The following is a 111,402-nucleotide window of genomic DNA, read 5'->3' as shown; positions in this document are numbered from 1 at the left end:
TGGTCAGGTTGGGGGGCGCGTGCGTTTTTGGGCGTGCTTCCACCCCTACCCGCCCGCCCCGGGCGGCCGGCCCTTGGGGGGGGGGGGGGGGGGGGGGGCGCCCCCCCCCCCCCCACTCATATGCCGGTAACAGGTGCCGCCGTCACTGGTCCCTGTACATCTCGGCGACGAGGAACGCCAGGTCGAGCGACTGGCTGCGGTTGAGCCGCGGGTCGCAGGCCGTCTCGTAGCGCTGGTGCAGGTCGTCGACGAAGATCTCGTCGCCGCCGCCGACGCACTCGGTGACGTCGTCGCCGGTCAGCTCCACGTGGATGCCGCCCGGGTGGGTGCCCAGCGCCTTGTGGACCTCGAAGAAGCCCTTGACCTCGTCGAGCACGTCGTCGAAGCGGCGGGTCTTGTGGCCGGAGGCCGCCTCGAAGGTGTTGCCGTGCATCGGGTCGGTCACCCAGGCCACCGTCGCACCGGAGGCGGTGACCTTCTCGACCAGCTCGGGCAGCTTGTCGCGGACCTTGTCCGCGCCCATGCGCACGATGAAGGTGAGACGGCCCGGCTCCCGGTCCGGGTCGAGACGCTCGATGTACTGGAGCGCGTCCTCGGCCGTCGTCGTCGGGCCGAGCTTGATGCCGATCGGGTTGCGGATCTTCGAGGCGAACTCGATGTGCGCGCCGTCCAGCTGCCGGGTGCGCTCACCGATCCACACCATGTGCCCGGAGACGTCGTACAGGTGCCCGGTGCGCGAGTCGACGCGGGTCAGCGCCGACTCGTAGTCGAGCAGCAGCGCCTCGTGGGAGGCGTAGAACTCGACCGTCTGGAACTCGGCCGGGTCGGTGCCGCAGGCGCGCATGAAGTTCAGCGCGTTGTCGATCTCCCGCGCGAGCTGCTCGTAGCGCTGCCCGGACGGGGAGGACTTCACGAAGTCCTGGTTCCAGGCGTGCACCTGGCGCAGGTCGGCGTAGCCGCCGGTGGTGAAGGCGCGCACCAGGTTGAGCGTGGAGGCGGAGGCGTTGTACATCCGCTTCAGGCGCTCGGGGTCCGGGATCCGGGACTTCTCGTCGAAGGCGAAGCCGTTGACGGAGTCGCCGCGGTAGGTCGGCAGGGTCACGCCGTCGCGGGTCTCGGTGCCCTTGGAGCGCGGCTTGGAGTACTGACCGGCGATCCGGCCGACCTTCACGACCGGCACCGAGGCGGCGTACGTCAGCACGGCGCCCATCTGGAGCAGGGTCTTGAGCTTGTTGCGGATGTGGTCGGCGGACACGGCGTCGAAGGCCTCGGCGCAGTCGCCGCCCTGGAGGAGGAACGCCTCTCCCTTGGCGACGGCCGCCAACCGGGCGCGCAGCTGATCGCACTCGCCCGCGAAGACGAGCGGCGGATACGACTCCAGCTCCGCAACGACTGCGCGCAGAGCCTCGGTGTCGGGGTACTCGGGCTGCTGCGCCGCGGGCAGGTCTCGCCAGGTGTTGCCGGCGCTCTGGCCGGTCTTAGCGTTCACGGTCACGACCTCAACATTACGGGGTCGTGTCGCGTCGTTTTCGCACGGCTCGACAGGTGAGACACACTCCCGCTCAGGTGCGCATGGGGTAGGGTGCCTCGCATGTTCGCGCACTCGACCCAGAACTGGTGGTGGACCGCTCATCCGGCGGCCCACTGACTGCGCGTACGCACGACTTCGCGAAGGCCGCCCGAGGGGCGGCCTTCGGCGTTTCCGGGGTCCGGCTCCTCTCCACGACGACAAGGAACCGAGACCCATGCGCCTGCTCGACCTGCTCGACGATCCCCGCCCGTTCGCGCTGCTGCGCCGCCGCACGCCCGGGCACGACGAGAACACCGTGGAGGTGCTCGTCGGTCCGGTCTCCTCCCGCGACGCGCTCGCCGCACTCCCCGACGAGGGCCTCGCCCTGATCCCGTTCCGCCAGATCCGCGAGCGCGGCTTCGACGTGCGGGACGACGGCACCCCGCTGCTGGTCCTGACCCCGCAGGAGACGCACACCCTGTCCCTGGAGGAGGCCCTGGCCCAGCTGCCCGCCCATGACGTGCGGGTCGGGCGGAGCGGCTTCGACGTCGACGACGACGAGTACGCGGGGATCGTCGGCCGGGTGCTGCGGGAGGAGATCGGCGGCGGCGAGGGCGCGAACTTCGTGATCCGGCGGACCTACGAGGGGGAGATCGAGGGGTTCGGCCGGGCGGACGCGCTGAGTCTGTTCCGGCGGCTGCTGGAGGGCGAGCGCGGCGCGTACTGGACGTTCGTCGTCCACACCGGGGAGCGGACCCTGGTCGGCGCGAGCCCCGAGGTCCATGTGCGCATGTCGGGCGGCACGGTCGTGATGAACCCGATCAGCGGCACCTACCGCTACCCCGCCGAGGGCCCCACCCCCGACCATCTGCTCGGTTTCCTCGCCGACGGCAAGGAGATCGAGGAGCTGTCGATGGTCGTCGACGAGGAGCTCAAGATGATGTGCACGGTCGGCGACATGGGCGGTGTGGTGATCGGGCCCCGGCTCAAGGAGATGGCCCATCTCGCGCACACCGAGTACGAGTTGCGCGGCCGGTCCTCGCTGGACGCCCGGGAGGTGCTGCGCGAGACCATGTTCGCGGCGACCGTCACCGGCTCTCCGGTCCAGAACGCCTGCCGGGTGATCGAACGGCACGAGGCCGGCGGGCGCGGCTACTACGGGGGCGCACTGGCGCTGCTGGGCCGGGACGCGGGCGGGGCGCAGACCCTCGACTCCCCCATCCTGATCCGCACCGCCGACATCGGCGCCGACGGGCGGCTGCGCGTCCCGGTCGGCGCCACCCTGGTGCGTGGCTCGGACCCGGCGGGCGAGGTCGCGGAGACCCACGCCAAGGCGGCCGGGGTGCTGGCCGCCCTCGGCGTGCGGCCGTCCCGCCCGCGGGCGGAGGGGACCGGGCCCCGGCTGTCCGACGACCCGCGGGTGCGGGCGGCGCTGGACGGGCGCCGGGCGTCCCTCGCCCCGTTCTGGCTGCGGATGCAGGACCGGACCGGGGAGCTCGACGGGCACGCCCTGGTCGTCGACGGCGAGGACACCTTCACGGCGATGCTCGCGCACGTCCTGAGGTCCGCCGGTCTTCGGGTGACGGTACGGCGGTACGACGAGCCGGGGCTGCGGGAGGCCGCCCTCGCCCATGAGGGCCCCGTCGTGCTGGGCCCCGGTCCGGGCGACCCCGGCGACCTGACCGACCCGAAGATGCGCTTCCTGCGCGACCTGGCCGCCCGGGTCCTGCGCGGGCACCGGCACGGCGTGCTCGGCGTCTGCCTGGGGCACGAGCTGATCGCGGCGGAGCTGGGCCTGGACATCGTCCGCAAGGAGGTGCCGTACCAGGGGGCGCAGACGACGGTCGACCTGTTCGGGCGGGCCGAGACCGTCGGCTTCTACAACAGCTATGTGGCGAGCTGCGACGACGAGACCGCCGCCGAGCTGGCCGCGCACGGCGTCGAGGTCAGCCGGAGCGCCTCGGGCGAGGTGCACGCGCTGCGCGGCCCCGGGTTCGCCGGGGTCCAGTTCCATCCGGAGTCGGTGCTGTCCCTGAACGGCGCCGGGATCGTGCGGGAGCTGGTGGGTCAGCTGCGCGGCACGAGCACGTTCTCCGAGCGGCGGCCCGCCTTGTAGTCGAGGACGTTCTTCACCGTGGCGTCGACGATCTGCCCGACGGCGTCCTCGGTGTAGTACGCCTGGTGGGAGGTGACCAGGACGTTGGGGAAGGTGACGAGGCGGGCCAGGGTGTCGTCCTCGACGGCCTCCAGGGACTTGTCGTGGAAGAACAGGCCCGCCTCCGCCTCGTACACGTCGAGGCCGACGCCCGCGAAGCGGCCGGCGCGCAGTTCGGTGACGAGGGCCGCGGTGTCGATCAGGCCGCCGCGGCTGGAGTTCACGAGGATCGCGTCGTCCTTGACCGTCTTGAGGGCGGTGGAGTCGATGAGGTGCCTGGTCTCCGGCATGAGGGGGACGTGCAGGGAGATCAGGTCCGACTCGGCGAGGAGCTCCTCCTTGGACACGTACCGCATGCCGAGTTCCCGGCAGGCCGGGTTCTCGGCGACGTCCCAGCCGAGCAGACGCATGCCGAAGCCGTGGGCGATCCGGGTGAACGCCTCGCCGATCTTGCCGGTGCCGAGGACGCCCGCGGTGCGGCCGTGCAGGTCGCGGCCCATCAGCCCGTCGAGGCGGAAGTCGAAGTCGCGGGTGCGGGTCGAGGCGCGCACGATGCGCCGGTTGACCGCCATGGCGAGCGTCCAGGCGAACTCGGCGACCGAGTACGGCGAGTAGTACGACACGCGGGCGACGGTCAGGCCGAGCCGCTCGGCGACCTTGAGGTCGATGTTGTTGAACCCGGTGGAGCGCTGGGCGATCATCCGGGTGCCGCCCGCCGCGAGGATCTCCAGCACGCGGGCGCCGAGGTCGGCGTTGACGCTGGTGGAGACGGTCTCGTAGCCCGTCGCGATGGGGGCGGTGTCCTCGTTGAGGAAGACGTCCAGACAGCGGACCTCGTGGTGGCCCCGGAAGGCCCGCTCGATCAGCGGCTTCTCGTCCGCCTGCACGCCGAAGGCGAGGATCTCCACAACTGCTCCCGTTCTGGTGGGGTATGGCCGAATATACGTCCGCCGGCGCTCACAGACCTCTGCGCAGCCGCTCGGTCAGGGCCCGGCCCTGGCCGGGCGACGGACGGGGTTCGGCGAGCCGGGTGTGCAGCCGGTCGAGGTGCAGGTCGACGGCCGACTCGACCAGCTCGGCGTAGGCCTCGGCGGCCAGGGCGGCCCGGTGCCGGGACACGGCCGCGGCGACGGCGGCGACCGCCAGGGCGGGCCACCACACCACGGCGAGCGGCAGGTACAGCAGCGCCCAGCCGCCGAGGGTGAACGCGGCGTCGAGCCGGGCGCGGGCGCCGGTGAGGGTGTCGCGGGTGGCCGTGGGCAGCAGCAGCCACAGGCGGGGCCAGACGGTGGCGAGGTCGATGCCGTACTCGGTGCCGAGGCGGACCGCGGGGGCGCGCAGCCGGTCGCCGAGCCAGGTGGGGTGCTCGGGCGGGATCAGGGCGACGGCGTTGCGGCGCGCGGCGTGCGCGGCGGCGGCCTCCCGGGAGTCACCGGCTCCGGCCAGCCCCTCCTCGTACGCGGTGTCCGCGGAGCGCCAGGCCCCGGCGCGGCGGGCGGTCAGCCGGGCGGAGAGCGTGGCGAACGGGCGGGGCCAGGGCCCGGACAGAGCCCGTTCGACGGGACCCGCGAGCGCCTGGGCGAGGACGCCGAGCGCGGCCGACGCCGGTACGGCGGCCAGGATCAGCAGCACCGCCCGGGCGGCCGGGCCCTCCTCGCGGCCGGGGCCGCCCTCGGCGAGCGCGGTGAAGCCGTCCCACAGGGCGTGCCCGTCGTGCCAGCCGCTCTGGCCGAGCCGGAACGCGGCACCCGCGACCAGCAGATAGACGAGGCCGGGCAGGACGAGCAGGGTGAACCAGCGCTCGGCGAGCCTGCGCCCCAGCTCGGCGAGGACCCCGGTCACGGCCGGACCCTCACGCGTCCGGTACGAAGGTCAGCACCCGTTCGTGGACCAGGCACTCCGGCGGGCCCTCGCCGGCGTGACGCCGCTCGGTGCGCCGGCACGCGCCGATCGGGCACAGGTAGAGGCCGGTGACGGGCGGTCCGGGAGCGGCGACCTGGGTCGGGGCGTGGCGGGCCTGGAGCGGTCCGGTGACGCTGACGTCGAGCGACGCGAGGACCGCGGCGAAGTCCGCGCCCTCGCGCAGCCGTCGCACGGCCTGCTCCAGGGAGGCGCGCAGGGGGCCGCGGCTCATCAGGCGCAGAGCCGCCAACTCCCGGCAGAACTCGGCTTGCAGATCACTGTCGGCTGCTTCCACGGGACCGATCGTAGGGCCGTCGCCGCCTCTCACGCCCCGGAATGCACATGCGCCGCCCAGCTCAGCGGCCGGTCCGGGTGGAGTGCGCGCAGCCGCCGCACGGCGTGGTGCAGGGCGAGCGCGGCGGGCGGCGCGCCGGGTCCGGCCGCGGCGAGTTCGCCGTACACCTGCTCGGCGATGTCCGCCGCGCAGGTGTCGTCGACGCGCCACAGGGTGCCGATCACCTGGGAGAAACCGGCGAGTTGGAGCGATCCGGCCAGGTGCAGGGCCTCGTCGGGGAGGCGGGTTCCGCCGACGGCGGTCTCGCAGGCCGAGAGGTAGGCGAACTCGGCGTCGGGCAGGTGGAGCCGGGTCACGTCGAGCACGCTCAGGGCGCCGTCGGGCAGCAACAGCCTTCCCTGGGAAGGCTGTTCGGGTTCCTGGACGCCGTGGCAGGCGAAGTGGACCCAGGGGTGGACGGCGAGCGCGGCCCGTACGGCGCCGGCGCGGGCGGCGTCCCCGTGCAGCAGGGTGCCGCCCACCGCGCGGCGTGCCGCCTCGGCCTCGCGCAGGGCCTGCGGCAGCGGGGCCTGGCCGGGCGTCTCGGGGACGGCGACGATCAGCGGGTCGCGCCGCCCGGTCCCCGCGCGTTCCCTGGCCCGCAGGAGCGCGGCGAGGCTCGGCGTAAAGGAGGAGACGACCCGGTCCGGCACGGCGCCCGCCGCGTGCAGGGGCAGGAAGGTCAGCGGGCCGGTCGGGCACCACCACAGCCGGGGCGGCTCCCGGCCGGGCGGGGGCGGGCCGGTGAGGCCGAGGGCGTCGAGGACGGGTTCGGCGACCGCCGTCCACAGCCAGTCGAGGAGGTCGGCGACGGCCCGCTCGGCGAAGGCGCGGGCCAGCCCGGAGCGGCCGGCCGCGGCGACCGCCTCGAACAGCGCCTCGCCGCGCTCCCGGGCCTCGGCGTGGGTCAGCGCGGGCAGCTCGCGGACGCGGACGCCGGTGCCGTCGAGGAGCAGGGCGTGGCCGGTGCCCTCCTTGCCGACGGTGAGGACGGCGACGGGGCCGCGGTCGCCCGCCGAGGTCAGCTTCCCGGCGGCGGGCGGGCGCAGGAAGTCCGCGAAGCCCTCGCGGTCCCGGACGGCGCGGAGGATGTCCTGCCACTCGCGGGCCAGCCGGTGGCGGCGGTCGGCGCCGGGCACGGACAGGTCGTCGGCGGCGCGTTCCAGGGCCTGGCGCACCTCGCCGAAACGGGCGGCGAGCGCGGGGTGGGCCACGGCCAGGTCCTCGGCGTCGGTGCGCAGTTCGAGGGCCTGGGCGGCGAGGACACCGCGCCCGGCCTCCAGCAGTTCCAGGGCGTCGGCCGGCCGCCCGGCGGCCAGCGCGACCCGCGCGGCGAACGGCCCCAGGTCGGTGTCGCCGAGTGTGTGCTCGTGGTCGGAGCGGTCGCCGCCGCGCCACACCACCAGGGGCAGCGTGTCCATCGCGTCCCGCATCGCGGCCACCGCCCGGTCGCCCTCCCCGACGGCGTGCGCCACCTCCGCCAGCCGGACCGAGGCGGCGACCCGGACGCCGGGCGGCATGGCCGGGTCGGCGGCGAGTTCGGCGTTGACGGCGAGGGCCCGGTCGCGGACGGCGTCGTGGCCGCCGTCCGCCGCGGCGATGTCCACGAGGACCCAGGACAGGGCGCCGAGCGCGCCGCCGCGCAGCGGGTGCCCGGACGGCATCAGGCGCAGGCACTTGAGGGCGGCGGCGAGCGCGATGTCGAGGTCCTCGCGGTCACCGGCCCGCCGGTGCCGCTCGCGCAGGGCGTGCGCCAGGTTGCCGTACAGGCCCGCGTGGCGCAGCGCGTCGGAGGGCGGGTCGGCGAGGGCCGTCTCGAAGTGGCGGACGGCGTTCTCGGCGACCTCGATGTCGGCGTCGGGCAGGGTGACGCGGGCGAGCAGGAGGCTGCCGTGCGCGGACTCCAGATGGTGCCGTCCGTGGTGGTCGGGGCTCAGGCCGGCGAGGGCGCGCTGCACCAGCCGCCGGGCCCGGCCCAGTTCGGCCCGGTCCCTGGTGCGGCGGGCGTACTCGATCATCAGGGTGGTCACGTTGCCGAGGACGACAGGGGTCTCGGCCTCGAACTTGGGCATGCCCTCGACCATGTCCTCGGCCAGGTCGACGGCCTCGCGCAGGGCGGCGAGGTGCCCGGTGCGGGTGTGCCGCTCGGCGAGGGCCATGACGAGGCTGCCGCGCAGACCCATCAGGTCCTCGGGGTCCACATGCGCGTCGGAGAGTTCGGCGAAGGCCCGGCGGCAGCCGTCGACGGCCTCGTCCAGCAGGGCCAGGTCGTGGCCGAACCGGTAGCGGTGGACCAGCACGGTGGCGAGCGTGGACAGCGACTGGGCGCGGTCGACGGCGGAGCCGGCGAGGCCCAGGGCGCGGCGGGCGGCCTCCTCGGCGGGGCCGAAGTCGGGCGTGTCCCCGTGCTCGGCGCGGGCCAGCCTCAGCAGGGCGAGACCGCGCAGGGCCGGGGAGGCGTCGGCGTGCGGGCCGCCCGGGGCGACCAGCGGGGTCACGACGTCCAGGGCGCGGACGATCACCCCGGCGTCGCCGGTCTCGCGGAACTCGTGCACCGCGGCGATGCCGTACGAGCCGACCGCCTCGAAGGAGGTGTCCGGCCCCGTCAGCCCCTCCCCCATGAGGTCCAGGGCGCGGCGCCGGTCCGCGGGGTCGCCGCGCAGCTGGTAGCGGTACTGGAGGTGGCGGCCGAGGTCGGCGGCGTACCGGGCCGGGCGGGCGGCGTGGAGCCGCTCGTAGACCCCGACGGTCTCCTCCAGGACGTCGAGGTCGCGGCGGCGGGCGAAGCGCTGGGCGAGCAGGCCCGCGAAGACCGGTTCGGTCGCCTCGCGGCGGGCCGCGAAGTGCGGGTTGCGGAAGGCGGCGCGCTGGAGGTCCAGCGCCTCGTCGAGGAGGGCGACGTCCTTCGGCTCGTGGACGGTGGCGGTGACGAAGGCACCGATGGCCTTCATGGCGTGGGCGAGCCACGGCACGCCACCGGGGTCGAGTCCGCCGAGGGCGGCGCGGACGAGGGCGGGCACGTCCGCCATGGGGGAGGCGTCCCGCTGCCGGGCGCAGCGTCTCGCGAGCAGCCGGGCGAACTCCACGGCACGGTCGGCGGCCGGTTCGCCCGGGGCGCGCCGCTCGTAGGACGCGCGGGCGTGGGTGATCGCGGTCTCCTCGTCGGCGGGATCCGCGCCATCCTGGAACCGCAGTTCCGCGACGCCGGAGACGAACGCGAGCAGCCGGGGCAGGCGCGGATCGCCCGGGGCCGATCCGTGCAGACAGCGGGTGCCGCAGACCAGGGCGGCGTCCACGCACCAGCGGCGCAGGTGGTGCGGGGTGCTCTCGTCCCGGGCCAGTTCGAGGAAGCGGACGGACATCCGGGCCGTCGCGTTGACGTCGGCGGCGTCGAGCGGCGCCCCCGGGTCGATCAGGGGGCGCAGTCCGGCGGGGGTGGACGCGGGGTTCGCGCGATGGCCCCGGGCGACGGCGAGGACGGTGACCGCCGCCTCGGGTCCGAGTTCGCCGTCGCCCGCCCGGGCGCCCTGCGCGGAGGCTCTCAGCAGGGCGGCGATCGCGCGCAGTTGGCCGGCCGTCGGCCGGGGCGGCGGGGTGCCGTCCCGGAACGCGGGCCAGACGGCGGCGAGGACGTCGCCGTCCCGGTCGAGGAGGGCCCGCAGTTCCCGTCCGCTCCACCACGCGACCATCCGGCCTCCCCCGTGACCTGCCTGACGCTGTCACGGCAACCGTGACGGCGTCAGGGGCCGCGGGGCAACTCGCGCTGGTGGGAGAGGTGCTCAGCCGAAGAACACGCCGACCTCCGCGTACAGCGCGGGGTCGACGGTCTTCAGCCGGGCCGTCGCCTCGGAGATCGGCACCCGGACGATGTCGGTGCCGCGCAGGGCGACCATCCGGCCGAAGTCGCCGTCGCGGACGGCCTCGATGGCGTGGAGTCCGAAGCGGGTGGCGAGCCAGCGGTCGAAGGCGCTCGGGGTCCCGCCGCGCTGGATGTGCCCGAGGACGGTGGTGCGGGCCTCTTTGCCGGTGCGCTTCTCGATCTCCTTGCCGAGCCATTCGCCGACGCCGGAGAGGCGGACGTGGCCGAAGGAGTCGAGCGAGCCGTCCTTGAGGACCATGTCGCCGTCCTTCGGCATGGCGCCCTCGGCGACGACGACGATCGGGGCGTAGGACGCCTTGAAGCGGGAGGTGATCCAGGCGCACACCTGGTCGACGTCGAAGCGCTGTTCGGGGATGAGGATGACGTTGGCGCCGCCGGCGAGCCCGGAGTGGATCGCGATCCATCCGGCGTGGCGGCCCATCACCTCGCAGACCAGGACGCGCATATGGGACTCGGCGGTGGTGTGCAGGCGGTCGATGGCCTCGGTGGCGATGCCGACGGCGGTGTCGAAGCCGAAGGTGTAGTCGGTGGCGGAGAGGTCGTTGTCGATGGTCTTGGGGACGCCGACGACGGGGACGCCGTACTCGTCGGTGAGCCGGGCGGCGACGCCGAGGGTGTCCTCGCCGCCGATCGCGATGAGCGCCTCGACCTCCAGGGCGGCGAGGTTCTCCTTGATCCGGCGGATGCCGTTCTCCTGCTTGAGCGGATTGGTGCGCGAGGAGCCGAGGATGGTGCCGCCGCGGGGCAGGATGCCGCGCACGGCGGGGATGTCGAGCGTGAGGGTGTCGCCTTCGAGGGGTCCGCGCCAGCCGTCCCGGAAGCCGACGAAGTCGTATCCGTACTCCTGCACACCCTTGCGGACGATGCCCCGGATGACGGCGTTGAGCCCGGGGCAGTCGCCACCTCCGGTCAGTACTCCTACGCGCATGGAAAAATCCCTTCGCCGCAGTTTCTTGTGACAGCCACGCTAATGGTGATCCAGGTCACAGAGGGATGGGCGGGAAGGGCAATTCCGTTGGATCAGCGCCCCGTTGCGCTCCACGTCAGGTGTCGCCGGGCACGGGTCACTCGTCGTCGAGTCCGCGCTCTATGGCGTACCGGACCAGTTCCACCCGGTTGTGCAGTTGCAGCTTGCCGAGGGTGTTCTGGACGTGGTTCTGGACCGTGCGGTGGGAGATGACCAGCCGCTCGGCGATCTGCTTGTAGCTCAGCCCCTTGGCGACCAGCCGCAGCACCTCGGTCTCCCGGTCGGTGAGCTGCGGCGCCTTGGGCCGGTCGGGGTCGGAGGCGGGCGCCGGGTCGGAGGCCAGACGCCGGTACTCGCCGAGGACGAGACCGGCGAGGCCGGGCGTGAACACCGGGTCCCCGACGGCGGTACGGCGCACCGCGTCCAGCAGCTCCTCCGTGGACGCCGACTTCAGCAGATAGCCGGTCGCCCCGGACTTCACCGCCTCCAGGACGTCCGCGTGCTCGCCGCTCGCCGACAGCACGAGCACCCGCAACGCCGGGTTGTGGCCGACGAGTTCCTTGCACACCTGCACCCCGGGCTTGGCCGGCAGGTTCAGGTCCAGGACGAGCACGTCGGGTGCGGCGGCCTTGGCCCGGCGCACCGCCTGCTCGCCGTCGCCCGCGGTGGCGACCACGTCGAACCCGGACTCCGCGAGGTCCCGGGCGACCGCGTCGCGCCACATCGGGTGGTCGTCGACCACCATCACCCTGATCGTGTCCTGCTGCCCGCTCATCGCCGCCCCGCCTCGCCCCGTGTCCCTGTCACTGTCCCGCCTTCCCACGCGCCGGTGCCGTCTTCGGCACCTTCAGCTCGACCTCCGTGCCCTGTCCGGGCACCGAGATCAGATCGGCGCTGCCGCCGAGTTCCCGCAGCCGCCCCCGGATCGACAGGGCGACTCCGAGCCGCCCCTCCCCCTCGGCCTGGGCCAGCCGGCCCTCGGGGATGCCGGGCCCGTCGTCCCGGACGGTCACGATCACCTCGTCGGGCTCGTCCTCGACGAGGATCCACGCGCGCGCGTGCTCCCCCGCGTGCCTGCGCACATTGTCCAGCGCGGCCCCCACGGCCGCGGCCAGCTCCCGCGCCGCCTCGGGCGCCATCTCCACCGGGGCGCCGGGATCGGCGAGGTTCACGTCGGAGGCCGCGTACCCGGCGAGATGGGCCCGCAGGTCCACCGGCCCGTCCGCGTCGGCGGGCCCCGCGTCCGGCTCCCGCGCGCCGCGCCCGACCGGCCCGCGCGCCACGGGGGTCAGCCCGCCGGAGACCAGGGTGCGCAGCGCCACCTCCTGCTCGCCGGCCATCCGGCCCAGCTCGGCCGCCTCGCCGCCGATGACCGCGCCGCGCCGCTGCACCATGGCCAGCACCTGGAGCACGCTGTCGTGGATGTCCCGGGCCAGCCGCTCCCGCTCCCGCGTCGCCGCCTCGATCTCCAGGGCGCGCGCGAGGGTGCGCTCGGAGGCGCGGGCCACCTCGACGACATAGCCGATCGCGATGGAGGCGACCCAGACGAGGACGACGTTGTGGACGGTGTCCCGGGCCGGGTGCCCGCGCTCGATCAGGTTGGCGACGGCGACCGGCGTCGAGGCGAACGCCGCCCAGCGCCAGCCGCCCTTGATGGCGAAGGCGAGGACCGACCCCGCGGTCCATATCGACGGCAGCGTGGGCCCGCCCCGGTCGATGTGCCCCTGGGTGACCACCAGCGGCGTCAGGACGATGCCCGCGAGGGCGATGGAGAGGTCCACGGCCAGGAACCACCTGGCGCACGCCGCCGCGCTCTGGACGCGGGGCAGCGTGACGAGCGTCCATCCGCACAGCACGACGTAGTAGACGATCGCGGCGCCCGGACGGTCGTAGTCGTCGTAGACGCTGACGAACAGGCCGACCGCGTACAGCATGGTCAGCACCCGGTAGCCGGTGAGCGCACGCCACAGCGGCTGCTCGACCGACATGCGCATGACGCGCTCCCGCTTGGACACGCCCCGCCCCCTACCGCTCTTCTCTTCTCCGGGCTCCTGTCCGGGCCCGGTCCCCCTGCGCCCGGTTCTGTGCCCGGTCCTTCTAGGCCTGGTCCTTCTGGGCCCGGTCCTTCTCGACCTGGTCCTTCTCGACCTGGTCCTTCTCCGCCTGGGCGAGGGCGGCCCTGGCCGCCTTCTCCGCTTCCTTCTCGGCCTTCGCCGCCTCCGCGAGCTGCCGCTTGGCGGCGGTCGCGTAGACGTCCACGTACTCCTGGCCGGAGAGCTTCATGATCTCGTACATGACCTCGTCGGTCACGGCCCGCAGCACGAAACGGTCGTGCTCCATGCCCTGGTACCGGGAGAAGTCCATGGGCTCACCGATCCGGATGCCGGGCCGCATCAGCTTGGGCATCACCTGCCCCGGCGGCTGGATCTTCTCCGTGTCGATCATGGCGACCGGGATGACCGGGGCGCCGCTGGCGAGCGCCACGCGCGCGAGGCCGCCGGGCTTGCCCCGGTACAGGCGGCCGTCGGGCGAGCGCGTGCCCTCCGGGTAGATCCCGAACAGTTCCCCGCGCGCCAGCACGTCGATGCCGCTCTTGATGGCCGCCTCACCCGCGCCGCGCGCCCCCGAGCGGTCCACGGGGAGCTGGCCGACGCCCTTGAAGAAGGCGGCCGTCAGCCGTCCCTTGACCCCGGGCGTGGTGAAGTACTCCGCCTTGGCAATGAACGTGACCTTGCGGGTGAGGACCGCGGGCAGGAAGAACGAGTCCGAGAAGGAGAGGTGGTTGCTCGCCAGGATCGCGGGGCCCTCGTCGGGAATGTTCTCCAGGCCTTCCACCCAGGGCCTGAAGGTGACCTTCAACGGTCCCCCGATAGCGACCTTCATCGCGCCGTACAACAACCGAGTGCCTCCTGTGTCTGTCGGTCAGACCTTAACCCGGAGCGCCGCCAAAGAGCCCGACGACCCTGGTCGGTGTCAGTGCGGTCGCGTACGGTGAAGTTCCTGCAACCGACCCCATGAACAGGAGACCGAGGTGCCGGTCCTTCCTGGAGCCGAGCCGTACCGCCACGAGGGCGGCGAGACCGGCGTCCTCCTCTGCCACGGCTTCACCGGTTCCCCGCAGTCGCTGCGCCCCTGGGCCCGGCACCTCGCCGAGCGCGGCCTGACCGTGTCCCTGCCGCTGCTGCCCGGGCACGGCACCCGCTGGCAGGACATGCGGCTCACCGGCTGGCAGGACTGGTACGCCGAGGTGGACCGCGAACTGCGGGCCCTGACCGAGCGCTGCTCCCAGGTGTTCGTGGCCGGTCTGTCGATGGGCGGCACCCTCGCCCTGCGGCTCGCCGCCAAGCACGGCCCGGCGATCTCCGGCGTGGTCGTCGTCAACCCGGCGAACCGGATGCACGGCCTGGCGCAGTACGCCCTTCCGGTGGCCCGTCACCTCGTCCCCACGGCCCCCGGCATCGCCAGCGACATCGCCAAGGAGGGCGCCGAGGAGGTCGGGTACGACCGGGTGCCGCTGCACAGCGCGCACTCCCTGCGCGCGTTCTTCCGCCTGGTCGACGGCGAGCTGCCCCAGGTCACCCAGCCGCTGCTGGTGCTGCGCAGCGTCGAGGACCACGTGGTGCCGGCGGCCGACTCCGCGCGCGTGCTGAGCCGAGTGTCGTCCACGGACGTAACAGAGATCGTGCTGGAACAGAGCTACCACGTCGCGACGTTGGACCATGACGCGGAGCGGATCTTCGACGAGAGCCTCGCGTTCATCGACCGGCTCGGCGCCGGCACCGGCACCGGCGAAAGCCCCGGGAAAGAAGGGACGGCCGTACGTGGCTGAGCAGCACGACGCGGACCGTGAGGACCGCGAACCGGACGAGCAGCACGTCCCGTTCGACGAGACGGCCGCCTGGGAGGCGATCGTCGCCGGGTACGGAGACGAGCCGCCGGACCCGCCGGGCTCCAAGCCGTTCAAGTCGGTGGAGGACCTGGCGCTGCTGGAGCCGGAGACCAACGACGAGAAGCCGAAGGAGCCGGAGGCCGAGCCGAAGGAACCGGAGGCGAAGCCCGCCCCGGCCAAGCCGCTCGGCAGCTCGGTCTCCTTCGCGCCCGGGCTCGGCCCCCGCGACTACACGGCGCCCGACCCCGTCGAGGAGGACTTCGACGAGGACGACGAGGGCCACTTCGTGCCGCCGGAGCCGCCGCCCCTGCCGGAGGCCGACACCACCGCCAAGTTCGCCTGGCTGGCGGTGATCGGCGGCCCGCTGCTGCTCCTGCTGGCGATACTGCTGGGCTGGGAGATGACCTGGTGGCTCACCACCGTCGGCATCGGCGGCTTCCTGGGCGGCTTCGCCACGCTGGTCGTGCGGATGCGCACGGACGACGAGGACGACGGCGACCCCGGGCGCGGGGCGGTCGTCTAGCCGTCGGGCCCAGGGCGGTCGTCTAGCCGTCGGGCCCGGGGCGGCCGTCGGGCCCGGAGGGGACGTCAGGCGGGCGGAACCCTGAGGGCGGCCAGGACCGGCAGATGGTCCGTGGCCGCCCGCAGATCCGCCTCCGTCACGCCCGGCTGCCCGATGGGCACCCCGCAGCCGAGCACCTCGATGCCCTTGGTGGCGAACAGCGCGTCGATGCGGCGCGGCGGACCGGAGCGGGTCCAGGTGTGCTCGCCGCCCCAGGGCGCGGTGGCCCAGCAGTCCTGGAGGGTCTCCGAGAGCCGGGTGAAGGTACGGCCGCCGGGACCTTCGTTGAGGTCGCCGCCGGCAACGGCGTGGTCGACGCCCATCCCCGCGAGCCGGTCCAGGAGCATGCCGGCCTGCTCGTGGCGCTCGTCCTTCTGGAGGCCGAGGTGACAGCTCAGGACGCCGAGGCGGACACCGGCGATGGTCACGACGGCGGTGGCGAAGCCGCGCCGGTGCTGACCGGGGGTGAGCGGCAGGAGGACGTCCTCTGTGCGTTCGACGGTGGCCCGCAGGGAGCAGAGCAGGGCCGGGCCCGCCGCGGTCGCGCCGCCGGAGAGGACCACCATCTGTGAGGCCGCCGCGAGCCGGGCGAGTTTCTTGCGCCAGCGGAAGAACCGGGGCGCCTCCTGGACGAGGACGAGGTCCGGGGCGCAGGCCCTGACGACCCTGGCCAGCGCGGCGGTGTCGTCCCGCATCGAGCGGATGTTGTAGCCGAGGACCCTGATGACCGCGGAGCCGTCCGGTTCCGTACGGGAGTCGGGAAGCTGCATGCGGGTCAAGATACGACGATGCCCGCCGTCCCGGGACCGGACGCGGCGGGCATCACCGTACGGAGGGAACTACATGATCGGGTCGGGCTCGCGCGCGAGGTCCGCCGCGCCCACCAGACCCGCCTTGTTGCCCAGCCGGGCGGCGATCACATCCGCCACCGGACGCCAGTTGCCGCCGACGAGCCAGCGCTTGTAGGACTTGCGGATCGGGTCGAGAACCAGTTCGCCCTCGTCCGAGAGGCCGCCGCCGACGATGAACGCGGAGGGGTCGAAGAGGGAGGCGAGGTCGGCGAGACCGGCGCCGGCCCAGCGGGCGAGCTCGCGGTAGGAGTCGACGGCGACCGGGTCGCCCTGGCGGGCGGCCATGGAGATGTGCTTGCCCTCGATGCCCTCGGGGCTGCCGTCGCCGAGGCCGAGGAGGATCTCCGCGTTCTCGGGGGTCGCGTTGGCGCGCTGCTTGGCGTACCGGACGAGCGCGCGCCCGGAGGCGTACTGCTCCCAGCAGCCCTGCGAACCGCAGCCGCACAGCAGCCCGTCCGGGACCATGCGGATGTGGCCGAACTCGGCGGCGACGCCGAAGTGGCCGCGGCGCAGCTTGTTGCCGATGATGATGCCGCCGCCGAGGCCGGTGCCGAGCGTGATGCAGATGACGTTGCGGTGGCCCTTGCCCGCGCCGAACTTGTACTCGCCCCAGGCCGCCGCGTTGGCGTCGTTCTCGACGACGACGGGGAGTCCGACCCTGGCCTCGACCTTCTCCTTCAGCGGCTCGTTGCGCCAGTCGATGTTGGGCGCGAAGTAGACCTCGGAGCGCTGCCGGTTGACGTATCCGGCCGCGCCGATGCCCACGCCGACGATCTCGTGCCCGGCACGAGCGCCCTCCACGGCGGAAGCGATGGCGTCCACGATGCCCTCGGGCGTACCCGGGGTCGGCACCTTGTGGGTCGAGAGGATGTTGCCTTCCTCATCGACCACGCCGGCCGCGATCTTCGTGCCGCCGATGTCGACGCCGATGGTGAGTCCCATGAATCCCTCAGTTTCGGTCGAGCCCCGCTACGGCCCACCGTACCTGAGGGGCGCTCTAGTCCAGGTCGATGCGCTCGGAGGGGCCGGGGTCCTCGCCCCGGTCCTCGGAGGGCGTGTCCTTCCGGGTCCAGCGCTGTTCCTGGGCGGTGACCGCGGAGCGGTAGGCGGCGAGGAGTTCGGTCCCGGCGGCGGCGAGGTGGTCGAAGACGTCCGGGTTGCGTTCGATGACGGGCTCGACGGCGGCCTTGGCCTGCTGGACGACCTGCTGCACCACCTGCTGGGCGGCGGGCCCGGCGATCGCTCCGAGGAGCGGGGACTGGAGCGAGGACAGCTTGTCGCCGACGGCGTCGACGAGTTTGCGCAGTTCCTCGGCGGCCGAGCCGGGCGGCTGGCCGTAGGCGGCGCGGCGGCGGGCCTTCTCCTCGGCGAGGTCCTCGGCGCACGCCGTCGACCAGGCGTCGGCGTCGGTGGCCCGTACCTCGTCGGCGGCCTCGTCGCGGGAGCCGGCCCGAGACGCGGCCTCGTCCCCGGAGCCGGCCTGTGACGGGGGGAGCTCTTCGCTCATGACGGACTCCTGACTACGGTTCGTCCCTACGACGTTACCCGAACGGGCGTACCGGGTTCACCGGGTGCGCGGCCACAGATCGGGGTCCGGCGCGAAGCGCACGCGCAGCTCCGACTCGCGCAGCGCCGCTCCGGCGACCGTGCACCGGCGCAGCGCGCTCGGCAGCGGCACGATCCGCCGGAACGCCCCCACGGTGAGGACGAGTTCGTCGCCGCGCCGCACGAGGTCGAGCTCGTCGCGTATCGCGCCGGGCAGCGGGATGTGCCAGACGAGGACGCCGTCGTCCGCGAGCCGGTCCTCGACGGGCCAGTCGACGCGGGACGGTCCCGTGGGCGCCCCGGGGACGCCCAGCGCGGCCAGGTCCTCGCCGCCGCGGGGGTCCCGGCCGAGGTGGGCGACCTCGCTCACCTCGTACGTCTCGCGCCACTCCTCCAGCGTCTTGCGCTGCTGGGCGACGGGGCCGGCGAGCCAGCTGTCGGCGGCGCTGTCGGGCAGGACGCGCGCGGCGAGGACCCGGTCGGCGCGCAGTCCGTGCAGGGCCAGCCCGAGCACGGCCCCGCGGACCGCGTCGGCGCCGGCCGGCCCGGGCTCGGCGACCAGCCGTACGACGGTGGCCGGGTCGGCGACGACGGCCTCGACGGCGGCGAGCTCCAGGTCCCAGCGCGCGGCGGTCTCGTACAGCCACTCCGACGGCATCGGGATCCCGGCGAGGCGGCCGAGGACGGGGCGCAGCGCGCGGGCGGCCTGGCGTTCCGGCGGCAGCAGACGGCGCAGGTAGCGGCGGAGCTCCTCGGGCAGGGAGAGCAGGGCGAGGGCCTGCGGCACGGGCGGCAGGTCGACGACGAGCAGGTCGTGCCGGTCGGAGAGGGCGGCGTCGCGCAGGGCCCGCAGGAGGGTCAGTTCCTCCGCGCCGGGCAGTGGGGTGACCTCCTCGGGGTCCAGGCGGGAGGCGCCGAGGAGGTCGAGGACGGAGGAGGCGCGCTCCTGGAAGCCGGCGAGGTCGTCGCGGAAGCCGGCGGCGGCGTCGGGCCGCCAGGCGGTGAGCCCCTCGGCGGCCTGCACGGGCACGGGTCCGGTGGGGGTGCCGAGGACGGCGCCCAGGGTGTCCGTGCGGTCGGCGCTCAGGACGAGGGTCCGGACCCCCGACCGCGCGGCGGCGAGCGCGGTGGCGGCGGCGGCGGTCGTCCGGCCGCCGCCACCGGGACCGGTGATCAGGAGGGTGCGCATGGGATGAACGGTAACCGGACGTGCGGGGGCGCTACTTCGCGCCGGACTCCACGCGCTTCTTCAGACCGGCGAGCGCGCGGTCGATGATGACCTTCTCGGCCTTGCGCTTGATCATGCCGAGCATGGGGATCTTGACGTCGACGGTCAGCACGTAGGTGACCTCGGTGGCGCCCGCGCCGGTCGCCTTGAGCAGGTAGGAGCCGTCGAGCTGGCGGAGCATCTGGGACTTCACCAGGGTCCAGGAGACCTCGTTCTCGCCGGTCCAGGTGTAGCCGAGGACCTGGTCGTCCTTGATGGCTCCGGCGTCCATGACGAGCCTGACCTGCTCGGCCCGGCCGGAGGCGTCCGTGGCGAGGACCTCCGCCTGCTTGACCTCGCCGGTCCAGTCCGGGTAGCGGGCGAAGTCGGCGATCACCGCCATGACGTCGGCCGGTGCCGCCTCGATCGTGATGCTCGAGCTGGTGTGTTCCGCCATCGCCGTGGCTCCTCCAGATGCGGGCCGGTAGGGCAGGTCTGCTCACAAGGGGATACTGCTGGTCCTGCGCACGTGTGTGCAGCGTGAAGGCTACCGCGCACGTGGACGCGCGACGTCACCGCCCACTCACCACGTCAGGGCCCACGGCCGTCCGCTGCCCGCGAAGTGGCCCACGTTGACGCACTCGGTCGCGCCGATCCGCATCCTGGGCGCCAGCGGCTGGTGGACGTGGCCGAACAGCGCGTAGCGGGGGCGGGTGCGGCGGATGGCGTCCAGCAGCGCCCGGCTGCCGCGTTCGAAGCGGCGCGCGACGGTGTCGTAGACCAGTTCCGGCACCTCCGGCGGGATGTGCGTGCACAGCACGTCGACCTCGCCGACGGCCTCGATCTTGGCGGCGTACTCCTCGTCGCCGATCTCGTAGGGCGTGCGCATGGGGGTGCGCAGGCCGCCGCCGACGAAGCCGAAGGTCCGGCCGCCGATCTCGACGCGTTCGCCGTCCAGGACGGTCGTGCCGGGTCCGGCGTACTCGGGCCACAGGGACGGCATGTCGACGTTTCCGTAGGTGGCGTACGTCGGTGTCGGGAAGGCGGCGAACAACTCGGCGTATTGCTTGCGTACGGCCGTTTCGATGGCGATCGCCCGGTCCGTCCCGATTCCTGCCCACAGTTCGGCGCCGAAGGCGCGGGCCTCCTCGAAGCGGCGGGCGGTGCGCAGTTCCACGATGCGGCCGGCGTTCTCGGCCCCGAACAGGTCGGGGAAGATGCCGCGCGAGTGGTCGGCGTAGTCGAGGAAGAGGACGAGGTCGCCCAGACAGATCAGCGCGTCGGCGCCCTCACCGGCTCGGGCGAGGTCACGGGCGTTGCCGTGCACATCGCTGACCACATGGACGCGCGTGGTGCGGTTACCGGGCGGTGTGGGTGCCATGACGATCAAGGGTAGGCCTGTGCGGCATACGTGAACAGTGGCGGCCGGGCCTGCGGTTACTGGCCAGTCATCAAACGCCTCGACTACTGTGCGCTCAGAAAGCCCCATCTGTGTGACGCAGCGAACATCTCGCCGGGACCCCCTGTCGTAGAGCCCATACCGGCGGGTAACGTCCGGGCAGTCCAGTCGTGCTCAGGATTTCAACAAGTGAAGTCCGGAGCACCTGCCCGAGCCTTGGACCGCACCGTCGCATCGCACAACGTCGTGGCGCCGGCGCCCTATGAGGAGCAGCAGTCTTGCGCGAGTTCAGCCTTCCGGCTTTGTACGAGGTCCCCGCGGACGGAAATCTGACCGACATCGTCCGGAGAAACGCCGCGCAGCATCCCGACGTCGCCGTCATCGCCCGCAAGGTGAACGGCGCCTGGCAGGACGTGACCGCCACGGTCTTCCTGGCGGAGGTGCACGCGGCGGCCAAGGGGCTCATCGCCTCGGGCGTCCAGCCCGGCGACCGGGTCGCCCTGATGTCCCGGACCCGCTACGAGTGGACGCTGCTCGACTTCGCGATCTGGAGCGCGGGCGCGGTCACCGTGCCGGTGTACGAGACCAGCTCGCCCGAGCAGGTCCAGTGGATCCTCTCCGACTCCGGCGCGACCGCGATCGTCACCGAGCTGGACGGCCACACCGCCGCGGTCGAGTCGGTGCGCGAGCAGCTGCCCGCCCTCAAGCACGTCTGGCAGATCGAGGCCGGGGGCCTGGACGAGCTGCGCCGGCTCGGCTCGGACATCGGCGACGCGGCCGTCGAGGAGCGCAGCTCGCAGGCGAAGGCCGACGACCCCGCGACGATCGTCTACACCTCGGGCACCACGGGCCGCCCCAAGGGCTGTGTGCTCACCCACCGCAGCTTCTTCGCGGAGTGCGGCAACATCGTCGAGCGGCTGCGCCCCCTGTTCCGCACCGGCGAGTGCTCGGTCCTGCTGTTCCTGCCGCTCGCGCACGTCTTCGGCCGCCTGGTGCAGATCGCCCCGATGATGGCGCCGATCAAGCTGGGCCTGGTCCCGGACATCAAGCACCTCACGGACGAGCTGGCGTCCTTCCGGCCGACGCTGATCCTCGGCGTGCCGCGCGTCTTCGAGAAGGTGTACAACTCGGCGCGCGCCAAGGCCCAGGCGGACGGCAAGGGCAAGATCTTCGACAAGGCCGCCGACACCGCGATCGCGTACAGCAAGGCGCTGGACACCCCCTCGGGCCCGTCGCTGGGCCTGAAGATCAAGCACAAGACGTTCGACAAGCTCGTCTACAGCAAGCTGCGCGCGGTCCTCGGCGGCAAGGGCGAGTACGCGATCTCCGGCGGCGCCCCGCTCGGCGAGCGCCTCGGCCACTTCTTCCGCGGCATCGGCTTCTCGGTCCTGGAGGGCTACGGCCTGACCGAGTCCTGCGCGGCCACCGCCTTCAACCCCTGGGACCGGCAGAAGATCGGCACGGTCGGCCAGCCGCTGCCCGGCTCGGTCATCCGCATCGCCGACGACGGCGAGGTCCTGCTGCACGGCGAGCACCTGTTCACGGGCTACTGGAACAACCCCGCCGCGAGCGCCGAGGCGCTGGCCGACGGCTGGTTCCACACCGGTGACATCGGCACCCTCGACGAGGACGGCTATCTGCGGATCACCGGCCGCAAGAAGGAGATCATCGTCACCGCGGGCGGCAAGAACGTCGCCCCGGCGGTGATCGAGGACCGCATCCGCGCGCACGCGCTGGTAGCCGAGTGCATGGTCGTCGGCGACGGACGGCCCTTCGTCGGCGCGCTCGTCACCATCGACGAGGAGTTCCTCGGCCGCTGGGCCGCCGACCACGGCAAGCCTGCGGGCTCCACCGCGGTGTCGCTGCGCGAGGACGCCGATCTGCTCGCCGCGATCCAGAGCGCGATCGACGACGGCAACGCGGCGGTCTCCAAGGCGGAGTCCGTCCGCAAGTTCCGCGTCCTGTCCGCCCAGTTCAGCGAGGAGTCGGGGCATCTGACCCCGTCCCTGAAGCTCAAGCGGAACGTGGTGGCGAAGGACTACGCGGACGAGATCGAGGCGATCTACCAGAAGTAGGCGGCCGGGCAGGATCGTTGACGTACGACGGCGGTGCGGGCCCCCACCGGGGGACCGCACCGCCGTCCGTCACATGAGCCCTAGAGGAGTTCCCGCAGCCGTTCCGCCAGCAGGTCCCAGCGCCACTTCTCCTCGACCCAGGCGCGGCCCCGCTCCCCCATCCGCTGCCGCAGCTCGGCGTCCCCGAGCAGGGCGAGGATCCGCTCCGCGCCGTCCTCCGCGGAGCCGCCCCGCACGACCCAGCCGGTCTCGCCGTCCAGGACGGCGTCCGGGGCGCCGCCGGAGTCCCCGGCGACGACGGGCAGCCCGGTCGCGGAGGCCTCCAGGTAGACGATGCCGAGCCCCTCGACGTCGAGGCCGCCGCGCCGGGTCCGGCACGGCATCGCGAAGACGTCGCCGGCGCCGTAGTGCGCGGGCAGCGCGGACCAGGGCACCGCGCCGGTGAAGTGGACGGAGTCCGCGACCCGGGTCTCGTGCGCGAGCCTGCGCAGATCCTTCTCGTAGGGCCCGCCGCCGACGATCAGCAGGACGGCGTCCGGCTGCTCGGCGAGGATGCGCGGCATCGCCAGGATCAGTGTGTCCTGCCCCTTGCGCGGCACGAGCCGCGAGACGCACACGATCACCGGCCGGTCGGTGAACCCGAGCCGCGCCCGCACCTCGGCGCCGCCGGAGGCCGGATGGAAGGTCTTCTCGTCGACCCCGGGCGGCAGCTGGACCATCCGCGCGGCGGCCTCGGGCGTCAGCGCCTCGGCGATCCGCGAGCGCGTGTACTCGCCGAGATAGGTGATCGTGTCCGTGCCCTCGCCGATCCGCCGCAGCAGCTGCCGGGAGCCGGGCAGCTGGGCCCAGCCCGCCTCGTGCCCGTGGGTGGTGGCCACCAGCCGCCGCGCACCGGCCTTGCGCAGCGCGGGCGCCATCAGCCCGAGGGGCGCCGCCGCCCCGAACCACACCGAGGAGCAGCCGTGCTCCCGGAGCAGTCCGACGGCGGTACGGGTGGCCGCGGGCGTCGGCAGCAGCATGGTCGTACGGTCCCGTACGACGGTGAAGGGCTGCTCGGCGTCGAAGGCGGCCGTAGCCTCGATACCCTCACGGCTGCGCTTCCAGGTGGAGGCGTAGACGACGAGCCGCTCCGGATCGAGGCGCAGGGCCATGTTGTGCAGGAAGGCCTGGATGCCCCCCGGTCTGGGCGGGAAGTCATTGGTCACGATCAGGGTCTTGTGCATCGCCGCCGACCCTATCCAACGGCCCGCTCACAGCCGGGCACGGCCACGTTTATGGCAAGCACACAGCTCGCCGGGACATCATGGCCATCTCAAAACAAGCGACACGGTGCGAACAGGGGCTCGGGTGAACATGGCGGGTGCGAGGCGCTCTCCGGCGGTACTGCTGGTGGCCTGGGGCCTGACGAGACTGCTGCTCCTGCTGTTCGCCCTGAAGGTGTTCGTCTTCCCGGGCCCGGACGTCACGAGCGACGTGTCGGTGATCTACCAGGGCTGGTACGAGGTGCTGCGCACCGGCACCTTCCCGCAGGACGACGTCACCTGGCAGTACCCGCCCGCCGCGGCGCTCGCGATCCTCTCCCCCGCGCTGCTGGCCTTCCTGGACTACACGACGGCGTTCTTCGTGCTGGCGTTCGTCGCCGACTTCGTGGTCCTGTCGATGCTCCTGTGGGCGGGCATGCGCCCCGACCGTTCGCTGCGCGGCGTCTGGGTGTGGGTGGTGGGCGTCCCGCTGCTCGGACCGACCGTGTACGCGCGCTACGACGTGATGGTGACCGCCGTGGCCGTGGCGGCGCTGCTCGCGGGCGTCCGGCACCCCCGGGTGATGGGCGTGCTGGTGGGGTTCGGGGCGATGCTCAAGGTGTGGCCGGTGCTGCTCCTCGTGGCGGTCCGCAGGCGGAGCACGTGGATGGCGGCGGCGGTCACGGCGGCCGGGCTGGCGGCCGTGTTCGCGGTGACGATGCCCGGCGCGTTCGCGTTCCTGACCTTCCAGGCCGACCGGGGCACCGAGGTGGAGTCGCTGGGCTCCCTGGTCTTCCACGTGGCCCGGCACCACGGCTGGGACGGACAGGTCCTGCTGAACTACGGCTCGGTGGAATTCCTCGGCCCGTGGGTGGACACGGTGAGCACGGCCGCCCTCGCGCTGACGGGCATCGCCTTCGGCTGGCTGCTGATGTGGCGTCTGCTGGCGACCCGCTTCGAGGCGCACACGGTCGCGGACGCGGCCCTGGTCGCCGTCCTGCTGTTCACCACCACGAGCCGGGTGATCAGCCCTCAGTACATGGTCTGGCTGGTCGGTCTCGCCGCGGTCTGCCTCGGCTTCCGGGCCACCCGGATGACCCTGCCCGCGGTCCTCGTCCTGGTGGCGACCTTCGTGACGGTGCTGGAGTTCCCCCTCTACTTCGCGAACGTCGTCGCCAGCGACGACCTCGGCATCACCCTGCTCGTCCTGCGCAACGGCCTCCTGGTGACCGCCTCGGTGATCGCCGCGGTCCGGCTGTGGCGCGCGACGGTGGCCCCCGGCTCACGGGCCGCGGAACCGTTCAGCCGGCCGGAACACCCCACGGAGACCCCGGTCACGTCCTGACGCCGGGTACGCGGTACTCGGCCGCGCGGACGATCGGGCACGAGGCCGCCTCCGCCACCCCGGGCCACGCTCGGCCCGGCACGCCCGGTGGACCCGGCCGCCCGGACGACGCCGTGGGCCCCGCGGGCCTTCGGGCTGTCAGCCCAGCTCCGCCTCCAGGTAGTCCCGCCAGTCGGCGGTGAACGTGTCGAGGTCGGTGTCCAGGACGTCGTGCAGGGCGTCCTCCACCGCCCCGGCGCGCTGCCGGTGGGGGCCCACCGCGCGGTAGAAGTCGCCGAGCCGGTCCTCGCCCCAGCGCGCGGCGATCATCCGGCACGCCATCCAGCCGCCCTCGTACGCCCGCGCCAGCTGTGTCGCGTCCCCGCTGAACCCGAAGTCGGCGTCCACGGGCAGCGCTTCGGGCACGTCACCCCCGGTCACGGCGCGCGCCAGCTCCGGGGCCGCCTCGACCGGGGTGCGCCCCGAGGCGAGGTAGCCGATCCAGTCGGCGTACCCCTCGGACAGCCACAGCGGGGTCGCGGCGCTGGTGACCGCGCGGGTGGCGACATGGGTGGTCTCGTGGGTGAGGACGACCTGCTTGCCGACGTCGCCGAGCACGCCGTACGCGTCGGTGTTGACGATGATCCGGTCCGCGGGCGCGTCCGCCGGGGCGCCCGTCTCGCCGGTGGTGACGGCGGCGATGCCGCGGTAGGAGGAGGCGGGCGAGCCGAGCAGCCCCGCCATGCCCTCCAGTGACTTCGGCACGAGCACCACCACGTGCCGCGACCAGTCCCGGCCCCACTCCCCCGACACCGCGGGCACGGCCCGGTCCGCGAGGTCCGCGTACACCTGGAGCCGGGCGGAGGACTGCCCGACCCCGAGGACGAGACTGGACGCGCCGCGCACGACGGCCACCGCGCCCTGGTCCCACAGCTGCTGGGCGGCCTTCCCGGCGGGCCGCTCCCGCTCGACGTACCAGCCGCCGCTCGCGTCCCGGGTCAGCGTGAGCCGGCGCCCCACGCTGACCGGGGCGTTGTCGTAGCCCTGTATGCGGTAGCTGAGCTCGACGTCCGCGACCGCGTCGTCGCCGTCACGGCGCAGGCCGGTCAGCCGGTACCCCCAGGCCGCGAAGGGCACCCCGCGGGTGTTCTCGAACCAGTCCAGCGCCCCGGTCCTGCGGAAGGCCGCCTGATCGCGATCGAGGACGGCGTTCGCGCGCCGGTCGAGCAGGCCCTGCACCTCCGCCCTGGCCCCGTCGGTGGCGGGCCCGCCGCCGCAGGCGACCAGCGAGACGAACAGCAGGCACACCGCCCACGCCCCGCGCACCCGCCTTCGACCAGCCATTTCCCGATCGTACGGCGATATCGGCACCGGGGTCAGACCCTGGTCACCGTCGCGCCCGGCATCATGCCCACCGGGTCGTAGCGCACGGGTGCGCCGGGGTACGGGGCGTGGACGACCTGGCCGTTGCCGACGTACATGCCGACATGGCTGGCGTCGGAGCGGTAGGTGACCAGGTCGCCCGGCTGGGCCTGGGAGAGCGGGACCTGCCGGCCGGCGTAGCGCTGCCCCTGCGAGGTGCGCGGCAGGGCGACCCCGGCCTGACGGTACGACCAGACCATCAGCCCCGAGCAGTCGAAGCCGGAGGGCCCGGTGGCGCCCCACACGTACGGCTTGCCGATCGCGGCCCGGGCGGCGGCGACGGCGGCGCCCGCACGGCCGTTGGGCGGGACCGCGCCGCCGAGGTCGGGCATCTCCTGGCGGCCGGAGCGGGAGGCGCGGTCGTAGGCGGCGCGCTCGTCGGAGGGCAGCGCGTTGAGGAGCTGCCGGGCCCGGGCCAGCTTGCGCTCCACGGTCCGCTTGTGGGTGGCGACGGCCTTGCGGCTCTTCTCCAGCTCGGCGAGCTTGCCCGCCGCCTCGGCGCGCTCCTGGCCCGTCTCCCGCATCGCCGACTGCAACTCGCGCAGTTCGCCCGCCTGATGGACGTTGATGCGGTCCAGGGCGGACGCCTTGTCGAGGTAGTCGGCCGGGTCGTCGGAGAACAGCAGCGCGAGGGAGGGGTCGATGCCGCCGGAGCGGTACTGCGCTCCCGCCAGTGAACCGAGCGTCTCCCGCATGGAGTTGATGCGCTCCTGCTGGCGGGCGATGCGGTCCTGGGCGGTGCCGACCTCCTTCTTCAGCGCGTCGGCCCGTTCGTCGGCCTTGTTGTACGCCTCGGTGGCGTGCTCGGCCTCCTCGTAGAGGCGGTCCACCTCGCTGCGGGTGTCGTCGTGCGGCGCGGCGGCGGCCGGTACGGCGCCCAGGGCCGCGGCGGTGGCCGCGAGGACGCAGAGCGCGGCGGTGGCGCCCCGGTCGAACCCGGACGGTGTCGGTACAAGGCGGCGATGGGACCTCACGAGAAGCCGCACCCCTTCCGCTGGCGGACAGGAAACGCGGCGAACAGTAACCCCGGGACGAGGGCCCTTCCAAAGACCCTCGCGGGCACACACCGTGACGCCCCGCCACCGACGCAGGTCAGTGGCGGGGCGCGGGGTCAGTTCATGTCGCGGCAATTCGCCCGTTCGGGCGGTGCGGCGAGTCGATCTTGAGGTCGGATCGCGGACGTCAGATCCGGACGCCGAACTGGAACGGCATGTTGCCGATCGACTCGTAGCGCACGACCGTGCCGGTGCGCGGGGCGTGGAGCACCTGGCCGTTGCCGGCGTAGAGGCCGACGTGGTGCTGGTCGCCGTAGAAGATGACCAGGTCGCCGACCTGGAGGTCGCTCTGCGAGTAGATGCGGGTACCGGCGCTGGCCTGGGCCTGCGAGGTGCGCGGTATGGAGACGCCGGCCTGGGCGTAGGCCCAGGAGGTCAGGCCCGAGCAGTCGAAGGAGGAGGGGCCGGTGGCGCCGTAGACGTACGGGGAGCCGATCTTGCTCTGGGCGGCGGAGAAGGCCGCGGCGGCGAAGCTGGAGGCGGAGGTGGCGTTGCCGAGGTCGACGCGGCTGGAGGCGGAGCGGCTGGCGCGGGACTCCTCGGCGGCGAGGGCGGCCTTCTCGGCGGCGGTCAGCGTGTTCAGGAGCTTCTGCGCCTCGGCGAGCTTGCCCTGGACTTCCTTCTTCTTCTTGGCCAGCTCGGTCCGGGTGGAGGAGAGGTCCTTGAGCTTCTCGGAGGCCTCGGAGCGCTCCTGGGCCAGCTCGCGCTGCTTCTCCTGGATCTTCTTCAGCGCCTCGACCTGCTGGGCGCTGAGCTGGTCGGCCGTGGAGGCCTTGTCCAGGTAGTCGTCCGGGTTCGAGGAGAGGAAGAGCTGGAGGGAGGCGTCGATGGAGCCGGTGCGGTACTGGGCGGCGGCGGCCAGGCCCATGGAGTCGCGCAGGTCGTTGAGCTCTTCCTGACCGCGGGCGACGTTGTCCTGGATGGTGGAGATCTCCTTCTGGAGCTTCTCCTGCTTCTCCTTGGCGCCGTTCAGCTTCTCGGTGGCCTGCTCGGCCTCCTCGTAGAGCTTGTCGACCTTGGTCTTGACCTCGTCCTTGCTGGGCTTCTCGCTCGGCGCCGCGTTGGCGGCGTTGGCGCTCAGCGCGACGGCGGCGGCAGCGGCGGTGGTCAGCACGGTCACACGCGTGCGGCTCGGCTGCTTGGGTCGACGATGGTGCGCCACGGAGGTGAGCTCCTTCTTCTGGGTGATCACCCGTTCGGAGGTTCGAGCCCAGACCCTAGTGACCCAGTTGTGATCAGTTCAAATCCTCACGCGAAAAAATCGGTCACAGACTGCATTCTTTACACACAACTCACATGCGGTAACGCTCGATTGACGCTACGTTGCGTGACGATACGCCCAATTGGGACAATAAACCTGGAAGTTCGATGTTTACGACAGACGCTTGAGAAGCATCGCGGAAGCGACAGGCCGGGCCCCCGCCTTGGCCACTCCGTCGGCGACCTCGCGGTCGGTGGAGGCGACGATGACGGGACGCCCCGGCGGCTCCGCGCGCACCAGCTGGCGGATCAATTCGTCGGCCGTGACGCCCGGTTTGGAGAACAGCACGCGCACGCCCCGCGGCGGGGCCAGCAGCACCGGCGCCGCCAGTTCCGCGCCGTCGAAGACACAGGTGACCTCGGCACCGGTCTGCGCGGCGAGCTGGGAGAGCTGGCCGAGGAGCCGCAACCGCTGCTTCTCCAGGGGCATCTGGGGATAGCCGGTCTTCGTCACGTTGTAGCCGTCGACCACCAGATGGGCCTGCGGCAGGGCCAGCAACTGGTCCAGAACGGCCGGATCGTGCTCCGACAGGGCCCGCGCGGCGATGTCCTTCGGGGTCATCCGCCCCGGCTCGACCGCGTCCACGGTCTCCGCGGGCCGCACCGACACCGGCGGCAGCGCCAGTTCCCTGCGCAGCCCCTGGGCCGCGTCCAGCACGGTGTCCAGGAGCAGGCGCACGCGCATGTCCTCGACGCTGCGCCCCTCACGGGCCGCTCTGCGCGTGGCCTCCAGGGCCGCCTCGACCTCGCCGAGCCGGGACTTGAGCCGCCGCGTCTCGACCTCCGCGGCGGACACCTGGGTCTGCGCCTCGGCCCGTGCCGCGTCCGTCTCGGCGCGCAGCTTGCGCACGGCGGCCTCACCGCGCTTCACGTCACTGAGAGCGGCGCGCAGCTTGCGGTGAAGCGATTCGGCTTCCTTCTTCGCGGACTCCAGCTCGGTGCGCAGCCGTTCGGTCTCGGCACGCGTGTGGTCCTTCGCCGCGGCCAGTTCCTCGCGCAGCCGCTCCAGTTCGGCCCGGCTCTCCTCGCCGGCGCGCTCGGCGTCGGCCCGCTGGGCCTCCTCGCCGGCCGCCGTCACGAGCTTCACCCAGCCCGTGGGGCGCAGTACGTAGGCCGCGGCCGCCACGTCGAGCGGGTCCGCGGCCGGGGGCGGGGAGCCGGAGTCGAGAGCGCCGGACAGTTCCGGCTGGGCCTCTCTGAACTTCTCCCCGATCCGCTGCCGGAACAGGGTGTCGGTCTCCAGCGCCGCCGCCATCGCGTTCCCGGCGAACTTGGCCCGCCGGTTGGCGGCGAACCGGGCGTACTGCCGTAGCTGCGCGGGCAGTTCGGCGACGGTCAGACCGCCGAAGCCGTCGGAGACGATCTGCACGACCCGGCGTCGCACGCCGTCGGGCAGCGGACGGTCGAGCACCTCGGCGGCGCCGTCGCCCGGCCCCCCGCCCTGTGTCTCCGCCATCCGTCACACCCCAACCGTTCCGCGGGGCCGGCTCCGTCAGGAGTCGGCGCCCGGCCTGTCCACGAGTTCCACCTGATCCACCGCGTTGCACCAGCGGCAGCGCACCGACTCGATGGTCTCACTGACCACCTCGCGCTCCTCGACCTTGGGCTCACCGGCCAGGTCGAGGTGGACGTACTCGACGACCTTCGACGAGCGGGTCACGTCGAAGCGCGTGAGGTTGCCGCAGAGGGTGCAGCGCCACCGCGTCGTGGCGGTCGGCAGGGGAACCGTCATCGTGACTGAGCTCTTTCCTACTAGGTGTTCCATTGTCCGCGACGCGCCGGAGGCTCCCCGGTACGTGTGGCTCGTAACCCTACGGCCTGGCGCGTACTTGCCGCTCGACCGTCCCGAGGCCCGACCCGGCGGCGAGGCGCTCTGTGCGCATGCGTCCCGTTACGTCATGCTCTGTGTTCATGATCAGCGACTGGGGTGTCACGTTCGGCAAGGTCGGCAGGTCGCTGTGGGGGTCGGCTCCGGTCACCTTCGGCCTGATCGCCCTGTGCTGTCTCCTCTTCGTCATCGGCCCGGCCGCGGGCCTCAACCCGTCCTACGGCACCGGCGACCAGCTCCTCGCCGCCCAGCAGGCCTACTTCCGCCGGTGGGGCGTGGTCCCCGTGGAGCTCTTCGAGGGCTCGGCGCGGGCGGTCCTCACCCCGGCGACGGCGCTCTTCGTCCACGGCAGCTGGATCCACCTCCTCGGCAACATGCTCTTCCTCTACGTCTTCGGCGTCCTGACCGAGCAGCGCATGGGCCGCCTCCAGTTCACCCTCTTCTACCTCGGCTGCGGCTATCTCGCCCTGCTGGGCTACGCCGCCGCCAACGCCGACTCCGACCAGTCCCTGGTGGGAGCCTCGGGGGCGATCTCCGCGGTGCTCGGGGCCTTTCTCTTCCTCTTCCCGGGTGCCCGCGTGACCAGCCTTCTCCCCTTCCTGCTGTTCCTGCCGCTGCGCTTCCCGGCCTGGATCGTGCTGCCCTTCTGGGCGGCCCTGCAGTGGGTGGCGGCGGGCCAGGCCTCCCAGGGCCCCGGGGTCGCCTACCTGGCCCACCTGGTGGGCTTCGGCCTGGGCCTGGCCTTCGCCTGGGTGCGCTTCGGGCGTCCGGCCGCCGCGGCAGCGTCCCGGGAGGCGGCGGCCGTGCCCACGGCGGACGAACCGGGCCGGCCGGACCGCGAGTAGGGTGAGATCCCCAGCAGCGGCCCCCGAGGGAGAGAACCAGCCGTGATCACCGCGATCGTCCTCATCAAGACCAGCGTGGACCGGATCCCCGAGATCGCGGAGGAGATCGCCTCGCTGGAGAGCGTGAGCGAGGTCTTCTCCGTCACCGGCACCTACGACCTGATCGCGATGGTCCGTGTCCGCCGCCACGACGACCTCGCCGAGGTCATCCCCGGCAGCATCAGCAAGATCCAGGGCGTCGAGGCCACCGACACCCACGTCGCCTTCCGCACGTACTCCCAGCACGACCTGGAAGCAGCCTTCGCGATCGGCCTGGAGGGCTAGTCCTCCCGCTCCCGGAGCACGCCCGGGTCCCGGTCCCTACTCCGTGTCCAGGGCCACGATCTGGTGCGACGTGGCGGCGTACACGCGGGAGCCGTGGACGAGGGGGGTCAGGACGGCGCCCGCGTCGTCGCCGACCTCGGTGCGCCAGAGCGCCTCGCCGTCGAGGCCGATCGCGTGGACCTCGGTGTCGGTGCGGACGTAGACCGTGGAGCCGACGAGCACGGGGTCGGAGAAGGACCGGCCGCCGGTGCCGTACCGCCAGACCTCGTCGCCGTCCTCCGTGAGCGCTCGCAGGGACGCGTCCGCGCCGGCGACTCCCAGGAACGCGAAGGCGTCCGCGTCCGCCGCCACGTAGGCCCCGGCGAGGCCCTCCTTGCTCCACCGCCGCTCGCCCGTGGCGAGGTCGAGCCCGAACAGCTCGCCCGCGTCGTTGCCCGTGTCCACGACGACGGTGCCGGCGCCCACCGCGGGCCGCGAGACGTCACCGTCCAGCCGGGTGCGCCAGCGCACGGAGGGGCCGGCGGGGTCGATGGCGTAGAGGTGGTTGTCGACGCTCGGCACGTACAGGACGCCGCCGGCCGCCACCAGGTCCCCGCTGGGCGCCCCGCCCAGGCCGACCCGCCCGCGCTCCGCGCCGCCCGGCCCGTACACCCGGACCGTCCCCGCGCCGTCGGCTCCGGTCACCGCACAGCCGACGGCCACCGACCCGTCGAGCGCGACCGGCGGGCGGAAGTAGGCGCTGGGCAGATCCGCCGTCCACACCTGCTCGCCCCCGGCGCTCACCGCGAAGAGCGACCCGGGGGCGACGGGGTCGCCCTGGGCGTCCACGGCGTCGGTCCCGACGCCGACGAGGATTCCCGCGTCCGTGACGAGCGGCCTGGTCAGGTACGCGTCCGCGCCCTCGGCCACCGTCACCGTCCACCGCTCGCGGCCGTCGCGGCCCACGGCCCGCAGCGTCCCGTCGGCGAAGGCCACGTACAGCGTCCCGCCGTCGGCGGAGAGCGCCCCGAAGGGCCCGTCACCCGGGCTGGGCGCGTCGGCGGTGTACCGCCAGGTCACACCGGCCCTGGTCGCGGAGGCCTCCGGCGTACCGGTGGCCCCGCCCCCCGCCCGACCACCCCGGGCCTCACCACCGCCGTCCCCCCGCGTGACCCACCAGGCCCCCACACCCCCGAACGCGGCAACGACACCCCCACCGACAACACCCTTCAGAAGCCCACGCCGTGAAGGGGCGGGGGCGGGGGCGTGGGCATCCGTGGGTGCGGGAGCGGACGCGGGACCGGCGACAGCCCCGGCCCCAGGACCAGACCCGCGCCGGGAAGCCGCCTCGGGAGCCGGGGCCGGCCCACGGCTGGAGGCAACCCCGGACGCAGGGGCTGCCCTGGGCACAGGGGCCTGCTCACGATCAGAGGCCGACTCGGGAGCAAAGGCCGCCCCGGGCAGAGGAGCCGCCCCCGGCACAGGAGCCGATTCGGGACCAGAGGCGTCCTCAAGAGCCAGCACCGACTCAGGTGCAGAAGCCACCCGGGGCGTAGACCCGGGCCCGCCGGCAGCAGCCTCGGACCCCGGCCCAGGAGCAGCCACCACCTCAGAGACCTCGGCCGAACCGCGCACGGCCGCCGCCCCGGACGCAGAGCCCGGCCCGCCGGCAGCAGCCGCGGGCCCCGAGCCCAGCCCAGAAGCAGGCGCCGCCTCAGAAGCATCGGCCGAACCGCGCGCAGAACCCGCCCCGGACACAGAGCCCGGCCCCCGAGCGGCTGACGCCTCAGAAGCCGGGCCCTGCCCGAGGGCAAAGGTCTCCCGGGACGCAGGAACCACCCCAGGCACGGCACCCGGCCCGCCGGCAGCGGCCTCGGGGGGCGGCCCAGGGGCGGGCGCCGTCTCTGGAGCCTCGGCCGGGCCTCGACGAGACCGGGCTTGTGGAGCCGAGGGTGTCTCAGGCGCTGAACCCGTCTCGGGCCCGGGCGCCGGCGTGTCCGTCGCCGTCATCGGGGCCGCGTACTCGACGCGGCTCTCCCTGTCGCCCGAGTCCGGGTGCCGTGGCGCCTCGGGGAGCCAGCGTTCGCCGGTGGGAGGGGTGTGCGGGGTCGGGGCCGTGGGGGTGAACCAGCCGGGGCGGAGCTGTTGGCGCAGGGAGCGGGGGGTGTGGCCGGACGCCTCGACGATCGCCGCGGGGGCGGGGCGGGCGTCCGGGTCGTCGCCCAGGCAGGACTCGACCAGCGCCAGCAGCTGCTGCGGCACCCCGGACAGGTCGAAGTCGCGGGTCAGGATGCGCAGCAGGATGACGGAGTCCTGGCCCTCGCCGAGGGGCTCCCGGCCGCTCGCCGCGTACGCGAGGACCGCGCCGAGCGAGAAGACGTCACTGGGCGGGCCGACCTTGCCTCCGTTGCGGATCTGCTCGGGCGAGACGTACCCGACCGAGCCGACGATCGCCCCGGTCCGGGTCATCGCGGTGGCCTCCAGCGCGCGCACGATCCCGAAGTCGATGACCCGCGGACCGTCCGGCGCGAGCAGGATGTTGGACGGCTTGAGGTCCCGGTGCACCATCCCCTTGGCATGGATCGCCGCGAGCGCCTCACCGAGCGCGGCCCCGAGCACCCGTACGGCGGGCAGCGGCATCGCGCCGCCGTCCAGCACGGCGTCCCTGAGGTTGGGTCCGTCCACGAACTCGGTCGCCATCCACGGGTGTTCGCCCTCGGGGTCGGCGTCGACCACGCGCGCGGTGTACGTCCCCGCACCGCCGACGGTCTGCGCGGCGCGCACCTCCTGCCGGAAGCGGGCCCGGAAGGTGCGGTCCTGGGCGTACTCGGCGCGGACGACCTTCACGGCGAGGAGCAGCCCCGCGCGCGACGAGGCGAGGTACACCTCGCCCATGCCGCCGGACCCGAGTCTGCCCCTTACCTCGTACGGACCGATCCTGTGCGGGTCCGTCGCGCGCAGCGCCTGCACCTACCGCTCCCCCTGGACGTCGTGAGCATGCCCGGCAGGGAGCGTATCGGCAACGCGGGCCGACGGCTCGGGCGGCTCGGGCGGGTCAGACCGCCGGGACGCAGCGCCCGTCCTCGGTGCGGTAGCGCCACTTGGCGCCGTCGCTGACCAGCTCGCGCACGGCGTTCACGAACCGCTCGACGTGCTCGTCCGGGGTGCCCGCGCCGAAGCTGACGCGGATCGCGTTGAGGGACTTCTCGCCGGGCGCGGCCTCGGGGGCGCCGCACTCGCCCTGGGTCTGCGGGTCGCTGCCGAGCAGGGTGCGCACCAGGGGGTGGGCGCAGAAGAGGCCGTCGCGGACGCCGATGCCGTACTCGGCGGAGAGGGCGGCGGCGAAGTGGGAGCTGTTCCAGCCCTCGACGACGAAGGAGATCACGCCGACGCGGGGGGCGTCGTCGCCGAACAGGGAGAGGATCCTGACCTCGGGCACCTCGGCGAGGCCGGCCTTCACGGTGTCGATGAGGTGCTGCTCGCGGGCGACGAGGGTGTCGAAGCCGGCCTCGGTCAGCGCCTTGCAGGCGGAGGCGATGGAGTAGGCGCCGATGACGTTCGGGGAGCCGGCCTCGTGGCGGGCGGCGCTGTCGTGCCACTCGACGGCGACGCCGCCGTCCTCGCGCCGGGTGACCTTGCGGCTGGCGCCGCCGCCCGCGAGGTAGGGCTCGGCGGCCTGGAGCCAGTCGGCGCGGCCCGCGAGGACACCGGAGCCGAAGGGGGCGTACAGCTTGTGTCCGGAGAAGGCGACCCAGTCGACGTCGAGGTCGCGGACGGAGACCGGGTGGTGCGGGGCCAGCTGGGCGGCATCGAGCACGATCCGGGCGCCGTGGGCGTGCGCGGCGGCGGCCAGTTCGCGCACCGGCCACAGCTCGCCGGTGACGTTGGACGCGCCGGTCACACAGACCAGGGCCGGACCGTGCGGGTCACGCTCGGCGAGGGCCTGCTCCAGCGTCTCGACGGCCTGGCGCGGGGTGCGCGGCGCGTTGAGGTAGGTGACCTGCGCGTCCTGCCAGGGCAGCAGGGAGGCGTGGTGCTCGGTCTCGAAGACGAAGACCTGGCAGCCGGCGGGCAGCGCGCGGGCCAGCAGGTTCAGCGAGTCGGTGGTGGAACGGGTGAAGACGAGCTGGTCGTCCTCGCGGCAGTCGAGGAACTCGGCGACGGTCCTGCGGGCGTTCTCGAACAGGTCGGTGGAGAGCTGCGAGAGGTACCCGGCGCCCCGGTGCACGCTGCCGTAGTAGGGCGCGTACGCCGCCACGTCGTCCCAGACCCGCTGGAGGGCCGGGGCGCTGGCCGCGTAGTCGAGGGCCGCGTAGCCGACCTCGCCGCCGGTGACGAGCGGGACGGTGACATCACGTCCCAGAACGGTCAGCGGGGCACAAATGGTCCGGGCGGAGGCAGCGGTGGAGACAGACATGACGGGGCTCCCGTGAGACGTGAGAGATCAGCGCGCAGAAGGGCTGAGGGGAAAGGGGTGCGCGGAGGCGGGGCTCGGCAGCCCTATCGCATTCGCTTGCTCACAGAAGGCTCCTCGACGACCAGGATCCTGGTCCCACACCGAAAAGTGTGCGAGGGATCCGCGCTTGCCGTGGACCTTGCTGTCCACGGCCTGGTCTTCACCCGGGGCACCCCGCCACGGACGGAGGGTTGCCGGACAGTCAGCCGGGGCTTCATGACTGTCACTCATGACCTGCCGAAAAACGTACGCGATGTGATCGTCGTCCCGCAACCCGCGTCCGGATGGCGGGACGGCGATCCTCCGCGTCCTTACGCGTTGCTGGCCGCCACCCAGCGCTCCAGCGTCCCCCGGGCGGCACCGGAGTCGATGGACTCGGCGGCCCGGGCGATCCCCGCGCTCAGCTGGTCGGCCAGCGGTGCCCCGGTCTGCTCCGACGCCACCAGCGCGGCGGCCGAGTTGAGCAGGACGGCGTCACGGACCGGGCCGGTCTCGCCGTCGAGGAGCCGCCGCGCGACCTCGGCGTTGTACGTGGCGTCCGCGCCCCGCAGCGCCTCGACCGGCACCAGCTCGATACCGACGTCACGCGGGTCGAAGGCCTCCTCGCGCACCTTGCCGTCCCGGACGACCCACACCCGGGAGGTGGCGGTGGTCGTCAGCTCGTCGAGACCGTCGTCGCCGCGGAACACCAGCGCGGAGGAGCCCCGTTCGGCGAGCACGCCGGCGATGAGACCGGCCATCCGGGTGTCGAAGCAGCCGATCGCGGAGGCCGTGACCCGCGCGGGGTTGGTCAGCGGGCCCAGCAGGTTGAAGGAGGTCGGGATGCCCAGGTCCCGGCGCACGGCGCCGACGAACCGCATCGAGGGGTGGAACTTGGCCGCGAAGCAGAAGGTGATCCCGGCCCGGTCCACGACCTCGGCGACCCGCGCCGGGGGCAGGTCCAGGTTGATGCCGAGCTTCTCCAGCACGTCGGAGGAGCCGCTCGCGGACGACGAGGCACGGTTGCCGTGCTTGACGACCTTCGTGCCGGTGCCCGCGATCACGATGGCGGACATCGTCGAGATGTTGACGGTCTTCGCGCGGTCGCCGCCGGTGCCGACGATGTCGACGGCCGGGCCGGGGATGTCCAGCGGCAGCGCGTGCGCGTACATCGCCTCCACGAGGCCGGTGATCTCCTCGACCGTCTCGCCCTTGGCCCGCAGCGCCACCATGAAGCCCGCGATCTGGGCGTCGGTGGCCTCGCCGCTCATGAAGCGGTCCATCGCCCACGCCGTGTCACCCGCGCTCAGGTCCTGCCCGGCGAGCAGGCTGCTCAGCACCTCGGGCCAGGAACGGCCCGCCGCGATGTCGCCTCCAGCGGGGGTCACAGCGCTCATCCGGCCGCTCCTGAACGTCGTAGAAGAAGTGTGGACCCCCACCCTATCGAGGCGTGGGGGACGGCGAAGGGCCCCGTCCGCAGACCGGACGGGGCCCTTCTGACCGCTGCGTGGCGAGCAGCGCGGGTGATCAGTGGTGGCCGTGGCCGCTCGTGATCTCCTTGTACTCCTCGACAGTGGGCTTGGGGATCTGGGACTCCTCGCCGAAGTACGCCTCGCTGAGCTTGGCGCGCAGCTTCTCGGAACCCTTCACCTTGCGCTCGACACCGTTCTCGTCGACCGTCGGGCCGATCTCGGCCGGCTTGTACTGCTCGTGCGCGGTGAGCGTGTGCAGCGCGTCCTGGCTGAGCGGCTCGTGCACCTCGATGAACTCACCGTGCGGCAGGCGCTTGATGATGCCGGACTCGCGGCCGTGCAGCACCTTGTCCTTGTCGCGGCGCTGGAGGCCGAGGCAGATCCGCTTGGTGGCGATGAACGCGAGGACCGGGGCGACGAAGAACGCGACCCGGACGAACCAGGTGATGGCGTTGATCGACAGGTGGAAGTGGGTGGCCCAGAGGTCGTTCCCACCACCGACCAGGAGCACGAAGTACACCGTCAGCCAGGCGACACCGAAGGCCGTGCGCGTCGGGGCGTTGCGCGGACGGTCCAGGATGTGGTGCTCGCGCTTGTCGCCGGTGACCCAGGCCTCGATGAACGGGTAGACCGCGATCGCGACCAGGACCAGCGGGAAGATCACCAGCGGGATGAACACACCCAGGACGAGCGTGTGACCCCAGAAGTCGATCTCCCAGCCCGGCATCACACGGATGAGGCCCTCGGAGAAGCCCATGTACCAGTCGGGCTGGGCGCCCGTGGACACCTGGTCCGGACGGTACGGGCCGATGGCCCAGATCGGGTTGATCGAGGCGATGGCCGCGATGACCGAGATCAGACCGAAGACCAGGAAGAAGAAGCCGCCCGCCTTGGCCGTGTAGACCGGGAACAGCGGCATGCCGACCACGTTCTTGTTGGTCTTGCCGGGGCCCGCGTACTGCGTGTGCTTGTGGACGAACACCAGGATCAGGTGGGCGACCATCAGGCCGAGCATGATGCCCGGCAGCAGCAGGATGTGGACCGAGTAGAAGCGGGCCACGAAGTCGCCGCCCGGGAACTCGCCGCCGAACAGGAAGAACGACAGGTACGTGCCGACGATCGGCACGGACAGGATCGCGCCCTCCATGAAGCGGACACCGGTGCCGGAGAGCAGGTCGTCCGGGAGCGAGTAACCGGTGAAGCCGGTGAACATGCCGAGGACGAACAGCAGGAAGCCGAACAGCCAGTTGACCTCACGCGGCTTGCGGAACGCGCCCGTGAAGAACACCCGCATCATGTGCACGAACATGCCGGCGAGGAAGATCAGCGCCGCCCAGTGGTGGATCTGCCGGATCAGCAGACCGCCGCGCACCTCGAAGGAGATGTGCATGGTCGAGTTGAACGCCTCGGACATCAGCTGTCCCTGCAGCGGGACGTAGCTGCCGTGGTACTCCACCTCGTTCATCGACGGGTGGAAGAACAGCGTCAGGTACACACCCGTGAGGATGATGATGATGAAGCTGTACAGGCAGATCTCGCCCAGCATGAACGACCAGTGGTCGGGGAAGATCTTGCGCAGGTTGGACTTGGCCAGGGCGTAGATCCCCAGGCGTCCGTCCGCCCAGTCGGCGACGCGCTCGCCGGCCGGCGCTTTGCCGCGCCGGGCTTCGGTGGTTTCGGTTGTGGTGCTCATCCGCGCTCCCAGAAAGCAGGACCGACGGGCTCTTCGAAGTCGCCGAGCGCCTCGAGGTAGCCCTCGTCGTTCACGCCGATGCGCAGCTGCGGCAGGGCGTGTCCGGCGGGGCCGAAGATCACTCGGGCACCGTCGGAGAGGTCGAAGGTGGACTGGTGGCAGGGGCACAGCACGTGGTGCGTCTGCTGCTCGTACAGCGAGATCGGGCAGCCGACGTGGGTGCAGATCTTCGAGTACGCCACGATGCCCTCGTGGGCCCACTCGAGTTCCTGCTTGTCCTTGATGTCACCCGGCTGGAGCCGGACGATCATCAGGGCCGCCTTGGCGATCTCCTTCTGGAAGTCCTCGTCGTGCTCCTCCAGGCCCTCGGGCTTGGCGAAGGTGAGCGAACCGACCGCGACGTCCGAGGGACGCAGCGGCTCGTTCGTGTTCATGTTGACGAGCTGGAGACCCTTGCGCCACATGGTGTGGCGCAGCTTGGTCCCGGGCAGCGGGCCCAGGTCGCGCAGCAGGACGACGCCGGAGAGCGGCACCAGGGTGAGCGCGCCGAGCATCGTGTTGCGGATCAGCTTGCGACGGCCGATCGCGGACTCCTTGGTGCCCGCCTTGAAGTCCTCGAAGACCTTCTGGCGGAGCTCCGGGGGAGCCTCGATCGGGTGACGCTCGTCGACCATCTCCTCGTCGGACATCAGGGTGCGGGCCCAGTGGACCGCGCCCGCGCCGATCGCGAACAGGGCGACACCGAGGGTGAGGCCCAGCGCGAAGTTCAGCGCGTTGATGTGACCGAGCGGGAAGACGAAGATCGACTTGTCGTGCGGCACCGCCACGTAGGAGGCGATGAAGCCGACCGTGGCGATCATCGACAGCGTGAACAGCAGGGCGACCGTACGCTCGGACCGCCGGGCGGCGGCCTCGTCGATGTCCTGGACACGGTGCTCGTGCGGCGGGAGACCGGGGTCCGCGAACGGGTCCTTGTCGTCCGCGACGCTCACCGCGCCGTGCGCGTCCTGCTCAGCGGGCAGGTTCTCTTCGGGAATGTCTTGGCTACTCATGACTTCTTGGCCTTTGCGGTCCGAGCGGCGAGCCAGACGGCGATCGCGATCAGTGCGCCGAGTCCGAACACCCAGGCGAAGAGGCCTTCGCTGACCGGCCCGAGGCCACCCAGCTCAAGACCGCCGGGGCTCTCGGTCTCATCACCGTTGACCGCGTTCAGGTACGCGATGATGTCCTTCTTGTTCTGCGACGTCAGCGTGGTGTCGGGGAACGACGGCATGTTCTGCGGGCCGGTCTGCATGGCCTCGTAGATGTGCTTCGGGTCGACGTCCTCCAGCGACGGCGCGTACTTGCCGTGCGTCAGCGCACCACCCTTGCCGGTGAAGTTGTGGCACTGCGCGCAGTTGGTGCGGAACAGCTCGCCACCCTTGGCGATGTCCCCACCCTCCGGGCTGTACTCGTTCTCCGTCGGGACGACCGGACCGGCGCCCAGGGAGGAGATGTACGCGGCGAGCTGGTCGATCTCGGCCTGCGTGTAGATGACCTTCTTGCGCGGGACCTGCGCGCCCGGCTGCTGGGCCGGCATCCGGCCGGTGCCGACCTGGAAGTCGACGGCGGCGGCGCCCACGCCGACCAGGCTCGGGCCGTCGGAGGTGCCCTGACCGCCGGTTCCGTGGCAGCTGGCGCAGCCTACGGCGAAGAGCTTCTTGCCCTCCTCGATGGTGAGGGACTGGGCGGTTTCATCGGCCTGCGCCTTGCCCGCGGGCGCGAACACGGCGTACAGCCCCCCCGTGCACGCCAGCGCGAGGAGTAGGACGACGAGCGCCGCCAGCGGATGGCGTCGTCGTGCGGAGAGCTTTTTCACGGATTACCCCGGTGTCAGGATCTTCTGCGTCGATGCTTCTTGGGTTGCGCCCGTGGATCACGGAGCGCGCGGGAACGGGCCCGGCTACTTGATCATGTAGATCGTGGCGAAGAGCCCGATCCAGACGACATCGACGAAGTGCCAGTAGTAGGACACGACGATGGCCGCGGTCGCCTGCTCGTGAGTGAACCGCTTGGCCGCGTAGGTGCGGCCGAGAACGAACAGGAAGGCGATGAGGCCACCCGTCACGTGCATGCCGTGGAACCCGGTGGTCAGGTAGAAGACCGAGCCGTAGGGGTCGGAGGAGAGCGAGAGCCCGTCCTTCTTGACCAGCTCGGTGTACTCGTACACCTGACCGCCGATGAAGATCGCACCCATGATGAAGGTGACGATGAACCAGCCCCGGAGCTTCTTCACGTCACCGCGCTCGGCGGCGAAAACGCCGAGCTGGCAGGTGAGGGAGGAGAGCACCAGGATCGTGGTGTTGGTGGCCGAGAACGGGAAGTTCAGGGCCTCGGCCATTTCCTTCCAGTGATCAGGACCCGTCACCGATCGCAGGGTGAAGTACATCGCGAAGAGGGCCGCGAAGAACATCAGCTCGGAACTCAGCCAGATGATGGTTCCGACGCTGGTGAGGTTCGGTCGATTGACCGACGGGTGCGCGTGCCCGGTTTCTACTGTCGTTGCTGTCGCCACGACCGACATTATGTCGGTCGCTTATCCCGCCCTCACTCCGGGGGGTGCCGTTCGGAGTGTCTCCCTGCTCCGAACCGGTGTTGACGTGGTGTTCAAGGGAGTAGCATCCGGCCCTAACGGGCCTGTCCTTACGACGCTGACGTCACGGAGGAACAATGCAGCCGACCGCCACGGTGCTGGTCTACAGCGACGATTCCAACACCCGCGAGCAGGTACGGCTCGCCACCGGCCGGCGGCCGGCTCCCGATGTCCCGTTGGTCGAGTTCGTCGAGTGCGCGACGCCCGCGGCGGTCCTCAAGGAGCTGGACCGCGGGGGCATCGACGTGTGCGTCCTGGACGGCGAGGCGGTGCCCATGGGGGGCATGGGCGTGTGCCGTCAGATCAAGGACGAGATCTTCAACTGCCCGCCGGTGCTGGTGCTGATCGGCCGGCCGCAGGACGCGTGGCTCGCGACGTGGAGCCGCGCCGAGGCGGCGGTGACCCATCCGGTGGACCCGGTCGAGTTCGCCTCGGCGCTGGCGTCCCTGCTGCGCGAGAAGAAGGCTCTGAGCGCCTAGGAGCCCCCGGGCGGGGAAACCCGCCCAGGGGCTCGGGGGGACGCCGGGGAACGCCGCTCAGACGCTCTCGGGGCGCAGCCGTGCCCGCTGTTCGGCGCTGGGTGTGTCCGGGGTGCCGCCGAGCAGGGCGCTGCCCTTGCGCCACTTCTTCCAGCCCATGTTCCAGTCGCCGAAGCCGTTGCCGAAGGGCTCCATGTCGTCGCCGTAGGAGTTGACGACCTTGACGACGTCACCCTCACGGACGTTGTCGAAGAACCATTCGGCGTTGCCGGTGCTCATGCCGGTGCAGCCGTGGCTGACGTTCTCGTAGCCCTGGGAGCCCACCGACCAGGGGGCGGCGTGCACGTACTCGCCGCTCCAGGTGAGCCGGGTGGCGTAGTAGACGGGCAGGTCGTACGACTCGGACGAGCCCTCGGCGATGCCGATGCTGGTTCCGCGCATACGTACGTAGTACTCCTTGCCCAGCACGACCTTGACGCCGTTGCGGGTCTCGAAGCCGGGCTTGCCGGTGGTGACGGGGAGTTCGTTGAGGACCTCGCCGTTCTTGTAGACCGTCATGGAGTGCGACGAGGCGTCCGTCACGGCGATGACGCGGTCCCCGATGGTCAGCTCGACGGGCTTGGAGGCCGATCCCCAGAGCCGGTCGCTGATCTTGACGCCGTCCAGGTTGCTGTGGACCTTGAGGGTGGCGTGGGCGGGCCAGTACTCCTTGGGCCGGTAGTGGAGTTCCTTGTTGTCGACCCAGTGCCAGGCGCCTTCCACGGCGGGGATCGAGTCGACCCTGAGCGCCCGCTCGACGACGGCCCGCTGGGCCCTGTCCTTGATGGGCTTGCTGAGTTCGGCGGTGACGGGCTGGCCGACGCCGTACGTGCCCTTGCCGGGGCCGAAGGTGACCTTCAGGCGCTTCTTGGTGAGCGGCTTGCCGGTGTCGAAGGCGAGGACCTTGCGGCCGGGGGCCCCGTCCTCGTCCTCGGTGCTCACCCGGACCGTGTAGCGGGCGCTGGCGGCCAGCGGACTGGTGCTGTGCCACCGGGTGCCGTCGGCGGAGAGTTCGCCCGCCACATGGCGTCCGGTGGCGTCCATGGCCGTGACGTCCGTGATGCGGCCGTCGTCGTCCTCCGCGGTGACCTCGAGGGGCTTGTCGGGGTCGGCCTTCTCCCCGTCGTCCGAGGGTCCGTTGAAGGAGATCTGGTCCGCCGCGTCGTACGGCGCCGCCGACAGCGGGTTGCCGTCGCCGCCGCAGGCGCTGAGGCCCGCGGTGAGGGCGAGCACCAGGAGGGTGCAGGAGATGACGGTGCGGGGACGCGGACTCGCCGATGCCGAGCAGCCGGGCGCGCGGAGGCCCGAAGGGGCGAGCACGGTCGGCTGCTCGGCATCGGCTGAGGCGCCCTGAAAGGACTCGGTGTGGCTCATGGCACAACGCTAGGAAGCTTCGTCGGCTCCGGCGCGGTGGGTAACCCGGACGGGGGACCGGCACTGCGGCGAACGGACACCGGAACTGCTCCAAAGGCGGGAGCCCGGACACTCCTGACGGAGTGTCCGGGCTCCCGTGAGCTCAGCTCGTGCTACTGGGTGCGGTTCTCACCGCGGTAGTACTCGAAGACCCAGCCCCACAGGCCGACCATGAGCAGCGGCGCCGAGAAGTACAGCAGCCACCAGCCCACCGCGACCGACAGGAAGGCGAGCGCGCCGCCGACCGCCAGTGAGAGCGGCTGCCAGCTGTGCGGGCTGAAGAACCCGATCTCGCCGGCGTCGTCCGCGACGTCCGCCTCCTTGTTGTCCTGTGCGCCCGCGTCGACCCGCCGGGCGGTGAAGCCCAGGTAGAAGCCGACCATGATGCACAGGCCGAAGGCCAGGAAGAGCGCCGTGGTACCGGCGGGCTCCTTCGACCACACGCCATAGACGACCGCCATGGCGAGGACGAAGACGCTCAGCCACATGAACATCTTGCCCTGGATCTTCACTTGCCGGCCTCCTTGCCGCCCGCCAGAGCCTTCTCACCGTGACCGGCGTTCTCCAGCTGGTCCAGTGCGGCGATCTCGGGGTGGTGCAGGTCGAACGCCGGGGACTCGCTGCGGATCCGCGGCAGGGTGAGGAAGTTGTGCCGCGGGGGCGGGCACGACGTCGCCCATTCGAGCGAACGGCCGTAGCCCCACGGGTCGTCGACCTCGACCTTCTTGCCGTACTTGGCGGTCTTCCAGACGTTGTAGAAGAACGGCAGGATCGACGCGCCGAGCACGAACGAGCTGATGGTCGAGATGGTGTTCAGGGCGGTGAAGCCGTCGGCCGCCAGGTAGTCGGCGTACCGGCGCGGCATGCCCTCGGCGCCCAGCCAGTGCTGGACCAGGAACGTGCCGTGGAAGCCGACGAACAGCGTCCAGAAGGTGATCTTGCCGAGGCGCTCGTCGAGCATCTTGCCGGTGAACTTCGGCCACCAGAAGTGGAAGCCGGAGAACATCGCGAAGACGACGGTGCCGAAGACGACGTAGTGGAAGTGCGCCACCACGAAGTACGAGTCGGAGACGTGGAAGTCCATCGGCGGCGAGGCCAGGATGACGCCGGTCAGACCACCGAAGGTGAAGGTGATCAGGAAGCCGACGGCCCAGAGCATCGGTGTCTCGAAGGACAGCGAGCCCTTCCACATCGTTCCGATCCAGTTGAAGAACTTCACGCCGGTCGGTACGGCGATGAGGAACGTCATGAAGGAGAAGAACGGGAGGAGCACACCGCCGGTGACGTACATGTGGTGCGCCCACACCGTCACGGACAGACCCGCGATCGCGATGGTCGCGCCGATCAGGCCCATGTAGCCGAACATCGGCTTGCGGGAGAAGACCGGGATGACCTCGGAGATGATGCCGAAGAACGGCAGCGCGATGATGTACACCTCTGGATGGCCAAAGAACCAGAAGAGGTGTTGCCACAGCAGCGCACCGCCGTTGGCCGCGTCGAAGACATGTGCCCCGAATTTCCGATCCGCCTCCAGCGCGAAGAGCGCGGCGGCGAGAACGGGGAAGGCCAGCAGGACCAGGACCGCGGTCAGCAGCACGTTCCACACGAAGATCGGCATGCGGAACATCGTCATGCCCGGGGCGCGCATGCAGATGATGGTGGTGATGAAGTTGACCGCGCCGAGGATGGTGCCGAAGCCGGAGAAGGCCAGACCCATGATCCACAGGTCGGCGCCGATGCCCGGCGAGCGGACCGCGTCGGAGAGCGGCGAGTAGGCGAACCAGCCGAAGTCGGCGGCGCCCTGCGGGGTGAGGAAGCCACCGACCGCGATGAGCGAGCCGAACAGGTACAGCCAGTAGGCGAACATGTTCAGCCGGGGGAAGGCCACGTCCGGCGCGCCGATCTGGAGCGGCATGATCCAGTTCGTGAAGCCGGCGAACAGCGGCGTCGCGAACATCAGCAGCATGATCGTGCCGTGCATCGTGAACGCCTGGTTGAACTGCTCGTTCGACATGATCTGCAGGCCCGGACGGGCCAGCTCGGCGCGCATGAAGAGCGCCAGCAGACCGCCGATGCAGAAGAAGGCGAACGACGTGACCAGATAGAGCGTCCCGATCGTCTTGTGGTCAGTGGTGGTGAGCCACTTGATCACGACGTTGCCGGGCTGCTTGCGCCGGACCGGCAGCTCGTCCGCGTAGTGGGACTCTGCCGCGGCACCCTGGGGTTCGTTGAGGATGCTCACAGGTTGTTCGTCTCCCGGTTCTTCTCGTGGGCGGTCTGCTCGATGCCCGCGGGGATGTAACCGGTCTGCCCCTTCTCGGCGAGCTTCTTGAGGTGCTCCTCGTACTTCTCGGGGGAGACGACCTTCACGTTGAACAGCATCCGGGAGTGGTCGACGCCGCAGAGCTCGGCGCACTTGCCGAGGAAGGTGCCCTCCTGGTTCGGGGTCACCTCGAACGCGTTGGTGTGGCCCGGGATGACGTCCTGCTTCATCAGGAACGGCACCACCCAGAAGGAGTGGATGACGTCACGCGAGGTCAGCACGAAGCGGACCGTCTTGCCCTTGGGGAGCCAGAGGGTCGGACCCGGGTTGCCGGTCTGGGAGTTCCGGGTGCCGGGGGTGCCGGCGTCGTAGACGCCGCCCGCGTTGTCCGGGAAGTCCTCCTTGAACCGGTCCGGGATCGCGGCCAGGTTCTCGTCGGTCTTCGCGTCGCCGGTGGAACCCTCGACGTTCTCGACGTAGTTGAAGCCCCAGCTCCACTGGTAGCCGACGACGTTGATGGTGACGTCCGGCTCGTCCTTGAGCTCCAGCAGCTTCGACTCGTCGCGAGCCGTGAAGTAGAAGAGCACCGAGACGATGATGAGCGGGACGACCGTGTACAGCGCCTCGATGGGCATGTTGTACCGGGTCTGCGGAGGTACTTCGACCTTCGTACGGCTGCGCCGGTGGAAGAAAGCACTCCACAGGATCAGGCCCCACACCAGCACGCCGGTAGCGAGCGCGGCGGCCCAGGAGCCCTGCCACAGGGAGAGGATCCGCGGAGCCTCTTCCGTGGTCGGGGTGGGCATACCAAGGCGGGGGAAGTCCTTGTATGTGCAACCGGTGGCGGTCGCCAGGACCAGGCCCGCGGTCATTGCCTGCAGCAGCTTCCGCCGCATCGGGCGCCGCGGCGAGCGGTCGGAGCCGTTGGGACTCACGTAGCGCCTTCCCGAGAGTCTCGCCCGCGCGGTTGGCTGCGGCCTGCCTTCTCGCTGGTCGGTCGCCGCCCTGCGTCGGGCAGGGGTTTGGATGTTTATGCGGACCAAACCCTAGCCGACGCCCTCCGGGGGTTCGCGGGGAGGGGTGCCTAGTCGCTCCGCGGGTTCGCTGGATTGGCGGGTGGAGGTCGGTGGGGGCTAAGAGCGCGGGGGTGTGCGCCCGTTGGCGGGTGCGGGTCCGCCGTGGCCGTTCCCCCGGTTCCCCCTGGACCGGGCGGGGTTAGCGTTGGCCGGGTGCCCTACTTCGACGCCGCTTCCGGCTCCCCGCTCCATCCCGTCGCCCGTCAGGCGCTGTTGGCCGCACTGGACGAGGGCTGGGCCGATCCCGCCCGGCTGTACCGGGAGGGGCGGCGGGCCCGGCTGCTGCTCGACGCGGCCCGGGAGGCGGCGGCCGAGGCCGTGGGGTGCCGGGCCGACGAGCTCAGGTTCACGGGCTCGGGAACGCAGGCCGTGCACAGCGGTGTGGCCGGGGCGGCGGCGGGGCGGCGGCGCGTCGGGGGTCACCTGATCGTGTCAGCGGTGGAACATTCCTCCGTGCTCCATTCGGCCGAAGCGCAGGAGAAGGAGGGCGGTTCGGTCACCCGGGTGAGTGTCGACCGGACGGGGCGGGTGGATCCGGCCGAGTTCGCCTCGCACGTCCGCGCCGACACCGCGCTGGCCTGCCTCCAGTCCGCCAACCACGAGGTGGGCACCGTCCAGCCGGTCGCCGAGGTGGCCGGGGCCTGCCGGGAGGCGGGGGTGCCGCTGCTGGTGGACGCGGCGCAGTCGCTGGCCTGGGGTCCGGTGGAGGGCCCGTGGTCGCTGCTCACCGGGAGCGCTCACAAGTGGGGCGGACCGGCGGGGGTCGGGCTGCTCGCCGTGCGCAAGGGCACGCGGTTCGCCGCCCAGGGGCCCACGGACGAGCGCGGGTACGGGTTCGAGAACGTCCCGGCCGTCGTCGCGGCGGCGGCCTCGCTGCGGGCGGTGCGGGCCGAGGCGGTCCAAGAGGCGGCGCGGCTGCGGGAGCTGACGGGGCGGATCCGGGAGCGGGTGGCCGGGCTGGTGCCCGATGCGGAGGTGGTCGGCGATCCGGAGCGGCGGCTGCCGGGGATCGTCACCTTCTCCTGTCTCTATGTCGACGGGGAGACCTTGCTGCACGAGCTGGACCGGGCGGGCTTCTCCGTCTCCTCCGGCTCCTCCTGCACCAGCAGCACCCTGACACCCAGCCATGTGCTCAGGGCCATGGGCGTGCTGAGCGAGGGCAACGTCCGGGTCTCGCTGCCGCCGGGGGCCGCCGAGGAGGACGTGGAGCGGTTCCTCGCGGTGCTGCCGGGGGTGGTGGCGGGGGTGCGGGAGAAGCTGGGCGCGCAGACGCCGGTGACGGCCGTGCGCGGCGGGGAACTCCTCGTCGACGCCCTCGGCAAGCGGTGCCCGATCCCGGTCATCGAGCTGGCCAAGGTCATCGGGGACGTGCCGGTGGGCGGGCTGGTCCGGGTCCTGTCGGACGACGAGGCGGCCCGCCTGGACATCCCGGCCTGGTGCGAGATGCGGGAGCAGGAGTACGTGGGCGAGGAACCGGCGGACGGAGGCACGGCCTACCTGGTCCGCCGGTCGGCCTGAGCCGGGTGCTCAGCCCAGGTGCTTCTGCACCTCGGCTGCGGCCTCGTCGCCGTACGCCTTGGTGAAGCGCTCCATGAAGTGGCCGCGGCGCAGCTGGTACTCCTGGGTGCCCACCGTCTCGATGACGAGCGTCGCCAGCATGCAGCCGACCTGGGCGGCGCGCTCCAGGGAGACACCCCACACGAGGCCGGACAGGAAGCCGGCGCGGAAGGCGTCGCCGACGCCGGTGGGGTCGGCCTTGCGCTCCTCGTCGGGGCAGCCGACGACGATCGGCTCCTCGCCGGCGCGCTCGATGCGGACGCCCCGCGCGCCGAGGGTGGTGACGCGGTGGCCGACCCTGGCGAGGATCTCCTCGTCCGTCCAGCCCGTCTTGGTCTCGATGAGCCCCTTCTCGTACTCGTTGGAGAAGAGGTAGGTCGCGCCCTCCAGCAGGACCCGGATCTCGTCGCCGTTCATCCGGGCGATCTGCTGCGAGAAGTCGGCGGCGAAGGGGATCTCGCGGGAGCGGCACTCCTCCGTGTGACGGAGCATGCCCTCCGGGTCGTCGGCGCCGATGAGGACGAGGTCGAGTCCGTCGACGCGGTCGGCGACGGTCTTCAGCTCGATGAGACGGGCCTCGCTCATCGCGCCGGTGTAGAAGGAGCCGATCTGGTTGTGGTCGGCGTCGGTGGTGCAGACGAAGCGGGCCGTGTGCAGGGTCTCCGAGATCCGGACGGAGGCCGTGTCGACGCCGTGCCGGTCGAGCCAGGCCCGGTACTCGTCGAAGTCGAAGCCGGCCGCGCCGACCAGGATCGGGTGGGTGCCGAGCTGCCCCATGCCGAAGGCGATGTTCGCGCCGACGCCGCCCCGGCGCACGTCCAGGTTGTCGACCAGGAAGGAGAGCGAGACCGTGTGCAGCTGGTCCGCTACGAGCTGGTCGGCGAAGCGCCCGGGGAAGGTCATGAGGTGGTCGGTGGCGATGGAGCCGGTGACTGCGATGCGCACGGCGTGGACTCTCCTGTGGGGAGAAAGTGGGTTGACAGTTCACGCTACCGGGTCCGTGCGGGGCGCTGAAGCCGCCGAAACTACCCGATAGTAGATCTTTCTTCGCGGGGTTCGGCGTGCATACGGTGCCGTCATGACGAACCTCAAGGTCCATGACCCCGCCCAGGCCGACCCGGACGGCGACCTCGCCTCGCTGCGCGGCGACTGCGCCCGGATGGCCCCGCACTGGGCGGCTCCCGACCGGGTCACTGCCCGTCCGGTCTCCCCTTCACTCATCCACGGGGTCGAGGTTCCCGCGACGTCGGCGCGGCTGCTGGACGCGATGCCGGGGTACGGCGGCTGAAACCGGCTCGTCGAAGGGAGCCGTGCGCGTCGAGGGGAACCGTGCGCTCCCCCGGCGCGTCCCATCGCCGTCCCCCGTAAAGGGGATGCGGGATACGACCCTCCGGCCCGCCGAATTGTCAGGGCCGGGTCAGGGTCGCAGGGACAGTGGCGCGGCGAAGGAGCGATGCGGTGAACACCGAGCGGCCCGACAAGGACGGTGACGGCGAGGTCGTCGACCCGGAGACGGGCACGGAGGAGACCGGCGGGGCGGCGGAGGCGGAGGCGGCGCACGCGGAGTCGGCGGACACGGACGCCCCGACCGGCACGGGCACGGACGACCCGAGTGACGCCGACGCCGGCGCGGACGACCCGAGTGACGCGGAGGACGCGCAGGACGGGGAGGTCGAGGCCGTCGGTGACGGCGACGGCAGGGATGACGGCGACCGGTCCGTGCGGCGCCGCTCCCCCGTGCTCGTCGCCGCCGTCGCCGCCGCCGTGCTCCTGGCCGGCGGGGGCGGGGCCTACCTCGCCACGTCCGCCACCGGCGGCGCGGGCGGCCGTACGGCCTCGGGGTCGTCCGGCGACAGCACTCCCCCGCCGCTCCACCTGGACGGCCACACCGGGGGCGAGGGCGGCACCGTCGGGATCGCGCCCGGGGAGCCGGACCCGAACGGGGTGACCTACGCGGCGTCCGGAAAGCTGCCCGACGGGCCGGACTCCGCGCCGGTGTACCGGGCGACGGGCGAGGTCGGCGAGGACGAGGTGGCCCGGCTGGCCGAGGCCCTCGGGGTGGACGGGACGCCGGTGCTCGAAGGGCAGGCGTGGACGGTCGGCGGGCAGGACGCCGCCGGTCCCGGCCTCCGGGTCGACCGGAAGGCACCGGGCGCCTGGACCTTCCACCGGTACGCGGCGGGCACGGACGCCTGCAAGAGCGCCACCGTGTGCGCCGGTGACCCCGTGGCGCCCGCCGGGGACCCGGTGAGCGAGGCCGCCGCGAAGAAGGCGGCGGCCCCCGTCCTGAAGGCGGTCGGGCAGGCCGACGCGAAGACCGACGCGCGCCAGATCATGGGCGCGCAGCGGGTGGTGAACGCCGATCCGGTGGTCGGCGGGCTGCCGACGTACGGCTGGACGACCGGGATCACCGTCAACGCGCAGGGTGAAGTCGTCGGCGGCAGCGGGCAGTTGAAGGCGCCGGTGAAGAGCGACACCTACCCCGTCCTGGACGCGGAGAAGACGCTGGCCCGGATGAACACGGTGCCGGCCGGGTCGGACCACCGCATGGGCATCGGCGGCTGCGCCAGTCCCGTGCCGCTGAAGGACCGGCTGGAGGCGCCCTGCGGGACGACCACGACGTCGTCGTCCTCGCCGTCCGCTCCGGCGCGGGACACCCTCACCGTCGGCAAGGCGGTGTTCGGGCTCTCCTCGCAGTTCGTGGACGCGCGGCAGGCGCTGGTGCCGTCGTGGCTGTTCGAGGTGCGGGCGGCGGGCGCGCAGGACGCGTTCACGGTGTCCTATCCGGCCGTCGATCCCCGGTACATCGCCTCGGCGGCCACGGCCTCGCCGTCCGATGAGCCGACCGGCTCCGGTTCCGGTTCCGGCGACCCGACCGGGTCGCCCACCACCCGGGACGTGCGGGTCGAGGGGTACACGGCCGAGGGCGACGAGCTGACCGTGCGGTTCACCGGCGGGGTGTGCTCCACGTACGAGGCGTCGGCGGTCGAGAAGGCGGGCGAGGTGACGGTCGAGGTGACCGAGACGTCCCAGCCGGGCAAGGTCTGCATCATGATCGCGAAGGTCATGCACCAGACCGTGCGGCTGGACGAGCCGGTCGGCGACCGCGAGGTCGTGGGCACGGACGGCAAGGAGATCCCCGTGGAGAAGGCGGGGTCGGCACGGCTGCCGGAGACGTCCGGGGCGCGGTAGCGGTCACGGGCACACGGGAGGACGGACACACGGAAAGGCGGCGGCCCCTTCGGAGGGGTCGCCGCCTTCGTGTCGTTCAGGGGCCTCGACGGCTCAGCTGAAGGAGTCGCCGCAGGCGCAGGAGCCGGTGGCGTTGGGGTTGTCGATCGTGAAGCCCTGCTTCTCGATGGTGTCGACGAAGTCGATGGAGGCGCCGCCGAGGTAGGGGGCGCTCATGCGGTCGGTGACGACCTTGACGCCGCCGAAGTCCTTGACGACGTCGCCGTCGAGGGAGCGCTCGTCGAAGAAGAGCTGGTAGCGCAGGCCGGAGCAGCCGCCGGGCTGGACGGCGACACGCAGGGCCAGGTCGTCACGGCCTTCCTGCTCCAGCAGGGCCTTGACCTTCGCCGCGGCGGCGTCGGACAGGATGATGCCGTCGGTGACGGTGCTGGTCTCGTCCGATACGGACATCTACATCTCTCCCGGGTTGTACGGAGACTGCTTGCCGACGGTTGCAACCGGCGGGGCCGCGGATTCATTCCGGGCCGGCGTTGTCTTTTCGCCTGTTTCTCCATGCTCGCACATGCGCGGAGAAGCGAACAGCGGCCCGTGAGCGACCCGGTCCGTACTCCGGCGGGATTCATGTCACATCGACAATATGGCCATCGTCAAAGTGACGTGAAGCGGTTATGATAGATAACGTCATATCGACGAAAAGTGCGCCGGTCCGTGACCACGGGCCTGCGGGCCGCAGAACAGAAAGGGTGCGTGTCGTGACCACCGCCCAGACCCAGGAGCTCGACGTACAGCCGACTCCGCTCGCCCTGCTGCTCCTCGGCCGCGAGGCCGACCCGAAGAGCGAGCGCGGTGTGGAGTGCCCCGGTGACCTGCCCTCGCCCTCCGACCCGGACCTCGTGGAGCGTGCCCGCGCGGCCAAGGAGAAGCTCGGGGACAAGGTCTTCGTGCTCGGCCACCACTACCAGCGCGACGAGGTCATCCAGTTCGCCGATGTCACGGGCGACTCCTTCAAGCTGGCCCGGGACGCCGCCGCGCGCCCGGAGGCCGAGTACATCGTGTTCTGCGGTGTGCACTTCATGGCCGAGTCGGCCGACATCCTCACCTCCGACGACCAGAAGGTGGTCCTGCCCGACCTCGCCGCCGGCTGCTCCATGGCCGACATGGCGACCGCCGAGCAGGTCGCCGAGTGCTGGGACGTCCTGACCGAGGCGGGCGTCGCCGGGCAGGTCGTGCCGGTGTCGTACATGAACTCCTCGGCCGACATCAAGGCGTTCACCGGCAAGCACGGCGGGCTGATCTGCACGTCGTCGAACGCCGAGCGGGCGCTGAACTGGGCGTTCGAGCAGGGTGAGAAGGTCCTCTTCCTCCCCGACCAGCACCTCGGGCGCAACACCGCCGTGCGGGACCTCGGCATGTCGCTGGACGACTGTGTCGTCTACAACCCGCACAAGCCGAACGGCGGGCTGACCGCAGAGCAGCTGCGCGCCGCGAAGATGATCCTGTGGCGCGGCCACTGCTCGGTGCACGGCCGGTTCTCGCTCGACTCGGTGAACGACGTGCGCGAGCGGATACCCGGCGTCAACGTCCTGGTGCACCCCGAGTGCAAGCACGAGGTCGTCGCGGCGGCCGACCACGTCGGTTCGACCGAGTACATCATCAAGGCGCTGGAGGCCGCCCCGTCCGGCTCCAAGTGGGCCATCGGCACGGAGCTCAACCTCGTACGGCGGCTGGCGAACCGGTTCGCCCCGGAGGGCAAGGAGATCGTCTTCCTCGACAAGACGGTCTGCTTCTGCTCGACGATGAACCGCATCGACCTGCCGCACCTGGTGTGGACCCTGGAGTCGCTGGCCGAGGGCAACCTCGTCAACCGCATCGAGGTCGACAAGGAGACCGAGGCGTTCGCGAAGCTGGCGCTGGAGCGGATGCTGGCGCTGCCGTAGGCATCGGCCACCACCGGCGAGAGGCCGGGTTCCGCGCCCACGGGGGGTGCGGAACCCGGCCTCTCGCCGTAGCGGTACCGGTGCGGGTGCGGGTCAGACGCCCGCGGGTTCCGGCTGCGCCGGTGCCTCCTCGGCCTTCTTCTCCCGCTTCGCCGCGCGCTTCTTCGCCCGGCGCTCCTTGCGGAGCTCCAGCATCGTGTAGAGCGTCGGGACGAGGAGCAGGGTGAGCAGGGTCGAGGTGATCAGACCGCCGATCACGACCACGGCGAGCGGCTGCGCGATGAAGCCGCCCTCGCCGGTGACGCCGAGCGCCATCGGGAGCAGGGCGAAGATCGTCGCCAGGGCCGTCATCAGGATCGGGCGCAGCCGGTGCCGGCCGCCCTCGACGACGGCGTCGACCGTCGCGTAGCCCTGGGCGCGGTACTGGTTGATCAGGTCGATCAGGACGATCGCGTTCGTCACGACGATGCCGATGAGCATCAGCATGCCGATCATCGCGGGGACGCCCATCGGGGTGCCGGTCACGATCAGCAGGCCGATCGCGCCGGTCGCCGCGAACGGGATGGACACCAGCAGGATCAGCGGCTGGACCAGGGACCGGAAGGTCGCGACCAGCAGCATGAAGACGATCGCGATCGCCGCGAGCATCGCCAGGCCGAGGTTCTTGAACGCGCTGTCCTGGTCGGACGTCACGCCGCCGATCTCGGCGGTGGCGCCCGCCGGGAGCTTCAGCCGGTCGAGCTTCGAGGTGAGGTCCGCGCTGACCGCGCCCGTGTTGTCGCCGGTCGGCTTGGCGGTGACGGTGGCGGCGCGCTGGCCGTCGATCCGCGTCATCGAGACCGGGCCGTCGACGAGTTCGACGGTGGCGATGTCGCCGAGCTTCACCGGGCCGAGCTTCAGCTCGCGCAGTTCCTTCAGCGTCGTGGCGGGCTTCGCCGAGCGGATGACGACATCGCGCTCGGTGTCGTCCAGGGTGGCCTTGGCGGCCGTGGTGCCCTTGACCGCCTGGGCGACGGCCTGGCCGAGCGTCTGGTCGGTGAACCCGGCCGCCGCGGCCTTGTCGTTGGCCTTCACCGAGATCCGCGGGACGCTCTGCGCGAGGTCGCTGGTGACGTCGGTGACGTCGTCGAGGCCCGCGACGGTCCTGCGGACCTGCTCGGCCGCCTTGTCCAGGACGTCGGCGTCGGCGGCCTTCACGACCACGCTGAGGTCCTGGCTGCCGAAGCCGTCACCGGCCGCGATGGTCGTCGTACCGATGCCGTCGAGCTTCTTCAGGCCGGCCTCGATGCGGTCCTGGACGTCGCCGGAGTCGGCGGAGTCGTCCAGCATCACCGAGTAGGAGGCCTGGTTGGTGTCGGTGCCGCCGCCGAAGGCCGCCATGAAGCCGGAGGAGCCGATGGTGACCTGGTAGTCCTTGACGCCCTTCGTGTCCGCGAGGAGCTTCTCGACCTTCTTGGCCTGCTCGTCGGTGGCGGCCAGGCTGGCGCCGGGCCTCAGCTCCTGCTTGACGCTGAGGACCTCCTGCTCGCCCTGGTCGAAGAAGTTCGTCTTCAGCAGGCCGGACATGCCGAACGTGCCGATGAGGATGACGACCGCGATGAGCACGCTGGTGAGCCGGCGGCGGGTCGCGAACCGCAGGACCGGCACGTACAGGCGCTGGAGGCGGCTCCTGGCCTCCTTCTCCTCGGCGAGCCGACGCGCCTCCTCCGCGTCCTCGGGGGTGTTCTTCGGGGCCCGCAGGAACCAGTACGACAGCACCGGGACGACGGTCAGGGAGACCACGAGGGACGCCAGCAGGGCGGCCGTCACCGTGAGGCTGAACGGGCCGAAGAGCTGGCCCACCATGCCGCCGACCAGGCCGATCGGCAGGAACACGGCGACCGTGGTGAGGGTCGAGGAGGTGACCGCGCCCGCGACCTCGCGGACCGCCTTGAGGATGGCCTCCTGGCGCTCCTCGCCGTAGCCGAGGTGCCGCTTGATGTTCTCCAGGACCACGATCGAGTCGTCGACGACCCGGCCGATGGCGATGGTCAGCGCCCCCAGCGTCAGCATGTTCAGGGACAGGTCCCGGGTCCACAGCACGATCAGCGCGAGGACCACCGACAGCGGGATGGACACCGCGGTGACGAGGGTCGAGCGGACCGACGCCAGGAACACCAGGATGACGAGGACCGCGAAGAGCAGGCCGAGCCCGCCCTCGGTGGTCAGACCCTCGATGGCCTTGGCGACCGCCGGGCCCTGGTCGCTGACGACAGTGACGGTCGCCGCCGAGCCGAGGTCCTTGCGCAGCTCGGGGAGCTTGTCCTCGACCGCGTCCGAGATGGAGACCGCGCTGCCGTCCTGGTCCATCGTGACCGTCACGGCGAGGCTGGGCCTGCCGTCGGTGCGGGTGATGGAGTCGGCGGCGGACTGCTCCTGCTCGACCGAGGCCACGTCCGCCAGCCGGACCGGCTTCCCGGCGCCGGTGGGGCTCGTGACCATCAGGTCCTCGATCTGCCCGATCGAGGTGAGGCCGCCGCCGACCTGGACGGTGCGGTTGCTGCCGTCCTCGTCGAAGGAGCCGGCCGGGACGGTCGCGCCGCCCGCCTGGAGGGCCTGGGCGAGGGCGGCGGAGGTGAGGCCCGCCTTCGCGAGCTTCGTGTCGTCGGGGGTGACGGTGATCTGGAGGTCGCGCACCCCGTCGACGGTGACCTGGCCGACGCCGTCGATGGCCTTCAGGTCCGGGACGACCGTCCGGTCCAGCTGGTCGGCGAGCGCCTGCTGGTCCTTGTCGGAGGTGACGGCGAGGACGACGGTCGGGATGTCGTCGGTGGATCCGGCGACGACCTGCGGGTCGACCCCGTCGGGGAGCTGGGCGCGGGCCCGGTTGACGGCCTGCTGGACGTCGGCGACCAGCTGCTGGGTGCCGTTGCCGTAGTCGAAGGACGCCATGATCAGGGCGTTGCCCTCGCTGGCGGTGGAGGTGACGCCCTCGATGCCGTCGACGGCTTCGAGGCTGTTCTCCAGGGGTTCGACGACCTGCTTCTCGACGACGTCCGGGGAGGCGCCCTGGTAGGGGGCCAGCACCGACACCACGGGCAGTTCGATGGTGGGCAGCAGCTGCTGCTTGAGCTGAGGGATCGCGATCGCGCCGAAGGCGAGCGCGATGATCGAGATCAGACCTATCAGGGCACGCTGTGCGAGGCTGAATCTGGACAGCCAGGACATGGCTCGGGGTTCTCTCTCCCGTGGGCGGCAGGGGGCCCCTTTACCCTCCGTCCTCCGGGAGTGCGGTTCCCTAGCCCCCAGGTCCCGTTCCTTATGCCGCGCATACTCCGGCCGCAGTACGAGCGGGCGGGGCTCAGTCCACCCTCGGACGTACCAGCCCGGACTCGTAGGCGATGACGACGAGCTGGGCGCGGTCGCGGGCACCCAGCTTGGCCATGGCCCGGTTGACGTGCGTCTTCACCGTCAGGGGGCTGACTTCGAGGCGTTCGGCGATCTCGTCGTTGGAGAGCCCGCCGGCGACCTGGACGAGGACCTCGCGCTCGCGGACGGTCAGCGCGTCCAGACGGGCGCTGCGGGCGGGGTCGGCGTTCTCCTCGGCGCCGTCGCCCTGGGCGAGGAAGCGGGCGATGAGCCCCTTGGTCGCGGCGGGCGACAGCAGGGCCTCTCCCCCGGCGGCGATCCGGATCGCGCTCAGCAGTTCGTCGGGCTCGCTGCCCTTGCCGAGGAAGCCGGAGGCGCCCGCGCGCAGCGACTGCACCACGTAGTCGTCGACCTCGAAGGTGGTGAGGATGACGACCCTGACCTGGGCGAGCGAGGGGTCCTCGCTGATCATGCGGGTCGCGGCGAGACCGTCGGTGCCGGGCATCCGGATGTCCATGAGGACGACGTCGGCGCGCTCCTGCCGGGCCAGCCGGACCGCCTCGGCGCCGTCGGACGCCTCGCCGACGACCTCCATGTCGGGTTCCGAGTCGACGAGCACACGGAACGCGCTGCGCAGCAGGGCCTGGTCGTCGGCGAGCAGGACTCGGATGGTCATGCGCTTCCCCCACCGGTTGCCGTACGGGTCTTGACCGGCAGGATCGCATGGACGCGGAAGCCGCCGCCGTAACGGGGTCCGGTGGTGAGGGTGCCGCGCAGGGCGGTGACGCGTTCGCGCATGCCGATCAGGCCGTGGCCGCCGCCGTCCTCGGGCCCGTCCTGGTGCCCGGCGCCGTCGTCGAGGACGGTGATCTCGACATGGGGGCCCACCCGGACGACGCTGACCTCGGCCTTCGCCGCGGTGCCCGCGTGCTTCTGGACGTTGGTGAGGGCTTCCTGGACGACCCGGTAGGCGGCGAGGCCCACGGCCGCGGGGAGGGCGGTGCCGTGGTCGGCGCGGGCGACCTCGACGTGCAGGCCCGCGCTGCGGAAGGTGCCGACGAGTTCGTCGAGGCGGTCGAGGCCGGGGGCGGGTTCCGTGGGGGCCTCGGGGTCGCCGGACTGCCTCAGCAGCCCGACCGTGGCCCGCAGTTCGTTCAGCGCCGATCGGCTGGCCTCGCGGACATGGGCGAGGGCCTCCTTGGCCTGGTCGGGGCGCTTGTCCATGACGTGCGCGGCGACGCCCGCCTGGACGTTGACGAGGGCGATGTGGTGGGCGACGACGTCGTGCAGGTCGCGGGCGATGCGCAGCCGTTCCTCGGCGACCCGGCGCCGGGCCTCCTCCTCGCGGGTGCGCTCGGCCTTCTCGGCCCGGTCCCTGATGGCCTGGACGAACGCGCGACGGCTGCGGACCGCGTCGCCCGCGGTGGCGCCGATGCCGGTCCAGGCGAAGATCGCGAGGTTCTCCTGGGCGTACCAGGGCAGCGGGCCCGCGAGCATGGCGCTGCCGGTCAGCACGGTCATCGTGAGCAGGCCCACCCGCCAGGCGGTGGGGCGGTCGGTGGCCGAGGCGACGGTGTACAGGGCGATGACCGCGGCCATGGCGACGGGCGCGCGGGGGTCGCTGGTGGCGAACTCGACGACGGAGTAGGTGCCGGTGAGGGCGAGGACGGTCATGGGGGCGCGGCGCCGGAACACCAGGGTGGCCGCGCCGAGCACGATGAGCACGAGGCTGAGCGCGTCCGGGGTGCGTACGCCCCAGGTCACGCCGTCGGGGCCGTGCGGGTCCACGAACGACCCGGCCACCATGCAGGCCAGTACGCCGGCCGCCAGAACGGCGTCCAGCGCCATGGGGTGCGCCGTCAGCTGCTGCCGGACGCGGTCGAGGGTGCTCACGCCTGCCAACGGTACGGGGGCCCTGCGGGGCTTGGAACGGGGGTGACCTGTCGGTTCCCTGTGCGGTCACCCGGCGCGCGGGCCACACCGCTCGGGAGCCACCGCCCCCCGAACCCCCGCACCGACCCGGAACGGGCCTCGCCCTCGCCCGCCGCACGGGCCGGAGAACCCGGTCGGCGGGCGGGGCCGGAGAACCGGGCCGGTGTGTGGCGGCGGGGTCGGTACAGGGTGGCCCGCCGGAGGCGTCAGCCGGGGATCAGGCCGTCGTCGCTCAGCATGGCGCGGACCTGGTCCAGGGTCGCGTCCGGGGACGGGAGGATGAGGTCCGAGGGTTCCAGGGCGTCGTCCGGGAGGGGGTCGCCGAGCTCCCTGACCTTGGCCAGGAGGGCCTCGAAGGTGCGGTGGAAGCCGGGGCCGTCGCCGTTCTCCATCTCGGCGAGCAGCTCGTCGTCCAGCTCGTCCAGCTCGGTGAGGTGGCTGTCGGCCAGCCTCACCTGCCCCTCCCCCATGATCCGTACGATCATGTCGCCCTCCTAGGCGTGGGTCCCGCCGCTCGTCACTGCTTGTCGAAGCGCGGGGTGTCCTGCGGCTGCTGGGACTGCGGGCGGTTGGTGCCGCCCTCGATGGCCTGCTGGTCGGCGGAGGTCCCGCCGGCGAGCTCGGCCTTCATGCGCTGCAGTTCCAGCTCTACATCCGTACCACCGGAGAGGCGGTCCAGCTCGGCCTGGATGTCGTCCTTGTGGGTGCCGGTGGGGTCGTCGAGGACGCCGGAGGCCAGGAGCTCGTCGATCGCGCCGGCCCTCGCCTGGAGCTGGGCCGTCTTGTCCTCGGCCCGCTGGATGGCCATGCCGACGTCGCCCATCTCCTCGGAGATGCCGGTGAAGGCCTCGCCGATCCGGGTCTGGGCCTGGGCCGCCGTGTAGGTGGCCTTGATGGTCTCCTTCTTGGTCCGGAAGGCGTCCACCTTGGCCTGGAGGCGCTGGGCCGCGAGGGTGAGCTTCTCCTCCTCGCCCTGGAGCGTCGCGTGCTGGGTCTCCAGGTCCGTCACCTGCTGCTGGAGGGCGGCGCGGCGGGAGAGCGCCTCGCGGGCCAGGTCCTCCCGGCCGAGCGCGAGCGCCTTGCGGCCCTGGTCCTCCAGCTTGGACGACTGCGACTGGAGCTGGTTGAGCTGGAGTTCCAGGCGCTTGCGGGACGTGGCCACGTCGGCCACGCCGCGGCGCACCTTCTGGAGCAGCTCAAGCTGTTTCTGGTACGAGTAATCGAGGGTTTCGCGCGGGTCCTCGGCCCGGTCAAGGGCTTTGTTCGCCTTCGCGCGGAAGATCATCCCCATACGCTTCATGACACCGCTCATGGGCTTCGCGCGCCCCCTTCTGACGGACTCCGGGTCCAGCTCTGCGACAGAACCCACAGTACGGGCCCTGCATCCATTGACGCACTGTTCGGGGACTGATGCGCTCATCCCCAAGGACGACTGGGCAAGCCCCTGCTCCGGCGTAAGGAGTAGGTGACCTTCAGGGTGAGCGGCCGGTCACCGACCGTCCCCTCTGTCCCCCTACAGGACGACCGGTGTTGCCGGATCGTTCCCCACCGGGCTGGGGTCCAACCCCGGACACCCCTTACCCTTGGGTTTTGTGTTCCGTAGCCGTGCCACCAAGGATGAGAAGGCCACCACCGCCCAGGCGCAGGTGACCGACTCCAAGCAGCCCCGCGACCCGCAGGCCCCCAAGGGTCGCCCGACGCCCAAGCGCAGTGAGGCCCAGTCCCAGCGCCGCAGCGTCGCCAACACGTCGATGACGCGCAAGGACGCCTCCAAGCGTCAGCGCGAGGAGCGCCGTGCCGCTCTCGACCGCCAGCGCCAGGCGCTGGCCGGCGGCGACGAGCGGTACCTGCCCGCGCGCGACAAGGGCCCCGTGCGCAAGTTCGCGCGCGACTTCGTCGACTCGCGGTTCAACGTGGCGGAGTTCTTCCTGCCGATGGCCGTGGTCATCCTCGTGCTGAGCATGGTCCAGGTGGCCTCGCTGCAGAGCATCGCGCTGCTGCTGTGGCTCGTGGTGATCGTCCTCATCGTGCTGGACTCGTTCCTCACCGTCTTCCGGCTGAAGAAGCAGCTCGCCGAGCGCTTCCCCGACCAGTCGCGTCGTGGCGCGGTGGCCTACGCGCTGATGCGCTCGCTCCAGATGCGCCGGCTCCGGCTGCCCAAGCCGCAGGTCAAGCGCGGAGAGCGGCCCTGAGCACTACGCCGTTCACCGGGGGCGCGGCGCAGGCCTGGCTGACCAAGCTGGGCGGGCTGCGGGATGTCGTACGACAGGAGCTGGTGGCCCGCCAGCTCGACGAGCAGATAGCCGGGCGGTTCCCGGTCGGCCAGCGGCTGCGCGTGCTCGACGTGGGGATGGGGCAGGGGACGCAGGCGCTGCGGCTGGCCCGGGCCGGGCACCAGGTCACCGGGGTCGAGAAGGACGCCACGATGCTCGCGGCGGCGCGGGACGCGCTGGCCGGTGAGCCGGAGGGCATCCGGGAGCGGGTGCGGCTCGTGCAGAGCGACGGGCGCGACACCGGGGTGCACTTCCTGCCGGGCAGTTTCGACGTGGTGCTGTGCCATGGCGTGCTGATGTACGTCGAGGACCCCGACGCCCTGCTGGCGGGGCTGGCGCGGATGCTGGCGCCCGGCGGTCTGGTCTCGCTGCTCGTGCGCAACGCCGACGCGCTGGCCATGCGGCCCGGCCTCGCCGGGGACTGGGCGGTCACCCTTCCGGCGTTCGACTCGGTGTCCTACCGCAACCGTCTCGGGCTCGACGTCCGCGCCGACCGTCTCTCCGCCCTGACGGCCACGCTGGCGGGCATCAGCGCCCCGCTCCAGGCCTGGTACGGGGTGCGTGTCTTCACCGACACCGCCGCCGACGACGCGGAGCTCCCCGAGGACCTGGAGTCCCTGCTGGCCTGCGAGGAGCGGGCCGGGCGGACCGATCCGTACCGGGGTGTCGCGGCGCTGCTGCATCTGTGCGGCGTGCGCGGCTGAGGCGCCCTGACGATGCGGTGCTGGGCGGGGGCGGCCGGGTGGACCGCCCCCCGCCGGTCAGGCCTCTTCGGCGTGCAGGCTCATCGGCCCGTAGATCTTGGTGGCGTCCTCGAAGAGGTGCACCTGGTCGGCGCCGCCCTCCACCAGGTCCTTCCAGACCTCACCGATCCAGGACTCCGCGTCCCCCTGCGTGGTGAACTCCTCGGGGGCCACCGCGGGCTGGACCTCCGTCCCGTCGGTCTTCTCGAACCGCCACGTCCATGCCGCCATGTACGCCTCCCAGGTGTAGGCACGTGCAGAGCAGGAGCCGGATCTTGGTCCGGCTCCTGCCGAGAGCCTATCCGGACGCGCGGCACCTGCGACGACAAGCGAAAATCAGCCTCGTGGAACTGACTCTCCTCGGTACCGGAGCCCCCACGGGTCTCCCCCGTCCCGCCTGTCCCTGTGCCGCCTGCGCCGTGGCGCTCGGCGCCGACGCCCGCGCGGCCACCGCGCTGCTGGTCGACGGCGCGCTGCTGCTGGACCTGACCCCCGGTGCGGCGTTCGCCGCGGCGCGGGCCGGGCATTCGCTGGGCCAGGTGGCGCAGGTGCTGCTGTCGCATCCGCACGACGGTCCGGCCGTGGAGGTCCCGGCGGGGCTGCCGCAGCCCGGACGGGTGCCGGACGGGCGGGAGCTGGCGCTGCTGACGGGGCATCGGGTGCGGGCGGTCGCGATGGACGCGCCGGGCACCGGCTACGCGGTGACCGGGCCGGACGGCCAGCGGCTGCTGTATCTGCCGCCGGGCGGGGCTCCGGCGGGCCTGGAGGAGGGCTCGGGCGACGTCTACGACATGGTGCTGGCCGATGTCGTGGGGCGCCCGGACGCGCTGGCGAAGCTGCGGGCGGTGGGTGCCGTCGGGCCGACGACCGATGTCGTGGCCGTCCATCTGGACCATGACGTGCCGCCGGGCGCCGAACTGCGGCGCCGGCTCGCGGCGGCGGGGGCGCGGGCGGTGCCCGACGGGACGACCCTGGCGGTGGGCGCCTACGGGGAGGTGCCGGACGTGCCGCGCCGGACGCTGGTGCTGGGCGGGGCGCGGTCGGGCAAGTCGCTGGAGGCCGAGCGGCGGCTGGAGTCCTTCCCCGACGTGCTGTACGTGGCGACCGGCGGGACGCGGGGCGGGGACACCGAGTGGGCGTCGCGGGTGTCGGCCCACCGTGAGCGGCGGCCGGGGTCGTGGCGGACCGTGGAGACCTGCGATCTGGTGCCGCTGCTGGCCGAGGACGGGGCGCCGCTGCTGATCGACTGTCTGTCGCTGTGGCTGACGGACGCGATGGACGCCGTCGGCGCCTGGGACGACGCCGAGTGGGCGGGGGGCGGCGAACGCGCCCTGCGGGAGCGGGTACGGGAGTTGACGGAGGCGGTGCGGGCGACGACGCGGACCGTCGTCGCCGTGTCGAACGAGGTGGGGTCGGGGATCGTGCCCGCCACCGCGTCCGGACGCCGCTACCGCGACGAACTCGGGCGTCTGAACGCGGCGTTCGCCGAGCGGTGCGAGCACGTGCTGCTGGTGGTGGCGGGGCAGGCGCTGGCGCTACGCGGGTGACGGGGCGCGCCGGGCGATGATCCGGGTGGTCCTCGACAGGCGGTCCAGGGCGGGGTGACGGTCCGTCGGGACGATCGCGCAGGCGTGGGCGGCGAGTTCGGCGCGGACGGCGTCCGGGCTCGCCGTCTCCACCAGGACGTGGCCGCCGGGGCGCAGGAACGCGAGGGCGGCGCCGAGGTGCTCGGTGGGGCCCAGGAGGCTGATCACGTCGTAGCGGCCGGTCAGGGCCCGGGTGATGTGCGGGTCGGTGGGTGCGCCGACGTGGGCCTCCTCCACCCGGTCGGCGCCGCGGGCGGCCTCCACGCGGCCGGTGGCGTCGAGGCCGTCGAAGGACGTGTAGGGGAACAACTCCTTGGCGGCGGCGGGGAAGTGGGCGTCGCCGGTGGCGATGTCGAGCCAGCTCTCGGGTTCGGCGCCGAGCCGCAGCAGCGCGCGGGCGCTCGCGCGGTGACGCCGTCTTCGGTCGAGTTCGCTGAGACGGGCGCGCAGGCGCTGCATAAGGGCTCCCTGAGACGTACGACAATCCGCTGCAAAACGGAACGTATGGGATCTCGATCTTGGGAGCAACGACGTGCGGTGCGCGTGGTGACCCTGTGGCGCCGTGCTGTTCGAGCGGTGCCGGTACTGTTCGGCGAATGAGCTCGCTTAATCTCGACGACTTCTCCGATCTGATCGAGCGCCCCGACGGCGGTGTGCGCCGCGACGCCGAGGCGCGCCGGGAGCGTCAGATCGTGCCGCCCGGGTCGCTGGGCCGCCTCGACGACCTGGGTGAGTGGCTGGCCGCGGCACAGTCCGCCGTGCCGGTGCGGCCGGTCGAGCGGCCGCGGGTGATCCTCTTCGCCGGCGACCACGGGATCGCCGGACTCGGCGTCTCCGCGCGGCCCGCGGGCAGCGCGAGCGAGCTGGTGCGCGACATCCTGGAGGGCGGGCGCCCGGTGTCCGTGCTCGCCCGGCGGCTCGGGGTGCCGGTGACGGTCGTCGACATGTCGCTGGACTGCGACCCGGAGTCGCTGCCCGCCGAGGTCGTGTCGCACCGGGTGCGGCGCGGCAGCGGCCGGATCGACGTCGAGGACGCGCTGACGCCCGAGGAGGCCGAGGCGGCCTTCCTGGCCGGGGTCGCCGTGGCCGACGCCGAGGCGGACTCCGGCACGGACCTGGTGATCCTCGGCGACGTGAGCGTGGGCGGGACCACCGCGGCGGGCGTGCTGGTCGCCGCGCTGTGCGGGACGGACGCCTCGGTGGTCACCGGGCGCGGCGGGCTGGCCGTCGACGACCTCGCCTGGATGCGCAAGTGCGCGGCGATCCGGGACGCGCTGCGCCGGGCCCGGCCCGTGCTGGGCGACCAGTTGCAGCTGCTGGCGACCGTCGGCGGCGCCGATCTCGCCGCCCTGACCGGGTTCCTGCTCCAGAGCGCGGTCCGCAAGCTGCCCGTCGTGCTGGACGGCGTGGTCGTCGCCGCGTGCGCGCTGGTCGGGCAGCGGATCGCGTTCCGGGCGCCGGACTGGTGGCTGGCCGCGCACGACAGCGGGGAGCCGGGGCAGGCGAAGGCGCTGGACCGGATGGCCCTCGAACCGCTGCTCGACCACGGGGTGCGGGTCGGCGAGGGCGCGGGCGGGCTGCTGGCGCTGCCGCTGGTGCAGGCCGCGGCGGCCCTGGCGGCGGAGCTTCCCGAGCGGCCGGAGCCCGTCGAGGAGAGCGGGGAACCGGAGAAGAAGGACGAGGAGGAGTAGGTCCGACCGAACGGACCAGGGCGCCCATATGATCCCCTCTCATGGGATATGCCCGGTTCGCCGTCTGGTATCTGCGTGTCGTCGCCTTCGTCAACTTCCTCAGCGCGGTGTGGGTCTCCCTGGGGCAGGACGTGCGACGGCACAACCAGCAGGATCTGTTCACTCCGTACCTGCTGACGGCGGGCTTCGCGTCCGGGGTCTTCACCGCCTTCCTCGCGATCACCATGCGGCGGCGCAAGCGGGCCGCGTGGATCCTCAACCTCGCGCTCAGCGGGGCGTTCCTGGCGCTCCTCGCGTTCGCCATGGCGTTCCCGGAGATCCGGCGGCACCCGCAGAACTGGGTGTCGCTGGGCCTCACGGCCGCCTTCACCGGCGCGCTCGTCCTCGGACGGCGGGAGTTCTACGCCAAGGGTGACCGGACCAACCCCCGGCTCGCGGTGTGCGTGGGCGCCGGCGGACTGCTCGTCACCTCGCTGCTCGCGGCGCTGCTGGTGACGGCGACCGGTGACGGGCCGGCCGGCTTCACCGAGCGCTGGCGCTACGCCGCCCTGCGCCTCGTCTCCATCACCGACTTCCACTCCCCCGCCCTCACCACCCCCACCTGGGTCGACGTCACGATCAACGTGCTCAGCACCGCGCTCCTGCTCGTCGTCCTGTACGCCGCGTTCCGCTCCCGGCGGGCCGTCGACCCGCTGACCGACGACGACGAGCGGCGGCTGCGGGAGCTGCTGGACCGGCACGGGGAGCGGGACTCGCTCGGCTACTTCGCGCTGCGCCGGGAGAAGAGCGTTATGTGGTCGCCCAGCGGCAAGGCCGCCGTCGCCTACCGGGTCCTCGGCGGGGTCTCCCTGGCCTCCGGGGACCCGCTGGGCGACCCGGAGGCGTGGCCCGGCGCCATCGGGCCCTGGCTCGCCGAGGCCCGCGCGCACGGCTGGATCCCCGCCGTGATGGGGGCCGGCGAGGAGGCCGGGACGGTGTACGCCCGGCACGGCCTGGACGCGCTGGAGCTCGGCGACGAGGCCGTCGTCGACGTCGCCGGGTTCACCCTGGAGGGGCGCGCCATGCGCACCGTGCGGCAGGCCCACAACCGGGTACGCCGGGCCGGGTACACGGTGCGCGTGCGACGGCACGAGGACATCCCCGCCGACGAGATGGCGCAGTTGCTGCGGCGGGCCGACGAGTGGCGGGACGGGGCCGGGGAGCGCGGCTTCAGCATGGCCCTGGGGCGGCTCGGCGACGGCGCCGACGGACGGTGCCTGATGCTCGAATGCGCCGACGCCTCGGGCGAGCCCAGGGCGCTGCTCTCCTTCGTGCCGTGGGGCCCCAACGGGCTGTCCCTGGACCTGATGCGGCGCGACCGGGACTGCGACAACGGGCTGATCGAGTTCATGGTGATCGACCTGCTGCACCGGGCCCGCGAGATCGGGATCACCCAGGTCTCGCTCAACTTCGCGGTGTTCAGGTCGGTCTTCGAACGGGGCGGCCGGCTCGGCGCGGGTCCCGTGCTGCGGCTGTGGCGGGCGCTGCTGAGCTTCTTCTCCCGCTGGTGGCAGATCGAGTCCCTGTACCGGGCCAACGCCAAGTACCGGCCCGTCTGGGAGCCGCGGTTCCTGCTCTTCGAGAAGAGCGCGGACCTGCCGCGCATCGGGCTCGCCTCGGCACGCGCCGAGGGGTTCCTGGGCGGACCGGCACCGGCCGCCCGTCTGCCGGCACCGCACCGCACGCACCTGGAGACGACTGGATGAGGACCCTCGCCCGCCGGGCCCGCGCCGAATGGGGGCCGCTGTACCTCGCCGTACGCGGACCCCTTCTGCGGCGGCGGTGGCGGGCGGTGCCGATGACGGTCGGCGCGGTGGGTCTGACGGCGCTGCTGCACGTCGTGCACCAGCGGGCGTGGGGTTTCGGCCTGGTCGAGGACGTGGGCGCGGTGCGCGCCGAGGACCCGCTGTGGTCGGCGCTGGCGCGCACACCGCTGTCGCTGTTCGTGCCCGCCCTGGACCTGCCCGTCTGGGGCGCGCTGGCGCAGATCCTGCTGGTGTTCGGGATCGCGGAGATCTGCCTGGGCCGGTCGCGCACCCTGGTCGTGGCCTACGCCGCGACCCTCGCCGGCACCCTGTACGCCCGGCTGGGTGTCCGGCTCGGACCCGGCGCCCCGTTCGGGCTGCCCGGCTCGGACGCCCAGGTCGTCGACACCGGGCCGTCGGCGGCGGTGGTGGGGCTCGCGGTGTTCCTGGCGTGGCGCCACCGGGCGTACGTCACCGGGGGCGCGGTGATCGTGGCGATGGTCGTCGAGGTGCTGGTCAAGGACAACCTGGCGGGCAAGGAACATCTCGCGGCGATCGCGGCGGCGCTGGTGCTGTGCGGGGTCTCGGAGGTGCGTCAGGGCCGGTCGGGCGTGCCGCCGATGAGGTCCTGAAGCCTGCGGGTCCTGGAGGACCAGCGGCGGTCGTGGCGGTAGGCGCGCAGGGTGGAGCGGGCGCGGGCGCGTGGGCGGCGGCGGTAGAAGCGGCGGGCCCAGGGCGAGCCGGGCCGGGCCAGCCGGACGACGCCGATCAGGCCGACGAGGGGCACGACCGCGGCGAAGACCGCCATCCGGGCCTTGCCCTTGAGCAGGACGGCGAGCGCGAAGAGGAAGTTGAACAGCACGGTCGTGATGACGGTGCCCCGGTCCTGGAGTTCCTCCTGGCTCATGTCGTTGACGCCGAGCGGTGAGAACCCGGCGAGCATCAGCCCGACCAGCGCCGCCGTCAGCACGACGACCTCCACGCTCTTGCGGCCCTCCTCGGACCAGTACACGTCGTCGAGGTGCAGGATCAGCGCGAACTCGTCCAGCACCAGGCCCGCGCCGACGCCGAACACCACCGCGAACGCCGCCGAGCCGAAGCCGTGGCGTCCGCTCGCGACGGCGCCGAAGCCGCCGAGGACCGTCAGGATGACGCCCGGCACCACGTGGTGGATGTGCACACCGCCGGTGCTGATGTTGCCGAAGGGCCCCTTGCCCGCCCGGATCATGCGGGTGATGACCCGGGTGACGAGGAAGGTGACCACGAACGCCGTCAGGGCCAGCAGCAGGGGCAGCTTGCCGGGTTCGACGATGTTGCGGTGCAGCCAGGAGCCCATGCGCACAGTGTCCCGGCGGCAGGGGTGGAATGCCTGGTGGGGAGGGCGTCCGGGCTAGTCTGCGGGCCCATGACCCCACCCCCGTCCAAGACCCCACCCCCGTCCCCGAGCCCGCACCCGTCCGGGACCCCGGCGCCGGAGCCCGCTCTTCCCGGACTCCGTTTCGCCTTCGGGACGCTCAGTGTGATCCCGGTGAAGGTCTCCCGCTGGGACCGGGAGGCGGCCCGGGGCGGCATGCTGTGCGCGCCGCTGGTGGGTGCGGTGCTGGGGGCGCTCGCCGCGGGGGCGGGGCTGCTGGCGCTGCTCCTCGGCACGGGGGCACTGCTCGCGGCGGTGGCGTCCGTCGCGGTGCCCGCGGCGCTCACCCGGGGGCTGCATCTGGACGGGCTCGCCGACACCGCGGACGGGCTGGGCAGCGCGAAGCCCGCCGCGGACGCGCTGCGGATCATGAAGCAGTCCGACATCGGACCGTTCGGCGTGCTCACGCTGGTGTTCGCGCTCCTCGCGCAGGTCGCCGCGCTGGCCCGGGCGTACGACGGGTCGTGGGCGCGGGGGGCGGTCGCCGCGGTCGTGGCGGGGTGCGCCGCCCGGCTCGCGATGACGTGCGCCGCCCGGGCCGGCGTGGCGGCGGCCCGGCCGGAGGGGCTCGGCGCGGTGGTGGCCGGGGTGGTGCCCGCGGGGGGCGCGGTCGCCGTGGGCGGGGGTGTGCTGCTGGCCGCGGGCGGCCTCGGGGTGCTGCTCGGGTCGTGGGCGCCCGTCGTGGCGGTCGTGGTCGCCGCCGTGGTGGCCGAGCTGTGGCTGCGGCACTGCGTCCGGCGGTTCGGCGGGGTCACGGGGGACGTGTTCGGGGCGGTCGAGGAGGTCGCCCTGACCGCCGCCCTGGTGGTGTTCGCGTCCGCCCTGTGAGGGCGCGGGGTCAGCAGGCCTTGCGCCAGACCCCCAGTTCGTACTTCTTCAGCAGGGAACTGAGCTTCAGCTTGCGGGAGTCCGCGCAGAACTCGCTCGTGGGCAGCTCGTACTCGACGTGGAAGACGGCCTTGCCGGCCTTGATGAAGGGCGTCATCTCGGCGCACTCCCCGTACTGGGCGCACTGCTCGTTCACCGCGAAGTCGAAGTCGTCGACCAGTTCGGGGATCTGGGGCAGGTCGTTCTTCAGGCCCACGGACATGCCGCGGTCGTGGGTGAGGCGGGCGATCAGGCGGTTGTAGCGGAGCTGGTCGGCCGCGGTGAGGTCGAAGCCGGTGCGGTTCTGGTAGCCGTCCATGTTGTCGGGCTCCACGGCGTCGAAGCCCTTGTCCCGGCACATGTCGATCCGGGCGGCCATGAGGGGTTCGAGGATCTCGGTCTCACGGATGTCGAGCCAGCGTTCGCCGTCCCAGCCGTTGCTCCGGCCGATCACCGACTCGGGGAAGTCGTCGGCGTCGGGGCGCCAGTCCTCCCAGGCGCCGGTCGACAGATAGCAGATGACCTTGCGGCCCTTGTCGTGCAGGGCGGTGACGGCCGCCTCGGTCTGGTCGAAGCCGTCGATGTCGTAGACGGGGACGTCGACGGAGGTGTCGAGGCGTCCGCTGAGCTGCCACTGCCAGTCGACGCCCGGGGCGGGCCGCCAGCGGTCGTCCGGCTCGCTGTCGGGCGCTGTCGTGCAGGCCGCCAGCAGGAGCAGGGCGGTCAGGGGGATCGGACGGAGGGGGCGGAAGCGGCGGCTCAACTCGGTGACTCCAGGGCGTGGGGGCGAGGTACTCCAAGGATGATCACCCATGTCGGGGACGGCACCGAAAGGGGCCGGACGGACAACCGGGAATGAGCGAACCCGCCCCACGCGCGTAGGCTCGATCCACGCGTTCACCGCCCGGGGCCAGGACCCCGGGCGATGCCGCCCCGCAGCGCAGATCTAGGGTCGGCTGACGGGCCCGGTCGACCCACCCGTTCGACCAACTGAACTTCACATCGGAAGCGAGAAATCACCACCGTGACTGCTCTCACTCTCAGCACCGCCGCGGCGCCCGGCCTGCGGGCCGACGCGATCGTGATCGGTGTCGCCAAGGGCGCCGAAGGCCCGGTCGTAGCGCCGGGCGCCGAAGCCGTGGACAAGGCCTACGACGGCACGCTCGCCGGCGTCCTGGAGACCCTCGGTGCCTCCGGCGCCGAGGGCGAGGTGACGAAGCTGCCGGCGCCGTCCGGTTTCAAGGCCCCGCTCGTCCTCGCCGTCGGCCTCGGCGCGGAACCCGCCGCGGACGCCTCCTTCGACGCCGAGACCCTGCGCCGCGCCGCCGGTACCGCCGCCCGCGCGCTGCACGGCGCCAAGAAGGCCGCGTTCGCGCTGCCGGTCGGCGACGCCGCGGACGCCGGCGCGGTCGCGGAGGGCGCGCTGCTCGGCGCGTACTCCTTCGACGCGTACAAGGACAACGGCAAGGACCCGAAGAAGGCCAAGGGTCCGCTCGCCGAGGTCGCCCTGCTCGGCGGCAAGCCGCGCGACAAGGCGTACAAGGCCGCCGTGGAGCGCGCCCTCGCCGTCACCGAGGAGCTGAACCGTTCCCGCGACCTCATCAACACCCCGCCGAACGACCTCTACCCGGAGGCCTTCGCCGCCGTCGTGCAGGCCGCGGCCAAGGAGCACGGCCTCAAGGTGCAGGTGCTCGACGAGAAGGCCCTGATCAAGGGCGGCTACGGCGGCATCCTCGGGGTCGGCGGCGGCTCCGAGGCCACCCCGCGGCTGGTGAAGCTGTCGTACACGCACGCCAAGGCGGACAAACACCTCGCGTTCGTCGGCAAGGGCATCACCTACGACTCGGGCGGCATCTCGCTGAAGCCCGCCGGTCACAACGAGACGATGAAGTGCGACATGAGCGGTGCCGCCGCCGTGTTCGCCGCCGTCGTCGCCGTGGCCCGGCTCGGCCTCCAGGTCAACGTCACCGGTTGGCTGGCGCTGGCCGAGAACATGCCGTCGGGCTCGGCCGTGCGCCCGGGTGACGTGCTGCGCATGTACAGCGGCAAGACCGTCGAGGTCCTCAACACCGACGCCGAGGGCCGTCTCGTGCTCGCCGACGCGCTGTGGGCCGCCTCCGCGGAGAAGCCCGACGCGATCGTCGACGTCGCGACGCTGACCGGCGCGATGATGCTGGCGCTGGGCAGCCGGACGTACGGCATCCTGGCGAACGACGACGCCTTCCGCACGGCCGTGCACGAGGCCGCCGAGGAGGTCGGCGAGCCGTCGTGGCCGATGCCGATGCCGGAGCACCTGCGCAAGGGCATGGACTCGCCGACCGCCGACATCGCCAACATGGGTGAGCGGATGGGCGGCGGTCTGGTGGCCGGGCTCTTCCTGCGCGAGTTCGTGGGCGAGGGCATCACCTGGGCGCACCTCGACATCGCCGGGCCGGCCTTCAACGAGGGTGGCCCGTTCGGGTACACCCCCAAGGGCGGTACGGGCACGGGTGTGCGGACGCTGGTGCGGCTGGCGGAGCTGACGGCCTCCGGCGACCTGGGCTGACGTTCGCCCGGCAGCTCGGGCACCTGGAGTGCGCGGGCGACTGCGGGCCGGTCGTGGCCGGTCGCGCAGTTCCCCGCGCCCCTGGGGGACCACGGCCCCCCATTTCCCATGTGAGCGTGTGGTGTCTCACACCCCGGCCCGGCGTCTCGTTCGGTCCCGACAGGTGCGAAGATGGGCTCGGCAGGACAGGGCCCCCACCACAGGGCCGGAGAAAGAGCGGCCGGACACCAGCCGCCGACCGGTCACCGCTGACCGGCGTAGGCGCACATGCATGGAGGACGTGACGTGGCGAACGACGCCAGCACCGTTTTCGACCTAGTGATCCTCGGCGGTGGTAGTGGCGGTTACGCCGCGGCCCTGCGCGGGGCGCAGCTTGGCCTGGACGTCGCCCTGATCGAGAAGGACAAGGTCGGCGGCACCTGCCTGCACCGGGGATGCATCCCCACGAAGGCCCTGCTGCACGCGGGCGAGATCGCCGACCAGGCCCGCGAGAGCGAGCAGTTCGGCGTGAAGGCCACCTTCGAGGGCATCGACATCGCCGGTGTCCACAAGTACAAGGACGGGGTCATCTCCGGCCTGTACAAGGGTCTCCAGGGGCTTGTCGCCTCCCGGAAGGTCACCTACATCGAGGGTGAGGGACGGCTCTCCTCCCCCACCTCCGTCGACGTGAACGGCCGGCGTGTCCAGGGCCGCCATGTCCTGCTGGCGACCGGCTCCGTGCCGAAGTCGCTGCCGGGCCTGGAGATCGACGGCAACCGGATCATCTCCTCGGACCACGCCCTCGTCCTGGACCGCGTGCCGAAGTCCGCGATCATCCTGGGCGGCGGCGTCATCGGCGTCGAGTTCGCCTCCGCCTGGAAGTCCTTCGGCGCGGACGTCACCGTCATCGAGGGCCTCAAGCACCTCGTCCCGGTCGAGGACGAGAACTCCTCCAAGCTTCTTGAGCGCGCGTTCCGCAAGCGCGGCATCAAGTTCAACCTGGGCACCTTCTTCTCGAAGGCCGAGTACACCGCCGACGGCGTCAAGGTCACCCTCGCCGACGGCAAGGAGTTCGAGGCCGAGGTCCTGCTGGTCGCGGTGGGCCGCGGGCCCGTCTCCGCCGGTCTCGGCTACGAGGAGCAGGGCGTCGCGATGGACCGCGGCTACGTCCTGGTCGACGAGTACATGCGGACGAACGTCCCCACGATCTCCGCCGTCGGCGACCTCGTCCCGACGCTCCAGCTCGCGCACGTCGGCTTCGCCGAGGGCATCCTGGTCGCGGAGCGTCTGGCCGGCCTCAAGGCCGTCCCGATCGACTACGACGGTGTCCCCCGCGTGACCTACTGCCACCCGGAGGTCGCCTCCGTCGGCATCACCGAGGCCAAGGCCAAGGAGATCTACGGTGCGGACAAGGTCGTCGCTCTGAAGTACAACCTGGCGGGCAACGGAAAGAGCAAGATCCTCCAGACCGCGGGCGAGATCAAGCTCGTCCAGGTCAAGGACGGTGCCGTGGTCGGCGTCCACATGGTCGGCGACCGGATGGGCGAGCAGGTCGGCGAGGCCCAGCTGATCTACAACTGGGAGGCGCTGCCGGCCGAGGTCGCCCAGCTCATCCACGCCCACCCGACGCAGAACGAGGCGCTCGGCGAGGCCCACCTGGCCCTGGCGGGCAAGCCGCTGCACGCGCACGACTGATCCCTCGGTCGACCGAAGCATCCGCGTCCCAGCGACGTCACAGACTTTCCGCAATTCGTAAGGAGCAACCGAAACCATGGCGGTTTCCGTAACCCTTCCGGCGCTCGGCGAGAGCGTCACCGAGGGCACTGTCACCCGCTGGCTGAAGGCCGAGGGTGAGCGAGTAGAGGCCGACGAGCCGCTGCTCGAGGTGTCGACCGACAAGGTCGACACCGAGATCCCCTCCCCCGCGGCCGGCATCCTGGCCTCGATCAAGGTCGCCGAGGACGAGACCGTCGAGGTCGGCGCCGAACTGGCCGTCATCGACGACGGCACGGGCGCGCCCGCCGCCGCCCCGGCGCCCGCCGCCGAGCCCGCCGCGGCTCCGGCCCCCGCCGCCCCGGCCCCGGTGGCCGAGGCCCCCGCGGCTCCGGCCGCCCCCGCCGAGCCCGCCCCCGCCGCCGCGCCGGCCGGTGCCGCGTCCGGCACGGACGTGGTCCTCCCGGCGCTCGGCGAGTCCGTCACCGAGGGCACCGTCACCCGCTGGCTGAAGTCGGTCGGCGACAGCGTCGAGGCCGACGAGCCGCTGCTGGAGGTGTCGACCGACAAGGTCGACACCGAGATCCCGGCGCCGGTCGCCGGTGTCCTGCTGGAGATCACCGTCGGTGAGGACGAGACGGCCGAGGTCGGCGCGAAGCTCGCCGTCATCGGTGCGGCGGGTGCGGCTCCGGCCGCTGCCGCCCCGGCCGCCCCCGCCGCCCCGGCTCCGGCTCCCGCCGCGCCCGCCGCGCCCGCCGCCCCGGCCGCCCCCGTGGCCCCGCCAGCCCCCGCGCCGGTGGCTCCGGCCGCCCCCGCGGCTCCCCCGGCCCCGGCCCCGGTGGCCGCCGCCCCGGCTCCGGCGCCCGCCGCACCGGCGCCGGCCCCGGTCGCGCCCGCCGCCCCGGCTCCCGCCGCCACCTCCGGTGACGACGGCGCCTACGTCACCCCGCTGGTGCGCAAGCTCGCCGCCGAGCACGGTGTCGACCTGGCGTCCGTCAAGGGCACCGGCGTCGGCGGCCGTATCCGCAAGCAGGACGTCGTCGCCGCCGCCGAGGCCGCCAAGGCCGCCGCCGCTGCCCCGGCTCCCGCCGCCGCTCCGGCCGCGTCCGCCGCGAAGAAGGCCCCCACCCTGGAGGCCTCCCCGCTGCGCGGCCAGACCGTCAAGATGCCGCGCATCCGCAAGGTCATCGGCGACAACATGGTCAAGGCGCTGCACGAGCAGGCGCAGCTGTCCTCGGTCGTCGAGGTCGACGTCACCCGTCTGATGCGGCTGCGCGCGCAGGCCAAGGACTCCTTCGCCGCGCGCGAGGGCGTCAAGCTCTCCCCGATGCCGTTCTTCGTGAAGGCGGCGGCCCAGGCGCTGAAGGCGCACGCGCCGATCAACGCCAAGATCAACGAGGCAGAGGGCACGATCACCTACTTCGACACCGAGAACATCGGTATCGCGGTGGACTCGGAGAAGGGCCTGATGACCCCGGTCATCAAGCACGCGGGCGACCTGAACATCGCCGGCATCGCCAAGGCCACGGCCGACCTGGCGGGCAAGGTCCGCGCCAACAAGATCACCCCGGACGAGCTGTCCGGCGCGACCTTCACCATCTCCAACACCGGTTCGCGCGGCGCGCTCTTCGACACGATCATCGTGCCGCCGGGCCAGGTCGCGATCCTCGGCATCGGTGCCACGGTCAAGCGCCCGGCCGTCATCGAGACGGAGGAGGGCACGGTCATCGGCATCCGCGACATGACGTACCTGACCCTGTCCTACGACCACCGTCTGGTCGACGGCGCCGACGCGGCCCGTTACCTGACGGCCGTCAAGGCGATCCTGGAGGCGGGCGAGTTCGAGGTCGAGCTCGGCCTGTAGGGCTCATCCGCCCCGAGGGTGTGCACGGTGCCCCGTCCGGATTCCGGGCGGGGCACCGTCGTGTCACCTGGGGCTCAGCCGCCGGTCGGACCAGCCCCACAGCTCCTCCACCCACACGTTGGGCACGGACAGCCTCGGCGCGGGCGTGAGTCCCTTCGTGCGGTACGCCTTCAGGACGTCGTAGGTGGCGTCCAGGCAGTCCCGGGAGGTGAGTTCGCCGGTCCTCGGGTCGACGCCGACCAGGAAGCCGCGCGCCTCGACCGTACGGATCATGGCGCGGGCCCGGCGTACGTCATGGGTGGCGGACGCCGTGCAGCGGTAGCGGCTGTAGGGATGCTCGGAGGTTCCCGGGTAGTGGGCGTCCGTGGACATGTCGTCGAGCATGCGCCGGTAGGTGCCCTCCGCGTGCCAGGCCCCGATGTCGCCGCCCGGCGGGGTGTACAGCCCGCCGCCGGGGTTCTCGACGGCGCCGTAGACCCAGCGCCCGGTCCCGGGCACCTCGAAGCCCCAGCCGACGTGGCCGAACTTCTGGGCGCCGTCGGGCTTGACGAACACGCAGGCCGCGCCGCCGGTCCGGGCCGCGCCCGCCATACCCGTGACCGCCTCCGCCCCACCCGCTTCCGTGCCGCTCGCCTCCGCCCCACCCGCTTCCGTGCCGCTCGCCGCCGTGCTGTGCGCCGCCGTGTGGGCCGTCGCCCGTTCGGCCGTCTGTCCGCAGCCCGTGACGGCGGCGAGCGCGCCGATCACCGCCATGGCCGCCAGTGCCCGTCGTCCCCCGATGCGCATGCCGTCCCCCTGTGGTGCGAAGGAGCGCCCCCTGCGGAAACCCCCGCCCTGGGCGACACACCTGACGGGACCGGGGTTCCGCGTCTTGACAGAAGCCGCGCGACTGCGAGCGTGTAAGTCTCGTCTCACCTGCATGAAAGCGCCCCCGTGCGCCCCTCCGGGACGGGCCCTCGGCCTTATTGTCTAAACGTCAAACGCCCTTAAGGAGCTCTCATGACCGCGCCCGTCGTCCACTCGCTGCGCGAACAGATCCGCGAGCACATCGTGGAGGGGATCGTGAGCGGGCGCTGGAAGCCGGGCGAGCGGATCGTGGAGCGGCGGATCGCCACCGAGCTGGAGGTCAGCCAGACCCCGGTGCGGGAGGCGCTGCGCGAGCTGGAGTCGCTCCGGCTGATCGAGTCGGCGCCGAACAAGGGCGTGCGGGTGCGCAACCTCACGGCGGCCGACCTGGAGGAGAGCTACCCGGTGCGGGCGGGCCTGGAGGCCATCGCCGCCGAACTGGCCGCCGAGCGGCTCGCCGGGGACTGCTCCGCCCTGGAGCCGCATGTGGCCGCGCTCTACGACGCCGACCGCGCCGCGGACGGCACGGGCCAGGTGCGGCACACGGTCGCCTTCCACCGGGAGATGGTCCGCGCCGCGGGCAACTCCGTGCTGCTGCACACCTGGGAGGGGCTCGGCATCGAGGTGTTCACGGCGCTGTCGATCCGCTGGCTGGGGACCGTGCAGCAGTCGTACGCGGAGGAGCACGAGGAGCTGGTGCAGGCGTTCCGGCGCCGGGACCCGCGGATCGCGGAGCTGGTGAAGGCCCACGTGCTGGGCTGCGCGCCCCGTCACGAGGGCTGAGCACACTCGCGCTCATACGTGCCCTCACCTGCGAAAACAACCCCCAAAAGGCGTCACCCGGTGCCATCCGCCGAGGCACCCCGTGCCTACTTTCTCCCGATCGGGAAGTTTTGGCCGTGAACCCTTTGATCGATCATCGATCAGCGAGTTACAGTCACCGACGGACTTCCACCGAAGTCCGACGCCCTGTCCTGCCAAAGACCAAGGGCACCCCCGAAGACCCTGCCTGATTGAGGGAACCCCCTTCGACCGAGGAAGGCGGCGACATGACCGACCCCTACGCCACCCAGCCGAGCGAGCTCGACCAGCTCCCGGACCGCGACCCCGAGGAGACCGCCGAATGGCAGGCCTCACTGGACGCGGTCGCCAAGGCGGCCGGCCCGCACCGTGCCGCGTACCTGATGCGCCGCACGCTGGAGAGGGCAGAGGGCAACGGCATCGCGCTGCCGAAGCTCCTGGAGACCGACTACGTCAACACCATCCCCACCTCCGCGGAGCCGGGCCTGCCCGGTGACCCGGAGCTGGAGACCCGGATCACCGCGTGGAACCGCTGGAACGCGGCGGCGATGGTCACCCGGGGCAGCAAGTACGGCGTCGGCGGCCACATCGCCACCTTCGCCTCCGCGGCCTGGCTCTACGAGACCGGCTTCAACCACTTCTTCAAGGGCAAGGAGGCGGACGGCTCCGGCGACCAGCTCTACATCCAGGGCCACGCCTCCCCCGGCATCTACGCCCGCGCCTTCCTCGACGGCCGGCTGAACGAGTCCCACCTGGACAACTTCCGCCGCGAGTCCGGGGGCGGCGGCCTGCCGTCCTACCCGCACCCGCGCCGGCTGCCCTGGCTGTGGGAGTTCCCGACCGTCTCCATGGGTCTCGGTCCGCTCTCCGCCATCTACCAGGCCCGCTTCAACCGGTACCTCACCGCGCGCGGCATCAAGGACGTCTCCCAGTCGCACGTCTGGGCCTTCCTCGGCGACGGCGAGATGGACGAGCCGGAGTCGACCGCCGCCCTCGCGCTCGCCGCCCGCGAGGGTCTGGACAACCTGACCTTCGTCATCAACTGCAACCTCCAGCGCCTCGACGGCCCGGTCCGCGCGAACTTCAAGATCGTGCAGGAGCTGGAGGCCCAGTTCCGCGGCGCCGGCTGGAACGTCGTCAAGTCCCTCTGGGGCAGCGCCTGGGACGAGCTGTTCGCGCTCGACACCACCGGCGCACTGGTCCGCCGGCTGCGCTCGGTGCCCGACGCGCAGGTGCAGACGTACCAGACGCGCGACGCCGCCTACATCCGCCAGGACTTCTTCGGCGCCGACCCCGCGCTCGCCGAGATGGCGAAGCTGCTGTCCGACGACAAGATCCTGGAGTGCTTCCACTTCTCGCGCGGTGGTCACGAGGCGCGCAAGGTGTACGCCGCGTACCGGGCCGCCGTCGAGTTCAAGGGCGCGCCGACCGTGATCCTCGCCCAGACGGTCAAGGGCAACACCCTCGGCGAGGGCTTCGCGTCGAAGAACGCCAACCACCAGATGAAGAAGCTCACGGTGGACGAGTTCAAGACGATGCGTGACCTTCTCGAACTCCCCATCTCCGACGCCCAGTTCGTCGACGGGGTGGTGCCCTACGGTCACCCCGGCGCCGACTCCCCCGAGGTCCGCTACCTCCAGGAGCGGCGTGCCGCGCTCGGCGGTCCGGCCCCGGCCCGCCGTACGCACGCGCTGGCGCCGCTGCCCGCCCCCGCCGAGAAGGCCTTCGCCTCCTTCGACAAGGGGTCCGGCACCCAGAACGTGGCCACCACCATGGCCTTCGTCCGGCTCGTCAAGGACCTGGTCCGCGACAAGGAGACCGGGAAGCGCTGGGTGCCGATCGTCCCCGACGAGGCGCGCACCTTCGGCATGGAGAGCCTCTTCCCCTCCCTCGGGATCTACTCCCCCAAGGGCCAGACGTACGAGCCGGTCGACCGCGACCAGCTCATGTACTACAAGGAGGCCAAGAACGGCCAGATCCTCAACGAGGGGATCACCGAGGCCGGTTCGATGGCCGACTTCATCGCCGCGTCCACCGCGTACGCGACGCACGGCGAGGCGATGATCCCGTTCTACATCTTCTACTCGATGTTCGGCTGGCAGCGCACGGCCGACCAGATGTGGCAGCTCGGCGACCAGCTCGGCCGCGGCTTCCTCGTCGGCGCCACCGCCGGCCGGACGACGCTGACCGGTGAGGGCCTCCAGCACGCGGACGGGCACTCCCCCGTCATCGCGGCGACCAACCCGGCGGCGCTGACGTACGACCCGGCGTTCGCGTACGAGGTGGCGGCGATCGTCAAGGACGGTCTGCGCCGCATGTACGGCGAGGCCGCGCCGGACGAGGACCCGAACGTCTTCTACTACCTGACGGTCTACAACGAGCCGCTGCCGCAGCCCGCCAAGCCGTCCGTCGCGGGCGTCGACGAGGGCATCGTCAAGGGCCTGTACCGGTTCAACACGGCCGAGTCGGCGGGGCTGAACGTGACGGCGGCCAACGCCCCGCGCATCCAGCTCCTCGGTTCGGGCACCGCGATCCACTGGACGCTCCAGGCGCAGCGCCTGCTCGCCGAGGAGTGGGGGGTGGCCGCCGACGTGTGGTCCGCGACCTCCTGGTCCGAGCTGCGGCGCGACGCGCTGGAGGCCGACGCGGCGCTCCTGCGCGGCGAGGAGCGGGTGCCGTTCCTGCGCCAGGCGCTCCAGGGCGCCGAGGGTCCGGTGCTCGCCGTCTCCGACTACATGCGCCAGGTCCCCGACCAGATCGCGCAGTGGGTCGAGCAGGACTGGTCCTCGCTGGGCGCCGACGGCTTCGGTCTGTCGGACACCCGTGACGCGGCCCGCCGCCACTTCGGTGTCGACGCGCAGTCGATCGTCGTCGCGGCCCTGGCCCAGCTCGCCCGGCGCGGCGAGGTCAAGGCGACCGCGATGAAGGAAGCACGCGAGAAGTACGGCCTGTAGCCGGCCGTTCCCCGACAGGGCCCCACCACCGGTGGGGGCCCTGTCGTGCGTGGGGACCATGATGGGCGGATGCGTGCTGCCCGCCTGATCAAGATGGTGCTGCTCCTCCAGTCCCGGCCCGCGATGACCGCGGCCGAGCTGGCGCGGGAGCTGGAGGTCTCCGAGCGGACCGTGGTCCGTGACGCCCAGGCCCTGTCGGAGGCGGGCGTGCCCGTGTACGCGGACCGGGGGCGGGCCGGCGGGTACCGGCTGATCGGCGGCTACCGGACCCGGCTGACCGGGCTGCACCGCGGTGAGGCCGAGGCGCTGTTCCTGTCCGGGGTGCCGGGGGCGCTGCGTGAGATGGGGCTGGAGGACGCCGCGTCCGCGGCCCGGCTGAAGGTGTCGGCGGCGCTGCTGCCCGCGCTGCGGGACGCCTCCGAGTCGGCGGCCCAGCGGTTCCATCTGGACGCGCCGGGCTGGTGGAGCGAGCCGCGGACGCCGGAGCTGCTGCCGGCCGTGGCCGAGGCGGTGTGGGACGACCTGCCCGTCACCGTGCTCTACCGCAAGGGCGCGGCCGAGGTGGAGCGGGAGCTGGAGCCGTACGGGCTCGTCCTGAAGGCCGGGTCCTGGTACCTGTGCGCGCGGGTGCCGGACGCCGGCGCCTTCCGGGTGTACCGCGTCGACCGGTTCACGGCCGTGACGGCAGGCGCCGGACGCTTCGCCCGTGATCCGGGCTTCGACCTGCCGTCCTTCTGGGACGAGCGGGCCGAGCAGTTCGCGCGCTCGGTGCTGCGGGCCGAGGCCGTCGTCCGGCTGTCGCCGGCCGGGGTGCGCGCGCTGCCGTACGCCGTGGACGGGCCGCCCGCGCGGGAGGCGCTGGCGGGCGCGGGGGCGCCGGACGCGGACGGATGGGTGACGGTGACACTGGCCGTGGAGTCCGAGGAGGTGGCGCACGCCCGGCTCGCGGCGCTGGGGCCGGAGGCGGAGGTGCTCGCGCCCGCCGGTCTGCGGGCGCGGTGCGCGGACGACGCGCGCCGGCTGGCCCTCCTGTACGGGACATAACAATCCGCCGCACTCCACGTGCGCCCCGCCGGTCCAGGGCAGATGCTGGACCCGTGATGGACGAGACGGAGTTCTGGGAGCTGGTGGACGCCACCCGCGAGGCCGCCGAGAGCGACCCCGAGGAGCAGGCCGACCTGCTCGTGGACCGGCTCCTGGGTCTGGACCCGGAGATGGTCCTCGACTTCGCCCGTCACTTCGAGGCCCGCTACAACCGCGCCTACACCTGGGAGCTGTGGGGCGCGGCGACCGTCCTGCTGGACGGGGCCAGCGACGACGCGTTCGACTTCTTCCGGTGCTGGCTGATCGGCCAGGGCCGGGAGGTCTACGAGGGCGCCGTGCACGCCCCGGACTCGCTGGCCGAGCTGCTCGGCGACTTCGACGAGGAGATCGACGGCGACGGCGAGGAACTGGGGTACGCCGCCGACGAGGCGTACGAGGAGCTCACCGGCGCCGTGGCCCCCGATCTCGGCATCCCGCCGGCGCCTCCCGAACCGGAGGGCGTGCCGGTCGACTTCGAGGACGAGCGGGCGCTCGCGGAGCGCTATCCCCAGCTGTGGGAACGGTTCCGCGACTGACGCCGCCCCGGCGCCCCCGCGGCCGGTTCAGGCCGTCGCCCTGCGGCGGGTCGTGTCCGTCGGGATGTACGCCTGGGTCTGCTCGGGCTTGACCCGCACCGTGTGGTGCAGGGGCGCGGCGTTGGCCTGGTCGAGGGCGGACGCGGTGACGGCCGCCGGGCCGAGGACGACCGTGGCGACGGCGCAGACGACCGCCCAGGGGCCGCGCGCGGTCCTCGTCCAGCCGGGCTTGACCGCCGTCTCCGTGTGACTGCTGTTCATTTCTTCCCCACCTCCAGTCAGTGCGTGTGCATGACGATAGGGAGCCGATCTCGGGGAGATCGGTGAGGTGGCCATGAGAAGGCTGTGAGCCGTCCGCTCTTGACCCCTCCCGTACTCGGCGGCTTACGGTTTCGCCGGCCGACCGAACAGGAGCCCTCTGCCCATGACCAGCCCGTACGTGCGGGAGATCACGCGCGCGGAACACCTCGCCCATCTGGCGCGGCACCCCGAGGCGAGTCATCTCCAGATCCCCGAGTGGGGGGACGTGAAGCCCGACTGGTTCGCGCAGAGCGTCGGCTGGTTCGAGGACGGGTCGATGGTCGCCGCCGCGCTGGTGCTGTACCGGCCGCTGCCGGGGACCCGGCGGTTCCTCGCGTACGTGCCCGACGGTCCCGCCGTGGACTGGCGGGCGCGGCTGGAGCGGTGGCTGGACCCGCTGGTGGCCCATGTGGAGGAGCACGGGGCGTTCTCGCTGCGGATGGGGCCGCCGCTGGTCGTACGGCACTGGGAGCCGGGCACCGTGGCCGCGGGCGTCGCCGATCCCGCCGTACGGCATCTGCGGGAGCTGCCCGCCGATCACGTCGACGGGTTCGCGCTGGACGCGGCGGACCGGCTCGGGGCGCTGGGGTGGCGGCGGTGCGCGGAGGGCCACGGGAACGGGTTCGGGCTCGGCCAGCCGCGCTACGGCTGCCGGATACCGCTCGCCGGGCGGAGCGCCGAGGAGCTGCGCGCGGGGCTCGCGCCCCACTGGGAGCAGGCGCTCGGCACGGCGGAGCGGGCCGGGGTGCGCGTCGGCTGGGGCACCGCCGCCGATCTGCCCGACTTCCACCGCCTGTACGCGGCGACCGCCGCCCACGACGGGTTCAGGGCCCGGCCGCCGGACTACTTCAAGCGGCTGTGGAAGGCCCTCAACGCCCTGGACGACGACCGGGTGCGGCTGTACCTCGCCGAGCACGACGGGGTCGTCCTGTCCGCCGCCCTCATGATCAACGTGGGCTCGTGCTCCTGGCACTCCTACGCCGCGTCCGGCCGGCAGGGGCGGCAGCTGCGGCCCAGCAGTGCGCTGCTGTGGCGGATGCTGGGCGACGCGCGGGCGGCGGGCGCCCAGACGTACGACCTGCGCTCGGTCACCCCGGTGCTGACCGAGGACCGGCTGCTGGGGCGGCTGCTGTTCAAGACGGGGGCGGGCGGCCGGGCCGTGGAGTACCTCGGGGAGTGGGAACGTCCGGTGGGCAGCCAGGGCAAGGTGCTCCAGCAGGCGGTGCGGGTGTGTCTGGGGCGCAGGTGAGAGGAGGTTTCAGGCCGTCCTCGCGGGCTGTCGTGGCTACGGTCTGTGCTGGAGCCGTGCCGCGCGCTGTCTGATGTCCGGCAGGCGGGCGGTGAGGGCGGCGCCGGGGCAGCTGGTCGCGTAGCCCTCGTCGTGGCCGGCGACGGCGGGCAGGTCGGCGGTGGTGCCCGCGGTGTAGCGGCTGAGGCTGTTGCTGGAGGTGAGTCTCACCGAGGCGCGCGGGTCGATGTCGGCGAGGCCCAGTTTCCAGGCGGCCAGGGCCGCTATCGCCTCGGCCATCGGCGGGGGCACGGGGACGCCCGCCGTGAAGGTGCCGAGGGCGGCGACACCGGTGGTGCGGTGGTTGAAGCCCTGGGTGTGGGCGCCGGTGACGGGGCGGTCGGTGCCGCCCGCGCGGCCCTCGTAGATGGTGCCGCAGCGGTCGACGAGGAAGTTGTAGCCGATGTCGTCCCAGTCGCGGGCGCCGGTCTGGCCCGCGGCGAGGTAGCGGATGATGCGGGGCGCGTCCGCGCAGTCGTAGCCGTTGGGCGAGTCGGTGTGGTGGACGAAGACGGCGACGACCTTGTCGTCGTAGCGCGGGGGCGGCGGGGTGCGGGCGGTGCCGTTGGCCTCGCCCGCGCCGGTCGCCCAGACCGAGCGGGCCACGATGGGCGGCTTCGCCGCGTGGTGCGGGGCGGCGGCGGGACGGGCGGCGAGCGGCCGGGCCGCCGCCCGGGCGGGGTGGCGCTGGACGCCGCTCGTGCACAGGGCGAGCGCGACGACGGTCGCGAGTGCGGTGACGCAGGCCGGCAGCAGCCAGGCGCGGGACGGCACCCACCGGGCCGGCGTCCGTTCCGGCGCCCGGGGCGGCACCCACCGGGCCGGTATCCGGGACCGCACCCGCCGGGCCGTCGTCCGGGGCGGGCGCGGCCTTCGTATCCCCCTCGCTCTTCGGACACGCATGGACCCACTCTCGGCCCGATGCGCCGCGCCCGCGATGTGGGGTGTGCCACCTGGTGGAACCATCGTCCGGGTCCAGCACGTTTCTTCCGGTGCACGCACGCGTGGCCGGTTCCGGGCGCCACGCGCGCGTGGGTGCTGATCACTGGACCGGTCCCGCCCGTACTAGAGGGACCGAGAGAAAGGCGGCTCCGTGGACCTGCTCGACATCCTGCTGGTGCTGGTCATCCTGGCCTACGCGGCCTCCGGCTACCGGCGCGGCCTGGTGGCCGGCTGCGTCTCGCTCGCCGGGTTCGTGGGCGGCGCGGTCATCGGGGTCTGGGTGCTGCCCTGGATCATGGAGCTGGTGGCGGCGGGCAGTACGGCGGCGACGGTGACGGCCGTGCTGACGGTGCTGGTCCCGGCCGTGGTGGGGCACGAGCTGGCGGGCCGGCTGGCGCTCAGGCTGCGCCGGGAGCTGGACCAGGGGCCGCTGCGGGTGGCGGACGGGGTGGGCGGCGCGGTCGCCAACTCGGTCGCCGTGCTGATCGTGTCGTGGGTGGCCGCGAGCGTGCTCGCCGTGTCCGCGTCGCCGACGCTCACCACCGCCATCCGGGACTCGCGGCTGCTGGGCGCGGTGCAGGACGCGATGCCGGACACCACGCCCGCGTGGTTCGCCCGGGCCACCTCGGCGCTCACCGCGGCGGGCTTCCCGCAGGTCTTCAACCCCTTCGAGAACGAGTCGACGGCGGAGGTCGCCAAGCCCACCGGCGACAGCGTCACGGCGGAGGCCACCGAGGCCGCCAAGCGCAGCACGGTGAAGATCGAGGGTGTCGCGGGCACCTCGGGGCGCGAGGGCAGCGGTTTCGTGTTCGCGCGCGAGCACGTCATGACCAACGCGCATGTCGTCGCCGGGATCGACGACCCGACCGTGCGCGTCGGCGGCGTCGGGCGGTCGTACGAGGCCCGGGTCGTCCTGTTCGACCCGGACAAGGACGTCGCCGTGCTGTACGTGCCGGAGCTGGAGGCGCCGGTGCTGCGCTTCGACGACGACGCCTCGCGCGGGGACTCCGCGGTGGTCGCCGGCTATCCGCAGGACGGCGATCTGAACCTCCAGGCGGCGACCGTCGCCAACCGGGTGCAGGCGCGCGGCCAGAACATCTACAACGACGAGACCGTCACCCGTGAGATCTACTCGATCCGCTCCACCGTCCGCCCCGGCAACTCCGGCGGCCCTCTGCTGACGACCGACGGCAAGGTGTTCGGCGTGGTCTTCGCCCGCTCCACGACCGACGACGAGACGGGCTATGTGCTGACGGCCGACGAGGTCGCCTCCGACGCCGAGCGCGCGGCGGACGCGACGGCGCCGGTGGACACGGGTGACCTGGTCACCTCGTAAGCACCGTGCGGCCCGGCGCGGTGGGCCATGCTGTTCCTCATGCTGCCCGTGTTCTTCCTGATCTCCCTGCTGGTGGCGGGGTTCGCGCTCTACACCGTGGTCCGCAGGCGCCGCAGCGCCTCCCGGGCCGACCAGGTCAGGGACTGCTGAACCGGGACGGGTGGTTCAGGGGCCCGCCCCGATTTTTCACAGGGTGCGGCCCATGAGGACGTCGTCGACGTAGGCGCCGTCGAGGAAGAACTCCTCGGGCAGCACTCCCTCGACGACGAAACCCTCGGACTCGTAGAGCCGGCGGGCGGGGGTGTTGTGGCCGAGGACGCGCAGGGTGATCCGGCGGGCGCCCCGGCGCCGGGCCTCGTCCTGGACGGCCCGCAACAACGCCCGGGCGACGCCGGTGCCGCGCGCGGCCGGGGCGACGGCCAGGCCCTGGATCTGGCGGACGTGCATGTTGCAGGCGAGCGGGGTGGCGTACCCCAGCCGGACATAGCCGACGACCTCGCCCCCGGCCTCGGCGACGAGATGCTCCCGAGGCCCGAACCGCTCGTTGAAGAACGGCTCGTACGGCGCCTGCGGCCGTGGCTGCACGGCGTGCAGCGTGGACCAGGTGGCACGGTCGAGGAGACCGAGCGCGGTCTCGTCGTCGGGGGTGGCGTGGCGTATGAGCATGCCGGAACCCTACGGCGCACGGTGCGGAGCCACAGGAGCGCTCCAGTGCCGGGCACGCCGGTGCGGAGCGGCAGGGGCACGCCGGAGGCGGGCGCACGGTGCGGAGCCGCAGGGGCGCGCCGGAGGCGGGCGGCCGAGCGCGCGGAGGCCCGAAGGGTCGAGCACGGTCGGTCGCCCGGCACCGGCTTGGGCGCCCCGGAGGCGGGAGCACAAAAAAAGAGGCGGCCGCCCGGCACCGGCTTGGGCGCCCCGGAGGCGGGAGCACAAAAGAAGGCTCGCGTGCGACCGTGCTCTGTCGATGCGCGACTGTCGCCGGCCGATCACGGACCTAACCTCGATCCGAACTCGGGTATCCCTGGAGCCAGTTGGGGGCATGACGTCTCCACCGGCCGCGCAACCTCGAGGAGGGGCACGTGCTTGAGCCCGCGTACCAGGTGGACGTCGTGATCGTGGGAGCAGGGGTCGCCGGACTCTCGGCGGCACATCGGCTGACCAGCGCAGGCGTGACGACGGCGGTGCTGGAGGCCGCGTCGTGCGTGGGGGGCCGGATGTCGACCGAGAAGGTCGACGGCTTCCGGCTCGACCGCGTCGGGCAGTTGCTGTCCACCGCGTATCCGGAACTACGACTGACCCCGGGGCTGGACGGGCTGGTCCTGCGCCCCTTCGCGCCGGGTGTCCTGCTGCACAGCGACGGGCGTCACCACCGGGCGGGTGCCACCGCGGCGAACACCCGGAGCGCGAGGGGCGCACTCCATGCCGTGCGCGCCCTGGCGAGCGCCCCCCGGGGCCGTGCGCCCCGTTCGGCGCCGGTGTCCGCGACCGGCGCACCACGGGGCACCGCCCCGCTGGGGACGGCGATGGACCAGGCCCGCCTAGGCGCGGCGCTCGCCCGGATCGCGAACGCGCCGGTCGAACGCCTGCTGGCCCGGCCCGAGTCACCCGCCGCCCACGCGCTCGCGGCCCGCGGTTTCCCGGCCCGGACGATCGACGGCTTCCTGCGCCCGCTGCTGGCCGCGCTGCTCTGCGACCCGGGGCTGACGACGTCGAGCCGGTGCGCGGACCTCGCGCTGCGCGCCTTCGCGGGCGGGCGGCTGTGCGTGCCGGAGGGCGGCGCGGAGGCGCTGCCGGAGCTGCTGGCGCGCGCCCTGCCGCCGGGCACGGTGCGCACCGGGGTCCGGGTCACCTCGGTGGCGACGAACGGGGTGGCCACCGCCGAGCACGGCGCGTTCCGGTGCCGTGCGGTGCTCCTGGCGACCGACGCCCGCGCCGCGGCCGAGCTGCTGCCGGGGCTGAGGGTGCCCGACTTCCATCAGGTGACGGTCGTCCACCACACGACCGAGGAGCCGCCGGGGACCGGCGCCGCGCTGCTGCTCGACGCCGATCGCGGCGGTCCGGTCACCCATACGACGGTCGTGAGCGAGGTGGACCCGAGCCGTGCTCCCGCGGGCCGGGCCCTGATCTCCTCGACGGTCCTCGGGCCCCCTCCCCCGGACGTCGCGACCGCCGTACGCCGGCATCTGTCGCGGCTGTACGGGGTGTCGACGAGCCGCTGGGAGACGCTCGCCGTCCATCACACCGCGGAGGCGGTCCCGGCGATGCGTGTCCCGCACGACCTGCGCCGCCCGGTGCGGCTGCTGGCCGGGCTGTACGTGTGCGGGGACCACCGGGACACCAGCACGGTCCAGGGGGCGCTGCACTCGGCTCACCGGGCGGCGGCGGCGATCCTGGCGGACCTCGGGGCGGCGGGCTCGATGCACCGGGCCGACCCGCTCCCCGCGGCCACCGCCACCGCGGCCTAGGGCCTGTCCGCCGGGCGCTCCCTAGCCGAGCGCCGCGACCCGGTCCCGGTACCCCCTCACCGGCGCGGCGTCCTTGTAGGGCTCCAGGCGCCGCTCGAAGTCCCGGACGTACTCCACCGCCCGTACGGAGCGCATCTCCAGGGCCGCCCCGGCCGCCTCAGCGCCCAGTGAGCAGGCCTGGTCGAGTTCGCCCAGGCCGAGGCGGGCGGAGGCGAGGACGATGCGGCAGAACAGCCGGCTGCGGGCGTACGCGGGCGCCCGCAGCTGGAGGGAGCGCTCGGCGTGCTGGGCGGCGGCGCGGAACTGCTGGAGGTCCCGGTGGGCGTGCCCGAACTCGTCGGCGAGCTGTGCCTCGTCGAAGAAGCGTGCCCAGTGGGGGACCTCGTCACCGGGCCGGGCGGCCTCCAGGGCCCGCTCGGCGCGGACCAGGGCGCCCGTGCACGCGCGCACCTCGCCGAGGACGCCGTGCCCGCGTGCCTCGACGGCGTGCAGGAGGGCCTGGACGACCGGCGGGGCGTTGGTCCCTACGCCCTGCTGGGCGACCCGGGCGAGCTGCACGGCCTCGCGCCCGTGCCCGAGGTAGACGGCCTGGCGGCTCATCGTGATCAGCACGAACGAGCCGTACGCCCGGTCCCCGGCGGCCTGTGCGAGCCGCAGCGACTGCACGAAGTACCGCTGGGCGAGCCCGTGCGCGGCGATGTCGTACGAGGTCCAGCCCGCGAGGCGGGTGAGGTCGGCGGCGGCGGCGAACAGGCGCCGGCCGGTCTGCTCGCCGTAGACGCCGCGCAGCATCGGCTCGCACTCGTGCTCCAGGTAGCGCACGAGGGCCTGGCGGGCGTGGCCGCCGCCGTACATGTTGTCGAGGGAGCGGAAGAGCTCGCCGACCGAGCGCAGGGCGTTGATGTCGCCGGGGGTGACCTTCTGGCCGGGGCCGCGTTCGCCCTGGACGCGCTGGCGGGGCACGACGGGGCGGCCCTGCACGGGCACCTTGAGCGGGGGTTCGCCGCGGGCGACCTTGTCGTCGGCGCGGCCGATCAGCCAGTCGCGGCTGGGCACGACGAGCCCGGCCGGGGTGAAGGCGATCTTGCGCAGTTCGGCGTGGCTGCCGGAGTCCTTGCGCCACAGTCCGCTGACAATGTCGACGGCCTCCTCGGGGGTGGCCGCGAACTCCAGGCCGGCGTACACCGGCGCGCAGGCGTCCAGGCCGAGGTCCTGGGCGGTGAGGCGGCGGCCGAGGCGGCGGGTGAAGACCTCGGCGATCAGGGCGGGTGTGGTGCCCCGGGGCTGCTGGCCGCGCAGCCACCGGGTCACGGACGTCTTGTCGTATCTCAGGTCGAGGCCGTGTTCGAGACCGAGCTGGTCCACTCGACGGGCGAGCCCCGCGTTGGAGAACCCCGCTTCTGCGATGAGCGCGGCGAGCTGGCGGTTGGGCGTGCGCTGCGCGGGTCGTTCCGTCATCGGCGGTACGGTCTCCTGCCTTTCGGGGCGGGTGGAGGCGGCTTTGACCGCCGCGGTACCCGGGTGTGCGGTGCCCGGATTGCCGGTGAGCAGCCCTTTTGACCTCGTGAACGGCGCGAATGTAGCGGAGAGTGAGCGGCCGGTCGCAGGCTCCACCGGCTATTCATCCGATCGTGTGAGGATTGGCCTACAGGGCTGACGGACGAAGACCGTACGGGCCGGTCGTACAGTGGCGTAGGCACGCTACGTGCCTTACGTCGTCGAGGAGGCGCTTGCCGTGAGTGAGCTGCGGTTCGTTCGCATGGGATTCGGTACGGAGGCCGTCGCGTACCAGGAGGCGTGGGACGAGCAGCGCCGGGTGCACGCGGCCCGGTTCACCGACGAGGTCCCGGACACCGTGCTGCTGCTCGAACACCCGCCCGTGTACACGGCCGGCCGGCGCACCGCGGACAGCGAACGCCCGCTCGACGGCACGCCCGTCGTGGACGTGGACCGCGGCGGCAAGATCACCTGGCACGGTCCGGGCCAGCTGGTGGGCTACCCGATCCAGAAGCTGCCGCGCCCGGTGGACGTGGTGGCGCACGTACGACGGCTGGAGGAGGCCCTGATCCGCACGTGCGCCGAGTTCGGCGTCACGACCAGCCGGGTCGAGGGCCGCAGCGGGGTGTGGATCCTCGGAGATCCGGTGGAGACGCGTCCGGCGATCGGCGGACTCTCGCTCGACTTCGACCCGCGTCTGCACGACGAGGAGTTCGACCCGCGGATGAACGGCCCCGAGTACGCCCCGTCCAACGCGGGCCAGCGCCGCGAGGACCGCAAGATCGCCGCGATCGGCATCCGGGTCGCCAAGGGCGTCACGATGCACGGCTTCGCGCTGAACGTGAACCCGGACAACCGTTGGTTCGACCGGATCATCCCGTGCGGCATCCGGGACGCGGGCGTGGCCTCGCTCGCGGGCGAGCTCGGGCGGGACGTGACGATCGAGGAGGTCCTGCCGATCGCCGAACGGCATCTGCGGGACGTCCTGGAGAATGCGGACCTCAGGCCGCGGACGATCGAGAAGGCCACGGCCTGAGACCGGGAATCAGCCCCGCCGGTGCGGGGTTGGCCTCATCGTGGGCTTGGTAATGCACGGGCGTACGCTGGTGCACACCGAGGAATCGAAGACTACGCAAGCCAATCAGCAGGGAGCCGATGTGTCCGCAGTCACACCCGACGGACGCAAGATGCTGCGCCTGGAGGTCCGGAACGCCCAGACCCCCATCGAGCGCAAGCCCGAGTGGATCAAGACCCGGGCGAAAATGGGTCCCGAGTACACCGCGATGCAGAAGCTCGTGAAGAGCGAGGGGCTGCACACGGTCTGCCAGGAAGCCGGCTGTCCCAACATCTACGAGTGCTGGGAGGACCGCGAGGCGACCTTCCTCATCGGCGGCGACCAGTGCACCCGGCGCTGCGACTTCTGCCAGATCGACACCGGCAAGCCCGAGGCGCTCGACCGTGACGAGCCGCGCCGCGTCGGCGAGTCCGTGGTCACGATGGACCTGAACTACGCCACCATCACCGGCGTCGCCCGCGACGACCTGGAGGACGGCGGCGCCTGGCTGTACGCCGAGACCGTGCGCCAGATCCACCAGCAGACCGCGGGCCGCGAGAGCGGGCACACCAAGGTCGAGCTGCTGGCCCCCGACTTCAACGCCGTCCCGGAGCTGCTCCGCGAGGTCTTCGAGTCGCGCCCCGAGGTCTTCGCGCACAACGTCGAGACGGTGCCGCGCATCTTCAAGCGGATCCGCCCCGGCTTCCGCTACGAGCGCTCCCTGAAGGTCATCACCGAGGCCCGTGACTTCGGCCTGGTGACCAAGTCGAACCTGATCCTCGGCATGGGCGAGACCCGCGAGGAGGTCAGCGAGGCGCTGCGGCAGCTGCACGACGCGGGCTGCGAGCTGGTCACCATCACCCAGTACCTGCGCCCGTCGGTGCGTCACCACCCCGTCGAGCGCTGGGTGAAGCCGCACGAGTTCGTGGAGCTGAAGGACGAGGCCGACCAGATCGGCTTCTCCGGCGTGATGTCCGGGCCGCTCGTCCGCTCCTCCTACCGGGCCGGCCGGCTCTACCAGATGGCGATCGAGAAGCGGGGCGCGTACGTCGCCTCGCAGGCGGTGTGATGGCACTCAGTGCCACTCGGCGCGTGTGAAGCTGAGCACAAGCGGCTACCGCCGGGTTATGGCCGATTGACGCGGTCCCGACCGTCCCCGCAGCTAGGGGCGCCGTCGGGGCCGCGTCAGGGTTCGCGGCCCGCCCATCAAGGCTTCATTGGCGTTTGACCGGTCGGTCACGCCCTGGTAACACCAATCAGTGACCCTGGTCGTACGCCCCGTGCAGCACCCACCAGAGCCGCCGGATCCCGAGGGGGGACCTCCATCATGCAGGCCGCGCCCGTTCGCGCCACCGCCATTCCGTCGTTCACCGATGCACTCCGTGCCGTCGAGTCGCTCCTCATGAGCGGCGGCCAGCGCACCGCCCGCCGCAACGCCTGGACGTCCGTCCTGGAGGACCGCCGCCGGGCCAAGGACCGGGTCGAGGCACAGCAGGTTCTGGACAAGGCGCTCGCCTCCCGTCCCTGACCGCCTCGCCGTCGTCGCCACTCCGGGGGCCACGTAGACTTCGGGGCATGGCGAGAAGTGACAGTGCGGCGGATGCCGCGAACCCCGGGCGACTGAAGCAGATCGCCCTGACGTACAAGATGACCCGCAGGGCCGACAAGAAGATCGGTCTCGTTCTCGCGGGCGTCTTCATCCTGATCCTCGGTGTCTTTCTCGCGATCGGTTTCCTGATCGGCCACCCGGTCTATCTGGGCATCCTGGGCTTCCTGCTCGCCTTCCTGGGCACGGCGATCGTGTTCGGGCGCCGCGCCGAGCGGGCCGCCTTCGGTCAGATGGAGGGTCAGCCGGGCGCCGCCGCGGCCGTCCTCGACAACATCGGCCGGGGCTGGACGACGACCCCCGCGGTCGCGATGAACCGCAGCCAGGACGTGGTGCACCGCGCGGTCGGCAAGGCCGGCATCGTGCTGGTCGCCGAGGGCAACCCGAACCGGGTCAAGAGCCTGCTGGCCGCCGAGAAGAAGAAGATGAACCGCATCGTCGCGGACGTCCCGGTGCACGACATCATCGTCGGCACGGGCGAGGGCCAGGTCGAGCTGAAGAAGGTCCGCACGAGCATGCTGAAGCTGCCGCGCGTCCTGACCGGCCCCCAGGTCACCGCCACCAACGACCGGCTGCGCGCCATGGGCGACCTGATGAGCAACATGCCGCTCCCCAAGGGCCCGATGCCGAAGGGCATGAAGCTGCCGAAGGGCGGCGGCAAGGCCCGCTGACCCACGGCCGCGTGTGTACGACGAAGGGGGCGCCCACCAGCGGTGGGCGCCCCCTTCGTCGTACACACGCGCATGTCCCTGGATCCGGACCTCCACCGTCAGATCCGGACCTCCACCGTCCGGGAGATCCGGTCGTGCAGGCCGCGGCCGTCACGGTCCCAGACGAGGGCCGGGACGACGAGGCAGAGCAGGACGGTGCGCAGGAGGCCGCGCCAGGGGTTCACCCGGCCGGTGCCCAGCTCGACCACGCGCACGCCGAACAGGCGCTTGCCCGGGGTGAAGCCGATGGTGCCGACCGTGAGGACGCTCATCACGAAGAAGACGAGCAGCGCCCAGTTCGATGTCGTCTGGTCATAGCTCTGAGTGATCAACTGGGATGCAATCAACACGCTCATCCCCCAGTCGACGACGAGCGCGCCGATCCGCCGGCCCGGACGGGCGACGGAACCCGGCCCCGTCTCCGGCAGGCCGAGCTGTTCGCCGCGGTATCCGAAGTCCACACCCGCTTGCTCGGAGGCCTCGCGGGGCCCCGAGAGCCACGATCCGATTGCTTCCCTCTTGTCCACCCGTCCACGGTACTGCCCGCGTTTCGGGATACGGACAGGTGGGGTACCGGGACCGATGTCCGGTTAACTTGTGCGAAACAAATGGGTCACGCCGGAGAAATCACGCGTCCCTAGTGTCGAGGCCAGCGTGTGCCACCGCACTGGCCGCACGAACGAACTACCACCCCGGGTCGGACGGGCCGGGAGTAGGAGGAGCTGGATGTTCCAGAACGCCGACGAGGCCAAGAAGTTCATCGCGGACGAGGACGTCAAGTTCGTCGACGTCCGCTTCTGCGACCTGCCGGGTGTGATGCAGCACTTCACGATCCCGGCCGAGGCCTTCGACCCGGCCGAGGAGCTCGCCTTCGACGGCTCCTCGATCCGCGGCTTCCAGGCCATCCACGAGTCCGACATGGCGCTCCGCGCCGACCTGTCCACCGCGCGCGTCGACCCCTTCCGCCGCGACAAGACGGTCAACATCAACTTCTTCATCCACGACCCGATCACGGGCGAGCAGTACTCCCGTGACCCGCGCAACGTGGCGAAGAAGGCCGAGGCCTACCTCGCCTCGACCGGCATCGCCGACACCGCGTTCTTCGGTCCCGAGGCCGAGTTCTACGTCTTCGACTCGGTGCGCTTCGCGACCGGCGCGAACGAGAGCTTCTACCACATCGACTCCGAGGCCGGCGCCTGGAACACCGGTGCGGTCGAGAACAACCGTGGGTACAAGGTCCGCTACAAGGGCGGTTACTTCCCGACCCCGCCGGTCGACCACTTCGCCGACCTGCGTGCGGAGATCTCCCTGGAGCTGGCCAACTCCGGCCTCCAGGTCGAGCGCCAGCACCACGAGGTGGGCACGGCCGGCCAGGCCGAGATCAACTACAAGTTCAACACGCTGCTCGCCGCGGCCGACGACCTCCAGCTCTTCAAGTACATCGTGAAGAACGTGGCCTGGCGCAACGGCAAGACCGCGACCTTCATGCCGAAGCCGATCTTCGGTGACAACGGCTCGGGCATGCACGTGCACCAGTCGCTGTGGACGGGCGGCCAGCCGCTCTTCTACGACGAGGCCGGTTACGCGGGCCTGTCGGACACCGCCCGCTACTACATCGGCGGCATCCTCAAGCACGCCCCGTCGCTGCTGGCCTTCACCAACCCGACGGTGAACTCGTACCACCGTCTGGTCCCGGGCTTCGAGGCGCCGATCAACCTCGTCTACTCGCAGCGCAACCGCTCCGCGGCCATGCGTATCCCGATCACGGGCTCCAACCCGAAGGCCAAGCGCGTCGAGTTCCGTGCGCCCGACTCCTCCGGCAACCCGTACCTGGCCTTCTCGGCCCTGCTGCTCGCGGGCCTCGACGGCATCAAGAACAAGATCGAGCCGGCCGAGCCGATCGACAAGGACCTGTACGAGCTGGCTCCCGAGGAGCACGCGAGCGTCGCCCAGGTCCCGACCTCCCTCCCGGCCGTCCTCGACTCGCTCGAGCGCGACCACGAGTTCCTCCTCCAGGGCGACGTCTTCACGCCGGACCTGATCGAGACGTGGATCGACCTCAAGCGCACCACCGAGATCGCCCCGCTCCAGCTCCGCCCGCACCCGCACGAGTTCGAGCTGTACTTCGACGTGTGACCGACCCGTTCCCGTCGTACCCCGGCGCCCCCGTTCCTGTTGCTCAGGGACGGGGGCGCCGTCGTATCGTTCAAGCACGGATGTTCGATTGCGGGGCGACGGGGTGGGGACCATGACCGAACGCGACGACCGGCCCGACGAGGACGGCGAGGACCGTGAGTTCGACATCCGCTGGGCCGACGACGCCGAGCGGAAGGAACCCTCGGCCCGCGCCCGCATGCTCGCCGCCCGCTGGAAGGAGAACCCGCCGCCGTCCCAGCCGTTCCGCGCGGAGGCCGAGCGGGGACGCCGCACCCGGGCCCGCTCCCCGTGGACCTCGGTGGCCCTGGTCTTCGGCATCGTGGCCGCGGTGATCGTCGTGCTGGGGTACAGCGGGTTCCGGGCGCCGTACTAGCCCTCAGCTTTTGCCCGTCCCAGGACTGATCGGGGGCGGTTCATGGTGGAGGGCGGTGCACACTGGGTGGGGCGGGGGTGTGACTGCGGGGTGATGCAGATGCGGAGCCGTTTCCGGAGTGATCGGCGGTTGACCGTGCGGATGACGGTCACGCTGTTCCTGCTCGGGCTGCTGTACGTGGTGTTCGTCGGTGCGCTGGTCGTGCTGCTCAGGTCGTGGGTGCTGGTCGTGGTCGTGGCGGCCGGGTTCCTGGGGGCGCAGTACTGGTTCTCCGACCGGGTCGCGCTGTTCGCTATGCGCGGCCGGGTCGTGGAGCGGGAGGAGTATCCCGAGCTGCACGGGGTCGTGGACCGGCTGTGCGCGCTCGCGGACATGCCGAAGCCCGTGGTCGCCGTGTCCGCGATGGACATGCCCAACGCCTTCGCCACCGGACGGAATCCGGATCACGCGGTGGTGTGCGTGACGACCGGGCTGCTGCGGCGGCTGGAGAAGGACGAGCTGGAGGGCGTGCTGGCGCACGAGCTGTCGCACGTGGCGCACAAGGACGTCGCCGTGATCACCGTCGCCTCGTTCCTCGGGGTGATCGCCGGGCTGATCGTGCGGTTCGCGTTCTACTCGCAGGTCTTCGGCGGGCGCCGGGACCAGAACACCGCCGCGGTCCTCGCCGCCGTGCTGGGTGTCTCCGCGGCCGTGTACGCGATCAGCTTCCTGCTGATCCGGGCGCTGTCCCGGTACCGGGAGCTGGCCGCCGACCGGGCCGCGGCCCTGCTGACGGGGCGGCCCTCGGCGCTCGCCTCCGCGCTGGCGAAGGTCTCCGGGGACATCGCGCGCATCCCGACCAAGGATCTGCGGACCGCGCAGGCGTTCAACGCGTTCTACTTCACCCCGGCCACGGGCCGGGAGCCCGGCATCGAGCGGTTCTTCTCCACGCATCCGCCCCTTAACCAGCGGCTGGAGCAACTGGGCCGGATCTCCGGCGAGTTGGGGGAGGCACTCGCCCCCGGGAAGGCGGACTGAGAGCGACATGGGGCTGCTGGACATCCTGCTCGGGCGCACCAAACCGGTGGCGCCCGACCTCGACCGGCTGTTCGCGCTGCCGTCGGCGGCGGTGACGCTGGAGGCCGCCGCCGGGTTCACCCCGACGGGCGGGGGCGCGGTGTGCTTCGCCACCGTCGAGGGCGCGGCCTTCGAGCAGTCGCACCGCGAGGTGCAGGCGCTGCTGGACGCGGACGCCGACCGGGACGGCCCCCCGGTGGAGCTGACCCGGGACGACTACGGCTACTCCTGGCTGGTCTCCCGACGCTCCCCCGACCGGCTGCACCTGCTGGTCAACGATCTGCACGCCGTCAACTCCTCGATGGAGGTCAACGGCTTCGGCCCGCAGCTGCTGTGCTCGCTGGTGGGCTTCCGGGACCCCGAAGGGCGCGCGCTCGCGCTCGTCTATCTCTACAAGCGCGGCACGTTCTATCCGTTCGCGCCCCTGCCCGGCGCGGGGCAGAGGCGCGACAACCCGCTGGAACTGCGGGTGAGGGCGGCCCTCGCCGACGACCTGCGGATCGAACAGGACCTCAGCCGGTGGTTCCCCGTGTGGGGCGCCCCCGGCGTCTGAGGACGCTCACTTGCTCTTCTCGCGCTCCTGGCGGCGGGACTCGAAGGGGCGCTCGCGGCGGTAGCGGCGCTCCCACTTGGCCTGCTTGTCCCGGCGGTCGCGGTAGGAGCGGTAGTCGCTGGGCATGCTGCCGCCCGAGGAGGGGCGGCCCGAGGACGTCGAGACCTCCGCCCGCCCGTACCGCAGGTACAGGAAGAGCACGGCCGCGGCAGCGAGCCAGTACAGGTGGTTGCCGAATCCGAGGACGACCAGTACAGCCGCCCCGGCCATGACGATGGTGCCCATCTCGGGCCTCCGTGTGCGTGGGTGGGTGTGCAGCAGAGTAGCCCCGGACGCGCAGGGTGACGCCGCTCCTGCGGAAAGCAGAGGTGGCAGCTCCGCAACGCTTGTCCAGCGTAGGGAGACGGTCACTCGGCGTGCATCCCCTTTTCCCCGGACCTAGGGTGGGGCGCACATGCACATTTCTCCCATAAGGGGTGTTCTTCCGCATGAGCGATCTCTTCGTCATCGCCTACGACGATCTCGCCACTGCCCATCGGGTCCGCGAGAAGGTCGTCGAGCTGTCCAAGCAGCACCTCGTCGAGCTGGAGGACATCGTCGTCGTCGAGCGGCGGGACGACGGCAGGATCAAGCTGCACCAGGCCGTCAACCACACCACGGTGGGCGCGGCCGGAGGCGCCCTGTGGGGTGGTGTGATCGGGCTGCTCTTCCTGGCCCCGCTGCTCGGCGCGGCGGTGGGCGCGGCGGCCGGAGCAGCGGGCGGCGCGTTCACCGACACCGGCATCAACGACCCCTTCATGAAGGAGCTGAGCCAGAACCTGCGCCCGGGCGCCGCGGCCCTGTTCGTGCTCGTCAAGCAGGCCGCCCAGGACAAGGTCATCCCGCAACTCACGCCGTTCGGCGGCCAGTTGGTGCAGACCTCGTTGAGCCAGGCCGACGAGGACCACCTGCGGGAGGCCATCAGGGCGGCGGCGCACCACGCCGCCACCTGAGCGGGCGGCGCCGTGATCGAATGAGGACATGCTCACCTCCTTCACCCAGGAACACGGCGGCGAACGGCTCAGCGGAGCGCACGACGACGGCGGTGGCCCCGGGCGGGCCACCGCCGTCCTGCTGCACGGCGCCGGGAACGGCAGCAAGGAGCGACTGCTGCCCCTGCTGGCCGAGTTCACCGCCCACGGCCACGCCGCCCTGGCCCTCGACTTCTCCGGCCACGGCGAAAGCACCGGCGCGCTCGCCGAGTTGAGCCTGCGCCGCCGCTTCGAGCAGGCCGTCGCGGTGATCGACGCACGTGTCCCCGCGGACAGCCCGCTGGTCCTCGTCGGGTTCAGCATGAGCGGCCAGACGGCCACCGATCTCGTACGGCACTACGGCGGGCGCGTGACGGCGCTCGGCCTGTGCTCACCCGCCGTGTACACGGACGAGGCCTGGGGCGTGCCCTTCGGCGCGGGCTACGGCCGGTTCAGCACCCTCATCCGCACCCCGGACAGCTGGCGTTCGGCGTCCGCGCTGGGCGTGCTGCGCGCCTACGCGGGCCGGGCGGTGCTCGCCGTCCCGGCGCACGACGAGGTCGTCCCGGCGACGGTGACCGAGGCCCTCCAGGACGCGCTGGCGGCCCGGGCGCGGTTCTCCCGGCTCGAACTCCCGGACGCCGGGCACCGGTTGGGCGCGTGGTTCCACGATCACGCCGAGGACCGGAGGGAGTTCGTCGGCCTGCTGCTCGCCGACCACGCCTGACCTCCTCGCGGACGAGGGCCGGCCACCGCCTTGTTCGATTTCTTCGTCGCCCCACGCACCTCAGTCGAACCTGCCGTGACACGAGCTCAATTTCCGCTCTCACCTGGCTCTTTGACCGGTCTCGCGGACTCCCGCGTTGTCAGTGGCCGGCGGTAGACTGTAGGTAGTGTTCGAGGAAGTCGCCGGGGGCGCCGAGGCCCTCGGTGGACGACCTGATCGCGACAGGAGGATGCCCGTGCCCGCTGCCGCACTGAAGCCGCTGCCCACCCAGTCGACCGTCCAGCACCCGGTGCTGCTGGACCTGCCGTACACGCCCGTGGAGAAGCGCCCGCTGCCGCCGGGGCGTCCGCGCGAGTGGTACGTCACGCACAACCGTCGCCTCAAGGCGATGCGACTCGCCATCGCCCTGCTCGACCTGGGCGTGTACCTGCCGAACCAGGCCCGCAACGAGAAGATCCGGAGCACGGCGCAGACGATCGGCGTCCACCCGCCGTCGGACACGACGTGCCACATGGTGCGGGCGCTGATGCGCTACTCACGGTGAACCACCGGCCTTCACGGTGAACCGCCGGCGCCGGGCGCCCCGGGAACGGGAGCGTCCGGCGTCCGGTCGTACGGGCCCCGTCAAGCGGCTCCGCCCGCGAGTTCCTTCTCCACCGGCGTCCGGAAGCGCGGGGTCACCCGGGCCGTGCCCAGCCAGGCCCGCAACCGCTCCGCCTCGGCCGTGATCGCCGCCTCGGCGTCCCGGCCCACGCCCGCCCGGTCCAGCAGCCGCCAGGCGATCTCCCCGTCGGGGCGCTGCGCCCAGGCGCCGACCACCCGGCCGTCCCACCACACCGTGGGGCCCACGTTTCCGCTGTAGTCGAAGAGCGGGGGCCGCAGCTCCGGCGCGAGATACCAGTCCCGGTGGCGCCAGCCCATCGCCGTCGGGTCGAGGCCGGGCAGCAGCGCCGCCCAGGGCTCCCGCGGCCCGTCCACCGGGTCGAGGTCCCCGGCCGCGACCCAGCCCGGCCCCTCGTCCAGGGTCACCGGCTCCGCGCCGATCGCCGCCAGGGCGCGGCGCACATCGGTCACCTTCCAGCCCGTCCACCACTTCAGGTCGTCCTCGGTGACGGGTCCGCACGCCGTGAGCCAGCGCGCGAGCAGCGTCGACCGGGCCCCGGCCGGGTCGAGTTCGGGGTGCGGGGGCGCGGGGGCCCAGCGGAACTGGGAGGACGTCCAGGAGCCGAGCGGCCGGCCGCGGACGACCTTGCCCTCGGCGCCCAGGAGCTTGAGCAGCCGGGTGGAGACGGTGTGCACGCCCTCGTAGCTCTTGCCCGCCGCGTACACGAACTGCTGCCTCAACCGGGGCTCGTCCTGGGCGAGTTCGGCCGCCGTGGCCTGTCCGCGCCGGGCGAGCGCGGCCAGCGCGGACGCCTCGACGTCGGCGAGCCACGCGGCGTCGGGGGCACCGGCCTTCGCCATGTCCTTGAGCAGGGAGGCCCGTTCGCGCGCGGCGACGGCGATGCCGGTCGAGGCGTGCACGACGGCGGCCAGTCCGGTGGGGAACACGAAGACCGTGGTGCGCATGCCGTGCATCCGCACCAGCGTGCCGTCCTCGTACAGCGCGCGTTCCGTGGCGGCGACCGTCTTCGCCGGATCGGCCAGCCGGGCGCCGACGGACAGATGCACCGACGCCGGGTCCGAGCCGTGCAGCGCCACCAGGGACGCGGCGACCTCCTCCGGGCCGGCGGCCCGGGCGGCGCCGGCCAGCCGGTGCCGCAGCGCCAGTCGTGCCCGCCGCTCGGCCACCCCGATGTGCCGCGCCTCGCCCATGCCGCTCTCCCCGTCACTCGCCGCCCGTCACCGTCCGCTCGCATCCTCTCCGACGGCACTGACAATCGGCCGCCGCGCGTTCACCCGATCGCCGGACTGGGCATGCGCGTGCCCCCGGGCCGGGCTTCCCTGCGAACAGGGGGTGTCGAGAACAGCGGACCGGGAGGCGTGATGGGGAGGCAGGGCGGATGAGTACTCCAGGTGCCCCGGCCGACCGTGCCGCGCGCGGGCGGGCCGCCCGCAAGCGGGTCTCCCGCTCCGAGCACGCGGGGTGGATCCCGGCGGTGGACCGGCCGGACCCGGTGGCGGTGCTGGAGCGGCAGGGCCGGGACCGGCTGCCGGAGCTGCTGCCGATCCGGTACGGGCGGATGTCCGGGTCGCCGTTCGCGTTCCTGCGGGGGGCGGCGGCGGTGATGGCCGCCGATCTGGCCGCGCAGCCGCACACCGGGCTCACCGTGCAGCTGTGCGGGGACGCGCATCTGCTGAACTTCGGCCTCTACGCCTCCCCCGAGCGGTCGCTGCTCTTCGACCTCAACGACTTCGACGAGACGTTCCCGGGGCCCTTCGAGTGGGACGTGAAGCGGCTCGCCGCGAGTGTCGTCGTCGCCGCGCGCGAGAACGGGCACCCCGCGGACAAGGGGCAGGCCGCGGCGCTGGCGGCGGTGGCCGCGTACCGGACCTCGATGCGGCGGCTGGCCCGGCTCGGCGAGCTGGCCGTCTGGTACGAGCGGGTCGACGCCGAGAGCCTGCTGCCGCTGGTGCGGTCCTCCCGGCACCGCCGCCGGGTCCAGGCGAGCCTGACGCGGGCCCGGCGCCGCACGAGCCTCCAGGCGGTCGGCAGGCTGACGGAGGTGGTGGACGGGCGGCGCCGGATCGTCCGGGACCCGCCGCTGCTGGAGCCCGCGGGCGCGCCCGACATGGCCGCGCTCCGGAAGATCTTCAGCGACTACCGCTCGACGCTCTCCGAGGAGCGCCGGATGCTCCTGGACCGCTACCGGTTCGTCGACGCCGCCCGCAAGGTCGTCGGCGTCGGCAGTGTCGGCACCCGCTGCTTCATCCTGCTGCTGGCGGGGCGTGACGCGGACGACCCGTTGTTCCTCCAGATCAAGGAGGCCCGCAGGTCCGTCCTGGAGGAGCACCTGCCGAACGGCCCGTACGTCCATCCCGGGCACCGTGTGGTCGCCGGCCAGCGGCTGCTCCAGGCGGCGAGCGACATCTTCCTGGGGTGGATGACGGGCCCGCAGGGGCGGGCGTACTACTGGCGGCAGCTGCGGGACATGAAGGGCTCGGCGGACGTCGCCGGGATGAACCCGGCCGACCTCACCGCGTACGCGCGGCTGTGCGGCACCGCCCTGGCCCGGGCGCACGCCCGGTCCGGTGACCGGGTGGCGATCGCCGCGTACCTGGGCGGCGGCGACACCTTCGACCGGGCGGTGGCCGAGTACGCGCGCGCGTACGCCGCCCAGACGGTCACCGACCACGCGACGCTGGGCGCGGCGGTGGCCGCCGGTGTGGTGACGGCGTCGCCGGACGTGTGACCCGCTCCGGGCCGCGGTGACGCCGTACGGTGACGGCATGGAGATCTGGATCAACCCGGCCTGTTCGAAGTGCCGCAGCGCGATCGGGCTGCTCGACGCGGAGGGCGCCGACTACACCGTGCGCCGCTATCTGGAGGACGTGCCGAGCGCGGACGAGATCAGGGACGTGCTGGAGCGGCTCGGGCTGGAGCCGTGGGACATCGTCCGGACCCAGGAGGCGGTCGCCAAGGAGCTGGGGCTGAAGGAGTGGGCGCGGGACGCGGCCTCGCGGGAGCGGTGGATCACCGCGCTCGCCGGGCACCCGAAGCTGATCCAGCGGCCGATCATCACGGCGGACGACGGCACCGCCGTGGTCGCCCGCTCCGAGGAAGCGGTACGGGACGCACTGTCCCGGTAGGCAACGCTTTGTCCGCCGGCGGGAGTTCAGCGGCTCCGCGCTGTTACCCTCCGCCGCCATGAGCTTCGGTGATCAAGGAATGCCGTACGGGCCGCCGCCGCCCGCCCCTGACCCGTACACCCGGTGGGTGGTCGAGCAGGAGCGGATACGCAGACGCAGGCGCGCGCGGCGTGCGGCGGCGGCCGGGGCGGGAGGCGTCCTCGTCGCGGCGGTCACCGCGGGAGCCATGCTGTACACGGACGGGGACCGGAACGCGGCGGCCTCCGCGCCCGCCGCGGGCGCGCCCTCCGTCGACGTGTCCCTGCCCTCCGACGCCCCCTCGTCGCTGCCGTCGCTGCTGGCGCGGCCGGTGATCCGGCCGGAGCAGGCGTTCCCCGCCAAGAACGTGCGCCTGAAGGACGGTTCGCGGTACACGCGGGTGGATCTCGCCACGACGACCGACTGCTCCGAGGGCATGGCACCGGAGTTGGCGGCGCTGATCGAGCAACAGGGCCGGGGCTGCGAGCGGTTGACGGCCGCGCTGTTCACGGACGCCGAGCGGCGCTCGCAGGTGACGGTGACCGTGCTGAGCTTCACCCGTGCCGAGGACGCCTCGGCCGTGTTCGCGATGGCCTCGATGGACCCGGTGACGTACCAGGTGATGTCGCTGGACCCGCCGCCGGAGGCGGGGCTGCCGACGGTGCCGCCCGGTTCGGCGGGGGTGTTCCGGCGGCTGATGACCGTACGGTCCGTGGTGTTCGCAGGCGGGCAGTGGGGCGACGGCTCGGAGACCGGCGAGGAGGACATCACCCGGCAGACCGAGGACCTCCTCCGGTACGTCGACGACAGGGTCGTCGCGTACGAGGACCCCGACTCGGTGTGACGCACGTTACTCCGGTGACTCCTGTCAGCCGCTGAGCAAGCTCGTTCGACATCTCGTACATAGCGACGACCGCACCCGGACCCCCAGGAGGCGCGCATGTCGCGTAGGAGAACTCTCAGCACGGGAAAGAAGATCGCGCTGTTGGCGAGCGCGGCGGCGGTGGCGGGAGGCGGGGCCTTCGTGATGGCCACCACCTCCAACGCCGCGCAGTCGCCCCAGACGGCCGCGGAATCCACCGTCTGCCAGGGGCTCGCCACCGCACTCGGCAACAACCAGCAGTTCATCGCGGACCAGAGGGCGAATCCGGACGCGCAGTCCACGGCCCGGATCGCCAACCGTGAGGCGGTCATCGCGCAGATCAAGGTGCAGCAGGAAGCGTCCGGGTGTGTCGTTGGGGAGTCGGCTCAGGGCTCCCAGTCGACCGGCTCGCAGGCTTCCGGCTCGCAGGCCCCCGGCGCCGGGGCGGCCCAGCCCGCCGAGTCCGCCACCGCCACCGCGACGCCCTCGCAGGCCGCGCAGCCTCCGGCCGCCTCCGGCCAGCAGGTCTGCAACGGCTCGACCGTCACGCTCTCCGGCGAGGGCGGGGCGCCCGCGGCCTCCAGCAACCAGTTCCCGGCGGGGACGAAGCTGAAGGTCACCAACCTGGACAACAACAAGTCCACGACGGTCGAGGTCACCTCGGTCTCCGGCAGCTGCGCGCTGCTGAACAACGCCGCTTTCGAGCAGGTCCGCGAGCCCGGCAAGTTCCTGATCCGCCGAGCCCTGATCGAGAAGGTGGGGTGAGGCGCACGCCCTAGCCCGTACGTGTCATGCGGTCCTGTCGCTCGCGGCCACGAGCGGCAGGACCTACACGTGCCGTCGCGCAACCCCATCGCATACGAGCGGTTCCGCCGCCGGGTCCGGGTGTCTCCCTGTCGACTTTCCGTGTCGCTCGCCGCGCCGCCCGCCCGCCTCACGGCGTGAGACGCGCCACAGAACCACCAGGTAACACGGGGTTCACATTCGAGCAACGGGCGGGAAATCGCCTGTTGACAGGCTCGCGCACATCAACTCGCGGCGTTTCAGTGCCGCAGCGCCGCAGCACCCGCAAGTGCGCCTAGAGACCCACCCCGAAGGATGTGGCCCGTGAGCTTCAAGGCTGAGTACATCTGGATCGACGGCACCGAGCCGACGGCCAAGCTCCGTTCGAAGACCAAGATCCTGGCCGACGACGCCAAGGGTGCCGAGCTGCCGATCTGGGGCTTCGACGGGTCCTCCACGAACCAGGCCGAGGGGCACTCCTCGGACCGCGTGCTCAAGCCGGTCTTCTCCTGCCCCGACCCGATCCGCGGCGGCGACGACATCCTCGTCCTGTGCGAGGTCCTGAACATCGACATGACCCCGCACGAGTCCAACACCCGTGCCGCGCTCACCGAGGTCGCGGAGAAGTTCGCCTCGCAGGAGCCGATCTTCGGCATCGAGCAGGAGTACACGTTCTTCAAGGACGGCTACCCCCTCGGCTTCCCCAAGGGCGGCTACCCGGCCCCGCAGGGCGGCTACTACTGCGGTGTCGGCGCGGACGAGATCTTCGGCCGTGACGTCGTCGAGGCGCACCTGGACAACTGCCTCAAGGCCGGTCTCGCGATCTCCGGCATCAACGCCGAGGTCATGCCCGGCCAGTGGGAGTTCCAGGTCGGCCCGGTCTCCCCGCTGGAGGTCTCCGACCACCTGTGGGTGGCCCGCTGGCTGCTCTACCGCACCGCCGAGGACTTCGGCGTCTCCGCGACCCTCGACCCCAAGCCGGTCAAGGGCGACTGGAACGGCGCCGGCGCGCACACCAACTTCTCCACCAAGGCGATGCGCGAGGGCTACGACGCGATCATCACCGCGTGCGAGTCCCTCGGTGAGGGCTCCAAGCCGCTCGACCACGTCAAGCACTACGGCGCCGGCATCGACGACCGTCTGACGGGTCTGCACGAGACCGCCCCGTGGAACGAGTACTCCTACGGTGTCTCCAACCGCGGCGCCTCGGTCCGTATCCCGTGGCAGGTCGAGAAGGACGGCAAGGGCTACATCGAGGACCGCCGTCCCAACGCCAACGTCGACCCGTACCTCGTGACGCGGCTGATCGTCGACACCTGCTGCTCCGCCCTGGAGAAGGCCGGCCAGGCCTGACCCACGGGATCCCCGGCTCCCCGAGGGGGCGTCCACCGTTCGCGGTGGGCGCCCCCTCGGCGCGTTGTCGGTGGCGCGTGCCAGAGTGCGGGCATGGAACGTGAGGGCACGGGGCGTGAGGGCATGGGGCGTGAGGGCATGGGGACCGGCGGGGACGGCCGTCTCGGCATCAAGGTCGTGACCGAGAGCGGCGAGGCGCACGCCCGGGTCACGGCGGAGCGGCTGCGGGAGCTGGTGGAGCGGATCGGGGGCCGCGGCGACCAGTTCCTGATCGTGCAGCGGATACCGGACCGGCCCACGGTCTTCATCCAGGCCGCCCACCGGCCGGGCGGTCCCTACGAGTTCCAGCACCGCACCGGCCCCGTCCCGTACATGTGGGTCACCGAGGTGGAGGATCCGGGGCTCGTCGCGGACGTCATGGCGCGCTGGGCCCGGCAGGAGGACGGCTGGGACACCGGGATCTCCTGGCAGCGGGACGAGCTGCCCGTGCCCGTGGCGCCGCCCGCGCCCGATCCCTCGGTCGCGGCGGACGCCGAGCGGTACGTGCGCGAGATGCTCGCCGACGGCTACCTCGACATCCGGACCATCGTCCGGGAGACGGTCTACCTGGTCGAGGACCGGCTGACGCCCGCGCAGGCCGGACCGCTCGTGGAACGCCTGTGGCTGGCCCGGGTCGAGGAGCAGGAGACCTGGACCGGGGAGACCGATCCGGACCGGCTGGAGCGCGCGTTCGCCGCGCTGGAGCGGGACGGCATCGTCGCCCGCGAGCACTTCACGTGCTGCCGCACCTGCGGCACCGGCGACATCGGCCACGAGATGGCGGACACCCCGGGCGCCCGGGGCTTCGTCTTCTTCCACCACCAGTGCACCCGCGGCGCGGCCCAGGGGCACGGACTCGCGCTCTACTACGGCGGTCGCGAGGACTCCCCCGAGGCGGCCGAAGGAATCGGCCGCGAGGTCGTGGCCGCGCTCACCGCGGCAGGACTGTCCACCCGGTGGGACGGCGATCCGGACAAGGCGATCGGTGTGGCGCCCCTGAACTGGCGCAAACGACTGGTGGGGTGAGGCACGCGACACCTGTTTCGCGTCAGGGAAGCGTCCAAGCAGTGAGAGGAGGCTCCTGTAACCGGGCTGTGTCTGCTTCAATGGGCCCATGGCCAGCTTCCAGAAGGACACCGCGACGGGTCGCCACGACCTCGAGCCGTTCTGGCCTTCCCGTCAGCACCATGACTTCGACCGGGTGTGTTGCCGCGCGATGAACGCGCCGGCCCTCTAAAGCCGTACACCCCCGGCCTTCGGCCCGCGCGCATCGACGTACGTCCCGACCGGCCCGACCACGAACTCGTGGCTTGTCGGCCTTCCCGACGAACTCCTCGCGCGAAAGAGCTGACCTCTCATGGCGACCACTCGTTCCCTGTCCTCCGCCCCCACCCTCACCGCCCCGGCCGAGCAGAGCGCACGGCACCGGCTGCGGGCCGTGCGCCCCGACGAGGTGCCGGACGTCCCGGACTTCCTCCCGCCGGGCGCCACCTGGCTGCCCGCTCCCCCGCACACCCTGCCCACGCTGCCGGGCCAGCCGCCGATGATCGGCTATCTGGTGCTCGTCCCGGCCGACCCGCAGTCGCCCGCCGCGGGCGAGCCCGGCGCCGAGGAGGACGGCGACCCGCTCGTCCGCGTCGACACCGTGCAGCGCACGGCTGCGGTGGACGGCGTCGAACTCGACCTCACCTACCTGGAGTTCGAGCTCCTCGCCCATCTCGTCGCGCACCCCCACCGGGTCCACACCCGCGACCAGCTGGTCACCACGGTGTGGGGCTACGGACATGTGGGCGACGGCCGTACCGTCGACGTGCACATCGCCCGCCTGCGCCGCAAGCTGGGCACCCAGCACCGGCAGGCGATCCAGACGATCCGCCGGGTCGGCTACAAGTACGCCCCTCCGACGGGCCGTTGACCGGCCCCTGACGCGATCCCGTCGGCCGGGGGGTGTACCTGGCACCACCCCCCGGCCGGGCGGCCAGGCCCCGTGACCGGCTCCCGGCACTCCGCGAGACTCGCCGCATGAGCGCAGAGACGAAGAGCGACGACCGGGTCACGCGGGCACGGGGCACGGGACGGGCGGCGGTGCGAGGCCTCGCCCTCGCACTGCTGACGCTGCCGGGGGCGGTGTTCTGTCTCACCCTCTCCCTGGTGTCGCTCGCGCTGATCCCGGTCGGGGTCGGGATCGTCACGACACCGTGGGTGCTGACGGGGGTGCGGGCGTTCGCCGACGCGCGCCGGCTGCTCGCGGTGAAGTGGTGCGGGATACGCATCCCGTCGGCTTACCGGCCCCTCCCGGCGGACGCCAACCCGTGGACGCGGACCTTCACGATGGTGCGCGACCCGGCGACCTGGCGGGATCTGCGCTGGCTGCCCGCCGACATGACGGCGGGGTTCGTCACCGCGCTGCTGGCGGGCGTGCTGGTGTTCTACCCGCTGGAGGGGTTCGCGATCGCGCTCGGGCTGTGGCGGGTGCTGCCCGACGGGTACTGGTACGCGTTCGTGCCGGTGACGGGCCAGGCCACCGCGCTCGCCGCGGGCGTCCTGGGCGGTGCCCTCCTCTTCCTCGCGCACCGGTTCACCTCACGGGTGCTGGCCGCGCACTTCCGGCTCACCCGGGCCCTGCTCACCCCGAGCGGCGCCGAACTGGCCGAGCGGGTACGGGTGCTGACCGAGACACGGCGCGACGCCGTCGACACCTCGGCCGCCGAACTGCGGCGCATCGAACGGGATCTGCACGACGGGGCGCAGGCGCGGCTGGTCGCCATGGGCATGGACCTCGGCACCATCGAGCTGCTCCTGGACACCGATCCCGGCAAGGCCAGGGAACTGCTCGCGCACGCCCGGCAGTCGTCCGTGGACGCGCTCGCCGAACTGCGGGACCTGGTGCGGGGCATCCATCCGCCGGTGCTCGCCGAGCGCGGACTGGGCGACGCGGTGCGGGCGCTGGCGCTGCGGCTGCCGGTGCCGTCCGAGGTGAGCGTCGAGCTTCCGGGGCGGGCGGAGGCGCCCGTGGAGTCGGCGGCGTACTTCGCGGTGAGCGAGGCGCTCACCAACGTGGTGAAGCACGCGGGCGCCGACCGGATCTGGATCGACGTGCACCACGCCGGGGAGCGGCTGCGGATCACCGTCACGGACGACGGGCGGGGCGGCGCGGCGCTCGGTGCCGGGTCGGGGCTGGCCGGGGTGGAGCGGCGGCTGGGTACATTCGACGGCGTCCTCGCCGTCAGCTCACCCGCGGGCGGCCCCACCATGGTCACCATGGAGATCCCTTGCGTGTTGTCCTAGCCGAAGACCTGTTCCTGCTCCGGGACGGGCTGGTGCGGCTGCTCGAAGCGCACGGCTTCGAGATCGCGGCTGCGGTGGAGAGCGGCCCCGAACTGGCGCGGGCGCTGGCCGAACTGGAGCCGGACGTCGCCGTGGTGGACGTGCGGCTGCCGCCCACGCACACCGACGAGGGGCTGCAGTGCGCGCTGGACGCCCGCCGCCGGCGGCCCGGGCTGCCGGTGCTGGTGCTGTCGCAGCACGTGGAGCAGTTGTACGCGCGGGAGCTGCTGGCCGACGGCACCGGCGGGGTCGGGTATCTGCTCAAGGACCGGGTGTTCGACGCGGCGCAGTTCGTGGACGCGGTCCGGCGGGTCGCGGCGGGCGGCACGGCCATGGACCCCCAGGTGATCCAGCAGCTGCTGTCCCGGCGGGCGGCGGACCGGCCGATGGGACGGCTCACCCCGCGCGAGACGGAGGTGCTGGAGCTGATGGCGCAAGGCCGCTCCAATGCGGCGATCGCCGCTCACCTGGTGGTGACGGAACGGGCGATCGCCAAACACACCTCCAACATCTTCGCCAAACTCGGACTGGAGGTCTCGGACGACGACAACCGCCGCGTCCTGGCGGTTCTCGCGTATCTCGACCACGGCCACTGAAAACGGGCGCGTGATCGGCACTTCCTGTGCAGCAGCCGCAACTCCCGGTATTTCGTGGACTGTTGATGATGGATTAATCCTCGGATCTCTCATGAATTTCTGAGGCGGCTGAACACCCCTGGGGCGTCGCGCGTATGAAAGAGCGCCGCTTTCCCTCCTGTCGGGCGCCTCGACGCCCCGTCAAGGAAGTCAGAGGAGTTCCATGGGACGCAACAATCGGAAACGCCGTACGTCGATGACCACCAAGGTCATCGCGGGGTCGGCAGCCCTAGCGCTCGGTGGGGGCGGGCTGATCTGGGCGAACTTCTACGCTTCGGCGCACGAGTCGAAGAACGGGGGACAGAACCAGACGAGGGCTGCCGGCACGCAGATCGCCACGATCGAGTGCCCGGACGTCGGCCAGCAGCTGACCAACGTCCCCAACGGCGCGCGCAACGGCGTGGCGACCGAGGTGGCGAACCTCGACAAGCAGATCACCGAGGCGTACGCCCGGCTCGCGTCCACGCGCCAGGCGCAGGCCAACGACTCGGGGTTCGTGCAGAACGCGATCCTCGGCCCGCTGAAGGAGAAGCGGAACGCGACGCTGGACCGGATCCGGATCAACATCCAGCGCGCGGGCGGGCAGGCCGCGAACCTGTCGCAGTTCGCGGGCTGCACCGGTGTGCCGGCCGAAACGCCGCAGACCACCGATGGTGAGGCCGGCCAGAACAACGGCGGCGGTCAGCAGCAGGGCGACGGTCAGGACCAGGGCGACGGCCAGGACACCGGCCAGGACCAGGGTGACGGCCAGGACACCGGTCAGGACCAGGGCGCGGGTCAGGCGAACGGCCAGGGCGGAAACGGCCCGACGGCCGACGACTTCGTGGACATCACCCAGGTCCAGGGCGCCAGCGCCCAGCTGGGTGTGGGCGCGAACGGCCTGTTGGCCAACGGCCGTTCCGGTTCGCGTGGCACGTTCACCACGAAGTGCGGCACCAACGGGAACGACAACCACAACACGGACAACGTGATCGTCGCCCCGGGTGTCACCAACGGCGCCCACCACCTGCACGACTACGTCGGCAACCAGTCCAACGACGCGTTCGCGTCCGACCAGGACCTGGCGGGGGCCCAGACCACCTGCCAGAACAAGGGCGACGTGTCCTCGTACTTCTGGCCGGTGCTGCGCCTTCAGGACGGTTCGCAGGACTTCGACCAGAACGCGGCCGGCGGTGGCACCGAGGGCAACGTGGGCACGATCCTGCAGCCCGCCCAGGCCCAGCTGAAGTTCGTCGGCAACAAGAAGGGCAAGGTCGTCGCGATGCCGACGGCGCTGCGCATCATCACGGGTGACGCGAAGGCGTTCGTCAACGGCAACGCCAACGCGAACGTCAACTGGAGCTGCACCGGCTTCGAGAACAAGGTCCAGCTGCACGACAAGTACCCGATCTGCCCGCAGGGCAGCCAGGTCGTGCGCACGACCAACTTCCAGAGCTGCTGGGACGGCCAGAACATCGACAGCGCCAACCACCGTACCCACGTGGCGTTCGTCCAGGCCGACGGCACCTGCGCCAACGGCTTCAAGGCGATCCCGCAGCTCCAGGTGCGACTGGTCTACAACGTTCAGGCGCCGACCATCCAGAACGGCACGGTCGTCAACCCGTACGCGGTGGACACCTTCCCGGAGAACCTGCACAAGCCGGTGACCGACCACAACGACTTCATCAACTTCTTCTCCACCAACCTGATGAACAAGATGGTCAACTGCATCAACACCGGCCGCAAGTGCCAGTGATCCGCATCTAGGCAACGGAGAAGCGGGGGGGGGGGGGCCCCCCCCCCCCGCGCCGGGGCCCCGGGGCGGGGGGGGGGGGGGGCCGCTGCGCGCCGGGCCCGAGGGGGGGGGGCGGCCGCGCCGGT

Annotated in this window: 103 protein-coding genes and 1 riboswitch; of the genes, 52 read left to right on the top strand and 51 right to left on the bottom strand. The window is 72.2% G+C overall.

Annotated features, from left to right (window positions below; all coding sequences use genetic code 11):
- Positions 1–142: 142 nt before the first annotated feature.
- Entirely contained in the window at positions 143–1,495 is a 1,353-nt protein-coding gene (locus ACIPSE_RS18265) for a class II 3-deoxy-7-phosphoheptulonate synthase (protein ID WP_401663675.1), read from the bottom strand.
- Between the two features lie 96 nt (positions 1,496–1,591).
- Between ACIPSE_RS18265 and ACIPSE_RS18260 the strand changes: the two genes are divergently transcribed.
- The gene (locus ACIPSE_RS18260; protein ID WP_071528813.1) at positions 1,592–1,648 is read left to right on the top strand and encodes a trp operon leader peptide; all 57 of its coding nucleotides are present in this window, start codon (positions 1,592–1,594) and stop codon (positions 1,646–1,648) included.
- A gap of 97 nt (positions 1,649–1,745) precedes the next feature.
- Positions 1,746–3,626, top strand: a complete 1,881-nt coding sequence (locus tag ACIPSE_RS18255) for an anthranilate synthase family protein (RefSeq protein WP_401663673.1) — start codon at positions 1,746–1,748, stop codon at positions 3,624–3,626.
- Here ACIPSE_RS18255 and ACIPSE_RS18250 read toward each other — a convergent pair.
- From ACIPSE_RS18250 to ACIPSE_RS18215, 8 genes are all read right to left on the bottom strand, one after another.
- Positions 3,578–4,573, bottom strand: a complete 996-nt coding sequence (locus ACIPSE_RS18250) for a 2-hydroxyacid dehydrogenase (protein WP_401663671.1) — start codon at positions 4,571–4,573, stop codon at positions 3,578–3,580. The two genes, ACIPSE_RS18255 and ACIPSE_RS18250, sit on opposite strands and share 49 nt — an antisense overlap.
- 49 nt (positions 4,574–4,622) lie before the next feature.
- Positions 4,623–5,507 carry a hypothetical protein gene (locus tag ACIPSE_RS18245; RefSeq protein ID WP_401663669.1) on the bottom strand — a complete coding sequence of 295 codons (885 nt, stop codon included), beginning with the start codon at positions 5,505–5,507 and terminating at the stop codon, positions 4,623–4,625.
- A 10-nt stretch (positions 5,508–5,517) separates the two neighbouring features.
- A complete protein-coding gene (locus ACIPSE_RS18240; RefSeq protein ID WP_401663667.1) occupies positions 5,518–5,862 on the bottom strand; it encodes a hypothetical protein in 345 nt (114 codons plus the stop codon).
- 29 nt (positions 5,863–5,891) lie between these two features.
- Positions 5,892–9,590 carry a CHAT domain-containing protein gene (locus ACIPSE_RS18235; protein WP_401663665.1) on the bottom strand — a complete coding sequence of 1,233 codons (3,699 nt, stop codon included), beginning with the start codon at positions 9,588–9,590 and terminating at the stop codon, positions 5,892–5,894.
- Between the two features lie 90 nt (positions 9,591–9,680).
- On the bottom strand, positions 9,681–10,709 hold the full coding sequence (locus ACIPSE_RS18230) for a 6-phosphofructokinase (RefSeq protein ID WP_401663662.1): 1,029 nt from the start codon (positions 10,707–10,709) through the stop codon (positions 9,681–9,683).
- Positions 10,710–10,845: 136 nt separating this feature from the next.
- Positions 10,846–11,523 carry a response regulator gene (locus ACIPSE_RS18225; RefSeq protein WP_401663660.1) on the bottom strand — a complete coding sequence of 226 codons (678 nt, stop codon included), beginning with the start codon at positions 11,521–11,523 and terminating at the stop codon, positions 10,846–10,848.
- A 28-nt stretch (positions 11,524–11,551) separates the two neighbouring features.
- The gene (gene macS, locus ACIPSE_RS18220; RefSeq protein ID WP_401663658.1) at positions 11,552–12,763 is read right to left on the bottom strand and encodes a MacS family sensor histidine kinase; all 1,212 of its coding nucleotides are present in this window, start codon (positions 12,761–12,763) and stop codon (positions 11,552–11,554) included.
- A gap of 82 nt (positions 12,764–12,845) precedes the next feature.
- Entirely contained in the window at positions 12,846–13,631 is a 786-nt protein-coding gene (locus tag ACIPSE_RS18215; RefSeq protein WP_401663656.1) for a lysophospholipid acyltransferase family protein, read from the bottom strand.
- Between the two features lie 148 nt (positions 13,632–13,779).
- Here ACIPSE_RS18215 and ACIPSE_RS18210 point away from each other — a divergent pair, with 148 nt between their 5' ends.
- Together ACIPSE_RS18210 and ACIPSE_RS18205 are read left to right on the top strand one after the other, a co-directional pair.
- A complete protein-coding gene (locus ACIPSE_RS18210) occupies positions 13,780–14,577 on the top strand; it encodes an alpha/beta hydrolase (RefSeq protein WP_401663653.1) in 798 nt (265 codons plus the stop codon).
- Positions 14,570–15,160 carry a hypothetical protein gene (locus ACIPSE_RS18205; protein ID WP_401663650.1) on the top strand — a complete coding sequence of 197 codons (591 nt, stop codon included), beginning with the start codon at positions 14,570–14,572 and terminating at the stop codon, positions 15,158–15,160. Before ACIPSE_RS18210 ends, ACIPSE_RS18205 begins: the two co-directional genes overlap by 8 nt.
- 65 nt (positions 15,161–15,225) lie before the next feature.
- Here ACIPSE_RS18205 and ACIPSE_RS18200 read toward each other — a convergent pair whose 3' ends face one another.
- The 6 genes from ACIPSE_RS18200 to ACIPSE_RS18175 form a co-directional block, all read right to left on the bottom strand.
- Complete coding sequence (locus ACIPSE_RS18200) at positions 15,226–15,969, bottom strand: endonuclease/exonuclease/phosphatase family protein (protein ID WP_401663648.1); 744 nt, start codon at positions 15,967–15,969, stop codon at positions 15,226–15,228.
- A 69-nt stretch (positions 15,970–16,038) separates the two neighbouring features.
- Entirely contained in the window at positions 16,039–16,992 is a 954-nt protein-coding gene (locus ACIPSE_RS18195; protein WP_401663646.1) for an ROK family glucokinase, read from the bottom strand.
- 55 nt (positions 16,993–17,047) lie between these two features.
- Positions 17,048–17,557 carry a DUF5304 domain-containing protein gene (locus ACIPSE_RS18190; RefSeq protein WP_401663644.1) on the bottom strand — a complete coding sequence of 170 codons (510 nt, stop codon included), beginning with the start codon at positions 17,555–17,557 and terminating at the stop codon, positions 17,048–17,050.
- Between the two features lie 57 nt (positions 17,558–17,614).
- On the bottom strand, positions 17,615–18,784 hold the full coding sequence (locus tag ACIPSE_RS18185; RefSeq protein ID WP_401663641.1) for an ArsA family ATPase: 1,170 nt from the start codon (positions 18,782–18,784) through the stop codon (positions 17,615–17,617).
- 31 nt (positions 18,785–18,815) lie between these two features.
- Positions 18,816–19,259: an SRPBCC family protein gene (locus tag ACIPSE_RS18180; RefSeq protein ID WP_401663639.1), complete on the bottom strand. Its 444-nt coding sequence runs from the start codon at positions 19,257–19,259 to the stop codon at positions 18,816–18,818.
- Between the two features lie 126 nt (positions 19,260–19,385).
- A complete protein-coding gene (locus tag ACIPSE_RS18175; protein WP_401663637.1) occupies positions 19,386–20,183 on the bottom strand; it encodes a metallophosphoesterase in 798 nt (265 codons plus the stop codon).
- A gap of 296 nt (positions 20,184–20,479) precedes the next feature.
- On the opposite strand from ACIPSE_RS18175, the gene ACIPSE_RS18170 reads away from it, so the two are divergent.
- Positions 20,480–22,276 carry an AMP-dependent synthetase/ligase gene (locus ACIPSE_RS18170; RefSeq protein WP_401663634.1) on the top strand — a complete coding sequence of 599 codons (1,797 nt, stop codon included), beginning with the start codon at positions 20,480–20,482 and terminating at the stop codon, positions 22,274–22,276.
- A gap of 80 nt (positions 22,277–22,356) precedes the next feature.
- On the opposite strand, the gene ACIPSE_RS18165 is transcribed toward ACIPSE_RS18170, so the two are convergent.
- The gene (locus tag ACIPSE_RS18165; protein WP_401663632.1) at positions 22,357–23,499 is read right to left on the bottom strand and encodes a glycosyltransferase family 4 protein; all 1,143 of its coding nucleotides are present in this window, start codon (positions 23,497–23,499) and stop codon (positions 22,357–22,359) included.
- Between the two features lie 130 nt (positions 23,500–23,629).
- Between ACIPSE_RS18165 and ACIPSE_RS18160 the strand changes: the two genes are divergently transcribed.
- Positions 23,630–24,862: a glycosyltransferase 87 family protein gene (locus tag ACIPSE_RS18160; RefSeq protein WP_401663629.1), complete on the top strand. Its 1,233-nt coding sequence runs from the start codon at positions 23,630–23,632 to the stop codon at positions 24,860–24,862.
- A gap of 138 nt (positions 24,863–25,000) precedes the next feature.
- Here the strand turns inward: ACIPSE_RS18160 and ACIPSE_RS18155 are convergent, their stop codons facing one another.
- The 5 genes from ACIPSE_RS18155 to ACIPSE_RS18135 all read right to left on the bottom strand — a co-directional run bounded on the left by ACIPSE_RS18155 (position 25,001) and on the right by ACIPSE_RS18135 (position 30,310).
- Complete coding sequence (locus ACIPSE_RS18155) at positions 25,001–26,185, bottom strand: hypothetical protein (RefSeq protein ID WP_401663626.1); 1,185 nt, start codon at positions 26,183–26,185, stop codon at positions 25,001–25,003.
- 32 nt (positions 26,186–26,217) lie between these two features.
- Positions 26,218–27,237, bottom strand: coding sequence for an NlpC/P60 family protein (locus ACIPSE_RS18150; protein ID WP_401663624.1), 1,020 nt, complete (start codon positions 27,235–27,237; stop codon positions 26,218–26,220).
- Positions 27,238–27,445: 208 nt separating this feature from the next.
- The gene (locus tag ACIPSE_RS18145) at positions 27,446–28,480 is read right to left on the bottom strand and encodes an NlpC/P60 family protein (protein ID WP_401664450.1); all 1,035 of its coding nucleotides are present in this window, start codon (positions 28,478–28,480) and stop codon (positions 27,446–27,448) included.
- Positions 28,481–28,690: 210 nt separating this feature from the next.
- Positions 28,691–30,034 (bottom strand): NYN domain-containing protein, encoded by a 1,344-nt coding sequence (locus ACIPSE_RS18140; RefSeq protein WP_401663622.1) that lies wholly within the window; start codon positions 30,032–30,034, stop codon positions 28,691–28,693.
- 36 nt (positions 30,035–30,070) lie between these two features.
- Positions 30,071–30,310: a hypothetical protein gene (locus ACIPSE_RS18135; RefSeq protein WP_009309707.1), complete on the bottom strand. Its 240-nt coding sequence runs from the start codon at positions 30,308–30,310 to the stop codon at positions 30,071–30,073.
- 179 nt (positions 30,311–30,489) lie between these two features.
- Between ACIPSE_RS18135 and ACIPSE_RS18130 the strand changes: the two genes are divergently transcribed.
- Positions 30,490–31,251: a rhomboid family intramembrane serine protease gene (locus tag ACIPSE_RS18130; RefSeq protein ID WP_401663619.1), complete on the top strand. Its 762-nt coding sequence runs from the start codon at positions 30,490–30,492 to the stop codon at positions 31,249–31,251.
- Positions 31,252–31,293: 42 nt separating this feature from the next.
- Positions 31,294–31,575 carry an Lrp/AsnC family transcriptional regulator gene (locus tag ACIPSE_RS18125; protein ID WP_401663617.1) on the top strand — a complete coding sequence of 94 codons (282 nt, stop codon included), beginning with the start codon at positions 31,294–31,296 and terminating at the stop codon, positions 31,573–31,575.
- A gap of 36 nt (positions 31,576–31,611) precedes the next feature.
- Here ACIPSE_RS18125 and ACIPSE_RS18120 read toward each other — a convergent pair whose 3' ends face one another.
- From ACIPSE_RS18120 to ACIPSE_RS18090, 7 genes are all read right to left on the bottom strand, one after another.
- Positions 31,612–34,524: a PQQ-binding-like beta-propeller repeat protein gene (locus ACIPSE_RS18120; protein WP_401663614.1), complete on the bottom strand. Its 2,913-nt coding sequence runs from the start codon at positions 34,522–34,524 to the stop codon at positions 31,612–31,614.
- 85 nt (positions 34,525–34,609) lie between these two features.
- Positions 34,610–35,971 (bottom strand): aminotransferase class V-fold PLP-dependent enzyme, encoded by a 1,362-nt coding sequence (locus ACIPSE_RS18115; RefSeq protein ID WP_401663611.1) that lies wholly within the window; start codon positions 35,969–35,971, stop codon positions 34,610–34,612.
- A gap of 157 nt (positions 35,972–36,128) precedes the next feature.
- Positions 36,129–36,245: riboswitch (SAM riboswitch) on the bottom strand.
- 76 nt (positions 36,246–36,321) lie between these two features.
- Positions 36,322–37,386, bottom strand: coding sequence for an anthranilate phosphoribosyltransferase (trpD, locus tag ACIPSE_RS18110; RefSeq protein ID WP_401663609.1), 1,065 nt, complete (start codon positions 37,384–37,386; stop codon positions 36,322–36,324).
- A gap of 130 nt (positions 37,387–37,516) precedes the next feature.
- Positions 37,517–39,154, bottom strand: a complete 1,638-nt coding sequence (locus ACIPSE_RS18105) for a cytochrome bc complex cytochrome b subunit (protein ID WP_401663606.1) — start codon at positions 39,152–39,154, stop codon at positions 37,517–37,519.
- On the bottom strand, positions 39,151–40,206 hold the full coding sequence (locus ACIPSE_RS18100; protein WP_401663603.1) for a Rieske 2Fe-2S domain-containing protein: 1,056 nt from the start codon (positions 40,204–40,206) through the stop codon (positions 39,151–39,153). The genes ACIPSE_RS18105 and ACIPSE_RS18100 overlap by 4 nt, the downstream gene beginning before the upstream one ends.
- A complete protein-coding gene (locus ACIPSE_RS18095; protein ID WP_401663600.1) occupies positions 40,203–41,012 on the bottom strand; it encodes a c-type cytochrome in 810 nt (269 codons plus the stop codon). The genes ACIPSE_RS18100 and ACIPSE_RS18095 overlap by 4 nt, the downstream gene beginning before the upstream one ends.
- An 84-nt stretch (positions 41,013–41,096) precedes the next feature.
- Entirely contained in the window at positions 41,097–41,717 is a 621-nt protein-coding gene (locus tag ACIPSE_RS18090) for a heme-copper oxidase subunit III (protein WP_401663598.1), read from the bottom strand.
- A gap of 146 nt (positions 41,718–41,863) precedes the next feature.
- On the opposite strand from ACIPSE_RS18090, the gene ACIPSE_RS18085 reads away from it, so the two are divergent.
- Positions 41,864–42,265, top strand: a complete 402-nt coding sequence (locus ACIPSE_RS18085; RefSeq protein WP_401663596.1) for a hypothetical protein — start codon at positions 41,864–41,866, stop codon at positions 42,263–42,265.
- 57 nt (positions 42,266–42,322) lie between these two features.
- Here the strand turns inward: ACIPSE_RS18085 and ACIPSE_RS18080 are convergent, their stop codons facing one another.
- From ACIPSE_RS18080 to coxB, 4 genes are all read right to left on the bottom strand, one after another.
- A complete protein-coding gene (locus ACIPSE_RS18080; protein WP_401663594.1) occupies positions 42,323–43,678 on the bottom strand; it encodes an Ig-like domain-containing protein in 1,356 nt (451 codons plus the stop codon).
- A gap of 152 nt (positions 43,679–43,830) precedes the next feature.
- On the bottom strand, positions 43,831–44,229 hold the full coding sequence (locus ACIPSE_RS18075; RefSeq protein ID WP_401663592.1) for a cytochrome c oxidase subunit 4: 399 nt from the start codon (positions 44,227–44,229) through the stop codon (positions 43,831–43,833).
- Positions 44,226–45,959, bottom strand: a complete 1,734-nt coding sequence (ctaD, locus tag ACIPSE_RS18070; protein WP_401663590.1) for a cytochrome c oxidase subunit I — start codon at positions 45,957–45,959, stop codon at positions 44,226–44,228. Before ctaD ends, ACIPSE_RS18075 begins: the two co-directional genes overlap by 4 nt.
- Complete coding sequence (coxB, locus tag ACIPSE_RS18065) at positions 45,956–46,915, bottom strand: cytochrome c oxidase subunit II (RefSeq protein WP_401663587.1); 960 nt, start codon at positions 46,913–46,915, stop codon at positions 45,956–45,958. Before coxB ends, ctaD begins: the two co-directional genes overlap by 4 nt.
- Positions 46,916–47,209: 294 nt before the next feature.
- Here coxB and ACIPSE_RS18060 point away from each other — a divergent pair, with 294 nt between their 5' ends.
- Positions 47,210–48,574: a cysteine desulfurase/sulfurtransferase TusA family protein gene (locus ACIPSE_RS18060; RefSeq protein ID WP_401663584.1), complete on the top strand. Its 1,365-nt coding sequence runs from the start codon at positions 47,210–47,212 to the stop codon at positions 48,572–48,574.
- Positions 48,575–48,583: 9 nt separating this feature from the next.
- Here ACIPSE_RS18060 and ACIPSE_RS18055 read toward each other — a convergent pair whose 3' ends face one another.
- Positions 48,584–49,558 carry a carbohydrate kinase family protein gene (locus ACIPSE_RS18055; protein ID WP_401663582.1) on the bottom strand — a complete coding sequence of 325 codons (975 nt, stop codon included), beginning with the start codon at positions 49,556–49,558 and terminating at the stop codon, positions 48,584–48,586.
- Positions 49,559–49,691: 133 nt separating this feature from the next.
- On the opposite strand from ACIPSE_RS18055, the gene ACIPSE_RS18050 reads away from it, so the two are divergent.
- The gene (locus tag ACIPSE_RS18050; RefSeq protein ID WP_401663579.1) at positions 49,692–49,901 is read left to right on the top strand and encodes a hypothetical protein; all 210 of its coding nucleotides are present in this window, start codon (positions 49,692–49,694) and stop codon (positions 49,899–49,901) included.
- Positions 49,902–50,071: 170 nt separating this feature from the next.
- Entirely contained in the window at positions 50,072–51,805 is a 1,734-nt protein-coding gene (locus tag ACIPSE_RS18045; protein ID WP_401663577.1) for a hypothetical protein, read from the top strand.
- Between the two features lie 93 nt (positions 51,806–51,898).
- Here ACIPSE_RS18045 and ACIPSE_RS18040 read toward each other — a convergent pair whose 3' ends face one another.
- Positions 51,899–52,255: an iron-sulfur cluster assembly accessory protein gene (locus tag ACIPSE_RS18040; protein WP_401663574.1), complete on the bottom strand. Its 357-nt coding sequence runs from the start codon at positions 52,253–52,255 to the stop codon at positions 51,899–51,901.
- A 302-nt stretch (positions 52,256–52,557) separates the two neighbouring features.
- Between ACIPSE_RS18040 and nadA the strand changes: the two genes are divergently transcribed.
- Positions 52,558–53,742 carry a quinolinate synthase NadA gene (gene nadA / locus ACIPSE_RS18035; protein ID WP_401663571.1) on the top strand — a complete coding sequence of 395 codons (1,185 nt, stop codon included), beginning with the start codon at positions 52,558–52,560 and terminating at the stop codon, positions 53,740–53,742.
- A 93-nt stretch (positions 53,743–53,835) separates the two neighbouring features.
- Here the strand turns inward: nadA and ACIPSE_RS18030 are convergent, their stop codons facing one another.
- From ACIPSE_RS18030 to ACIPSE_RS18010, 5 genes are all read right to left on the bottom strand, one after another.
- Complete coding sequence (locus tag ACIPSE_RS18030; RefSeq protein ID WP_401663568.1) at positions 53,836–56,949, bottom strand: efflux RND transporter permease subunit; 3,114 nt, start codon at positions 56,947–56,949, stop codon at positions 53,836–53,838.
- A 133-nt stretch (positions 56,950–57,082) separates the two neighbouring features.
- Positions 57,083–57,766 (bottom strand): response regulator, encoded by a 684-nt coding sequence (locus ACIPSE_RS18025; RefSeq protein ID WP_401663566.1) that lies wholly within the window; start codon positions 57,764–57,766, stop codon positions 57,083–57,085.
- The gene (locus tag ACIPSE_RS18020; protein WP_401663564.1) at positions 57,763–58,983 is read right to left on the bottom strand and encodes a sensor histidine kinase; all 1,221 of its coding nucleotides are present in this window, start codon (positions 58,981–58,983) and stop codon (positions 57,763–57,765) included. Before ACIPSE_RS18020 ends, ACIPSE_RS18025 begins: the two co-directional genes overlap by 4 nt.
- 245 nt (positions 58,984–59,228) lie before the next feature.
- Positions 59,229–59,507 (bottom strand): hypothetical protein, encoded by a 279-nt coding sequence (locus tag ACIPSE_RS18015; protein ID WP_401663561.1) that lies wholly within the window; start codon positions 59,505–59,507, stop codon positions 59,229–59,231.
- 32 nt (positions 59,508–59,539) lie between these two features.
- On the bottom strand, positions 59,540–60,334 hold the full coding sequence (locus tag ACIPSE_RS18010) for a PspA/IM30 family protein (protein ID WP_401663559.1): 795 nt from the start codon (positions 60,332–60,334) through the stop codon (positions 59,540–59,542).
- Between the two features lie 241 nt (positions 60,335–60,575).
- Here ACIPSE_RS18010 and ACIPSE_RS18005 point away from each other — a divergent pair, with 241 nt between their 5' ends.
- Entirely contained in the window at positions 60,576–61,214 is a 639-nt protein-coding gene (locus ACIPSE_RS18005) for a DUF3043 domain-containing protein (protein ID WP_401664449.1), read from the top strand.
- 83 nt (positions 61,215–61,297) lie between these two features.
- Positions 61,298–61,999, top strand: coding sequence for a class I SAM-dependent methyltransferase (locus ACIPSE_RS18000; RefSeq protein ID WP_401663557.1), 702 nt, complete (start codon positions 61,298–61,300; stop codon positions 61,997–61,999).
- A 57-nt stretch (positions 62,000–62,056) separates the two neighbouring features.
- On the opposite strand, the gene ACIPSE_RS17995 is transcribed toward ACIPSE_RS18000, so the two are convergent.
- Positions 62,057–62,269, bottom strand: coding sequence for a hypothetical protein (locus ACIPSE_RS17995; RefSeq protein ID WP_401663555.1), 213 nt, complete (start codon positions 62,267–62,269; stop codon positions 62,057–62,059).
- Between the two features lie 113 nt (positions 62,270–62,382).
- Here ACIPSE_RS17995 and ACIPSE_RS17990 point away from each other — a divergent pair, with 113 nt between their 5' ends.
- On the top strand, positions 62,383–63,585 hold the full coding sequence (locus ACIPSE_RS17990) for a bifunctional adenosylcobinamide kinase/adenosylcobinamide-phosphate guanylyltransferase (RefSeq protein WP_401663553.1): 1,203 nt from the start codon (positions 62,383–62,385) through the stop codon (positions 63,583–63,585).
- Here the strand turns inward: ACIPSE_RS17990 and ACIPSE_RS17985 are convergent.
- Positions 63,574–64,083 (bottom strand): methyltransferase domain-containing protein, encoded by a 510-nt coding sequence (locus tag ACIPSE_RS17985; protein ID WP_401663551.1) that lies wholly within the window; start codon positions 64,081–64,083, stop codon positions 63,574–63,576. The genes ACIPSE_RS17990 and ACIPSE_RS17985 overlap by 12 nt on opposite strands.
- A 137-nt stretch (positions 64,084–64,220) precedes the next feature.
- Between ACIPSE_RS17985 and cobT the strand changes: the two genes are divergently transcribed.
- From cobT to ACIPSE_RS17970, 3 genes are read left to right on the top strand one after another with little or no spacing between them, the layout of a single operon-like run.
- The gene (gene cobT / locus ACIPSE_RS17980; protein WP_401663549.1) at positions 64,221–65,315 is read left to right on the top strand and encodes a nicotinate-nucleotide--dimethylbenzimidazole phosphoribosyltransferase; all 1,095 of its coding nucleotides are present in this window, start codon (positions 64,221–64,223) and stop codon (positions 65,313–65,315) included.
- Between the two features lie 41 nt (positions 65,316–65,356).
- Complete coding sequence (locus ACIPSE_RS17975; protein ID WP_401663546.1) at positions 65,357–67,060, top strand: phosphatidylglycerol lysyltransferase domain-containing protein; 1,704 nt, start codon at positions 65,357–65,359, stop codon at positions 67,058–67,060.
- Entirely contained in the window at positions 67,057–67,731 is a 675-nt protein-coding gene (locus ACIPSE_RS17970) for a hypothetical protein (RefSeq protein ID WP_401663544.1), read from the top strand. Before ACIPSE_RS17975 ends, ACIPSE_RS17970 begins: the two co-directional genes overlap by 4 nt.
- Here ACIPSE_RS17970 and ACIPSE_RS17965 read toward each other — a convergent pair.
- Positions 67,695–68,435: a hypothetical protein gene (locus ACIPSE_RS17965; RefSeq protein WP_401663541.1), complete on the bottom strand. Its 741-nt coding sequence runs from the start codon at positions 68,433–68,435 to the stop codon at positions 67,695–67,697. The two genes, ACIPSE_RS17970 and ACIPSE_RS17965, sit on opposite strands and share 37 nt — an antisense overlap.
- A gap of 69 nt (positions 68,436–68,504) precedes the next feature.
- Here ACIPSE_RS17965 and ACIPSE_RS17960 point away from each other — a divergent pair, with 69 nt between their 5' ends.
- Positions 68,505–69,341: an adenosylcobinamide-GDP ribazoletransferase gene (locus ACIPSE_RS17960; protein ID WP_401663538.1), complete on the top strand. Its 837-nt coding sequence runs from the start codon at positions 68,505–68,507 to the stop codon at positions 69,339–69,341.
- Between the two features lie 10 nt (positions 69,342–69,351).
- Here the strand turns inward: ACIPSE_RS17960 and ACIPSE_RS17955 are convergent, their stop codons facing one another.
- Positions 69,352–70,143 (bottom strand): endo alpha-1,4 polygalactosaminidase, encoded by a 792-nt coding sequence (locus ACIPSE_RS17955; protein WP_401663535.1) that lies wholly within the window; start codon positions 70,141–70,143, stop codon positions 69,352–69,354.
- A 261-nt stretch (positions 70,144–70,404) separates the two neighbouring features.
- On the opposite strand from ACIPSE_RS17955, the gene ACIPSE_RS17950 reads away from it, so the two are divergent.
- From ACIPSE_RS17950 to sucB, 3 genes are all read left to right on the top strand, one after another.
- Positions 70,405–71,925 (top strand): leucyl aminopeptidase, encoded by a 1,521-nt coding sequence (locus ACIPSE_RS17950; protein WP_401663533.1) that lies wholly within the window; start codon positions 70,405–70,407, stop codon positions 71,923–71,925.
- Between the two features lie 285 nt (positions 71,926–72,210).
- On the top strand, positions 72,211–73,599 hold the full coding sequence (lpdA, locus tag ACIPSE_RS17945) for a dihydrolipoyl dehydrogenase (protein ID WP_399965613.1): 1,389 nt from the start codon (positions 72,211–72,213) through the stop codon (positions 73,597–73,599).
- Between the two features lie 76 nt (positions 73,600–73,675).
- On the top strand, positions 73,676–75,481 hold the full coding sequence (sucB, locus tag ACIPSE_RS17940; RefSeq protein WP_401663531.1) for a 2-oxoglutarate dehydrogenase, E2 component, dihydrolipoamide succinyltransferase: 1,806 nt from the start codon (positions 73,676–73,678) through the stop codon (positions 75,479–75,481).
- A gap of 63 nt (positions 75,482–75,544) precedes the next feature.
- Here the strand turns inward: sucB and ACIPSE_RS17935 are convergent, their stop codons facing one another.
- A complete protein-coding gene (locus ACIPSE_RS17935) occupies positions 75,545–76,267 on the bottom strand; it encodes a hypothetical protein (RefSeq protein ID WP_401663529.1) in 723 nt (240 codons plus the stop codon).
- Between the two features lie 213 nt (positions 76,268–76,480).
- Between ACIPSE_RS17935 and ACIPSE_RS17930 the strand changes: the two genes are divergently transcribed.
- From ACIPSE_RS17930 to ACIPSE_RS17915, 4 genes are all read left to right on the top strand, one after another.
- Entirely contained in the window at positions 76,481–77,110 is a 630-nt protein-coding gene (locus ACIPSE_RS17930; protein ID WP_401663527.1) for a GntR family transcriptional regulator, read from the top strand.
- A gap of 266 nt (positions 77,111–77,376) precedes the next feature.
- Positions 77,377–80,082 (top strand): pyruvate dehydrogenase (acetyl-transferring), homodimeric type, encoded by a 2,706-nt coding sequence (aceE, locus tag ACIPSE_RS17925; RefSeq protein WP_401663525.1) that lies wholly within the window; start codon positions 77,377–77,379, stop codon positions 80,080–80,082.
- 69 nt (positions 80,083–80,151) lie between these two features.
- Positions 80,152–81,126: a helix-turn-helix transcriptional regulator gene (locus ACIPSE_RS17920; protein WP_401663522.1), complete on the top strand. Its 975-nt coding sequence runs from the start codon at positions 80,152–80,154 to the stop codon at positions 81,124–81,126.
- A gap of 56 nt (positions 81,127–81,182) precedes the next feature.
- Entirely contained in the window at positions 81,183–81,701 is a 519-nt protein-coding gene (locus ACIPSE_RS17915; protein ID WP_401664448.1) for a DUF4240 domain-containing protein, read from the top strand.
- Positions 81,702–81,728: 27 nt separating this feature from the next.
- On the opposite strand, the gene ACIPSE_RS17910 is transcribed toward ACIPSE_RS17915, so the two are convergent.
- Positions 81,729–81,962 (bottom strand): hypothetical protein, encoded by a 234-nt coding sequence (locus ACIPSE_RS17910; RefSeq protein ID WP_401663520.1) that lies wholly within the window; start codon positions 81,960–81,962, stop codon positions 81,729–81,731.
- A gap of 163 nt (positions 81,963–82,125) precedes the next feature.
- Here ACIPSE_RS17910 and ACIPSE_RS17905 point away from each other — a divergent pair, with 163 nt between their 5' ends.
- Positions 82,126–83,250, top strand: coding sequence for a lipid II:glycine glycyltransferase FemX (locus tag ACIPSE_RS17905; protein ID WP_401663518.1), 1,125 nt, complete (start codon positions 82,126–82,128; stop codon positions 83,248–83,250).
- 36 nt (positions 83,251–83,286) lie between these two features.
- On the opposite strand, the gene ACIPSE_RS17900 is transcribed toward ACIPSE_RS17905, so the two are convergent.
- The gene (locus ACIPSE_RS17900; protein ID WP_401663516.1) at positions 83,287–84,063 is read right to left on the bottom strand and encodes a peptidoglycan recognition protein; all 777 of its coding nucleotides are present in this window, start codon (positions 84,061–84,063) and stop codon (positions 83,287–83,289) included.
- 319 nt (positions 84,064–84,382) lie between these two features.
- Here ACIPSE_RS17900 and ACIPSE_RS17895 point away from each other — a divergent pair, with 319 nt between their 5' ends.
- Complete coding sequence (locus tag ACIPSE_RS17895; RefSeq protein WP_401663515.1) at positions 84,383–85,567, top strand: MarP family serine protease; 1,185 nt, start codon at positions 84,383–84,385, stop codon at positions 85,565–85,567.
- Between the two features lie 186 nt (positions 85,568–85,753).
- Here ACIPSE_RS17895 and ACIPSE_RS17890 read toward each other — a convergent pair whose 3' ends face one another.
- Positions 85,754–86,233: a GNAT family N-acetyltransferase gene (locus ACIPSE_RS17890; protein WP_401663513.1), complete on the bottom strand. Its 480-nt coding sequence runs from the start codon at positions 86,231–86,233 to the stop codon at positions 85,754–85,756.
- Between the two features lie 413 nt (positions 86,234–86,646).
- Between ACIPSE_RS17890 and ACIPSE_RS17885 the strand changes: the two genes are divergently transcribed.
- Entirely contained in the window at positions 86,647–88,032 is a 1,386-nt protein-coding gene (locus tag ACIPSE_RS17885) for an NAD(P)/FAD-dependent oxidoreductase (RefSeq protein WP_401663511.1), read from the top strand.
- Between the two features lie 21 nt (positions 88,033–88,053).
- On the opposite strand, the gene ACIPSE_RS17880 is transcribed toward ACIPSE_RS17885, so the two are convergent.
- Positions 88,054–89,490 (bottom strand): regulator, encoded by a 1,437-nt coding sequence (locus tag ACIPSE_RS17880; protein ID WP_401663509.1) that lies wholly within the window; start codon positions 89,488–89,490, stop codon positions 88,054–88,056.
- Positions 89,491–89,767: 277 nt separating this feature from the next.
- Here ACIPSE_RS17880 and lipB point away from each other — a divergent pair, with 277 nt between their 5' ends.
- The 4 genes from lipB to ACIPSE_RS17860 all read left to right on the top strand — a co-directional run bounded on the left by lipB (position 89,768) and on the right by ACIPSE_RS17860 (position 92,860).
- Entirely contained in the window at positions 89,768–90,565 is a 798-nt protein-coding gene (gene lipB, locus ACIPSE_RS17875) for a lipoyl(octanoyl) transferase LipB (protein WP_401663507.1), read from the top strand.
- A gap of 121 nt (positions 90,566–90,686) precedes the next feature.
- Positions 90,687–91,652 (top strand): lipoyl synthase, encoded by a 966-nt coding sequence (gene lipA / locus ACIPSE_RS17870; RefSeq protein ID WP_401663505.1) that lies wholly within the window; start codon positions 90,687–90,689, stop codon positions 91,650–91,652.
- Positions 91,653–91,910: 258 nt separating this feature from the next.
- A complete protein-coding gene (locus ACIPSE_RS17865; RefSeq protein ID WP_401663503.1) occupies positions 91,911–92,111 on the top strand; it encodes a hypothetical protein in 201 nt (66 codons plus the stop codon).
- Between the two features lie 47 nt (positions 92,112–92,158).
- Positions 92,159–92,860 carry a DUF4191 domain-containing protein gene (locus ACIPSE_RS17860; RefSeq protein ID WP_401663501.1) on the top strand — a complete coding sequence of 234 codons (702 nt, stop codon included), beginning with the start codon at positions 92,159–92,161 and terminating at the stop codon, positions 92,858–92,860.
- 98 nt (positions 92,861–92,958) lie between these two features.
- On the opposite strand, the gene ACIPSE_RS17855 is transcribed toward ACIPSE_RS17860, so the two are convergent.
- Positions 92,959–93,426 (bottom strand): RDD family protein, encoded by a 468-nt coding sequence (locus ACIPSE_RS17855; protein WP_401663499.1) that lies wholly within the window; start codon positions 93,424–93,426, stop codon positions 92,959–92,961.
- 199 nt (positions 93,427–93,625) lie between these two features.
- On the opposite strand from ACIPSE_RS17855, the gene glnA reads away from it, so the two are divergent.
- The 4 genes from glnA (at position 93,626) to ACIPSE_RS17835 (ending at position 97,038) form a co-directional block, all read left to right on the top strand.
- A complete protein-coding gene (gene glnA, locus ACIPSE_RS17850) occupies positions 93,626–95,035 on the top strand; it encodes a type I glutamate--ammonia ligase (protein ID WP_401663496.1) in 1,410 nt (469 codons plus the stop codon).
- Positions 95,036–95,147: 112 nt separating this feature from the next.
- A complete protein-coding gene (locus ACIPSE_RS17845; protein ID WP_401663494.1) occupies positions 95,148–95,429 on the top strand; it encodes a hypothetical protein in 282 nt (93 codons plus the stop codon).
- 99 nt (positions 95,430–95,528) lie between these two features.
- Positions 95,529–96,446 carry a zinc metalloprotease HtpX gene (gene htpX / locus ACIPSE_RS17840; protein ID WP_401663492.1) on the top strand — a complete coding sequence of 306 codons (918 nt, stop codon included), beginning with the start codon at positions 95,529–95,531 and terminating at the stop codon, positions 96,444–96,446.
- Between the two features lie 7 nt (positions 96,447–96,453).
- A complete protein-coding gene (locus ACIPSE_RS17835) occupies positions 96,454–97,038 on the top strand; it encodes a hypothetical protein (RefSeq protein WP_401663490.1) in 585 nt (194 codons plus the stop codon).
- Between the two features lie 6 nt (positions 97,039–97,044).
- On the opposite strand, the gene ACIPSE_RS17830 is transcribed toward ACIPSE_RS17835, so the two are convergent.
- A complete protein-coding gene (locus ACIPSE_RS17830) occupies positions 97,045–97,323 on the bottom strand; it encodes a hypothetical protein (protein ID WP_401663488.1) in 279 nt (92 codons plus the stop codon).
- Between the two features lie 203 nt (positions 97,324–97,526).
- Between ACIPSE_RS17830 and ACIPSE_RS17825 the strand changes: the two genes are divergently transcribed.
- From ACIPSE_RS17825 to ACIPSE_RS17815, 3 genes are all read left to right on the top strand, one after another.
- Positions 97,527–98,030: a DUF1269 domain-containing protein gene (locus tag ACIPSE_RS17825; protein ID WP_401663486.1), complete on the top strand. Its 504-nt coding sequence runs from the start codon at positions 97,527–97,529 to the stop codon at positions 98,028–98,030.
- A 28-nt stretch (positions 98,031–98,058) separates the two neighbouring features.
- Positions 98,059–98,775 carry an alpha/beta hydrolase gene (locus ACIPSE_RS17820; RefSeq protein WP_401663484.1) on the top strand — a complete coding sequence of 239 codons (717 nt, stop codon included), beginning with the start codon at positions 98,059–98,061 and terminating at the stop codon, positions 98,773–98,775.
- Positions 98,776–99,010: 235 nt separating this feature from the next.
- Positions 99,011–99,319: a hypothetical protein gene (locus ACIPSE_RS17815; protein ID WP_401663482.1), complete on the top strand. Its 309-nt coding sequence runs from the start codon at positions 99,011–99,013 to the stop codon at positions 99,317–99,319.
- An 80-nt stretch (positions 99,320–99,399) separates the two neighbouring features.
- Here ACIPSE_RS17815 and ACIPSE_RS17810 read toward each other — a convergent pair whose 3' ends face one another.
- Complete coding sequence (locus tag ACIPSE_RS17810) at positions 99,400–100,590, bottom strand: winged helix DNA-binding domain-containing protein (protein ID WP_401663479.1); 1,191 nt, start codon at positions 100,588–100,590, stop codon at positions 99,400–99,402.
- 188 nt (positions 100,591–100,778) lie between these two features.
- On the opposite strand from ACIPSE_RS17810, the gene ACIPSE_RS17805 reads away from it, so the two are divergent.
- The 11 genes from ACIPSE_RS17805 (at position 100,779) to ACIPSE_RS17755 (ending at position 111,277) form a co-directional block, all read left to right on the top strand.
- A complete protein-coding gene (locus tag ACIPSE_RS17805) occupies positions 100,779–102,128 on the top strand; it encodes a DUF2252 domain-containing protein (RefSeq protein ID WP_401663477.1) in 1,350 nt (449 codons plus the stop codon).
- Positions 102,129–102,165: 37 nt separating this feature from the next.
- The gene (locus ACIPSE_RS17800; protein ID WP_401663475.1) at positions 102,166–102,525 is read left to right on the top strand and encodes an arsenate reductase family protein; all 360 of its coding nucleotides are present in this window, start codon (positions 102,166–102,168) and stop codon (positions 102,523–102,525) included.
- Positions 102,526–102,583: 58 nt separating this feature from the next.
- Complete coding sequence (locus tag ACIPSE_RS17795; protein ID WP_401663474.1) at positions 102,584–103,387, top strand: hypothetical protein; 804 nt, start codon at positions 102,584–102,586, stop codon at positions 103,385–103,387.
- A 96-nt stretch (positions 103,388–103,483) separates the two neighbouring features.
- Positions 103,484–104,170 carry a hypothetical protein gene (locus tag ACIPSE_RS17790; RefSeq protein ID WP_401663472.1) on the top strand — a complete coding sequence of 229 codons (687 nt, stop codon included), beginning with the start codon at positions 103,484–103,486 and terminating at the stop codon, positions 104,168–104,170.
- 342 nt (positions 104,171–104,512) lie between these two features.
- Positions 104,513–105,541 (top strand): glutamine synthetase, encoded by a 1,029-nt coding sequence (gene glnII / locus ACIPSE_RS17785; protein ID WP_401663470.1) that lies wholly within the window; start codon positions 104,513–104,515, stop codon positions 105,539–105,541.
- Positions 105,542–105,634: 93 nt separating this feature from the next.
- Positions 105,635–106,606, top strand: a complete 972-nt coding sequence (locus ACIPSE_RS17780) for a DUF6891 domain-containing protein (RefSeq protein ID WP_401663467.1) — start codon at positions 105,635–105,637, stop codon at positions 106,604–106,606.
- Positions 106,607–106,694: 88 nt separating this feature from the next.
- On the top strand, positions 106,695–106,817 hold the full coding sequence (locus tag ACIPSE_RS17775) for a hypothetical protein (protein WP_401663465.1): 123 nt from the start codon (positions 106,695–106,697) through the stop codon (positions 106,815–106,817).
- A 120-nt stretch (positions 106,818–106,937) separates the two neighbouring features.
- Complete coding sequence (locus tag ACIPSE_RS17770) at positions 106,938–107,495, top strand: winged helix-turn-helix domain-containing protein (protein WP_401663463.1); 558 nt, start codon at positions 106,938–106,940, stop codon at positions 107,493–107,495.
- 107 nt (positions 107,496–107,602) lie between these two features.
- Positions 107,603–108,868, top strand: a complete 1,266-nt coding sequence (locus ACIPSE_RS17765; RefSeq protein WP_401663461.1) for a sensor histidine kinase — start codon at positions 107,603–107,605, stop codon at positions 108,866–108,868.
- Positions 108,853–109,503 carry a LuxR C-terminal-related transcriptional regulator gene (locus ACIPSE_RS17760; RefSeq protein WP_401663458.1) on the top strand — a complete coding sequence of 217 codons (651 nt, stop codon included), beginning with the start codon at positions 108,853–108,855 and terminating at the stop codon, positions 109,501–109,503. The genes ACIPSE_RS17765 and ACIPSE_RS17760 overlap by 16 nt, the downstream gene beginning before the upstream one ends.
- A gap of 202 nt (positions 109,504–109,705) precedes the next feature.
- The gene (locus ACIPSE_RS17755; RefSeq protein ID WP_401663455.1) at positions 109,706–111,277 is read left to right on the top strand and encodes a DUF1996 domain-containing protein; all 1,572 of its coding nucleotides are present in this window, start codon (positions 109,706–109,708) and stop codon (positions 111,275–111,277) included.
- Positions 111,278–111,402 lie beyond the last annotated feature (125 nt).

Source organism: Streptomyces sp. NPDC090106 (genome assembly GCF_044747265.1).
GTDB lineage: Bacteria > Actinomycetota > Actinomycetes > Streptomycetales > Streptomycetaceae > Streptomyces.
Note: the sequence above shows the minus strand (reverse complement) of the source record. Positions and strands in the feature narration are given on the sequence as shown.

Excerpts from the sequence above, each read along its gene's own strand:
- ACIPSE_RS18255 (WP_401663673.1), top strand. The coding sequence starts at position 1,746 with ATGCGCCTGCTCGACCTGCTCGACGATCCCCGCCCGTTCGCGCTGCTG.
- ACIPSE_RS18235 (WP_401663665.1), bottom strand. The coding sequence starts at position 9,590 with ATGGTCGCGTGGTGGAGCGGACGGGAACTGCGGGCCCTCCTCGACCGG.
- ACIPSE_RS18230 (WP_401663662.1), bottom strand. The coding sequence starts at position 10,709 with ATGCGCGTAGGAGTACTGACCGGAGGTGGCGACTGCCCCGGGCTCAAC.
- ACIPSE_RS18225 (WP_401663660.1), bottom strand. The coding sequence starts at position 11,523 with ATGAGCGGGCAGCAGGACACGATCAGGGTGATGGTGGTCGACGACCAC.
- ACIPSE_RS18215 (WP_401663656.1), bottom strand. The coding sequence starts at position 13,631 with ATGAAGGTCGCTATCGGGGGACCGTTGAAGGTCACCTTCAGGCCCTGG.
- ACIPSE_RS18200 (WP_401663648.1), bottom strand. The coding sequence starts at position 15,969 with ATGCAGCTTCCCGACTCCCGTACGGAACCGGACGGCTCCGCGGTCATC.
- ACIPSE_RS18195 (WP_401663646.1), bottom strand. The coding sequence starts at position 16,992 with ATGGGACTCACCATCGGCGTCGACATCGGCGGCACGAAGATCGCGGCC.
- ACIPSE_RS18190 (WP_401663644.1), bottom strand. The coding sequence starts at position 17,557 with ATGAGCGAAGAGCTCCCCCCGTCACAGGCCGGCTCCGGGGACGAGGCC.
- ACIPSE_RS18185 (WP_401663641.1), bottom strand. The coding sequence starts at position 18,784 with ATGCGCACCCTCCTGATCACCGGTCCCGGTGGCGGCGGCCGGACGACC.
- ACIPSE_RS18180 (WP_401663639.1), bottom strand. The coding sequence starts at position 19,259 with ATGGCGGAACACACCAGCTCGAGCATCACGATCGAGGCGGCACCGGCC.
- ACIPSE_RS18175 (WP_401663637.1), bottom strand. The coding sequence starts at position 20,183 with ATGGCACCCACACCGCCCGGTAACCGCACCACGCGCGTCCATGTGGTC.
- ACIPSE_RS18165 (WP_401663632.1), bottom strand. The coding sequence starts at position 23,499 with ATGCACAAGACCCTGATCGTGACCAATGACTTCCCGCCCAGACCGGGG.
- ACIPSE_RS18160 (WP_401663629.1), top strand. The coding sequence starts at position 23,630 with ATGGCGGGTGCGAGGCGCTCTCCGGCGGTACTGCTGGTGGCCTGGGGC.
- ACIPSE_RS18155 (WP_401663626.1), bottom strand. The coding sequence starts at position 26,185 with ATGGCTGGTCGAAGGCGGGTGCGCGGGGCGTGGGCGGTGTGCCTGCTG.
- ACIPSE_RS18140 (WP_401663622.1), bottom strand. The coding sequence starts at position 30,034 with ATGGCGGAGACACAGGGCGGGGGGCCGGGCGACGGCGCCGCCGAGGTG.
- ACIPSE_RS18135 (WP_009309707.1), bottom strand. The coding sequence starts at position 30,310 with ATGACGGTTCCCCTGCCGACCGCCACGACGCGGTGGCGCTGCACCCTC.
- ACIPSE_RS18130 (WP_401663619.1), top strand. The coding sequence starts at position 30,490 with ATGATCAGCGACTGGGGTGTCACGTTCGGCAAGGTCGGCAGGTCGCTG.
- ACIPSE_RS18115 (WP_401663611.1), bottom strand. The coding sequence starts at position 35,971 with ATGTCTGTCTCCACCGCTGCCTCCGCCCGGACCATTTGTGCCCCGCTG.
- trpD (WP_401663609.1), bottom strand. The coding sequence starts at position 37,386 with ATGAGCGCTGTGACCCCCGCTGGAGGCGACATCGCGGCGGGCCGTTCC.
- ACIPSE_RS18105 (WP_401663606.1), bottom strand. The coding sequence starts at position 39,154 with ATGAGCACCACAACCGAAACCACCGAAGCCCGGCGCGGCAAAGCGCCG.
- ACIPSE_RS18100 (WP_401663603.1), bottom strand. The coding sequence starts at position 40,206 with ATGAGTAGCCAAGACATTCCCGAAGAGAACCTGCCCGCTGAGCAGGAC.
- ACIPSE_RS18090 (WP_401663598.1), bottom strand. The coding sequence starts at position 41,717 with ATGTCGGTCGTGGCGACAGCAACGACAGTAGAAACCGGGCACGCGCAC.
- ACIPSE_RS18085 (WP_401663596.1), top strand. The coding sequence starts at position 41,864 with ATGCAGCCGACCGCCACGGTGCTGGTCTACAGCGACGATTCCAACACC.
- ACIPSE_RS18080 (WP_401663594.1), bottom strand. The coding sequence starts at position 43,678 with ATGAGCCACACCGAGTCCTTTCAGGGCGCCTCAGCCGATGCCGAGCAG.
- ACIPSE_RS18050 (WP_401663579.1), top strand. The coding sequence starts at position 49,692 with ATGACGAACCTCAAGGTCCATGACCCCGCCCAGGCCGACCCGGACGGC.
- ACIPSE_RS18040 (WP_401663574.1), bottom strand. The coding sequence starts at position 52,255 with ATGTCCGTATCGGACGAGACCAGCACCGTCACCGACGGCATCATCCTG.
- ACIPSE_RS18030 (WP_401663568.1), bottom strand. The coding sequence starts at position 56,949 with ATGTCCTGGCTGTCCAGATTCAGCCTCGCACAGCGTGCCCTGATAGGT.
- ACIPSE_RS18025 (WP_401663566.1), bottom strand. The coding sequence starts at position 57,766 with ATGACCATCCGAGTCCTGCTCGCCGACGACCAGGCCCTGCTGCGCAGC.
- ACIPSE_RS18015 (WP_401663561.1), bottom strand. The coding sequence starts at position 59,507 with ATGATCGTACGGATCATGGGGGAGGGGCAGGTGAGGCTGGCCGACAGC.
- ACIPSE_RS18010 (WP_401663559.1), bottom strand. The coding sequence starts at position 60,334 with ATGAGCGGTGTCATGAAGCGTATGGGGATGATCTTCCGCGCGAAGGCG.
- ACIPSE_RS17995 (WP_401663555.1), bottom strand. The coding sequence starts at position 62,269 with ATGGCGGCATGGACGTGGCGGTTCGAGAAGACCGACGGGACGGAGGTC.
- ACIPSE_RS17985 (WP_401663551.1), bottom strand. The coding sequence starts at position 64,083 with ATGCAGCGCCTGCGCGCCCGTCTCAGCGAACTCGACCGAAGACGGCGT.
- cobT (WP_401663549.1), top strand. The coding sequence starts at position 64,221 with ATGAGCTCGCTTAATCTCGACGACTTCTCCGATCTGATCGAGCGCCCC.
- ACIPSE_RS17975 (WP_401663546.1), top strand. The coding sequence starts at position 65,357 with ATGGGATATGCCCGGTTCGCCGTCTGGTATCTGCGTGTCGTCGCCTTC.
- ACIPSE_RS17970 (WP_401663544.1), top strand. The coding sequence starts at position 67,057 with ATGAGGACCCTCGCCCGCCGGGCCCGCGCCGAATGGGGGCCGCTGTAC.
- ACIPSE_RS17965 (WP_401663541.1), bottom strand. The coding sequence starts at position 68,435 with ATGGGCTCCTGGCTGCACCGCAACATCGTCGAACCCGGCAAGCTGCCC.
- ACIPSE_RS17960 (WP_401663538.1), top strand. The coding sequence starts at position 68,505 with ATGACCCCACCCCCGTCCAAGACCCCACCCCCGTCCCCGAGCCCGCAC.
- sucB (WP_401663531.1), top strand. The coding sequence starts at position 73,676 with ATGGCGGTTTCCGTAACCCTTCCGGCGCTCGGCGAGAGCGTCACCGAG.
- ACIPSE_RS17935 (WP_401663529.1), bottom strand. The coding sequence starts at position 76,267 with ATGCGCATCGGGGGACGACGGGCACTGGCGGCCATGGCGGTGATCGGC.
- ACIPSE_RS17930 (WP_401663527.1), top strand. The coding sequence starts at position 76,481 with ATGACCGCGCCCGTCGTCCACTCGCTGCGCGAACAGATCCGCGAGCAC.
- aceE (WP_401663525.1), top strand. The coding sequence starts at position 77,377 with ATGACCGACCCCTACGCCACCCAGCCGAGCGAGCTCGACCAGCTCCCG.
- ACIPSE_RS17920 (WP_401663522.1), top strand. The coding sequence starts at position 80,152 with ATGCGTGCTGCCCGCCTGATCAAGATGGTGCTGCTCCTCCAGTCCCGG.
- ACIPSE_RS17915 (WP_401664448.1), top strand. The coding sequence starts at position 81,183 with ATGGACGAGACGGAGTTCTGGGAGCTGGTGGACGCCACCCGCGAGGCC.
- ACIPSE_RS17910 (WP_401663520.1), bottom strand. The coding sequence starts at position 81,962 with ATGAACAGCAGTCACACGGAGACGGCGGTCAAGCCCGGCTGGACGAGG.
- ACIPSE_RS17905 (WP_401663518.1), top strand. The coding sequence starts at position 82,126 with ATGACCAGCCCGTACGTGCGGGAGATCACGCGCGCGGAACACCTCGCC.
- ACIPSE_RS17890 (WP_401663513.1), bottom strand. The coding sequence starts at position 86,233 with ATGCTCATACGCCACGCCACCCCCGACGACGAGACCGCGCTCGGTCTC.
- ACIPSE_RS17880 (WP_401663509.1), bottom strand. The coding sequence starts at position 89,490 with ATGACGGAACGACCCGCGCAGCGCACGCCCAACCGCCAGCTCGCCGCG.
- ACIPSE_RS17865 (WP_401663503.1), top strand. The coding sequence starts at position 91,911 with ATGCAGGCCGCGCCCGTTCGCGCCACCGCCATTCCGTCGTTCACCGAT.
- ACIPSE_RS17860 (WP_401663501.1), top strand. The coding sequence starts at position 92,159 with ATGGCGAGAAGTGACAGTGCGGCGGATGCCGCGAACCCCGGGCGACTG.
- glnA (WP_401663496.1), top strand. The coding sequence starts at position 93,626 with ATGTTCCAGAACGCCGACGAGGCCAAGAAGTTCATCGCGGACGAGGAC.
- ACIPSE_RS17845 (WP_401663494.1), top strand. The coding sequence starts at position 95,148 with ATGACCGAACGCGACGACCGGCCCGACGAGGACGGCGAGGACCGTGAG.
- htpX (WP_401663492.1), top strand. The coding sequence starts at position 95,529 with ATGCGGAGCCGTTTCCGGAGTGATCGGCGGTTGACCGTGCGGATGACG.
- ACIPSE_RS17835 (WP_401663490.1), top strand. The coding sequence starts at position 96,454 with ATGGGGCTGCTGGACATCCTGCTCGGGCGCACCAAACCGGTGGCGCCC.
- ACIPSE_RS17830 (WP_401663488.1), bottom strand. The coding sequence starts at position 97,323 with ATGGGCACCATCGTCATGGCCGGGGCGGCTGTACTGGTCGTCCTCGGA.
- ACIPSE_RS17825 (WP_401663486.1), top strand. The coding sequence starts at position 97,527 with ATGAGCGATCTCTTCGTCATCGCCTACGACGATCTCGCCACTGCCCAT.
- ACIPSE_RS17820 (WP_401663484.1), top strand. The coding sequence starts at position 98,059 with ATGCTCACCTCCTTCACCCAGGAACACGGCGGCGAACGGCTCAGCGGA.
- ACIPSE_RS17810 (WP_401663479.1), bottom strand. The coding sequence starts at position 100,590 with ATGGGCGAGGCGCGGCACATCGGGGTGGCCGAGCGGCGGGCACGACTG.
- ACIPSE_RS17805 (WP_401663477.1), top strand. The coding sequence starts at position 100,779 with ATGAGTACTCCAGGTGCCCCGGCCGACCGTGCCGCGCGCGGGCGGGCC.
- ACIPSE_RS17800 (WP_401663475.1), top strand. The coding sequence starts at position 102,166 with ATGGAGATCTGGATCAACCCGGCCTGTTCGAAGTGCCGCAGCGCGATC.
- ACIPSE_RS17795 (WP_401663474.1), top strand. The coding sequence starts at position 102,584 with ATGAGCTTCGGTGATCAAGGAATGCCGTACGGGCCGCCGCCGCCCGCC.
- ACIPSE_RS17790 (WP_401663472.1), top strand. The coding sequence starts at position 103,484 with ATGTCGCGTAGGAGAACTCTCAGCACGGGAAAGAAGATCGCGCTGTTG.
- ACIPSE_RS17780 (WP_401663467.1), top strand. The coding sequence starts at position 105,635 with ATGGAACGTGAGGGCACGGGGCGTGAGGGCATGGGGCGTGAGGGCATG.
- ACIPSE_RS17775 (WP_401663465.1), top strand. The coding sequence starts at position 106,695 with ATGGCCAGCTTCCAGAAGGACACCGCGACGGGTCGCCACGACCTCGAG.
- ACIPSE_RS17770 (WP_401663463.1), top strand. The coding sequence starts at position 106,938 with ATGGCGACCACTCGTTCCCTGTCCTCCGCCCCCACCCTCACCGCCCCG.
- ACIPSE_RS17765 (WP_401663461.1), top strand. The coding sequence starts at position 107,603 with ATGAGCGCAGAGACGAAGAGCGACGACCGGGTCACGCGGGCACGGGGC.
- ACIPSE_RS17755 (WP_401663455.1), top strand. The coding sequence starts at position 109,706 with ATGGGACGCAACAATCGGAAACGCCGTACGTCGATGACCACCAAGGTC.